This window comes from Flavobacterium paronense (assembly GCF_030409795.1).
GTDB lineage: Bacteria > Bacteroidota > Bacteroidia > Flavobacteriales > Flavobacteriaceae > Flavobacterium > Flavobacterium paronense.
The window spans coordinates 980,414-1,095,756 of sequence record NZ_JAUFQN010000019.1; the positions used below are offsets into that span (position 1 = coordinate 980,414).

The following is a 115,343-nucleotide window of genomic DNA, read 5'->3' on the forward strand; positions in this document are numbered from 1 at the left end:
CCCATACTAGCGATAGTTCGGCATCAAATTCTCTGTTTATAAATACCTTTTTTGTTGCTTTGTCAACGGTAAAATCAAATTGTAAATTACTGTTCATTTTTTCTGTTTTTTAATGGTTGATAATACATTGTCAAGTTGATTAAATCGGGTTTCCCAAATTTCTCTGAATTGGTTTAACCATTTATCAATTGCTTTCATTTTTTCAATTTCAAGAGAGTAATAAATTTCCCTGCCTTGTTGTTCCTGTTTTACCAGTTCGCATTCCGTTAGTATACGAAGATGTTTAGAAACAGCTTGTCGCGTCGAATTGAAGTTTTCGGCAATTGCGTTTGGAGTCATTGCCTGTGTCGCAATTAAGGTTATGATAGCCCGTCTTGTTGGGTCAGATATTGCCTGAAAAACATCTCTTCTCATATTGTTGAAATTTATTTACGAAACTAATCGGTTGCAAATATATATGCAACTATTCGGTTTCGCAAATTTTTTTATCATTTTTATAGATGTTAAGAAGTTCAATTCACGTTTCTCTTTTTTAATTTCCAAAACTTTATCTTTATCGTTTTAAAAAAACTATACCTATTTTTGTTTGTCAATAAGCCACAATGAAAGACCTTCTGTTAATTACGCCGCCTTTTACACAACTCAACACGCCTTATCCGGCAACGGCCTATATTAAAGGTTTTTTAAATACCAAAAGCATAACCGCTTTTCAAATGGATTTGGGTATTGAAGTGATTTTGGAATTGTTTTCAAAACAAGGTTTGACTTCACTTTTTGAGTATGCTTCCAATTCTAAGTTAGCCAATGATAATTTACAGCGAATCTATTCCTTACGTCAAGATTACATTAACACTATCGATGCCGTTATTGAATTTCTACAAAGTAAAAATCAAACATTGGCACGTCAAATCTGTGCCGGAAACTTTCTTCCTGAAGCTTCTCGTTTTGAGCAGTTAGATGATATGGAATGGGCGTTTGGCTCAATGGGAACGCAGGACAAAGCTAAGCATTTAGCCACATTGTATCTCGAAGATTTATCCGATTTTATTAAAGAAGCAGTTGATGAAAACTTTGGGTTTAGCCGATATGCTGAGCGCTTGGGCAGAAGTGCCAATTCATTTGATGAAATGTACAATCATTTACAACATGATTTGACTTATATTGATAGTATCTCATTACCGATTTTAGAAAAAAGAATTCAAGAGGTTCAGCCCAAATTAGTATTGATTTCAGTTCCGTTTCCGGGAAATTTATACAGTGCTTTTCGTTGTGCTCAATTTGTAAAAAAGCATTTCCCTAAAATAAAAATTGCCATGGGAGGTGGTTTTCCAAACACTGAACTTCGTGATTTAAAAGACAAAAGGGTTTTTGAATTCTTTAATTTCATTACGCTTGATGATGGCGAGTTGCCTGTAGAATTGTTATACACCGCAGTTTGTCATTCGCAACTTACAGAAGAAACTCTTTACAAGAGAACATTCCTTTTAGAAAACTGCGAAGTAGTTTATAAAAACTCCACGAACAAAACCGATTACAAGCAAAGCGAAGTGGGGACACCTGATTATTCCGATTTGCTTTTGGATAAATATATTTCCGTTATCGAAATAGCTAATCCGATGCACAGTTTATGGAGCGATGGCCGTTGGAACAAGTTAACGATGGCGCATGGCTGTTATTGGGGTAAGTGTACCTTTTGTGATATTTCTTTGGATTATATAAAGCTTTACGAACCCATAGCTGCTAGAACTTTGGTCGACAGAATGGAAGAAATCATTGCTCAAACTGGAGAAAATGGTTTTCATTTTGTAGATGAAGCAGCACCACCAGCCTTAATGCGTGAAGTAGCTTTAGAAATTCTTCGGAGAAAATTAACCGTTTCGTGGTGGACGAATATTCGTTTCGAGAAAAGTTTTACTGCCGATTTGTGTTTGTTGTTAAAAGCTTCCGGTTGTATCGCCGTTTCGGGCGGATTAGAAGTAGCCTCTGACAGATTATTGGAACTCATTCAAAAAGGAGTAACGGTAGAACAAGTGGCTCAAGTCACAAGGAATTTTACTGAAAGTGGAATCATGGTTCATGCCTATCTGATGTATGGTTATCCGACACAAACTGTTCAGGAAACCATTGATAGTTTAGAAATGGTGCGTCAAATGTTTGAACTGGGAATCTTGCAATCGGGGTTTTGGCATCAGTTTGCTATGACAGCGCACAGTCCGGTTGGGATGTTTCCAGAGGAATTTGGAATTATTCCCGAAATGAATGACATTACTTTTGCCAACAACGATATACAGTTTAAGGACAAAACAGGAATTGACCATGATAAGTTTAGCTTTGGATTAAAGAAATCGCTATTTAATTTTATGCACGGAATTTGTTTTGATTATGAACTTCAGGATTGGTTCGATTTTAAAATTCCAGATACCACAATACCTTTCGATTATATTGTTTCCTGTCTTGAAAGCCATGAGAACTTTGCCATAAAACCATCTGCAAAAATAATTTGGATAGGAGGAAAGCCACTAACAGAAACTTTTACGAAATCAAAAAAAGGGAATTCATGGGAAATCACACAATTAACGTTTCATGATAGAAGGGAAACAGTTGCTATTTCTTTTGAAAAAGACAAAGCAGATTGGTTCATCAAAACGTTAGAATTACTTAATGTTTCTAATGAAAAAGTTACAACTTTTGCACAACTCAAAATTAGTTTTGAAAGTCAATTTGAGGATTTTGAATTGTTTTGGTTCTCAAAACCTTTAAAAACCCTTAAAGAATTTGGATTATTGGTAATTTAATTTTTCTCATAATTTCTTGATAACTTGTTAATTGTTTTTGGATAGTAAATAATTATTTCTGTTTTTTTACCCTATTTTTAGAAGCTAAACAAAAGTTAATTTGCTGAAATAATTATGACAGTTAAAAAAACATTTCCTAAAATACTCTGGTTAATATTTTCTTCGAGTATATTTTTCATACTACTCTATTTTGCCTTATTTTATTATACCAAAAAAGCTGAAAAACAAGTTTACAACAGCACAGTAGAACAGTTTCACAATGAGGTTAACAAGCTGCTTGAAGTTAATTCTAAGCCTATACTTGTTGCTATTAACAACGATACTAACTGGGATGAATTTGTAAAATTTATAACCACAAAAGATACCAAATGGTATGATGAAACGATTGGCAATGAGTTAGAAATTTATGAGGCTGATTATTTGGGAGTCTATGATGCCAACATGAATTTTATCATCAGAACTCCAACAACAAAGATAAAAACCATTGATTTTATTCCGAAAAATGAAATGGAATTGTTAAATAAAGTTGGTATAAATAAGTTTTATCTAAAGATTCCCGAAGGTATTGTTGAAGTTACAGGTGCGGCAATTCATGCATCTAACGATCCGTCCAAAAAAAATACACCTACATCCGGATATTTCTTTGTTGTTCGATTAGTAGATATAAAATACATTAAAAACCTAGAAAAGTTGACGAGTTCATCTATAATGTTTACGGATACTGATGTTAATTTACCTACTGAAAAGCATAAAATTTCTTCGTTACATATTTTAAAAGATTCTAATAATCAATTTGTTGGTGAGTTTTTATTTAAAAGAAATTTTGAGGTCTATTTTGAAAATGCAATAAACATCCTATATGTAATTATTGGGGCATTTATAATAAACCTTTTAGTTAATTTAATCTATACCCGAAAATTGGTTTATTATCCTTTGGATTTAGTTAGAAGAGCATTAGAATCGGGAAATAAAAAAGCAATCAAGGAGTTGAAGAAAACCACAGGTGAGTTTAGCCACATCGGAAACTTATTCGAGGAAAACAGCAATCAAAAAGTTGAGTTGATAAAAGCAAAGATAAAAGCAGAAGAAGGCGATAGATTGAAATCTTCGTTTTTGGCAAATTTATCACACGAGATTAGAACTCCAATGAACGCTATTAATGGATTTACTGAATTAATTCTGAATACTGATACCAATGAAACGGAAAAATTAGAATATTTACAAGTAATAGAAAAAAGCGGAAAAAATTTGGTTGGAATTATTGATGATTTGATTGAAATGTCTAAAATTGATTCTAATCAAATAACGCCAAATCTTACCGTTATTAACCTTGAAACATGTTGTAACGAATTGTATGAAACAATTAAAGTTACTATTAAAAATAAAGCTATCAATTTTAAGCTTATAACTAGTAAAACACCAGCCGAATTCAATATTATAACCGATGATATTAAACTAAAACAAGTAATTATAAATTTGGTCAACAATGCAGTCAAATTTACCGAAAAAGGAACGGTTAGCTTTGGATATGAGATTGATAAATATACTGAAAACATCAACTTTACTATTAAAGATACAGGATTGGGTATTGATGAAGGCAACCATAAAAATATTTTTGATAGATTTAAGCGAGTTGATAGCGATATTTCTATAAAAGTTGGTGGGTTAGGTCTAGGATTAGCAATAACAAAGGCATATGTTGAATTGCTTGGAGGAACAATTAGTTTAGAATCAAAACTCGGAGTTGGAACTACTTTTTATTTTTCAATTCCTTTAAAATATAGTATAGTAGAACATATAACTGTCAAACAGATTGCCGACATTGATTCATTAAAGTCGGATGGAGAACTTATTCTTATTGCCGAAGATGATAATATTAATTTCTTGCTTTTTCAAAAAATGATGCAAAAGCAAAGTTATAAAATTATAAGAGCGGTGAATGGACAAGAAGCAGTTGATATTTGTCTAAATAATCCAAACATTGATTTGGTACTTATGGATATTAAAATGCCAATTATGAATGGTTTTGAAGCACTGGAACAAATCAGACCAATACGTCCAAATCTTCCAATTATTGCTCAAACTGCCTATTCTTCTTCTGAAGATAAAACAAAAATTGAAGAAGCAGGATTTAACGGCTACATCACAAAACCATTGAACAGAGAGAATTTATTTGAGCTAATAAATAAGTATTTAGATAAAGAAAATCAATATGAAATTTAAACTTATATTTAGTACAGTTTTATTTATCTCAACTTCGATATTTTCACAAGAGAATCAATTAAGAACAGACTCACTTGCTGTTGAGAAAGAGAAAAAGCTATCATTAAATATAGATATAGTTAGCCGTTATCTTTGGCGTGGACAATGTTGGGGTGGCGATTATATTGCGGTTCAGCCTACAATAGAATATGCTATTACTCCAAAATTAACTATTGGATTTTGGGGAACAACTAATTTCAAAAATGAGTATTCCTATGCTGATGGAACAACATATAAGGGATATCAGGAAATTGATTTGTACGCTACTTATCAACTCAATGATTTTTTGCAGTTCCAGCTTTGGGACTATTATTGGCCATCGGTAAGTAAAGTGGAAGGCGTAGATAATAATTTTTTTAACTACGGAAAAGATGGTGTAAAAACGGTTGATGCAATATTTTATTTTGATTTTTCAGAAGGATATAAATACCCATTTAATGCAACAATAAGTACACTCGTTGCCGGAAATGATTTTCGTTATGACAGAAACGGAGAAAATGCAAAGCAAAATTTTACAACCTATCTTGAATTGGGTTATACGTTTATGCTGTTTGAGAAATCATCAAAGAAAGCATTGCGCGAAATAGAATTAGATCCTTTAATAGGTGTGGTTTTAAATAACAAAGCTGGCTATTATTCCTATGCTGATTATGATAATGTTTCGTTTTGTAATATAGGAATTAAAGCTACCAAAGAAATTGATTTAGGAAAAGGAATAACGATGCCATTGTCTATAAACTATGTATACAACGCAGCCAAACAAAACACAGAAGCCTTCGGTAAAAATTTCTTGGTTGCTTCAGTAAGTTTTAGTTACTAAGATTAATTTAGTTTGCCAATTTTGATTTAATATAATGTTAAAGATTATTTAGAAAATAATAATTCAATTTAAATATATTTTTAAAATAAGTATTAGAATAATTTAATTGTATGCAAAAAAAAAATACTTTTATGAAAATTATTATTTTATGAGAATTCCCCCAATTCTATGAAAAAATTCACCAACCTTAATACCTATTACAAATTATTATATCTCATAATAGGTACAAGCGTTTTCTTCTTTTTGTTATATATTTCTCTTTATATATATACAATTCAACAAGAAAATCACGTTTATAAATCTACAATTACTCAATATAATAATGAGGTCAAGTCATTATTCGAATTAAGCTCTAGCAAAAATAAGACAACTATAGAAGATGTCACTTTTTGGGATGATTTAGTAAAATATACAACAACAAAAGATAAAGTTTGGTTTGATAATCATATCACAAAAGAGTTTGAATCATATGAAGTTGATTATATTGGTATTTATGATATCAATAAAAAGTTCATTTCCAATATTACTACATCTAAGGTGAATATTAAAGATTTTATTCCAAAAGGTGTAATGGTAAATCTTAATAAAACAAAATATTTAAAGTTTTATTTGAGAATTCCTGAGGGAATAGTTGAGATTTATGGAGCAACAATTCACCCTTCAAATGATCCCAAAAAAGTAAAATCAAAACCGTCTGGTTACTTTTTTATGGCAAGACTTTTAGATGGAAATTATTTTGAATATCTTAATAAAATTAGCAGTTCAAAAGTTAAGTTTTTAGGTAAAAATGAATTAGCAGAAGATGAAAAGGATATGATTGTTACCTCTTTAAACTTATTAGATTATAAAAATAATGTTGTCTCAAAATTATTATTTAAACGTCCATTTAATTTAAACTATAGAAATACTAAAGACATACTTACTATTATAATTATAGCTTCCATTTTTAATATCCTTATTTATTTATATTATTCTAAGAGATGGGTATATAAACCATTGCAATTAATTACCAATATATTAGAATCAGGGAATAGAAAATCGATATCTGATTTAAAATTGGCTAGTGGTGAGTTTGGACATATTGGTGAATTGTTCGAAGAAAATGACCATCACAAATTACAATTGAAAATTGCAAAAGAAAAAGCGGAAGAGAGTGACAAACTAAAATCTACTTTTTTGGCTAATTTATCTCATGAAATTAGGACACCCATGAATGCCATTGTTGGTTTTAGTGACTTATTAGATAATAGCCAGTTATCTGAAGAAGAAAAAAATAATTATTTAAAAATTATAATTAATAGCGGAAATGGTTTGGTCTCAATTATAGAAGATTTAATTGAAATGTCAAAGATTGATGCTAATCAAATAACTCCTAAAATAAAAGGATTTAATTTAGAATTGTGCTTAAATGAACTATTTGAAACAACAAAAGTCACCATACCAAAAGGAAAAAAAATAGATTTTCATATTCTTGAAAGTTCAAATCCAATTTCAAGAAATATCCTTACTGATGAAACTAAATTAAAACAGATACTTATAAACTTAATTACAAATGCTATTAAATTTACAGATAATGGTTTTGTTGCGTTTGGCTATAATTTTAATGAAAAAGAAGGAAAATTAGAATTTATTGTTAAAGATTCAGGAATGGGAATTGACCAAAAACATCTAAGCGAAATTTTTAACAGATTTCACAGAATAGAAGATGATTTTTCAATTGAACTCAGTGGTCTCGGACTTGGTTTGTCAATTACAAAAGCCTATGTTGAAATGTTAGGAGGCTCTATAACTGTAGAGTCTGTTTTTAAAAAAGGATCTATTTTTTCATTTACGATACCGTTGAATTATGACAATATCGAGAATAAAGTAAAAACTAGTAAAACTAAAAATGCCTTTATTAATAATGTTCAACAAACGATTCTTGTTGCCGAAGATGATAAGATTAATTTTTTATTATTAAAGAAAATCCTTGAATTGAAAAACTATATAGTTTTGAGAGCAGAAAACGGACAAGAAGCAGTAGAGATTTGTAAAAATAATTCGGGTATCGATTTGGTTTTTATGGATATTAAAATGCCAGTTATGAATGGTTATGAAGCATTTGAAATCATAAAAGAATTAAAACCAAATTTACCTGTAATAGCCCAAACCGCTCATTCATCTATTGAAGATAAAGAGAAAGTTTTAAGTTCTGGATTTACAAATTATATTACGAAGCCTTTGGATAAAGAAAAAATATATGAATTGCTAGATAATATTTTTCAAAATTCTAATTAAACGGGTTCTCCATAAAGGTCAAACTCGGTAGCATCGATTATCTTTACATTGACAAAATCACCAGTTTTCACATAGAACTTTGAAGCATCAATTAGCACTTCGTTATCTACATCTGGACTGTCAAATTCAGTTCTTCCAACGAAGTATTGCCCTTCTTTTCTGTCGATGATGCATTTGAATGTATGACCTATTTTTTCCTGATTTAAGTCCCAGGAAATTTGTGATTGTAAATCCATTATCTCCTCAGCACGAGCTTGTTTTACATCCTCCGGAACATCATCATCTAATAAATAAGCATGTGTGTTTTCTTCATGAGAATAAGTAAAGCAACCCAAACGTTCAAACTTCATTTCCTGAACCCAATCGCGCATGATTTCAAAATCCTCTTGCGTTTCTCCAGGATAACCTACAATTAAAGTCGTTCTGATAGTCATTCCTGGAACGGCAGCACGGAAGTCTTTTAATAATTTGGTCGTTTTTTCTTTTGTGGTTCCACGACGCATCGATTTCAAAATGTTATCTGAAATATGTTGTAACGGGATATCAATATAATTACAGATTTTTGGTTCGCGTTTCATCAAATCCAAAACATCCATTGGGAAACCAGTAGGGAAGGCGTAATGCAAACGAATCCACTCAATACCTTCAACTTTAACTAAGTTTTCTAACAACTCGGCAAGATTTCTTTTTTTGTATAAATCCAAACCGTAATAGGTCAAATCTTGTGCAATCAGTATTAATTCTTTTACACCTTTTTTGGCTAAACCTTCTGCTTCTTTTACTAATTTCTCGATAGATTGAGAGACGTGCTTGCCACGCATAATCGGAATGGCACAAAAACTGCATGGTCTGTCGCAACCTTCTGCAATTTTTAAATAGGCATAATTTTTTGGTGTCGTAGTTAAACGTTCACCCAATAATTCGTGTTTGTAATCAGCACCAAGTGCTTTTAACAAAAGTGGTAATTCGGTTGTGCCAAAATATTGGTCAACATTTGGTATCTCTTTTTCTAAGTCGGGACGATATCTTTCAGATAAGCATCCGGTAACAAAAACTTTGTCTACGATGCCATTCTCTTTTTTATCAACATATTCCAGAATAGTATTAATCGATTCTTCTTTGGCATTATTAATAAAACCACATGTGTTGATTACTACAATATTACCTTCTTGTTCGTGTACGACATCTTTACCACTTGCTTTCAATTGGCCCATCAAAACCTCACTGTCGTAAGTGTTTTTGGAACATCCAAGTGTGATAACATTGATTTTATTTTTCTTTAATGACTTAGTTCTCATAGACATATTCCCGATTGTTCAGGAGGCGTGCAAAATTAAGCTTTTTATTTCGAATTAAATTGTTAAAATAAAAAACCACCTCGAAAGAAGTGGTTTTAGTAATAAATGATTATTGGAAATTAAAAATCCATAGAGTAACTTATGGTTACGTTATTGTTATATCTGCTCACTCTAGCAGGATCTGTCATTCCTGATGATAGAAAGGAATAGTTAAAATTTCTATGATCATATGAATATGCTACATCTATTCTGCTATCACCAAAAGTATATCCTAATCCACCGGAATAGCCTGTTAAATCTCCAAAAGTCTGGTCTACTTTATAAGGACTTTGATCAAAACGATATCCACCACGGAAGCTCATTTGTTTGTATTTATATTCACCACCAAGACGCACTTGTATTGCATTGTCTAGAGCTGAACTCAAATAAGAATTAATTCCGGTGTAGTAGTTTTTTGGTCTGAAAGAAGTATTGCTATAATTTTTTGTTGAAACATCAGCACTCAGTAATCCTTTTTTTCCAAAAATATAAGCTATACTTCCAGTCCATTTGCTTGGTGTCTGAACGGTATAAGGATCATAAATCATTGTAATATTCGGATTGAATATTCCTCCACCGCAGTCCGGACAATCGGCAAATACTGCTTGTCTTTGTTCGTCTTGAAGTCGGTACCAAGTAGGGGATTCGTATGCAACCCCAAGGCGCAAACTTTTTGTCGCTTTAACAATAGCACCAAGATTAAAAGAAAACCCACTTCCAAAAGTATGCGTTTCGGTATCAAATTGAACAGACTGTAATCCGGTTGTGCTGTCAACCGTATCATAAGATTCATAAACCGAAGAATTTTTTATAATATCGGTATAATGATAATTAAGATTTATTCCTAAAAACAATATGTCTTTATAAGCAGTGGCAAAGTTTCCGGTAAATTTACCATCGTATCCCGATGTTATAGTATAGTTATCTTGAAAATAATTTCCGTTAGTAGGAACATTAGAAACATAAACTGAATTCAAATCATCATCTGAAACCGGATTAAATATATAAGCATTGTAACCAAGATAGGCTTGTTGATCTATAAAATTTAGATCTTCAAAATAAGCATTTCGCAGCGTTCCTAGTGTTATTCCTCCTTCTTGAGGTAATCCATTAGCAAATCTTAAAAAGTATTTATCTATGGAATTGTATGGATTGGTTCCGGCTGAATAAAGGCTATTATTAAAATTATTATCATTTTCATAATTAAACGCAACTGTGAATTTTTTCCAATCATTTTTAGGATTATTGTCCACGAATACAAAGGCAACTCCAGCTTGATTTAAATCTAAGGAATTGTCATTATCTTTTGTTGTGGTACCATAATAGCGCGAAATGTTTTTAGCGTTATAACTAGATCCTGTGAAAGTGGCATAATTGTTATTAAAAAAAATAGAACCTGCAGGATTTTGATTGATGGATGATAAGTCGCCTCCAACTGCTCCAAAAGAGCCACTCATTCCTCTAAATCTTGCTGAACCGGTTAAATTTTCAACGGCATAACGGAGAGCGTCTTCGGGGGTTGTTTCTTGAGCTTTTACTGTTGAAAAAGTTAATCCGGCAATGATAATAATGATGTATTTCTTCATGGCAAATTTATATTTAATTCAAAAAAATATCTATGATATTTATTAAATAACATAGATATTTAGATTTTAATTTTTTTATCTTCTTCCACCTCCAGAGGATGATCTACCTCCGCTGCTACTTCCGCCTCCATAACTTCCACCACCGTAAGATGAGGATCGAGTATTTGAACTTGGAGTATAAGAGCGAACCGGAGTTGACTCAGAACTATTACTTCTTACTGGCTGCGAGTTTGTATTACTTCTCGTTGGATTATTATTGTAGTTTCTGACTGGTTCCGTTGAATAACTTCTGGTGTTGTTATTAGTATTATTATAATTGGTATTTCTATTTCCTGAAGTAGTATAAGAACTGCTTCTACTATTCGTAAAATTTGAACTTCTGGTCCCATTTCTAACACCAGTTCTATTTCCATTCGAAGAGTAAGCATATGTAGAGCCTCTTCTGCCTCCGTTGTAATAATAGTTGTGATTGTAATTTCCGTACCAATTATTGTAATAACCACCATAATAGTTTGGACCATACCAATTATTCCAACCAAATCCCCAGCCTAAGTTCCAACTTGGACCATACCAACTATTCCATCCCCAACCAAAGTTTGGTCCGTAATAATTGTTCCATCCCCAATAATTTCCGTACCAGTAATTATTCCAATATCCATAACCCCAATTGCTGTCATAGACATTTACCGTAACACTTTGAGGATTATTTCCCCAACTGGAATTATTTGAATTATAATTTTCTGCTCTGTTGATAGTATCATTATTTACTGTGCTGTAATTGTCAACATTAGTAAATGATTGTGAATCTTTATTTAAATCACTAAAATATTCTTGATATTTATTGCTTTGAGAATTGTCTTTGTTTGATACTTCTCTTTTGTTTTGTGAATTTCCATAAACACCATCACCATCGTAGTAAGAACTATTTTGATAAGAGCCACATGAGGAAACTACAACTGCGATTAATCCAAATAGTGAATAACTGGATAATCTTTTACTGAAATAAGAATAAGTTTTCATATCAATAGCATTTTTAATTGTTGGACAATACAAAAATAGTTAGTTTTGCCGAACTATTTAGTTAAAATTAGTTAAACAATTTTTATGCCAAAGTATTCAATATGAGCAAGGACTTAACAAAAAGAGCAGAAGATTATTCAAAGTGGTATAACGAACTAGTTGTCAAGGCTGATTTGGCCGAAAACTCTGGTGTTCGAGGTTGTATGGTTATCAAACCATACGGCTATGCTATTTGGGAAAAAATGCAAGCAGAATTAGACAGAATGTTTAAAGAAACAGGACATAGTAATGCATATTTTCCTCTTTTTGTGCCTAAAAGCATGTTTGAAGCTGAAGAAAAGAATGCAGAAGGTTTTGCTAAAGAATGCGCAATTGTAACTCATTACAGATTAAAAAATGATCCTGATAAACCTGGAAAATTGATGGTTGACTCAAATGCTAAACTAGAAGAAGAGTTAATTGTTCGTCCAACAAGTGAGGCAATTATTTGGTCAACATATAAAAACTGGGTGCAATCTTATAGAGATTTACCTTTGTTAATAAATCAATGGGCTAATGTTGTACGTTGGGAAATGCGTACTCGTTTGTTTTTGCGTACGGCTGAGTTTTTATGGCAAGAAGGCCATACTGCACATGCTACAAAAGCTGAAGCTATTGAGGAATCTGAAAAAATGATGCATGTATATGCTGATTTTGCTGAAAACTTTATGGCTATTCCGGTAATCAAAGGACTGAAAACCGAAACAGAACGTTTTGCAGGTGCAGAAGAAACCTATTGCATTGAAGCTTTGATGCAAGATGGAAAAGCATTGCAAGCAGGAACGTCACATTTTCTTGGACAAAATTTTGCCAAAGCTTTTGATGTAAAATTTGCTAATCAAGAAGGAAGACAAGAGCACGTTTGGGGTACTTCCTGGGGGGTGTCAACTCGTTTGATGGGAGCATTGGTAATGACACATTCTGATGATAATGGTTTGGTTTTACCACCAAATTTAGCTCCAATTCAAGTAGTAATTGTTCCGATTTTCAAGACGGATGAAGAGTTTGAAGCTATTTCCACTGTAGCAAATGAATTAGTTGCCCAATTTAAAAGGCTAAACATTTCAGTGAAGTTTGATAATAGAACAACTCAAAAACCTGGATTTAAATTTGCGGAATGGGAACTGAAAGGCGTTCCAGTTAGAATTGCTGTTGGTCCAAAAGATTTAGAAAATGGAACTTTTGAAATTGCAAGAAGAGATACCCTGTCTAAAGAATTGAAACCTAAAGATGGAATTGTTACTTACATTTTCGATTTATTAGAACAAATTCAGATTGATTTATATAATCGTGCTTTAGATTATAGAAATACACATGTGACTGAAGTAAATACTTTTGAAGAATTTAAAAATGTTTTAGAAAACAAAACTGGATTTATATCGGCACATTGGGACGGAACTCCGGAAACGGAAGAAAAAATAAAGGATTTAACTAAAGCAACTATACGTTGTATACCATTAAATCGAGTAGAAGAGGAAGGAAAATGTATTTTTTCCGGAGCTAAATCTACTGGTAGAGTACTATTTGCGAAAGCATATTAAAAAAAAATAGTTTTTTTTCATCAACGCTATTGTGAAAATAAAAAATAGTTGTATTTTTGCATCCGCATTGAGAAAGATGGCCCGTTCGTCTATCGGTTAGGACGCCAGGTTTTCATCCTGGTAAGAGGGGTTCGATTCCCCTACGGGCTACAATTTAAATAAAATAAAAGAAAAAATGGCAAATCATAAGTCAGCTTTAAAAAGAATCAGAAGTAACGAAAAGAGAAGAGTATTAAACAGATACCAACATAAAACTACTCGTAATGCAATAAAAGCATTAAGATTAGCAACTGATAAGTCTGATGCTTCTGCAAAATTATCTGCTGTTGTTTCAATGATAGATAAATTAGCTAAGAAAAATATTATTCATGATAATAAAGCAGCTAACTTGAAATCTAAATTAACTAAACACGTTTCAAAGTTATAATTTAACATTGTATATACAAATAAAAAAGCGTCTCTACTATCGAGACGCTTTTTTATTTACACAAATTGAGTTTTTAAATTTTCTAACATTTCTTTAGTTATTGGTTTTGATAAAAAGCCAATTACAGGATATGTTTTCGATTTGTTGATGTCATAAGGATCAATAGATGACGAAAGAACAATGAATCGGGTAGAGCTAAATACATTCTGATAATCTTTACTCATATAGCATTCTAAAAATTCCCAGCCGTCCATTACGGGCATGTTTAAGTCTAAAAGAACTAATTTCGGGTATACGATTGAATCGTTGACTTTTCTTTCTTCAAATATTTTATCAAAGTATTGAATTGCTTCTTCACCATTCTTAGCTGTAATTATTTCTTTTGCAAATTCAACCCTCTCAACAACTTTTTTACAAAGCATGAGTGTAATTGGGTCATCATCTACACAGAGTATTTTATCTAACATAATTACTTAATTATACTTAAAAACTATTGTAAAAGTAGTTCCTTTACCAACAGTACTGGCAACCAAAATGGTTCCGCCCATACTTTCAACTTGTGACTTAACTAAATATAATCCTAAACCTTTACTGTCCGGATAATTGTGAAATCTTTGATATAGCCCAAAAATCTTATCCTTATTTTTATCTAAATCAATGCCTATTCCGTTGTCTTTAAATGTTATAATTAATTCGTCACCTACCACTTTTGTGGCAATAGTTACTCTTAATTGTCTATTCGGGTCTCGATATTTTATTGCATTTGTTAGTAAATTTAGAAAAATACTTTCTAAATAGGATTTGTTTATGTCTAAAATAGTCACATCTTCCAAATCAATTTTCAAAATAGGTTTGTTAACACTAATTAAGAAACTAAGTTGATTAAATACATTTTCAAACACGTCTTTAATTAATACTTTTTCTTTTTGAATGGAAGGATTGTCTTTAATGATTATTACTTTAACTAAATCATTTATTGTTTCATTTAATAAATGCGTCGATTTTGAGAACCCAGTGATTATTTCTTTTAATTCGGGATCTTCAATATTGATATCCTCAATAAGATTCAATAATCCAGTCAAATTGGATAAAGGCGCTCTCAAATTGTGAGAGGTGATGTAAGAGAATTGTTTTAAATCCTTATTATTTTGAGTCAATTCTCTAATAAGCTGTTCTCTCTCTTTCTCCTTTTCTTTTTCCTCAGTAACATCTCTTTGAATCGAAATCCAATGCGAATGTTCTCCTTCTTTATCGGTAACAGGAATCATCGAAAAGTTAACCCAAAATTCCTCACCGCTTTTCTTGTAACTTATAGTTTCAATAAAACATTCTTTGTATTTCTGAATCGATGTTTTAAGTTTATCAAATTCTAAAATATCAGATTTTTTTCCGAAAAACATTTCAGGTGATTTTCCAATAACTTCATTAGCCGGATAACCGGTCATATCCGTAAAAGCGGAATTGACGAAAATAATATTGGGAATGGCACTTTTTGAAGTATCAATATCCGTAATCATTACGGCATCTTTACTTTGCGTAATTACCGTTTCCAGTAATCTAAGTCGTTGTTCCTCTTCTTTTTGTTTGGTAACATCTTGAATTGCTCCAATCATTCTGATAGCCTTTCCACTAGCGTCTTTTACCAAAAATCCTCTATCAAAAACATATTTATAACTACCATCCGCACATTGAAAACGATACTCATCCTGCCATTTTTCGGTTTTTTGCTCTAAAAAGGAATAGAGTTTTACCGACATCTTTAAGCTGTCTTCTGGGTGAATTCTATCAAACCACCATTTAGAAGTCTTTCCTACGTCTTCTTTCTTATAACCAAAAACACCTTGAATTCCCTTATTCCAAATAAAACTGTCATCTTCCATTTTCCAATCCCAAATAGTATCACTAGTGGCTTTGGCAACAATGTCGTAGCGTTCGTTTGATTCTTTTATTTCAATATTAGTAAGTTGCAATTTTTCAAAAACCGATTTATTTCTAATTTCATTTTGATATAAAATGAATTTTAAAACTAATCCAGAAAAAAGTATGAAAACTACAGAACCGAATTTTAGTATGGTTTCGGGATTTGAATCTGGTAAAAAAACTATAAATAATTTATGGAAAACTACTGCCGCAAATATTAAAATAAGGACATAAATTAATATAATTTTATTTGAATTGTTTTTCATTACTTCAAATATATAGAATTTCAAATGAGTTTTAAAATTAAACCGAAAACTTATTAAGGATTTTATAAACCAATCTTACAGCTTTATTAAAAAGCAAACAAATTGTTTATTGGTTTTTTATCTAAAAATAAAGTGTACCTTTGCACCTTCAAAAAAACAAAGATGGAATCTATTAGAAACATTGCTATTATTGCTCACGTTGACCACGGTAAGACTACTTTGGTTGACAAAATCATGTATCACTGTCAGTTATTTCGTGAAAACGAAAACACAGGTGATTTAATTTTAGATAATAATGATTTAGAGCGCGAAAGAGGAATTACAATTACTTCTAAAAACGTTTCGGTTGTTTATAAAGGAACAAAAATCAATATTATAGATACTCCTGGTCACGCCGATTTTGGTGGAGAAGTAGAACGTGTATTAAATATGGCTGATGGAGTTTGTCTTTTAGTTGATGCTTTTGAAGGACCAATGCCTCAAACTCGTTTTGTATTGCAAAAAGCAATTGATTTAGGTTTAAAGCCATGCGTGGTTATTAATAAAGTAGATAAAGAAAACTGTACACCCGAAGAAGTGCACGAAAAGGTTTTCGACTTAATGTTTGAATTAGGCGCTGAAGAATGGCAGTTAGATTTTCCTACGGTTTATGGTTCTGCCAAAAATAACTGGATGTCTGATCATTGGGAAAACATAACTGATAATGTAGAAGCTTTATTGGATATGGTTGTTGAACATGTTCCGGCTCCAAAAGTATCTACAGGAACTCCACAAATGTTAATCACATCCTTAGATTTTTCTTCATTTACTGGTCGTATCGCAATTGGAAGACTTGAAAGAGGTGAATTAAAAGAAGGAATGCCAATTTCTTTAGTAAAAAGAGATGGTAAAATATTAAAATCAAGAATTAAGGAATTACACACTTTTGAAGGTCTTGGTCGTAAAAAAGTAGAAAGCGTAATTGCTGGAGATATTTGTGCGATTGTTGGAATTGAAGGTTTTGAAATTGGGGATACCGTAGCTGACTTCGAAAACCCAGAAGCATTGCAAACTATTGCCATAGACGAGCCAACAATGAGTATGTTGTTTACGATTAACGATTCTCCTTTCTTTGGTAAAGAAGGTAAGTTTGTGACTTCTCGTCATATTAGAGACCGTTTGACAAAAGAATTAGAGAAAAACTTAGCAATGAAGTTAGGTGAAACCGATTCTGCTGATAAATTCATGGTTTTTGGTCGTGGCGTTCTTCACTTGTCAGTTCTTATTGAAACAATGAGAAGAGAAGGTTATGAATTGCAAATCGGTCAACCACAAGTTATCATCAAAGAAATTGACGGTAAAAAATGTGAGCCAATTGAAGAATTAACAATCGACTTACCAGAGCATTTATCTGGTAGAGCAGTAGAATTTGTTTCTATCCGTAAAGGAGAAATGCTTTCTATGGAAGCTAAAGGCGAGCGTATGATTGTTAAATTCAACATTCCTTCACGTGGAATTATCGGATTGAGAAATCTATTACTTACTGCTACTGCCGGAGAAGCAATCATGGCGCACCGATACATCGGATACGAACCTTTTAAAGGTGAAATTCCGGGACGTAACAATGGGTCATTAATATCAATGGAAAATGGAAAAGCTATTCCTTATTCTATCGATAAATTACAGGATCGTGGTAAATTCTTCGTTAATCCAAATGACGAAATCTACGAAGGTCAAGTTATCGGAGAAAATTCTCGTAGCGATGATATGGCTATCAATGTTACAAAAGCCAAGAAACAATCTAACGTTCGTTCCTCAGGTAATGATGAAAAAGCTAGAATTATTCCACCAATTATTTTCTCATTAGAAGAAGCATTGGAATATATTCAAAAAGATGAATACGTAGAGGTTACTCCAAAATCTATTCGTTTGCGTAAAATTTATTTAACAGAAAACGATAGAAAACGTAATAAAATATAAATTGCATATACAATAAAAGAAACCCTTTCAGAAATGAGAGGGTTTTTTATTTAGAAGCTGTTTCCCGCTTTCCATTACAATCTTTTATAAATTGCCACAGGTTTTCAACCCGTGGTAATTTATAAAAGGATTTCCATTGCAATCCGGGCTAGGGCTATTTTTTCATCAGGAACTCCAATGGAAAATGGAATCTTTCATGCCACGCATTTTCGGAATGGTCTTTTCCCGGAAAGAATTTAGTCACCCAGTTTTTAACTGTGAATCCTTTTTCGCGCATGATAATATCAACTTGTTTTTGTAATGTCGGATAAAGCGCATCCAAGGTTTGATTACCATAATCAAAATAGATTTTGTGATTTTTTGGGTTGGGTAAATTGCTTTTCAGATAATCATATAGGACTTGTGGCACCGGATTATTGTCAATTTGATAAATACCGGATAAATGGGTAGAAAGACAAGCTGCACCACCAAACACTTTTGGATATTCACAAATAGCATACATCGAAATTAACCCGCCCATGCTCGAACCTGCAATAAAGGTATTGCTAACATCTTTTTTGGTCGAAAAAGTTTTGTCTATGAATGGCTTTAATTCGGTTACGATAAACTTTAAGTAGTTGTCTGATATCGGAATAAATTTCTGGTCAATTTTCTTTTTCAATAGTAATTCATTAGAAACAAAATCTTTTTGCTCACTTGAAAGTTTTTCAAAGGCTTTTTGTGGAAAATATTCGAGGTGTCTTTTCAAACCATTATTAGAAATACCCACAATAATAAATTTTCGAATTTTATTTTCGGCTATTAATTTTCCGGCCACTTCATCTAGTTCCCAAGCTTGTTTGTTCCAAGTAGTTTCGGCATCAAACAACATTTGACCATCATGCATATATAAAACTGGATATTTTTTTTTATCAGAGTAACCCTCTGGTAACCAAACATCAATATTTCGGGCATCTACATAATGGGATTTAAAATTGGCAAAACGTTCTACTTTTCCGGAAGTAACTTTTACCTCTTGTGCATTTGACTTTATAATCATCAGCAAAAAAAACAACAGTACTACTTTATTATTCATCATTTATCGTTTTAAAGTGAAATGACCTTTAGCGCTTCGACCATCTTTTAATTGAATATAATACCAATAGTCATCAGCCGGCATTTGCTTTCCGTTAAAAGAACTATCCCAACCCAGACTCGTTGGGCTTATTTGTTTGATTAGTTTTCCAAATCGGTCAAAGATATAAATTATTGAATTTGCATTTGGCGATACAGAATTGATTCCTTTAATATTCCAATAATCATTGAAACCATCGTTGTTGGGAGTAAAATATTTTGGTATTTGTAGTAGATTAAATTCCTGCTCCGCAATGCCGCAACCGTTTTTATCCCTTACAAAAGCGGTGTAAACTATACCACTTAAGTGTTCAAAAATAGGGCTGTCCTGATACCGAACTCCATCTAATGAATAGTCATAATTTCCGTTGCCCGAAGGAACAATTTCAACCGAACTGTTATCAATCAGGTCGCTAATTATGATGTTGCTTATGGTAGCAATTTCGGAACCTATTACGGTGAAGGTTTTTATTTTGTTACAACCATCAGCATTTTCAATAGTAACGGTATAGGTTGCCGGAACTGTAACCTGTATCGAAAGTGTTGTCTCGCCGGTATTCCAAAGATAGGATTTGTAACCACTATCTGCCGCTAACGTTACAGGTGTATTGTTGCAGAGGCAAATTGTTTCATCGGTAATAGTATCAGTAAAAACAGTAATAGTGATAGTAACAGGAATAGCAGTATAGCAATTGTTGTTGTCTATTTTGGCATAAATGGGTTGGTGTAATGGTATTGTATTCAGATAGGAATTGGATAAAGGGGTTGTACTTGTCGGACTGTCGTAAAAACTAACCTGATAACTTGTTGGTAAATTTAAAAATAAGGTTGGAATGATGTCACTCAATGTAATAGTTGTAATTCCGTCTTGTAAGGCATCTGCATCGCAATAAGAATAAGAAGTTTGCCCTGTAACAAGTTGTGGAGCAAAATTCAAATCAATTGCGGATGAAGTTGTGCAGGTAGCAGAATAAATAGTTTTAAGCGAATAGGTGCCATTTTGGGAACTGAGATAAGGCGGATTAAAATTTAATGTAGCCGTATTTTGCCCTGCTATTGGTGTGCCGTTGAAATTCCATTGATAACTTAGTGCACCGGCTGATGTACCGATTAGAGTTAAACTCTCATTATAACAAACTGCATTTTGATTGGCAAATGTACGGTCCGGTCCTAAATCAACTCCCAATTCAAAGCTACTTCCTTTCAAGAAAATGGCCGAGTCATACCTGTAATTTCCTTCATCAGCAATGACTAATTTTATATGGTATTGATGCCCTGGTATTACCGCTGATTTGGCAGTTAAGACTTTGGTCTGCCCATTAAAATTGGTTGGATATTCGGTATCATTAAACGCATCAAAATATTGTTCATTCTGTGCTGCGCAAGAACCCGGAATGTCAGGATGCACGCTAGTGACTTTAACAGGAATAGTTGTATTTGGAATTAAAGCTAAGTTTTGATAAGTCGGATTTCCAACTTCCTTTAGTAAAAAGGCAAAGCCGTCGGAATAAGTGCAGGTTGCATTTCCGTGATATTCTTCAGATGCAAAGATGTAGTCAAAACTTATCTGATTCCCCAATGGGATAAAATCGAATTCAAGATAAGTAGCATTTATGGAGTTGGTAATATTTAAGGCTTGATTCAAATCTAAATCCCCATCCCAACTCATGCCGTTTCCATCATCCGAGACAAAATTATTCGGACCTTGAGCGTCAGTAATTTTTCCGGTACTCAAAATAATTCCTTCAGCAAAAGGAAAAGATGAACCATTAGCATTAAAATATCCCCAGCTGTTTTCGCCTGTAACAAAATTACCGCCCGAAACCGTAACATTGGAAACAGATGCACAACCCGAATTTATCAGTACATTTTCTATTAACTGAAGTGGAGTATAGGTTTCATCTGTAGAAATGTATTGCGCAGAGGCTGCACTACACATCAGTACAAGCAAAAGATAATAGTGTTTAAAAGACATTGTGGTTTAATCAGAAGCCAAAGTTACTACTATCTTTTTAAAGCAAAATGTCCTTTAACATTTCGACCATCTTCAAATTTAATGTTATACCAATAATCATCTGCCGGCATGGGGCGTCCGTTAAAAGTTCCATCCCAACCTAAGCCTGTTGTTCCAATTTGTTTTAATAATTTTCCGAAACGGTCAAAGATGTATATTGTTGAACGATAATTGAATTGGGCACTGACACCTTTTACATTCCAGTAGTCGTTATAACCATCGCCATTTGGAGTAAAATAATGCGGAATTCCAAGCACAGCAACTGTTATTGGCCCAACCGAACCACAACCATTTTTGTCACGCACATATATATCGTGAAGTCCCATAGGCACATTATCAAAGAAATTGTTGTCTCGATAAGGTCCATTAACATCATCGATCGCAAATTCATAATCACCTAAACTTGTTGGGCTTACATTAACTGTTATCGTATTAATTTCTGCTAAATCTACTACATCAATAGATTGAATAGTGGCAATTTCGGAACCAGTAACTGTAATTACTCTGGTTTTAGTACAACCAAAAGCATTGGTAACATCAACACTGTAGATTCCAGGAGAATTTACTGTAAGAGTTGGAGATGTTAAACCATTAAGAACGTTATTAGTATACCAATGAAATTGATAATCAGCTGTTGGCGTACCATCAAGAATTCCGGCATCAATAATCGCTTGTGTTTCTGGTAAACAGATGATAATGTTTTCTTCTAAATCTATTTTTGGTGTTGGATGAACAACAAATGGTATAATTAATTGTGCCGTGCACGTTGTGTTGATTGGATTTTCAACAATAACTTTTATATTCTGTGTTGCCGTAGTAAATGGATTTGGTAACGGACTTGGCAACGGATTGTTATTTTGATCAAAATAATAGGTATTCACTCCGGTTTGGCTTCCAATAATGGTTGATTGAAATGTTGATGTGTCAAAATTGTGCAATCCATTTTGATTAATAGGATTAACTTCTTCATCGCATATTGATGTTAGATTTGACGCTATTGCAAATGCTTCAGGCAGATCATCAACAATAAATTGTAGCGTTTCTTCATCATAACAAGGTTGTCCACCGGTTTGTGTGCTATTGTTAGCCACTTTAATTGTAATTGTTTCCGAACTGTTTACAAAAAATGGATTTGGCAAAGGTGTTGAAAGCTGGCTTCCGTTAGCTTTGGAATATTTCACATTTACCCCAGTTTGACCATTCAAAACTGTAGATTGTATAGTTGAGGTGTCGAATCCATAAATGCCATCCTGATTATCATCGCAATGACGAATAAGATTGGCAGCATTAATTGGATTGGCAGTAGGCAAAGCTTCTACAACAACATTAAAAGTTTTGTATCCATAACAAGAATTGTCTAAGGTGCTTTCGACGCGTACCCAAATAGTTTGTAAATTCGGGAAACCAATGTTTCGATAGTTTGCAGTATTTGTTATTGCTAATGAATTTCCTGAAGCATCAGTTTCAGCAAAGAAATCGGCTTCGGTTTTATAATATTTTATACTGTAATTAGTACTTGGACTTGGCAGAAATGCAAGTAAACTATTGGTAATAGACGTAAAATTAAATGGTCCCGAAATTCCGTCTCTGTCATTGTTGACAGCATCCAAATAATCGTCACATAAATATTGATTTGGAATAACAAAGCTCGCCGGAATTTGAGTTACTGATACCAATAAATCAATTCGGGCTACTCTAAAACAGCCATTGCTATTTTCTACTCGGGCATAAACGCTTGCACTTCCAGAAGTATAAGCATTCGGATTAGCAATTAAAAAAGTATTATTTTGTATATTAGCAGCAGCAAGTGATGTATAATATGTGAATGTTTCTAGTAAATAATTGGCTGAAATAACATCATTTTTTTGAGTCAGATTAAAAGTTGAAATTCCATCTGTATCATCATCACATTGTTTTAACGAAATTAGAGTTGTAACAACTGGCAAAGGATAAGTAGTAAGTGTAGCTGCCGAAGAATATAATCCACAAGTATTTCCAGTTTTATTTAAGAAACAACGGTACTGATAACCAACCATTGTTGGCGTAACATTGGAAACAGTTAATGCATTGGTTCCGGCTCCAGCGTATGTTGCATTGTTCGAAATAATTGACCAAGTTACTCCGTTATCTGTAGATAATTGCCATTGATATGTGTTTACTACATTCGTATTGATAGTAAAAGTCACGCTCTGAAGTTCGCAAGCCGTTCTGTTTTGGGGTTGCGTATTGATGACTATTGGAGCAGCAGTTATATAATTCGGATTTGGATTTCCGTACCCTATACCGCTTGTTACAAGTCCGTTGGGGTTAATTGTTGGAGGTGTTGTCCCGCCTAATAATCCGTCTAGATTACTGTCTAAATAGCCCGCTTCGATTACGTCATTGCACAAATCATTATCACTATCCAATTCAATGGCATTGTAAATTCCGTCAGCATCTGTGTCGGCAAGAATATAAATAGGTTTTAAAATACCACTATCGGCAGCAGTTTCTAATGGATTAAATAATCCGTTGGCACCAAAATTTACACCATCAATTACACCGTTGTTATCAGCATCTGTAATAGTAAACCCAGCTTCATCTATATCGTGAATGCCATCATTGTCTGAATCCAAATCTAAATAATTTGGAACTTCATCAAGATCAACATCAGCATTAGGAACATCAGGCGGATAAATTCCAGCTCCAAAAACATCATCAATTCCGTCTTGATTTAAATCTATAGTAGATAAAGGCAGAAAACTAGGACCTTGGGCTTCATACAAATCTAGAATAGAATCATTATCACTATCTAAATCGTTTTGGTCAGCAATTCCATCACCGTCAGAATCTTTTGGGATGCACGTGGCAAATAAATTTAAAGCCACTCTGCTTGTGCTTGAATCTGAAAGATTGATATTGGTTATAGTAATTGAATTGATTAAATTTCCTACTATAAAAAAAGTGCCAGTACCAATAGGTAATGAAACACTACTATTTAATCTAAAACGAATTTCAAAAGAGGAATATTGCGTAATGCCACTTTCGAAAATTCCATCATAATTAGTATCAATCAGTAATTGATTTGTTGGGTTTAAAATGGTCAAAGTTTTATCTACAGGACATGTTATTCTGATTTCTGTTGAAGAAGTAAATAAATTATTTGCTGCTGCAATATCGGCATAGGAAACAGAAAGGCTAATTGGTGAAGTAAAGTTAGATAGCGTATAGCTAACAGAATTATTTTTTCCTTGTGCCGCTTCTGTTACAAAATTGCCACCTGCATCTCCAAAAACAGGTGTTATAGAAGGTGTTCCGGTTCCTGTAAAAGAAATTGCACCAATATAGGAATTACTGTAAGTGTTTATTGAAATTGACCCAGATGCTGTATTGAAAAAATTAAATACTTGATTTCCATAAGATTCGGCACAATTTGGAATTCCATCATTATCATTGTCAAGATCAACATTATCAATTACACTATCATTATCGTTGTCATTTGGGCAAGAGCTCACCGGAATATTGTCTGAATCTTTTGGGCTAGTACAACCGGCGATAGTCGCTGAAACATAATAATATCCTGGACCAAGACCTGGTGGAGATGCAGTTGTTTCTTTTGGTTGATAGGTATTATTAGTTGCGCCGGGAATTAAACCTCCATTAAAATACCATTGAAATACATCAAACGGACTTAGTGAATTTACACTTAAGACAGAATTTGGAATACAACCCAATTGAGTGACATCAACCTCATTAAAGGATATCTCAGGTTTAAAGGTAAAACCAGAATAATAACCGCCAAAGGTTGCGGCTTGCTCAGAACCATAAGCAGCCAAATACAATTCGCCTGATGAAAAAACTGAAACATTTCCGGTTACTCCGGTCAGCACATAAGTTTCATAATTTGCATTTCCAGTAACTGAAAATGGACCGCCTACTGTCACCCCAATGCTTGCCAAGCTTGCCAAAGTGTAATTAGCACCATCAATAATAAAATTCAGTGTAGCACTTGTTGTTGTAACTATGGTAACTCTACCAGTAAATTGACGTGTTCCAATAAAATCTATTAAAGGAATATTGTCAATAACCCTGGGCGTTTGACAACTTAAAGGAGGAACAAAAAAAAGTTCTTGATTTCTTTGATCTGTAGCACCATCATCACCAACACTTTGATAAGCAAAAATTTTGTGAGTTGAACTTACGTATAAGTTGCCATTGATAGTATAATCTGCACCTGTTAATGCTAAATATTCTCCGGCAAGTATGTTATAAATCGGACCAGAACCATTTAATGTAATTTGAGTATCTTCATCAGCTACTAAAAGTATTTTTTCTACAGTATCAATTCCGGTACTTTTTATAAAGATATAATCATTGGTTGTTAATCTTTCAGCCGGAACTATTTGATCAAAACCCAAATCAAGATTTGCTACTGCATTAGAGCCACCAAACGAACCGCAGTTCACAGCAATAGGTTTATCTGCTAAAACTAGAGTACCAATTAATCCGTCTCTATTTTCTTCAGTTGGTCCTTGAACTGCCATCACATAACTTTCACCTCTATTCAAAACAATACTGTATGGTGAACTTCCATTAGCGTTATTAACTAATTGCACTCCGGTTTTCATTCCGCTAAAAGTAACTGTGGTATTATTTTCTGTTGCCAAAACCGAAACAAAAGTATAATGAATATCAACATAGCTATTTACCAAAGTATTGGTAAAAGCACCTACTCGAAATCGTAATCCAAGAGAAGCAATACCTTTTGAGACTAGTTCACCTGCTTGATTACCACTTCCAGCAGTTACTCTTGCTGAAACATAAACTAAATCATCAGCTTCAACTATATATCCTTTATTGTTTAAAACACCACTTGCTAGCGATTGGTCAACATGAAGTTGGGTATCATTACCAAAACCTACATCATATACATAGGGTGCATCTCTAGAAACGGTTCCCAGAATTGTGTTTCCCCCAAGTTCTATAATTCTGAAATTTACAGGATTGACATTTGGGGTAGAAATATAAAGAAACTGATCTTCAGATGTTACACTAGATGAACCCGAAAGAGGTGGTATATAATGAGTTTTACTAAATTGCGAGAAACAATTTAAAGAAAAAAGTAAAACAAAAAGTAAATAGAATAACTTCTTTTTCATTCGCTAAAATTAGCAAATAATTAAGAAAACATAAACAGAAGCTAGACTATTTATGTTTTCTTTAAGTTTTGATTGATGATTGAACTATAAATCTCTTTTTTGGATGATTTTGTAGGAGGAAAAAATGAAAATTGTTGTCCATAGTAAAACAATGAGAATTGTAGTAAAATGAACGTTATAATCTTTGATGTTACTGGCACCAATTGTTGTTTTGATGTTTCTTATTATTGATAATTTTGTGAAGGGTTCAACAATCAAATTACTCATTGATTCTAAAGGAAAAAATTGAGTGATTTGTGCTGCTGTATCCGTTTTTGGAAATATTTTAAACGTTAAAATTCCATTGGCAATGCCTTCAATAATATTCCAAACAAAAAGAAATCCAATTGCAAAAGCGGAACGTTTTACCAGAACTCCTAAAAATAAACAGAAGGAGAAGAAACCAACCAACTTAACAAAGTAAGCAAGTAAATATTCCATATCGGAAAAGACAATACTTAATTCAGTGTAAGATGAAAAGCTATAACCTAAAATAAGCGACATTATAAAAACAAAAACTGTTGATGTAAGGGCAAAAAGCACAACGGTAAAGAACTTAGAAAGAACAAATTCTTGCTTGCTCATTCCGTCAATTAAGTTTTGTTTCAATGTTCCGTAACTGTATTCGTTAGCCATCATTGATACGATTACAATGGCTAAGAAGAATTTTAGAATAGCTGCAATATATGTATTAAAATGCCAAATAAAAGGAAAATTAAAAATTCCCATTTCGGCAAAATGCAATTGAAAACTACCAATAGTAATATTGATAGAAGCAATCAAAGCAATGAATGAAAGTATCACAAAATAAGTAATAGTTAATATTCTACTGGCGCGATTTTTCCAAATTTTTTGTAATTCTATGGCGAGTAATCTTTTCATATTAGTTTTTTGTTAATTCAAGAAATTGTTCTTCCAGACTCATTTTTTTAAACACCAAATGGTTCAGGTAAATTCCTTTTTCTGCTAAATAGCGATTCAAAAGGGAAGCTTCAAATTGGGTTTTAAAATAAACAATAACTTTTCCTTCTGTTTCGGAAATTTTTTCTACATCAGGGTGATATTTTAAAATTTCTATAAGTTTAGAATTACTTTCAGCCTGTAATTCATAAAAGCCACTTTGATTACTCATACCATCAACGGTACCGCTGTAAAGAATTTTACCAAAGCGTAAAACTAAAACATGACTGCATACTTTTTCAACTTCGTCTAATAAATGGGAAGCCAATAAAATAGTTGTTCCTTGTGAAGCAATTAAACGAATAATATCTCTAATTTGATGAATTCCTTGTGGGTCTAAACCATTGGTTGGTTCGTCTAATATTAAAATTTCAGGGTCGTTTAAAAGGGCAGAAGCAATAGCTAATCGTTGTTTCATTCCCAAAGAAAAGGTTTTAAACTTGCTGTCTTTTCTATCCATGAGCCCAACAATTTCCAGCTTTTCATTTACTTTGGAATAATCGATGTTTTTTATTTTACAAACCAATTCTAAGTTTTCTTTGGCTGTCATGTAGGGATAAAAATTCGGGCGTTCAATAATGGCACCGACTTTTTTTAATGCTTCGTGAGTTTGCATTGTTCCGTCAAACCAACTGTATTCGCCTGAAGTTTTGTTGACAACATTTAAAACAATTCCCAAAGTTGTTGATTTCCCAGAGCCATTTGGACCAAGAATTCCATAAACATTGCCTTTATGTATTTCGAGAGAAACGTTATTTACAGCGTGAATTTTGCCATAACGTTTGTGAAGATTTTTAATTGAAAGTATTGTAGAATTCAAGACTAGTTTTTTAAAGTTTTGAATAGGACGATAAAAAACTTATTTTGTTACGAGTCTTTTCGAAAGTAAAATTTGGAAAGGAATTGTTTTTTTAAATTCAAATAAAAAAGCGTTTCATTGATGTCTTTAAGTTGTGATGTCAATGTGATTTTTTGACCTTTGGTATCGTTGGTAACCTGCATTTTGCATGTCTTGCATTCAAACTCACTGAAATGAGTATTTACTTTTTTGGTCTCTATAAAGCTATGCCCAAGTAAGAAACAGCGATAATTTTTTTTCCCTATTCCATCAGTTATGTAATTTGTTTCCATGAAGTTAAGGTTTTGGTTTGGTCAATTAAACGTATAGACTTGTGGGCAAAACACCAAAATTAATCGACGAACTACACTATTTTCACAGATTAGAGTTAATATACTTACAAAATAGTTTGTGTAAATAGCAGTTTTTAATTATAAGGAACTATAGTTGGTTCCCCAATTTGGAAATCAGGCAATGATAAATCGTTGTTTTTAAAAGTGTTAGTTTTGAAAACATTAGTTCCTTGAAATGGAATAGAAGGATAAAAGGAGAATGATATTTGAAAACTATTAAACACCAAATAGTCATTATTTATTAAAGCACCCAAACTAAAAATAGAATACAATTTATCATTAAAAACTTTATTAGTTTCATCACCAAGAAGTCCTAAAGTCATGTTAAAAAAGGGGCTAAAATGGAAACCATGCCAATTCCCGGGCAAATAAGTTTGTGTTTGAAAGGTAGTGAAGAGTTTTTTGGTTCCATTAAGCAATGGATTATCAAAACCTGAAATTCCATTTTCCTCAGAAATGGTAACTCTGTCCTTTATTATTGACTCTCTATGATATCCAATAACTAATGTTGGTTTTATAAACTGTCTTATCCTCCAACTTCCAATAGAAAGTAAATTAGTAAAATAATTGGCTTCAATTCTTAGCGTTGTTTGTTCAGTATAACCCTTATTAAAAAAACTTCCCAATTCAATATTTGTACTCAGATAACCAAAATTGAAATAATTCCCATAGGCAAACCGCCCACTAAAATAGGCTCTTTTATTGTTGTTTTTATCTTGAAAACCACCCGTTATAGCATATACTTGACCATAAGGGACATCTTCAATAACGCCAAAATTGAATAAGTATTTGTCTTCAGAAAATTTTTGTGTATTGATACCAATGGTAGCTAAATATAATTTTTCAGGAGCAAAAAACTGAGGCGGATCATATTGTAATGTTGGTTTGTTGAAGTAATCCACTTTTTTATATCCTAAAGTCGTAACAAGATTTGTAGTTCTGAAATCTTCACTTTTTCCGCCAAAGATTTTAAATGAATGACCAATCCAATATTGTTGGGTTTGCAATTTAAAATTTTGATTTTCAAAAACATTTGTAGCATCTGGAAGTGAATCAACATAAAACCTATTTTCAAAATAGGCACCACCAGCCAATCTTGTTAATGGAGAGAAAAATTGTCTTTCAATTCGAGCGCTTCGGGTTATATTATTATTTAAATCATTCTCATAAGCAAAGGTTGTTTTTATAAAAGTATTTTTGATGTTATTTATGGTATAGCGAGCAGTATATGCACTTTTTTTGTCATCAAATCGTTTTGTAAAATCATTTTCAATTTCATGACCTAAACCAAAAAAGTTTCTTTCAATTAAATCAAAATTCCCTCTTGAACCCGAAATGGCTCCAGTTGGAATCAAGGTCCATGAATCTAAAACACGTACAGAAACATCAACAGAATCTTTGCAATTTGGAATTTCAATAGGTTTAATAATGACACTTCTGACATAGCGTTGTCTCCTAATCAAACGTTCGGATTCTTTTGCAATTAGTGAGTCTAAGGGTTCATTTTTCTTGAAAAGAAGCAAATTTCGAATTGTCCAGTTTTTTGTTTTCAAATGTAGTCGGTTTCCAAATTTTTCAAAACCTTTTTCGGGAACATCTTTGTAGTTATCTACAGCATAGCCAAAAGGATCTAAAGTTTCAATCCTAATTTCTCTGATGATTTTGCCTTCGTTTCTGTCGAATGTTTTTTTTATCAAAAACCGCTTTCGAGCATTTTTTTGGATACCAGCAGTATTACTTCTTTGGGACTTGAATAATAAACGATAGACAAACTTATTGAACTTAGTTTTCTTGGAATAGTTTTCTATGTTTTTATAGACTTTAACAGAATCGTTACCGCTATTTTTTTCCTGTGCTTGGCTAGTTTGACAAGCAAAGAATATAATAAAAAAGAAGTATAGGTTTTGGAACTTCATAGCTTGGATTCGAGTAAAGCAAATATAATAGCTTTTGGTAATTTTAATTTACATAATTTACAGTTTTATTTATATAAAAAATCCCCAATAGCCTTGACAATTGAGGATTATATGTTTATTTAATCAGATACCGTTATGATTTCTGTTCTTTATTGAAATAGACTAAATAGTAATACATTTGTTTTTCTTCATCCCAACCTTTTTCTACATATTTCTCAGCACTTTCAGGATTTATGAAATCTAATTTGATTTGAATGTTAGTGTCCAAATTGATTACATTTTTTATAGATCTTCTTGCATCAGAAACAGCATTATTTGCAATTGGAAACGAAGTCACGTCTTCAATACTGTATTTTTCGCCTTTATCAACTTTATAGTTTTTGAATTCCGGAATTAAATCTGGGTTATCCAAAACTTCATTCAGAAAATTGCTTTCTTCAAATTGGTCGTTTTTGGCAAAATAATTTACTGAACGATTCATAAACATTACTTCTTCTTTCTTGTCTTCTGCAGGAAAAACAACATCTTTGGCAAATCCTTGACAGAATTTTAAATATTTTTTAGTAATGAAATTTTCATCCTGAAATGCATCCACTGAAAGGAAATGCTCTAACCAATAACGCGTGTCATAACGGTTGCTGTCGATGCTTAAAATCTTGTATCCTTCTTCTTTTTTATAGTTAAAAATTAGGCAACCTTTATCTAATTTATTTAGATTGATTCCTTGTTGCAGAATCATTTCAAGCGATTTTCCTTTTTCTTCAAATTGCATAAAATCTGACATGATTTCACTTTTGAAAACACCAATAGCATCAACCACATTATTATCTATGTTTAAGTTGGTTAAATACGCCACATACACTTCTCCGTTCTTAATGTGTGGATGATTGGATTGCTCAAAAAGGTGATTGGTAATCTTCTTTGAAACTTCGTGAATAGCACTTGGGTTCGTGAAAATTTCCGTTGCTAAATTGAACATATCGTTATATTCCAAATCAACTTCGTGAGCAAACTGAAAATAATTTTCCTCTTTTTCGCGAAATGATTTAAAGAAATATTCCTTTAATAAAGGAACAATTTCATCATTTAAATTATAAGGTTGCTCCGAGAGAAAAACAGACTCATTTTTGTTTTTGTTTCCAACTCGGTGTATTGATAAACTCTCAATATGAGTATTAAATAGGTTGATCATTTTTTTGTCTATTATCTCTTAGTCTATTCTCTATTTTCTGTTTTTAATTCCAATTCTCTTCAAATCCGTAATCTTCAAAACTATCATCACCACCAAAAGCATCTAAATCATCTTCATCTAAATCGTCTTCAAATTCCGAATAGAAATCTTCACCTTCGGCTTCAAATTCTTTTTCAGGCGCAATAGCAGGTAATTCACCATGAGTAAACAACAAACTAGGATACGTTTCCCCAACTTCTGCTTCTTCAACTGCTGCAAGTTCTACCAAAAATGTCCACATATTGATAAAATCATATACATAAATAATCTTCGTTTGGTCTTCGCCAAGCAATTGATTTAAGGTATAATCGCTCATAGTTTTTTGTTCGCCAGGGACATCGCCTGTATCAAACATCGGAATTTCTTCTTCCTGATTCCAGGTGTCATCACAAGTGTAAAACGAAGCCACTTCTAATCCGTCAAAACCAAATGCATTGACAATGGCGTTGTGTAAATCTTCTAAAGTATCTTCTTCCTGTATAGCAATGTCTCTGAAAATATCATCTTCGGCATCAAGAATTGCTCTGAATTTATAAATCATAATCATATTTTTAATAAGCCAGCAAAGATAAATTATAATTCATCAATTACGAATTACGAATTACGAATTGTTGATAAGATTTTGCATCTTAAAAAACATCGATGAAATGCACCAGATTTCTAATTTTTGTAACTCTATCGAGTATTGAGGTAGTTTAACGATTAAGTTAGATTTAGAAATGGTGAACAACTAATTTAGCCTTAGTTAATTAGATAAACAACAAGAAAACTATGTAATGTAGCATTCTTTAAAGATAAATATCCTGTCAGATAATTAATAATTCAAACGAAAAAAACCTGTTCTAATCGAATAGGTTTTTTTTTGCAGTTCATCCTCAAAAAATAACAATTCGGTAAACTTAAATTGTATATTTTTAGTGCTTGATACAACTTTGCGGCATCAAAACTAAAAAAACATGAGATCTTTTTACACTTTAACATTTCTATTAATTGCTTATATAAGTATCGCCCAACAAACTATTTCCGGAACTGTAGTAGATGAAAAAAATAAGCCAATTGTTGGAGCCAACGTTTTTATTGACGGGACTTATGACGGAACATCAACTGACGAAAAAGGAAATTTTAATTTTCAAACAATAGTTTTAGGAAACCAGACTTTGATGATAAGTTTTCTAACTTTTGAAACGCTAAAAGTTGCTATTGACGCTACTAATTGTAAAGATAAAACCTTTAAACTCAAAGAAAGCGTTAATACACTAGATGCTGTAGTTATAACTGCAGGAAGTTTTAGTGCAGGTGACAAAAGTAGGGTTTCGGTTTTGAAACCTTTAGACATTGTTACCACCGCTGGTTCTGCAGGAAATATTATTGCAGCTCTCCAAACATTACCAGGAACACAGAATGTAGGTGAAGATGGAAGATTGTATGTTCGTGGTGGCGAAGCTGATGAAACCCAAATTTTTGTTGACGGGATTCGAGTAGCCCAACCTTATGGGGCAACGACTAATAATTTACCAACTCGTGGCCGATTTTCTCCTTTTTTGTTTAGCGGAATTTCATTTTCTACAGGAGGTTATTCAGCTGAATATGGGGAAGCCTTATCTAGTGTTTTGTTATTAAATACGCAAGATGAAGCCACCCAAAATAAAACTGACATTTCATTCATGACAGCTGGTTTAGGTTTGAGCAATACTCAAAAATGGAAAAAGAGTTCGTTAAGCGTAAACACAGCATATATTGATTTAGCTCCATACCAAGTGGCAATTCCGCAAGATGTTGATTGGAACAAGCCTTTTCAATCATTGTCTGGAGAAGTGGTATATAGATACAATTTTGCTAACGGAATATTTAAAGCTTATGCTGCGTTTGATGCTTCTCGTTTCGATTTGAATCAGGAAGATATTAATGAGCCTGAAAAAGTGAGAGTGAATTTGAGAAACAATAATTTCTATTTAAACAGTTCATACAAAGGAAATTTTAGTGGCAATTGGCAACTGTTTACAGGGTTGAGTTATGGTTATGGGCAAAATAAAATTGCTATTGATGCTAATGATATAAGGAATTCGGAACATGCTTCACATCTCAAATTAAAATTGACCAAAAAGCTTTCCGACAGAGTTAAACTGAATTTTGGTTCTGATTATTTCATCACTAAGTTTGATGAAGATTATAATACGACTTTTAAAAGTGGTTATGATTCGAATATTGCTGCCGTTTATACCGAAGCTGATATTTTCTTCTCCAAAAAGTTTGCTGCTAAAGTGGGTGTAAGAGCATCTACGAATGATTATATCAATCAAAACAGTATTTCACCAAGAGCTTCATTAGCATACAAAATTTCAAAAAATAGTCAATTTGCTTTTGCCTATGGAAATTTTGAACAAGCGCCGAGACAGGAGTATTTGAAATATTCAGACGAATTTAAAACAGAGAAGGCCTCGCATTATATTTTGAATTATCAATTTGTAAAAGATAAAAGAACATTACGAACCGAAGTCTATTATAAAGGCTATTCCGATTTGGTTAAGTATGATACTGACAGCCCTAGGTTTAATTCGGTTTATTCTAATAATGGGAAAGGCTATGCCAAGGGATTGGATGTTTTTTGGAGAGATGGTAGTAGCATCAAAAACTTAGAATATTGGATTTCGTATTCCTATATCGATACCAAAAGAGATTATCAAAACTTTTCTGCCGAAGTAACGCCAAATTTTGTGGCAACCCACAGTGCATCATTGGTAACAAAATATTGGATATCCGATTGGAAATCACAAGTGGGTTTTACACAACAGTTTAGTTCAGGAAGACCTTATAATGATCCAAATCAAACGGCATTTATGAATGGTAAAACAAAATCATATAGTAATTTAAGTTTCAATTGGGCGTATTTATTATCACAACAAAAGATTCTATATTTTTCGGTTTCAAATGTTTTGGGAACACAGAATATCTTTGGTTACAATTATTCAGATACCCTTAACGGAAGTGGAGTTTATGATAGAAAAGCCGTAATACCAACAGCAGATAGGTTTTTCTTTTTAGGTTTCTTTTGGACCATAAGTGATAATAAAAAAGACAATCAGTTGAAGAATCTTTAAAGTGGCTGAGTAGCTAAGTACCTAATTAGCTGAGTGAAAAAGCTAAGTGCCTCAGTAGCTCAGTCACTCAGAAACTTAAAATAGAACAATTCATCCATCAAAAACAACAGTTCGGTAACTATAAATTTAGTAAGAACAATAACCTCAATATTTTTGCTTCAGAAATAAAACAAAAATAATAACTTAATAAAATTAAAAACATGAAAACAATTATTACATCAATCGCATTTTTTATCTGTTCAATGTTGTCAGCACAAACACAATTTGAACAAGGCATGGGAAAAGCCATGCAGCTTTGGGGAGCAGGAAAAAACACTGAAGCTGTAGCTACTTTTGAGCGAATTGCATCAGTAGAAAAAACAAACTGGTTGCCAAATTACTACATCGCATTTATCAACACTATCGATGCATTTGGAACAAAAGACAAAGAAAAGGTGTCGGCACTTATCACCAAAGCACAAGACGCTATTGACAATGCAACGGTTATCAGTCCAAATAATCCCGAAATAATGGTGGTTCAAGCGATGTTGTATACAGCAATTTTGATTCAAGATCCAATGACCAACGGACAGAAATACTCTGGTTTAGTTATGGAGCAATACACTAAAGCGTTGGCAATAAATCCAAATAATCCAAGAGCAGTGTTCTCTAAAGCTGAATTTGAAATTGGTGGTGCCAAATATTGGAAGACCGATACCAAACCAATGTGCGAAGCAATAGCAAAATCAATTGAACTTTTTGCTAACTTTAAGCCAGAAACGCCATTTCATCCAAGTTGGGGTTTAGACAGAGCCCAGGAAGCATTGAAAAGCTGTAAATAATATAGTTAGATACCGGATTAATCGCGTCTCTAACAAAAAAAATATAATCATGGAAAATCAAGATAAAAACAATAGTCATGTTTCAAGCTACATGTTTGTTGGATGTATGTTTATCGGAATTGGAATTGGAATGGCACTTGGTAATACCGGAATTGGAACTTTAATTGGAATGGGAGTTGGGTTTTTAGCATCGGCACTTTACAAAGGAGAAATAAATAAATAAAAAGATTATGAAATTCACTATAAGAGAATTGTTAAAATCATTAGCAATAGGAGTAATTATTTTTCTGATAATTATTTTGATTAATATCATATATGGTGAAAAAACAGAATTAAATAAGCAACTTGGCGTACAGTTTTTATATACAATGTTGTATTCAATTACATTAGGTATAGCCAATCAATTAGTGTTTGTTTTTTGGGATAAAAAATTTGCATTAGAGAGGTTTTCACGAAGAAGAATAGTTGTAGGTTTTGCTTCCTCGTTTGTAGTAACGCTTTTTGTTATTTTTTTACTAAGAATTTTTACAGATGTAATTATTGAAGGTAATACTTTTGAAACTTATTGGGCCAATGAAAGACTTGCCAATTATGTTTTCGCCGTTGTAATGACTTTTATTGTATTGTTGTGCTTTTACACTTTTTACATTTATAAAGCTTATAGTGATAGTAAAGTAAAAGAACAAAAAATTATTGCCGGAACAGCATCAGCACAATTTGAAAGTCTAAAAAACCAAATAGATCCTCATTTTTTATTCAATAGCCTTAATGTATTGAGTTCCTTGATAGAAGAAAATCCAGATAATGCGCAACGTTTTACCACTTCGTTATCCAAAATATACCGTTATGTTTTGGAACAAAAAGACAAAGAATTGGTTTCGGTTTCAGAAGAATTAGTTTTCGCCAAAACCTATATGAACTTGCTAAAAATGCGTTTTGAGAATAGTATCACTTATGAAATTCCTAATGACTTTGATAATCAAGATGCCAAAGTAGTGCCGCTATCATTACAACTTTTATTAGAAAACACGATTAAGCATAATATAGTAAGTGAGCAAAAACCATTGCACATCAAGATTTATATTAAAAACAATTACCTTATTGTAGAAAACAATCTACAAAAGAAAGAAGTGCTTCAGGATAGAAGAGGCGTTGGATTACAAAACATAGTCAATCGCTACGGATTAATATCTGAGCGTAAAGTACTAATTGAAGAAAACGAATCTTATTTTAAAGTAAAAATTCCAATATTAACAAAACAGATTGCTTTTATGGAAACAAAAAATATATACAACGAAAACATGGCTTTTATGAAAGCTAAAGAACGAGTTGAAAAACTCAAAGGGTTTTATGGTAATTTGATTTCGTATTGCTGTGTTATACCAGTATTAATATTTATCAATATGCAATCTGGTGGATTTCAATGGTTTTGGTTCCCGATGTTTGGTTGGGGAATGGGTGTGACTTTTCATGCCATTGAAACATTTGGTTACGGAAAATCCTGGGAAGAAAAGAAAATACAAGAGATTCTGAATAAAGATAAACAAACAAAATGGAGTTAATTATGGAACAGTTTAATCAAGAATTTGAAAAATACAAACGCGCACAAAAGCAGGTTGAAGAAATCAAAGGTTTTTATGGACATTTGCTCTCTTATATAATTGTGATGCTCTTTTTTCTATTCATCAACTTAAAATATTCACCAAACTATTTGTGGTTCTTTTGGCCAATGCTCGGTTGGGGAATAGGGCTTTTATGTCACGGATTAAGAGTGTTTAACTATACACCATTTTTGGGAAAAGATTGGGAACAAAGGAAAATGAAAGAATTTATGGATCAAGAAAAACAAAATAAGTATGAATAGTACTAATCTAACTCCGGACGAAATAAAATACCAACAGGCATTAAAACGAGTTAAACGAATCAAAGGATTTTACACGCATTTGATGGTGTATGTTGTAGTCAATCTTGGTATTCTTATTGCAAACTATAAAAATCTAGATGCTAATGAAAACTTTTGGAGATGGCAAACTTTCAGTACCGTTTTATTTTGGGGAATTGGCTTATTTGGACACGCACTTTCAGTATTTCTACCAACAGTGTTTTTGAACAAAGATTGGGAAGAAAGAAAAATAAAGGAATTAATGGAAAAAGAAAAACAAAATAAGTGGGAGTAAAATTGTAAATTAGTATTCGATTTTTTGATATTGTTGGTAGTTTATGAAATTTAATTCGAAATAATATGGAAATATTTTTTAAAATTTTACTCATCATTCATGTCATTGCAGGAAGTGTTGGTCTTTTCACTGGAACTATAAATATTGTTCGAAAAAAAGGTGATAATTTGCATCGTTTGGTTGGAAAATATTTCCTTTACGGAATGCTAATTAACTCGGTTGCTGGTTTTTTAATGTCAGTTATTCATAAAAATGTATTTCTGTTAATCATTGCTGTTTTCTCTTTTTATATGGCAGCAACCGGACAACGAATATTGTCCTTAAAAAGAATAGATAAAGGTCAACAAGTAAAAGGTATTGATTGGATACTAACTTATACTATGATTTTCTTTGCGTTGTGTTTTATCGTTTTTGGTATTTATTTAAAAGTGAATGATAATAATTTGGGTACTGTTTTAATAGTATTTGGAACGATTAGTGCACTTATGGCGAGAAAAGATATTAAAACTTATCAAGGCAATATCACCATTAAAAACTATTGGCTTTTAATTCATATCCAACGAATGATAGGTGCTTATATTGCAGCACTAACCGCTTTTTTGGTTGTGAATAATACTTATTTACCACCGTTAGTTGCTTGGCTGTCACCTACTGTAATTTTGACTCCTTTAATTTTTTATTGGTCAAGAAAGAATGCAATAAAATGCACAAACAAAAACCCACAAACCTAAGAAATTTAAGGAATGAACATCATCATCATTGAAGACGAAAAACCTGCAGCGCGTTTGCTCCAGCGTAAAGTTGAGAAATTAGGTTTACAGGTAAATCAAATGTTGCACTCTGTGGAAGAATCCATTCATTGGTTTAATTCCAATACACATCCAGATTTAATTTTTCTCGATATTCAACTCTCAGATGGTTTGTCATTTGAAATTTTTGAAGCAATTGATATTAAAAGTGCGGTGATTTTCACAACAGCTTATGACGAATATGCTTTGCGTGCTTTTAAACTAAATAGCATCGATTTTCTATTAAAACCAATTGATGAAGATGATTTAGAAACTGCAGTCAATAAATTCAAAACTCGAAATAGTACTTTGCCAAATTTGTCCCTCGACTTTGAAATCATAAAAAAAATGTTAGTCAACTCAGTAGATAGAAACTACAAAAAGCGTTTCACCATCAAAATGGGTCAACAACTCAAAATGATAAATATTGACGAAGTTGAATGTTTTTACAGCGAAAACAAAGGAACCTATCTCCACACTTTTGACAACCGTGATTATCTTTTAGACAACACTTTAGAACAGCTCGAAACCGAACTTGATCCAAAGGATTTTTACCGCATTTCACGTAAATTTATTGTGCCAATGAGAGGAATCAAAGAAATTCAGATTTACAGCAATTCAAGATTAAGAATTATTCTTGCAACTTACAGACACGATGAAGTTATTGTAGCGCGCGAACGTGTGAATGATTTTAAGGATTGGTTGGGATAGCATTCAGTATAAACCGGCTTTTTGATAATTTCTTTAATGTGAGTTGTTAACATTTTTTGTTGAAAACCATTTTTTTTAGAACAAAATGTTAATAAAAAGTGCATTTCATCGATTATTTAAGTTATATATAGGGAAAGTACTAAAAAAAAATGCAGTCTGTATAAATTTGTTTATCCCAAAATAAAAAACAGTTACTTGACCGCCTTAATTGCAATTGTATGAAAAATTATACTCATTTTTTTCTGGCATTAGGAAGTGTTTTTTCTTATAGCTGTTTTGCTCAAAGCAATGTGAAAACGCTGTCGGACCTATCGTCCAAAAATGATCTCGCTGTTGTATCTTATCATGTCGAAGAAAGAATAAACATGAACTTCGGTGGTAGTGTTAGAACTTATGAAGTTACCAACTTAGACCTCATAACCCCAAAAGATATTGGAAAGAACAATGTTAGGATTATAACGCCTAAATACGCTAAAGTAAAAGAAAAAGTTGTTGCAGTTGAGACAATAAGTAATAAAAAAACAACGGTAACTAACAACTTAACAATTACATCTAAACCAATTAATACAGATTTAATTAATAAAGTAGAACAAAAAAATACTACTACCTCAGAAAAAAAGAAAGACTATGTTAATATTGATGTTGTTGGAACTTATGAAAGAATTATGGATAAAGGATTCAAATCGGTTAGTATGATAACAAAAGTAGCTGATAGAAACTTTTTTGAAGGAAATATGGATAAAGCTGCGAAGTTGTATGCTGAATTGTTTGAAATCACTTCTGATTTAGAAGCAGTTTATTATTATAGATACGGTCAATCACTTGTATCCATCGGTGAAACCGAAAAAGGGAATGAGTTGATAAAGATATTTAAAGCAAAAAGTTTATAATTTATAGAACATAAAAAATCCCATTTCTACAGAAATGGGATTTTTTTATCTCAAATGTATTTGATTAAAACTGCTCTCTTCCAGCAAAGTGAAACGCTCCTTCGATAGCTGCATTTTCATCGCTATCTGAACCGTGAACTGCATTTTCTCCTACAGAGTTTGCATATTTTTTACGGATAGTTCCTTCCGCGGCTTGTGCTGGGTTTGTAGCTCCAATTAACGTTCTAAAATCTTCAACAGCATTGTCTTTTTCTAAGATAGCTGCAACAATTGGTCCGCGAGTCATGAATTCTACTAATTCTCCATAAAAAGGTCTTTCTGCGTGTACTGCGTAAAATGCTTTGGCATCAGCGACTGTCAATTGCGTTAATTTCATTGCCACAATTCTGAAACCACCTTCAGTAATCATATTTAAAATTCCACCGATGTGTCCGTTTTCAACACCATCAGGTTTAATCATTGTAAATGTTCTATTCGTTGCCATTTTTTGTTTTTATTTTTAATTTCGTGCAAAAGTAAACCTTTTATACCATTATTAAAAATAGAACGACTATCAATTCTTGATAATTTTTTGGACTACAAAATCTGTCCCTGATTTAATATTCACAAAATAAACTCCTTGACTCAATGCACTTCCATCCAACTCAAATTGAGAAGCATTTGGCGAAAAACTTTGAATGGCTTTACCCATAACATCAAAAACTTGGACACTATCAATAGTGGTAGTATGTGTTATGTTCCAAATGCTGTCTGTTGGATTTGGATAGATTTTTAATTTTGAAATAGAATTTTCGTTATTTGATAACGTATTAGTAAACTCATAATTACCTGTACTTTTATCAAAAGTAATATCATAAATTCCCGCAGTTACAGGAATGTTTTGACCACTTTGAATCCCAGTGCCTGTGGGAAAACCTAGTGATCCCCAATTGGTTGTCCAATCGTTATCTTTTCTAAATTTAACTTCACCATCTGTCAGACTCAAATTGGAAATGCTGTATCCAAAACCATCAGTTGTAGTTAAATCAATATCATCAGCTAAGAATCCATTTAAAGCGGTTCCTAATATTCCAATACTAGGATAAGTAAAGCTATATTCTCCGGTGTTTCTGTTAAAAGTAACAAACCATTCGCCTCCAGGAACAAATAAAGAAGGACCATTTAGCATACCGGTTCCAGTTGGAAATGTGGTGCTTCCCCATACATTCACTGTATCATTGTTTTGACGAAAATAACAATTCCCACTACTAAAATAGAAGCCTGATAGTGTATAAATTATTCCATCAGTCGTAACCATATCAACATCGGGAGCACCATAACCTAATTGAGAATTTACTGCTGGTCCCCAAATTCCAATGCTAGGGAAACCAGATGGGATAAAAGTATACGTGCCATTTATTCTATTAAAAGTAACATCATAAGTTCCGGCAACGGTCATTATATTTGCTCCACCCTGAGTTGCTGTTCCTGAAGGAAAATTAGCTGAACCCCAGTTGATTAACCAATCGTTTCCTTGTCTGAATTTTAATCCGGTTGTTGCTGGATCGGTTGCCGTAGTAATAGTTGCATTGTTTAATGTATAAGTAATATTGTCTGTAGTGGTCATATTTGTATCCACTCCCCAACTTCCAGAGGGACTAGTGCTTCCAATCATGGATATCACTTGACTATAATTTGTTTCAGAAATAAACAGTAAGGCAATAAGTAATAGTAATTCTTTTTTCATAACGTATTGATTTTTATTTAGTAAACTTATATCAAAAGATACTACAATGAAAATCAGGGTATCACTCAAACGTTTTCGTGTTGAAAACTTACTGAAATTACATGGAGATTATCGTAAAATTAGGCTCTAATGGTTTTAGCTCCTGAAACAACTTCTCGATAAGTCTACCGTTTACATCTATATAAAATTCAGAAAAATTAGCTTTTCGTTCCTGTAAACCTTGATTGGGGAGCAATTCATTTTGTAACAAAATAATTTGTTCCAGTTTTTCAACATGTACTCTTTTTTCGGCTTTGAGTAAGCGTTTTTCTAAATTTTCTAATCCTTTAATTTGTTTGGTTTGTTGTGCTTTAACTGCACCTATAAAAGATTTGTCAGTTTGGTTGGCAATGAGCAGTAACTTTTCAAACTGTTGTTTTAAGTGCTCTTTTTGTTCTGAGAAATCTATGTTGAATTTAGAGAATTCTTTTGTTTTGTAGTTGAATAATTCTTGTTGATTCGAGAACAAATCTTTCCATGATAGGTTTAACTTATCTGCTTTTTTTATTTGTTTTTCAGTTGCTAATACTACAGAGTTGCGTACCAATAGTATAGGAAAAGTTATTTTGTATATTTCAAAAGTTGATTTCAATTGAAGCCAATAAGCAATTTCTCCACCACCACCAATGTAGCATAAATTGGGCAGCAAAACTTCTTCATATAGGGGACGAAGAATAACATTTGGACTAAACTTTTCCGGATTCTTTTCCAGTAATTCTAAAATTTCTTTTTCAGAGAACTCAAGCTTGGTATTGTTAATTTTAAACATATTATTTTCAAATATAATACGCTCTCTAACTGTATCTTCTATATAAAACAGGTTTATTTCTCTGGGATTTACCTGAATTTCGTAATCGTTTTTTAATTGATTATTTGTTTCAGAAACGATTTTGAAAGTAGTCTTATTAATTAATTCTTCTTTCACAAAAGGAATGAATAATTGCTTCAAAGTTTTGTCATCACCATCAAGAATAACTAAGCCTTTATCACCAAATAATTCGCTAGCTAAAAATCGAGTTGCATCGGCAAGATTACTATGTTTTAGATAACTGTTTTCAAAAAGTTCTTTTAAATATTTCGCGTTTTCACCAATGCCTAATTTTGAAGCAAAAACTTCTAAAACATCCTTTAATCCTTCTGTAGAAAGTCTACCAACTGGCCCATGACTTTCTTTATCCCAGTTGATTTTTACATTTTTAAAATGAAAATGATTGACTTCCTCAAAATCATGGTCCTCGGTTGCCATCCAGTAAATAGGGACAAAATCATAAGCAGGATATTCCTTTTTTAATGTAGAACAAAGATTAATTGTGGAAACTATTTTGTACAAAAAATACAATGGACCAGTAAATAAGTTCAGTTGATGACCTGTGGTTACTGTGAAAGTTTTTTTATTGTTTAAAAGTTTGATATTGTTTAAAGTAGTTTCAGAAACTTTAATACCATTGTATTGATTTTCAAGAGCAGTAACTAGAATTTTTCTATTATTTTCTTGATAGTTTTGTGCTTTTTCTTCAACCTGATCATTGAAGTTCTTCATGGTTGGAAACCTATTGTACAGCGATTTTAATTCGGGTTTTTCGTTTAAATAATCTACAGTTAATTTAGTAAAATATCCCGATTTTTGGTAGCTTACGCAGTCAGTTGGCATGATTGTTTTGGTAAAATTAATTGGTTATCAAAGTTCCAAAAAGATAGTCATCGCCTAAAGAAAAATCACTATTTCCTTTTTTTAATGTGACTTTTTTCAAACGAATAGTGTGCAGATGCTGACTACCTAGAGTGGTTGTGGTGACTTCAATTATACCGCTTGTCGCTTCAATCCCATCTATGGCATTCCACTGCTGTGTTAGTGTTGGTGAAGACGGAATGGTTGTAGCACAAAAATATGCATCGGTAATTGTACCTGAATATAATCGATAAGATAATTTATTAGTAGTACTAATCAATGCAGTCCTTGGAGTAGTTGTTACTTCACTGGCAAATAATGTAGTATAATCTTCAACATCTAAAGTAAAAACCTCTCCACCGCTAAAATCATAAATTTTGTTGTTACAGGCACTTTTATCCACTTCATGATTAAATCCAAAGGCTAATTGACTTACTGTAGTGGCATAATTTCCAAAGGGGAAAGTTGTATATGTTTGCAGAGCAGTTGGTTTTTGAAACGATATGTTTTTAAAAACAATATTATAAGTGTATCCAGTAATTCTGGTGGAATTGTCAGTTGTATTTGTTGATTTTACTGCGGTAGAAGTAATTTGAATTGTTCCTGAAGTGGCATTCCATTGTTCTACTAAATTAGGCGTTACATCTGGGGCAGATCCACAAATATTATTTGCGGTAACGGTACTAGCATACTTTCTGTAAGTCACTTTATTGGTTGAATTTATGGGAACTTCTATCGGTGTTCCAGCAAGAGTAACATCACTAGTAAAAGTAGTGGACGGAATTTCAATAAAAAGCATTTCTGCATCTTTTATTTTATAAATCACATCTTTATCACTGCATTTTTGAGCAGCTACGTCAGTAAAATCAATAACATCAACGGTTAAATTGCCATCGTCACATGCAGTAATAATTAGTAACAATGTAAGTATACATAAAATTCTTTTCATCGGAATGGTATAATTTTTAAGCAAAAATAAGTTTTTTATAGTATTAAATTTTGCCTTTTATCATTTAATTAAGAACAGTACTTTTATATTTGCAATATGAAAAAAATTTACTTAGATAACGCAGCAACAACACCAATTCGTCAAGAAGTAATTGATGAAATGATTAAAGTTATGCAGTCTGAGTATGGTAATCCTTCATCGACACATAGTATTGGTAGAAGTGCCAAAGCTATTATTGAAACGTCAAGAAAAACAATTGCTAAATATTTGCATTGCAATGCACAGGAAATAGTTTTTACTTCAACTGCTACCGAAGCTACTAATTGGATTTTAAGAAGTGCTGTAAAAGATTTTGGCGTTAAACGAATAATTACTTCTAAAGTAGAACATCATGCTACATTATATACGGTAAAGGCTTTACAGGAAGAGTTTGGAGTTGCCGTTGAATTTGTAAATGTTTCTCATGACGGAACTTTAGATTATGCCCAACTTTCGGTATTACTTTCCAATGATGTTAAAACGATAGTTTCGTTAATGCATGTCAATAATGAAACCGGAGTTGTAAATGATATTCAAAGAATTGGTATGATGTGTCACGAAAACAAAGCTTTGTTTCATTGTGATACGGTTCAGTCTATAGGGAAAACAGACTTGAATTTACAGGATTTAGCTGTCGATTTTTTAGTTGCCAGTGCACATAAATTTCATGGACCAAAAGGTATTGGATTTGCGTTTGTCCGTAAAAATTTGGTGTTGCAACCCATGTTGTTTGGTGGCGAGCAGGAAAAAGGTTGGCGCGCCGGAACCGAATCAGTACACCAAATAGCGGGAATTGCAAAAGCTATAGAATTCTCTTTAGAAAATTTAGAAGAAGAGAGAAAAGTCATCACAGCATTAAAGGATTATTGTTTCCAACAACTAAAAGCATCTTTTTCGGATGCAACGGTAAATGGGAGCAATACGTTTTATAATATTCTGAATGTTTTGTTACCTTTTTCTCCTGAAAAAACGGCCATGATTTTGTTCAACTTAGATATGAAAGGTATTGCAGTTTCTCGTGGTAGTGCCTGTCAAAGCGGAAGTGTTAAACCTTCACATGTATTGGCGGAAATGCTTGACGATGCCGAATTAAAAAAACCTAGTTTGCGTATTTCGTTCAGCCATTACAACACCAAAGAAGAAATAGACTGTATGATTTCAGCGTTAAAAGAAATTTAAATAGGAAGCGGGTTCGTTAAAAAATGGCTTAATTTTGAATAATCAAAAAAATCTTTGTTATGAAAAAAATTATTTTAGTTGCTCTCTTAGCATTTGGAATATCATCCAACCTTTCGGCACAAAAAAAAGGTGATATCGAATTTGGAGTGAATGTTGGTTTTAATAATTCCTCTGTTTCCGATTCAAATAATTCATATGATTCAAGTACAGGATTAAATGTAGGTGGTTCGCTTGATTATTATTTTTCTCCTGAATGGAGCTTAAAAGTAAAAATGATTTATGATCAAAAAGGATGGGATAACGACGTAATTCTGAATCTGGATGACGGACAATATTATGCCACAGATTATAATTTAGATTATTTGACAATTCCGGTTATGGCCAATTGGCATTTTGGTAATAAAAGAGAATGGTACTTAAATTTTGGCCCTTATTTTGGATTTCTAATGAGTGCTAAAGCCACCCAATTTGATGCTGACGTAAAAAAGTTTTTCAACACTAATGATTTTGGCTTAGCGGCAGGAATCGGGGTTAAAATTCCTGTTTCCAACAAACTTAAATTTTTCGTTGAATTAGAAGGGCAAGGCGGTTTTACAGATATTAATAAAGAAAGTGGTTATGCTTCGCTTACAAATAGCCGTTCCAGCTTGAATGTTGGGCTTAACTTTTTATTAAAATAAAAATACAAACTGATACTAAAAGGCCACAGATTCACAGATTATTTTTAATCTCTTTAAAAGACAATCTATGAATCTGTGGCCTAATTTTTATTTTACTAAAACCAAATACTGCCAAGGTTTTAACGTTAAAACATCATCACCCTGAAGAAGTATTATTTGATTGGTAAATAACTCTGTATAACTTCCTTTTTGATATTTTGAATTCAGTTTTACGGTAACAGGTTTGTCGCTATAATTTGTAATATTAATAACTTTATCGTTGTCTTTTGTTCTTGAAAACGAAATAACCTGATCCATTTTGTCACTAAAAATGCGAACCATTACGCCACCTTCTTTACCATTCCATAGGGCATGATTTTTATGTTTCAGGTCAAATAGCTTTTTAAATAATCCTTCATAAGGCATAGTACTCCAGTCGATTAAATCTTTGTCGAAAAATTTAAGAGAATGATTTAGCCCAGCTTCTTGTCCTCCATAAACCAAAGGCATTCCATTAACAGTTCCGCACAAAACCATTGAAGCTTTTAATCCTTCACCAAAATTATAATCCATATTGTGATTCCAGGAATTCATGTCGTGGTTATCAGTGAAAAGCATTCGATAACCATCACGAGGGAACGTACTGACATCATGTGCCATATATTCAACCAATCCGCCCAAATTTTTTTTATCGCGAGTTACAGCTGTCATTTTATCGAAGAACGTCCATGAATAAGTCATGTCGAAAGCTTTTTTATGTAAGTCACGTGCTTCCCATTCGGCTAGCATAAATACTGGTTTTACAGCATCCATTTCTTCTCTTGCGTTGTCCCAAAAATCAGTTGGAATGAAGCCTGCAGTATCGCAGCGATAACCATCAATATTAAAATCCTTAACCCAATACACTAATGCTTCGGTCATGTATTTTCGGATTCCGGGTTTGTCGTAATCAAAATCAATTACGTCATCCCAATCGTACCATGGCGTTGGCTGAAAATTGCCTTCTTCGGTTTTGGTATACCAATCAGGATGGTCTTTTGCCAATTGATTATCCCAAGCCGAATGATTGGCAACCCAATCCACAATAACATGCATTCCCATGCTGTGGATTTTATCAACCAAATGTTTAAAATCTTCTTTGGTTCCAAATTCAGGATTGATTCCGTAATAATCTTTCACGGAATATTCGCTGCCTAAAGTTCCTTTTCTTTTTTCAACCCCTATTGGGTTTATTGGCATTAGCCAAATGATATCAATTCCCATTGCCTTTATTCTTGGCAGATGTGATTCAAATGCTTTAAATGTTCCTTCGGGAGTGAACTGTCGAATATTAGCTTCATAAATGGTAGCGTTTTTACTCCATTTGGGATGTTTTAATTCAACGAATTCTTTGGGTTGGTATCTTGAATCATCCGTGGTTTTGTCCTCATTTTTTTTAAGACAACTTGATGTGATGATGACTATAAAAAGCAAAAGTTTTTTGGATAAGTTTTTCATTTGGATGATTTAAGAAATCTAAAATAAATAAAAAAACTTTTCGTTGCAAAAAAAAAATGAGACTGATTAAATGATTTTTTTAATAACACGTAATCGATGCGTATGTCTGTTTTGCTCTGCATTGTAAATCCCTAAATGATCTAATCTGTCAATCCTCACTTTTCCACTAGCGTGAATGATATAATTATTATCCATGATGATACCAACGTGGATTATCTTTCCTTCTTCATTGTCAAAGAAAGCTAAATCACCTGCTTCACTTTCTTCGATAAAACTCAAAGCATCGCCTTGAGTAGATTGTTGAGATGCATCTCTAAGTAGCTTAAAGCCATTCAGCTTATAAACCATTTGTGTAAATCCGGAACAGTCAATACCAAATGGTGTTTTCCCACCCCATAAATAAGGAGCATTCAAATACATAAAAGCAGTAGTTATCAAATCTGATTTTGGTTTGATACCAGTAGTTTTCATGCCTTCAAACTCAAAATTTTCTATATTAATTTCGCTATGATTTAAAAACGATAAAGAAGCACCTAATGTAATAGGTAACAAAATATTTGACGGATTGGTTACATATTCCACCAAATCTGAGTTTAATATTATAGCATCTTTGGATAAACTTTTAAAACTCTTTTCAGAAATCGTTTGATATTGTTTAGAATCTACCCAACCTTCATAATCATCAAATTGTAATTTGATTTTTGACCATTGATTAAGTTTTTCCAATATCTCAAAATGCTCCCCAAACAAGACTTGAGAAACGATTTCGCTTCTGTCGCTTGGTTCGACTCGTAACGGAATTATAGCAAGATTACAAATGGCAAACATTCAAATATAATTGATAATGGATAATTGATAATGGATAATTGATTAATGGATATTTTTTAATTGTTAATTATCCATTATTAATTGTTAATTATTTAAATTCTTTCAATAACAATTGCCGAAGCACCACCGCCGCCGTTACAAATTGCAGCTGCTCCAACTTTGGCATTATTTTGTTCTAAAACATTAATTAAGGTTACAATAATTCTGGCTCCGGAACATCCAAGTGGATGACCTAAAGAGACTGCTCCACCATTTACATTTATTTTTTCATTGTCAAGGCCTAGGATTTTAGCATTCGCCAAACCAACTACTGCAAAAGCTTCGTTGAATTCAAAAAAGTCAACATCAGCAATTGATTTACCCGCTTTGTCTAACGCTTTAGGTAATGCTTTTGCTGGTGATGTTGTAAACCATTTTGGCTCTTGCGCTGCATCAGCATAAGATTTGATATAAGCTAATGGTTTTAATCCCATTGTTTTTGCCTTGTCTTCACTCATCAAAACTAAAGCAGCTGCACCGTCATTTATAGTTGAAGCATTTGCCGCAGTAACGGTTCCGCCTGTTGTAAAAACTGCATTTAGGGAAGGGATTTTGTCTAATTTTACATTAGTAAATTCTTCGTCTTGGGAAAAAATAATTGGTTCACCACGACGTTGCGGAATCTCTACAGGGACAATTTCATTATTGAATTTCCCTTCGCTCCAAGCTTTAGCGGAACGCTCGTAGGATTGTATTGCAAAAGCATCTTGCTCTTCACGTGTTATTTTAAATTCAGAAGCACACAAGTCAGCAGAAACCCCCATAGCATTATTATCATAAGCATCGGTTAAACCATCTTTTTGCATGCCGTCAACCATAGTTGTTGGGCCAAATTTAACACCATTTCTTAAATGAACATAATGTGGAATTAAACTCATGTTTTCCATTCCGCCAGCAACTACAATTTCTGCATCGCCAGCCATAATAGCTTGAGCACCTTGCATAACCGCTTTCATTCCGGAAGCACAAACTTTGTTAACGGTAGTACAAGCAACAGTATCTGGTAATCCTGCAAAAAGAGCGGCTTGCCTTGCTGGAGCTTGTCCGTTTCCAGCCTGAACCACATTACCCATCAAAACCTCATCAACCAAGTTTGGATCTAAATGGATTTTTTCTAAAGCTCCTTTGATTGCAATTGCTCCTAATTTTGTCGCAGGTACAGTTGACAACGAACCCATAAAACTTCCAATAGGCGTTCTAACTGCTGAAACGATGACTACTTTTTTACTCATAATGCACTGTTGTTTGTTTGTAGTGCAAAACTAATCTTTTATTATAAATTATGGACTGCTTTTTAAACAAAAAACCATTGATTTATCAATGGTTTTTGATGTGATTTTGAATAGGACTGACATCAACTTTTCTTCCTGTTCCATGAGGATTGACTTCGTCCTTCCTTCAAAGCTCCGCTTTGAAAATGAATAAAGCCAGTAAAAATGCTCAAACGAGTTTGGACATTTTTACTGGCTTTATTCATTCATTGTGATCCCAGAAGGATTCGAACCTTCGACCTACTGCTTAGAAGGCAGTTGCTCTATCCAGCTGAGCTATGGAACCAAAACAGTTTTTGTACAAAAAACGGTTAAAAAGTCGGGGTGGCAGGATTCGAACCTGCGGCCTCCTGCTCCCAAAGCAGGCGCGATAACCGGGCTACGCTACACCCCGAAAATTAAAAAGCGGAGAGTAAGGGATTCGAACCCTTGGTACAGTTTCCCATACGCATGTTTAGCAAACATGTCCTTTCGGCCACTCAGGCAACTCTCCAGATTTTCAATAATGCTCAAAGAACTTAACTTTTTTGCGGTTGCAAATGTAACTTTTCATTCTATAATTTACAACTATTTCATTTCTTTTTTTATTGATTAAATCAAATATTTACTAAGTAGCTTCACTGTCAATAAACTAGGATTCTATTTTTTAACTAAAGTGTTCTTTTCTTTTACATACTTTTCAAAATATTAAACTATGCTCTTTTTGTTATTCAAGTTATTGAAATGATTTAGAAATTTTAAATTAGAAATAAATTATTGATTTTTATCATATAAGAATAGGTTTAGGTTTCTTAAATTTACATTTAAATAAATTATTTTACTTATGATTAATTCTTATAAGCTTCATGTAAATAACATTAACACATTTGATTTTTCAGGAGAAGATCTTAAAGATTTAGATGCTGTAAAAGTTGAACAGTTAAAATTTCATGTTCTAAAAAACCACAAACCCTACACAGCAGAAATTATTTCTGCTGATTTTATTTCTAAAAAGTATACCGTAAAAGTTAACAATAACATTTATGAAGTAGCCATTGACGGTGCTTTAGAACTTTTGATTAAAGGATTGGGAATAGAAAGAGGAAGAACTAAAGTAGTCAATGCCATCAAGGCTCCAATGCCCGGATTAATTCTTGAAATTAATGTTGAAGTTGGGCAAATCGTAAAAGAAAATGAACCATTATTAATTTTGGAAGCTATGAAAATGGAAAACAGTTTCCTTTCTCCTAGAGATGGTGTTATAAAATCAATTGCAGTTACTAAAGGTGTTGCTGTAGATAAAGGTCAATTATTAATAGAATTTGAATTATGATAAAACAAATCACAAAAATATTAGTTGCCAACAGAGGTGAAATTGCAATCAGAGTAATGAAAACGGCCAAGAAAATGGGAATTAAAACCGTAGCTGTCTTTTCAACTGCGGATAGAAATGCCCTTCACGTAAAATATGCTGACGAAGCAGTTTGTATTGGTGAAGCTGCCTCAAGCCAATCGTATTTACGAGGTGATAAAATTATTGAAGTCGCTAAAGAACTTGGAGTTGATGCCATTCATCCGGGCTATGGTTTTTTAAGTGAAAATGCAGCTTTCGCTGAAGAATGTGAAAAGAACAATATCATTTTTATTGGCCCAAAATCAAAAGCCATTGAAATGATGGGAAGCAAATTGGCTGCCAAAGAAGCTGTAATGAAATATGATATTCCAATGGTTCCAGGTGTTGATCATGCAATTATTGATGTTGAAGAAGCAAAAAAAACAGCACAACAAGTTGGTTTTCCAATTTTGATTAAAGCTTCTGCCGGTGGCGGTGGAAAAGGAATGCGAATTGTTGAAAAAGAAGAAGATTTTGAATCTCAAATGAATCGTGCCATTAGTGAAGCAACTTCTGCATTTGGCGATGGTTCTGTTTTTATTGAAAAATATGTAACCAAACCGCGTCATATCGAAATCCAAATTATGGCGGATAGTCATGGTAATATTTTATACGTTTTTGAAAGAGAATGTAGTATTCAACGTCGTCACCAAAAAGTAGTAGAGGAAGCACCATCTTCAATTCTAACACCCGAAATGCGAAAAAAAATGGGAGAAGCTGCTGTAAAAGTAGCTCGAGCTTGTGATTATCTTGGTGCTGGAACAGTCGAATTCTTAATGGATGACAAGCATAATTTTTATTTCCTTGAAATGAATACACGTTTGCAAGTTGAACATCCAGTTACGGAAATGATTTCCGGTCTGGATTTAGTCGAACTGCAAATTCGTGTAGCTCGTGGTGAAGCTTTAGATATCAAGCAAGAAGATTTAGTAATTCAAGGTCACGCCATGGAACTTCGTGTGTATGCCGAAGATTCGATGAATGATTTTTTGCCCAATGTTGGTTTTTTAAATAAATACCAATTGCCTGAAGGTGAAGGAATTCGTGTTGATAACGGAATTGAACAAGGAATGGACGTTCCGATTTATTACGACCCAATGCTATCAAAATTAGTAACTTACGGAAAAACACGTGAAGAATCTATCGAATTGATGATAAAAGCAATTGACAATTATCATGTGGAAGGTGTTGCTACAACTTTACCTTTTGGGAAATTTGTGATGCAGCACGAAGCCTTTCGTTCCGGAGATTTTGATACAGGTTTTGTAAAGGCATATTACAATCCCGATAAAATGAAAGCACAATTAGATATAGAAGCTGAAATTGCTGCTAGGATTGCTTTACAACAATATCTCAAAGATAAAAAAATATTGAGATTACCAATTGAGTAAAAGAAAAAGATAATAGAATTAAGATAATAGAATATAGAAATGGAAGTTTTAGAAAGCTCTTTTTCTTTTCTCTATTTTCTAATCTTTAAAAGAAAAAAAAATGGAAGATAAAATCAAAATATTAAACGATAAAATAGCTTTAGCCAAATTAGGCGGTGGTGAAAAAAGAATTGCAACGCATCATGCCAAGAAGAAATTAACGGCTCGTGAACGAGTAGAATACCTTTTAGATGAAGGCTCTTTTGAAGAAATCGGAATGTTGGTAACACACAGAACAACCGACTTCGGAATGGAAAAAGAAATATACTACGGAGATGGTGTAATAACGGGTTACGGAACAATTAACGGACGTGTAGTCTATGTTTTCGCTCAAGATTTTACTGTTTTTGGAGGATCATTATCAGAAACACATGCTGAGAAAATTTGTAAAGTTATGGATATGGCATTGCGCAGCGGTGCACCAATGATTGGCCTGAATGATTCCGGTGGAGCACGTATACAAGAAGGTGTACGTTCGCTTGGTGGCTATGCTGATATTTTTTATAGAAATGTACAATCTAGCGGTATTATTCCACAAATTTCGGCCATAATGGGACCTTGTGCGGGAGGAGCTGTTTATTCGCCTGCGATGACTGATTTTACGATGATGGTTGAAGGCAACAGTTATATGTTTGTTACAGGTCCAAATGTTGTAAAAACAGTAACTAACGAAGAAGTTACTTCAGAAGAATTAGGAGGTGCAAGTACACATTCAACAAAATCAGGTGTCGCACATATCACTTCCCCTAATGGTGTTGAATGTCTGGAAGATATTAAAAGATTATTAAGTTATATGCCCCAAAATAACCGGGAAGTAACACCAAAATTGCCTTATGTAACTAATGACGAAGTGCGTGAAAAATTAGATACGATTGTTCCGGATAATGCCAATAAACCTTATGACATGCATGATGTAATTTCCAACATCATCGACGAAGATTCTTTTTTTGAAATTCATAAAGATTATGCTGAAAATATTATTGTTGGTTTTGCTAGATTAGGAGGAAGAAGTATTGGAATTGTGGCTAATAATCCAAAGTTTTTAGCAGGATGCTTAGATGTTAAATCTTCAATCAAAGGTGCACGATTTGTGCGTTTTTGTGATTGTTTCAATATTCCATTGTTGGTTTTAGAAGATGTACCTGGTTTTTTACCCGGAACTGACCAAGAGTGGAATGGGATTATTGTTCATGGAGCAAAATTATTATACGCCTTTAGTGAAGCAACTGTTCCAAGAGTTACAGTCATTACAAGAAAAGCTTATGGTGGTGCCTATGACGTGATGAACTCAAAACACATTGGTGCGGATATGAATTTCGCATGGCCAAGTGCCGAAATAGCTGTTATGGGAGCTAAAGGAGCGTCGGAAATTATTTTCAAAAAAGAAATTTCAGAAGCACTAGATCCAGCAGCAAAATTATTGGAAAAAGAAGCAGAATATGCTGAGCTATTTGCTAATCCCTACACCGCTGCGCAACGTGGTTTTATAGATGAAGTTATTTTGCCAAAAAACACTCGTAGAAAATTATTAAAAGCATTTAGTATGCTTGAAAATAAAGTAGTTGATTTGCCTAAACGAAAACACGGAAATATTCCGTTGTAATTTAAAATAGAAAACCGCCTTATTGGCGGTTTTTTTATTTTTTAAAAGTAGAAATCTATTTGGCCTGTGGCATATTCGAATTATAGCAATCACGTAATAGCTTCCATTTGCCTTCTTCTTTTTTATAGAGTTCTATTGATTTTCCTTCATCAACTACTTTTCCGTCCTTACCGGTCATGGTCCATGAGTTTTCGGCAGTTAGATTGGTTTCGTTACCCCAAAGCTCAACAAGCTTAATAGCAATCTGTGGTGTATCGCCTTTAAACCATTGTGTAAATTCTTTTTGAATTGCTGGTCTGCCTTCAACAGCTTTGCTGCTTTGTGGCATAAACTTAGCATCTGTGGCATAGCAATTAGCCAGTGTAACTGAATCTTTTGCATTAAAAGCCTTTTCAAATTCTCTGTATCCTGCCTCAACTGCAGTTTTTTCTGCAGCTAAATCAAATGTAGGTTTTGCTGTTTCGGCAGGAGTTTCTTCTGCTTTTTTACAACTCATGCTTACTAAAATTAAAGAAGCACAAACGATTTTTAATAATTGGATTTTCTTCATAAGTAATAAATTTAATGGTTAGTTATTGATTAGTTTTTTGACTATTAAATTTATAAAATATTGATTGCTAATTATCTATGGGAATTAATATTTATTAACAAAAAAATCCGCCTCAGTGAGAGACGGATTTGTATTGTTAATAAATCCTGTTACTCAATAATTACTTTTCCTTTATATACATCTTTACCATCATTAACTTTCAAGAAGTAAATACCTTTTGATGTAGCATTAAAGTTAATTTCTGAAGATGTTTGTCTTGATGAGAAGACTTTATGACCAATGATATCATATATCTCAATTTGAAATTCAGCACCAATATTTGGGAAGTTCAAAGTGAATGTTCCATTGTTTGGATTTGGATAAATGGTAATTTTTTTATCATTGATTACATCATAAATACCTAAGTTATCAGAGCGAACAAAATTTGAAACTCCATTGACACAAGTGACTTGATCTGCGTCTAATCCGAGATGACCAATTAAATTATTATTGCTGTAGTATCCTGTTATAGTTAATTCACTCCAATGAATTCCTTCTCCAGTTGTCATGTGCCCTATGTATACACCTAAATCTGTATAAACTCTTCCGGTAACTGGTCCTGTTAATCCTATTGCTGAAATTATGTTGCCATTACTGTCTATACTAAGGGTTACGTTTCTTCCGCCACAATCATCAGTAGTAAGCGTTCCCACAATTTTATCTTTTAGCGCACCTGGGTTTGCTATTTTATGCAATCTCCAATTTTGACCAACTAGTTGTGTTGTGCCTTCAGTATTTGATGTAAGTTGTCCGTTCATAGGATATACATTACCTCCACCATATATATATCCTGAAATTATACCACTTGGACTAACAGAATAATTACCAGTCCAAGGACCTCCAAAACCGCTCAAATCTGTAATACTTCCATTTCCATCAAAAACTAAATAAAGAAAATTATCATTAAAAGGGTCTATTGGGGTTACATCAGCATACACAAACCAAGGTCCGTTTAAAGTTGCGTTATTATAGCTACCTGTTGTAATACTGTAATTTACAATTTTATTATCATCAGAGGTGAGCCAACCATTGTTTTCATCCCAAAATGAAATACTAAACGGATTCAAAGCAGGAGTATTTTGAGTTATCCAACTGGCACCTCCATCAGTAGTTTTAAGTACAATGGCATTGCCTGGACTACCATTTAGTTTACTTCCAATCCATCCGGTTGAGGAGTTCATAAAATATAAAGTTTTACTATCATAACTTGAAGTGATACCAGTATTAGTTACTGCAGTCCAATTGGTTCCACCGTTAGTTGTTTTAAATATTTTACCTTTACTGCCTACAACCCATCCATTGTTTAAGTCTGAAAATTGCATAGCATTTAATTCACCTGCGCTATTATCAGTAAACTGTGGTGTCCAACTGCTACCACCATCAACTGTTTTGTAGATAGAGTAGGGAGGCAACTGACTTGGGCCAGCAGAATATGCCCAACCAATATTGGTATTAACATAATAAAATATTCCGGCACCATTGGTTGTTTCCCATGTTGTTCCACCATTAGTAGTTTTAAGAAAAGTAGGTGTTCCGGTAATCATGTTATAATATAAAGCCCAACCATTATTGGCATCTACAAATTGTATTTGAATAGCTAAATCACCAGTTGTATTTGAAAGTACGGTTCTATTCCAATTAGCACCGCCATTAGTTGTTTTATAAACGACAGCACCAAGAGGGTTGTCGTAAGTTCCAAAAGATTTTAAAACCCATCCGGTTGATGGATTAATAAAACTAATATTTAGTCCAGGGTCAGACATAGAACCAATAACATCACCAGGAAAAGGTTTTACCATTTCAGTCCATGTTGCACCTCCATTTATAGTATGAAGTAGAAAACCATTAGAAATGGAAATCCATCCCTCTGAGGCGCTTACAAATTGCAACTTACCAAGACTAGATGTTGCTGCAACTGGATTTGTTTGTAAATTCCAGCTTCCCTGACCATATGCGGTAAAATTGTATAATCCCAAAATTACCAGTCCGATAAATAAAATAATATTTTTCATTTTGATAAAGATTAAAATTCCTACTCGTATGGTTTTTCAGTTCCACCCCGTTTTTTAATTTGGTGTCTGGACTCCAATTTCCCATATGAAAGTTAAGAATATATTCAAATCAAATCCAATGATATATATCATACTTTAAGGCTTTTAGGTATAAAAAAATCCGTTTTGCTTTCACAAAACGGATTACTTAAAATACCTTTTAAGGTATATTTACAAATGAATCACTTCTCCGTATGCATCAGCAACTGCTTCCATAACGGCTTCGCTCATAGTTGGGTGCGGATGGATTGATTTTAGGATTTCATGTCCCGTAGTTTCGAGTTTACGGGCAACAACAGCTTCTGCAATCATATCAGTAACACCGGCACCAATCATGTGGCAACCCAACCATTCGCCATATTTGGCATCAAAAATAACTTTTACAAAACCATCCGGAGTTCCGGCAGCTTTTGCTTTTCCTGAAGCTGAGAATGGGAATTTTCCAATTTTTAATTCGTATCCTTTTTCTTTAGCTTGTTTTTCGGTTAAACCAACAGAAGCAATTTCCGGAGTAGCATAAGTACAGCCTGGAACATTTCCGTAATCAATTGGTTCTACGTGTAAACCTGCAATTTTCTCCACACAATTAATTCCTTCTGCCGAAGCAACGTGAGCCAAAGCTTGACCTGGAGTTACATCACCAATAGCATAATATCCTGGAACATTTGTTTGATTATAAGCGTTTACCAAAATTTTATCTTTATCGGTTGCAATGCCAACTTCTTCTAAACCTATGTTTTCAATATTAGTTTTAATTCCAACAGCCGAAAGTAAAATATCAGCTTCCAAAATTTCTTCACCTTTGGCTGTTTTTACAAAAGCTTTTACACCTTTGCCCGAAGTATCAATTCTTTCTACAGAAGAATTGGTCATTATTGTAATCCCTGCTTTTTTTAATGAACGCTCGAATTGCTTTGAAATATCTTCATCTTCCACCGGAACCACATTTGGCATGAATTCAACAATGGTAACTTCTGTTCCCATGGCGTTGTAGAAATGAGCAAACTCGACACCGATTGCTCCTGAACCTACAACAATCATTTTCTTTGGTTGTGTTGGCAATGTCATCGCTTGACGGTAACCAATTACTTTTACACCATCTTGCGGCAAGTTTGGCAATTCACGAGAACGTGCACCAGTTGCTATGATAATGTGATCAGCTGAGTATTCAGTAACTTTTTTGTCTTTATCGGTAACGTCAACTTTCTTTCCAGGTTTTAGTTTTCCGAAACCATCAATAACATCGATTTTATTTTTTTTCATTAAGAACTGAACACCTTTGCTCATTCCGTCAGCAACATCTCTTGAACGTTTTACAACCGCTGAGAAATCTTTGTCAAATTCTTTGATAGTTAATCCATAATCAGAAGCATGTTTTAGGTAATCAAAAACTTGTGCCGATTTAAGAAGCGCTTTGGTTGGAATACAACCCCAATTTAGGCAAATCCCACCAAGGCTTTCCTTTTCGATTACGGCTACTTTAAAGCCCAATTGTGAAGCGCGAATAGCAGTAACATAACCGCCAGGACCACTTCCTAAAACAATAATATCGTATTTCATTTTGTGCTTATTTATTTGTTATTTGTACAAAATGCAGTCGCAAAAAGCTCGTGTCATTGTGTATAATTTTCTAAATTAATTGAGACTGCGAATTTATGGATTTATTTTAAAAACTCAGCTAATTCTTTTTCATTCTTGAGCAGTTTATTCATTTCAATAACGCCTTTTTTATTGAGATGCATCACGTTATAAAAATAGTCGGTTTTTGTTCTTATCGATTCATAATTCGCATCAATAAAAGGAATGCCCAATTTAGCACAAAATGTCTTTGGCTTTTCAAATGTGGCACTATCATAAGTAATTTGGTAAGCAGGTGTTTGTATGCAAAATAATTGGATGTTGTTTTTTTGACATAAATTTTGAAGTATTTTCAAGCAATGTTCTAGCTGTGGAATGTCTTTTTGTTTAAAAAAATATCTTTTGGCTTGAGCCGTAATAGGATATTTAATAGTATCCCACTTTTCATCATTTAATTCAAATCCCGCTTTAAAAGAATTGGCATTTTTCAATGTTAAGCAATCGGCAAACAACTGATATTTGAACAAAGCATAAAGCGGAACATATTTTTCATAGTTGTCAAATTTAAAATAATTCAAAAAAGGGTTGTCTTTTTCATTCGGAAAAAAGGCATAACGCGCATATTGATTTTTAGTGACAAAATTGGTATTATTAGTGAGACTGCCAGCACTTACAAATGGATCAATGTTTAGAATGGCAAATTTTGGAGCTTTGTTTCTGGATAAATAATTTTGTAAACGAAGTAGTGTAGCGGTCAAATCGGAATGGCCGTTCATACCAATATTTATAGTTTTAATATGATAGTTGCTTTCAAAAAAACGAGGGTCAAAATGTGCCCAGCATCTTGAACTTCCCAAGCAAACCAAATCGGCGTTGGTATTTGCTGTAGATTCTAAAGTGTCGTAACCTGTTACAGTTTTGCCATCAATTCTATAGGATATGGCAATCTGAACCACTGAAATGATTCCTATTATCAAGAGCACAAATAAAAATATATTTTTAAGAAACGGTTTCATTTTAAAATTGAAAGTATATAAAATCTTGATTGGAAACGATACTCGAAAAATAATAAATAACCAGTACCAGTCCGCTATAAAGAGTCCATCGAATTGGTTTTAGAAGTCCAATGCCAAAATTCTCTAAGGCGTGTTCTTTTTTTCTGGCATTCCATTCCAGTACAAATAAGAACAAAATATAAAGTAACAGTGATACAAAATAAATCACAGATACACCCTTAAACACTGGCAATTGCATTAATGATTTTGAAAAAATGCTTTTATAAAAATGGACTGCTTCTGTAATGCTATTGGATTTAAAAATGACAAAAGTAAACATCACTAAAACGAATGTTTTCATCATGTTGAATACTTCTAAAAAACTGGGAAAAGAAGTTGCACCCAATTTTTTCTTCTTATTCAGAGTATCTTTCAATATCAACGGAATATAATATAGACCATGAAGAAATCCGAATAAGATATACGTCCAATTGGCGCCATGCCAAATTCCGATAAGCGTAAAATTGATAACAATAGCCAGAATCAAACCTAAATTATTGTAATCTCTAAAATAAATACACAAAGGCGTAAATACATATTCTGTCAACCATGATGTCAATGAAATATGCCATCTCCTCCAGAAGTCAGCAATGTTTTGGGCAAAGAAAGGAAAGTCAAAGTTTTTGGTAATCTTAATCCCCAACAAATTGGCAAAACCAATCGCCATATCCGAATATCCAGAGAAATCAGCATAGATTTGAATGGTGTATAAAAAGGTTCCGATTAAAAGCGAACTTGCAGGTAAGTTGTGATAATTAGCAAATACTTCCGAAGTAATGACAGCACAATTATTGGCAATGACCACTTTCTTGAATAGTCCCCATAATATCTGACGCAAACCGTCAACAGCAATGTTATAGTCAAATGTTCTACTTTTTTCCAATTGTGGAATCAGCTTGTTGGCTTTATCAATAGGTCCGGAAAGTAAGGAAGGAAAAAAGGCTACATAATTGAAGAAAATTATCCAATCAGTAGTAGCTTTTTGTTTTCCTTTATCAATATCTAATAAGTAACTGATGGTTCTAAAAGTAAAGAAACTTATGCCTAATGGAACCAGGATTTTCAATGTGGGTAATCCAATGGAAAGAGCTTCGTTAAATGAGATGATGAAAAAATTATAATATTTAAAAAACAACAAGCCGCCAATCCCTTGAAGCAGGCCAATATAAAGAAAAACCTTTCTCCATTTTGGATTTGAGGTAGTTTCAATTTTAATTCCTAAAAAATAATTGAGTGCCGAAACACCAATCAAAAACGAAAGTAAACGCCAATCAGACCAAGCATAAAAAAAATAACTACCTATTAGTATTAATACGTTTTGTGTTTTTAGATTTTTGTTGGTAACAAACCAATACAAACAAAAGAACAGTGAAAAAAATAAAACAAAAGGTATGGAGTTGAAAATCATAATTCCCTTATTTTAAAATGCTTCCCGCGTTAATTACGAAATCCTTACCATTGATTTGTGTCACATCATTTACTAGAAATTGAACCGCTTCTGCAACTTCATTTGTGGTCAATAATCTTTTTAAAGGATTGCTTTCTATCATTTGTTCTTTTACTCTATCGTCTGTTGCACTGGTCATTGCAGTTTCCATAAAAGAAGGCGAAATGGAGTTGGACGTAATATTAAATTTGGTATTTTCATTGGCCCAAACTTGAGTCAGTTTTTCCAAATAGGCCTTGTTGGAAGTATATACAGCCGAACCAATTGGTGGCATACCTTGCAATGCAGATGTCAATATGGTAATTATTTTTCCGCTTTTTTTCTTTCTGAAATGGGTTATAGCAGCTTGAGAAATTTCCACAACTGGGATAACATTAGCTTTAAAATCCGTCAAAAAATCATTCGAATCTATTTTATGAAAATGGGATTTTAAATAGTCACCGTTGTAGGCATTGTGTATAACAACGTCTAAGTCAAGTTCATTTATGATTTCTGACAATGATTTTAAAGTGCTTTCTTCTTCAAAGTTGCATTGAATTCCCTTGACATTTTTGAATTGCTTTTCTAATTTTTTTGCAGCAGCCACTGACTTGTTGAATGTAAAATAAACCACGTTATTTTCATTCTTGGCCAGAGTTTTAGTAATGGCTTCTCCAAGCCCGGACGCACCACCAGTTATCAGTATATTCATTCCAATAAGCCTATTTGAATTTTACCTTTAGCCACTATTTTACCGTCTGCATTCTTAAAATCATATTTAAATTCTACCGCTTTCACTGATTCGTATATGCCAGTTACTTTGGCATTGAATTCTAATTTGTCGTTTAGATAAACGGCATTTTTAAACTGGATTTCCTGGGAATGAATGATGACATTTTTGATAGGCAAACATTCACCAATAAAATACGATAGAAATCCGTTTAAAATATTGCCGTGCATTACTTCGGATTTAAAACCATTTTCGGTTGCAAATTGACGATTAGTGTGTAGTGGATTTTTGTCTTTGAAAAGTACAACGAACCCATTATAAATTTCCTCAGAAACTATAAAATTGGCTACAAAAGTATCATCAACTTTAAACATCATATTCCTTTTTCCTGAATGCAATTCAACATTTCACCCACATTATTCCAGCTTTGAATTTCCTTAGAAGTAAAACGAATTTTAAAATGTTTTTCAATGGCAACTACTAGTTGGATATGATTTAAGGAATCCCAATCCTCTATATCTTTGGCTTGTGTAGACTCGTTTAAAACGATGTCTTCGTTGTCAAGAACATCAATAAATATATCGGTTACTTCTTTTATAATGTCGGCTTTGCTCATGCTATTATTTTTTCGAAATATATGTTTTTTTATTGGAATAATTTTTCAAATCCAGTTCCCAGAAATGAGCTGCTTTTTGAAACCCTAAGTTTTCATAATGATTGGCCACCATTTCATTTTTGGGTGTCGGGATATATTCTCCTTTTAGTGTTGTAAAATTATGTTCCAAACCAAAATTTACTAACGTATTCAAAACAAAATTCTCCATAGTGCGTTTCAAAACCCGGCAACTCATAAACCAAGTGTCAACGAATAGGGTGTGTTCCATTTCCTGTTTTAAAATAATTACACAAATCAATCCGTTATCGCCGTATTTGTCTTCAAGAGTAAAGGTAAAAGTAAAATGCTGGTCAGATAAGCAAACTTTTTCAATATCAGCATCTGTATAGCGAATGGTTCTCAAATTGAATTGATTAGAACGCTGAGAAAGTTGGGCAACTCTGGGGTTATTAAATTTATTAAAAGGTTCAACTAATGAAACCATATTAAGGCTTTTTAGGAAATCTTCTTCATTGGTAAATTTTTGTTGGATGTTGGCTCTTTTGGCTTCAATTTGATACATTTTAGTTCGCTCGGTATCTTCACCAGAAAACGAAACGGTTTCAAAAAGATTTAAAGTATAAAGATATTCCAGATAATCTGCCGGATCTTCGGGCAATTCAGGAACTGTAATGCCTGGAATATTTTCGCGAACGATGTTGCGTTCAAACGGATTGTCATCTAAAAAAACCATCGAATCAAAACCAATATTTAAGATGTTTTGAATTTGGCGGATATTGTCTGCCTTGTTTTCCCAATTGGCTATAAAGACAGAAATGTCATCTAATCGCAATACCATATCAGGATGTTTTTCAAAAGGTTCTTTCGCTACTGATTCGGTATTTTTACTGCAAACGGCTATTATGATTCCACGGCTTTTTAATTTTTTTATCCAATATTGAAATTCTGAAAATGCTTTTCCAATGCCTAAACTTCCAATCTGAATATTCTCGATACCATCATCTCCAATAATGCCGCCCCAGATAGTGTTATCCAAATCTAAAATCACGCATTTTTTGAAATTACCGTTTAACGATTCGATTATATTCAATGTTCTTGAAGCTATTAATGGTAGGGCATCGAGACTCAATACCATTTCAGTATTAATATAAATAGAACTTTGAAAAAAGTTGGATTTCCCTATTTGGTTTTGAATAGTCGAAAGGTCACACAAATAAAAATTAGCGTTTTCGGTAGCAAACTGCATCAATTCAAAATTCAGTTTTCGCAATTGAAATAAAAAAGAAGATTCAGTTTTTAAAGCATAACTTCCAAAAACAGCATCGTCAATTTCAGTGTAATTGTAATAGATGATTTTGGCGTCTAACTGGATGCTCAGGTTTTCCAACATAAATCCAATCGAATCTATTTCATCGTTCGCTAATGATGAGCAGGTTTCTGGTTTTAACTTGTTGTATTTGGATAATAATTTATGCGAAGATTGAAAAACAATAACAATCTCCGGCTTAAAATCATAAAGCTCCGAATTAGGATCACTAACTTGTTGTTCAATTTGATTGAAATCGGACTCCCAAATTTGTAAATCAAATCCTTTGTCAAATCCTAATCCTTTTAAGGCTTGAGTCAAAAACTGAGTAGCTGTGTCGCCCAGAACGGCAACCTTTATTTTTTTTAAAGATGAAAAATCATTCTTCAGGTTCTTTTTTATTTGCTGAAATGTCTTCATAATTTATTCAACTTCAGTGGCAAACTGTGAATCATATAATTTTTTATAATAACCCTCTGTTTTGTTAACTAACTCTTGATGCGTTCCTTCTTCTACAATCTGGCCTTTGTCCATTACAATAATTTTATCCGCTTTGATAATGGTTGCCAATCGATGCGCAATTACTATTGAAGTCCTGCCTTTGGTAATGGTTTCGGTAGCTTTTTGGATTAATTCTTCGCTGTAAGTATCAATAGAAGAAGTCGCTTCATCCAAAATCAAAATACTCGGATTACTCATGTAAGCCCGAAGAAAAGCAATTAGTTGACGCTGACCCGAAGACAGCATAACGCCACGTTCTTTTACATCATAGTCATAGCCGTTTGGCAGACTTTTTATGAACTTGTGAATCCCGATTTTTTTGGCAGCCACAATTACATCTTCTCTAGTTATAGCTGGATTATTCAGCGTGATATTATTGTGAATGGTATCGGCAAAAAGAAAAACATCCTGAAGGACAATGGCAATTTGAGCACGTAAACTTTCCAACTGGAAATCATTAATATTTTCGTCATCAATGTAAATAGCACCCGAATTAATTTCGTAAAACCGATTTAAGAGATTGATAATGGTTGATTTTCCTGCACCTGTGGCACCAACAATAGCTATCGTTTCACCAGCATTGACTTTTAGATTGATTCCTTTCAGAACTTCTTCATTATCGATATAACCAAAGCGAACGTTTTCAAATTGAATATTTCCATGAAAATGACTAGCCGTTTTTGTTCCATCATGCTGAACATCACTGTCAGAATCTAAAATATCAAAAACACGGTTTGCCGAAATCATTCCCATTTGCATTTCGTTGAATTTATCAGCGATTTGGCGCAACGGATTGAAGAGCATTCCGATAAACATAGTATAAGAAATCATTTGACCAACTGTTGTAAATGGGTTTCCGTTTACAATTTGCATTCCGCCATATAAAATAATGGCTCCTAAGGTTATTGAAGAAATAATATCAGCAATGGGGAAGAAGATAGAGTTATAGAAAATAGTTTTAATCCAAGCATTGTTGTGTTTATTATTAATTTCTTTAAACTTCTCATATTCTATTTCTTCTCGATTGAAAAGTTGCACAATCTTCATTCCGGTAACACGTTCCTGAATAAACGTATTCATGTTGGCTACTTGAGTTCTTACTTCTTCAAAAGCAACTTGCATTTTGCGTTGAAAAATTCTTGTGATATAAACCAATATTGGAATGGCAATTACTACAATCATTGAAAGATGCCAGTTCATGTAAAACATTACAATGATGCAAATGAACATCTTCATCAAATCACTAAAAATCATGAATAACCCTTGACTAAAGATTCGAGCGATTTGTTCAATATCAGAAACCGACCGAGTCACTAATTGCCCAACAGGTGCATTATCAAAATATTTCATTCTGAAACTCAACAAGTGTTTGAATAATTTTGTCCGAATATCTTTTATGATATCTTGACCCAACCAGTTTGCCCAATATACAAAATAGAACTGTGAAATAGTTTCCAGTAAAAGCGAAATTCCCATTATTATCCCATAAATCAAAAGCCCTGATTTACTAGCTGTTTTGATGTATTTATCGACAGTTATTTCAAGTAAAAAAGGTCTTAATGCTGCAAATACAGATAGTGAAACAGCAAAGAAAATTACGCCAAAATACCTGAATTTATAAGGCTTGGTATATTTTAAAATACGTTTAAATAAATTGGTATCAAATGCTTTTGCTTGCATAGTCATTGTGAGGAACGAAGCAATCCGTTCCTAAATTAATGTAAAGTTATTTTATATAGTTGTATTCAATTTTGGTTAAATATAATCCGTGTGCCGGAACTGAAAATCCAGCCTGATTTCGGTCTTTACTTAGTATTATTTTTTCAAAATCTGTTAAACTTATTTTTCCTGTTCCTATATTTATCATTGTTCCAACAATGGCTCGAACCATATTTCTCAAAAATCTATCGGCAGCAATGGTAAAAATCAGTTTGTTTCCCTCTTGTTTAGCTCCGCTTTGTTCGATTCTGCCTCGAGTCCAATGTGCTTCAAAAATAGCACAATTAAAAGTTTTGACATCCGTATTTACCTTTGAAAAACATTCAAAGTCATTATGCTTAAAAAGTATTTGACAAGCTTCATTCATTTTATCTATATTCAATGGCAATTGCAACTGATAACTTCCGTCATTTTCAAATGGATCTTTCATCGTGTGAATATGATATTCATAAGTACGTTTCGTAGCATCAAAACGCGCATGTGCATCATCAGCAACAGTTAAGATATTAAATACAACAATGTCTTTGGGTAAAAAGGAATTGAGTTTATGTACTAATTGTGGCACATCAATTTCGTTATCGAAATCAAAATGAGCATACATTTGTTTGGCATGAACACCAGTGTCAGTTCTTCCGGCGCCAACAATATCAATATCGGTTTTTAGTAATAATGACAAAGCTTTATTGAGAGTTTCTTGCACAGAATTAGCGCCAGGTTGATATTGCCAACCGTGGTATTTTGTTCCTTTATATGCTAATTCAATAAAATATCTCAATGTAAAAGCTGAAGAGTTTTTAAAGCCTCAAAGTTACAAAGTTTTTGTGTTGATGAAAGGTTAAAGTTTTTAATATAAATTTGCATTCACAATTCTATTCCATGAAAAAAATCCTTCTTCTTTCCGACACGCACAGTCATATTGATGATACTATTTTAAAGTATGTTCATCAAGCTGACGAAGTTTGGCATGCCGGTGATGTTGGAGATTTGAAAGTAACAGATACTATAAAATCATTGAAACCATTGAGAGCAGTTTATGGCAATATTGATGATGACAAAGCCAGGATGGAGTTTCCACTAAACAATCGGTTTCTTTGTGAAGATGTCGATGTTTGGATTACGCACATTGGTGGTTATCCCGGAAAATACAATCAAAATATTCGAACTGAAATTCAAAGCAATCCGCCTAAGCTTTTTATTTGTGGACATTCGCACATATTAAAAGTGCAATTTGATAAGAATTTAAATCTTTTGCACATGAATCCTGGAGCTTGCGGACTTTATGGTTTTCATCAAGTGAGAACGATGTTGCGTTTTGAAATAGATGGCGGTAAAATCCAGAATCTGGAAATTATAGAAATAGGGAAGAAATAAAAAACCCGTCTTTTTAACGAGACGGGCTTTTCGCAGCACTAAAAACTAAGTTTATAGGTTTATCGCAATCGATCCACAGATTTTACGAGATCTTCGTCCTTTTTTATGGCTTTGTTGGCCAAAACCAAAATTACGATAGAAAAAATAGGTAAGAACATCCCAACACCCTTCTCAGAAATAGCTGTTTCTCCAGATGCAGTTAGTGTTCGATACACAAATAATCCTAATAAAATTAAATTCAATATCATATTCAATCTGCCCATGACAAATTGTTGTTGTCTTTTTTTGTGTGATAAAATGCTTAATAACGATAGTGTTGTACTTAATCCAAACAGTGAAACATAAACCATATCTATCATGAAATAAAAAGGTTTTCCAGCTGCATCTTTCCATAACGGAAACACAAATGGTAAAACGCCGGTTATGATAAGGCAAGCAATCAAATAATAAGTTTGAACTCTAAACATCTCTTTTTTGAATAATCTGATGCAAAAATAAAGTTTCTTTTTAAAAAAATACTATTGCATGATAAAATATTATTTGTATTATTGCATAACAAATCCGTAAGAACTTCATCAATCGGATTATTCTAAGCATTAAAATCTACCTTCATTTTTACATTCCATCATAACGATTACGATATAAATACTATTTATGTTTAACATTTCAGCCCTCAAAGAAATGAAGCTTGCTGAGCTTCAAGAAATTGCCAAATTAGCCAAAACAATTAAAGTCGCTGGTGCCAAAAAAGATACGCTTATTGCCCAAATTTTAGAACATCAGGATAAAAATGCTGAAGCTACTAAACCAGCGGTTACTAAAGAAAAACCAGTAGATACTAAAGCTAAGCGAGTTCGTATTGCACCCGAAACAAATAAGTCTGCTGAACCAATTCAGAACGATTTATTTGCTGAAGACTCGAGCCTTAGCCAACAGCCAGAGCAAACAATAGCTGAAAAAATCGAAGACAAACCAGCTTTTCAAAGTAAGAACCCAAAATTCAAGAAACCAGTCTTTGAAAAAAAGAATAATAATGCTACACAAATAACTTCAGAAGAACAACCAACCGAAAGCGGTTTAGAAGTTATAGAAAAACCAGCGGTAGACCAGTCAGAAACCAATCCTAATCAAAATAATGATGGCAATCAGGCTCAAAAACCAAAGCATCATAACCCGAATCAAAATGGGAACAATGGAAATGGGAACGCCAATGCAAATAACAACAATCCAAATTTTAAAGGTAAAAAACAAAATAATTTCAGGGATTCAGATTTTGAATTTGATGGAATAATTGAAAGTGAAGGCGTTCTCGAAATGATGCCTGATGGCTATGGTTTCCTTCGTTCTTCCGATTACAATTATTTGGCTTCACCAGATGATATTTATCTTTCAACATCACAAATCAGATTGTTTGGATTAAAAACAGGAGATACCGTAAAAGGTGTAGTTCGACCTCCAAAAGAAGGCGAGAAGTTCTTCCCTTTAGTAAAGGTTTTAAAAATTAACGGACATGATCCGCAAGTGGTTCGAGATAGAGTCTCATTCGAACATTTAACCCCAATATTTCCGCAGGAAAAATTTAATATAGCCGAAAAACAAGCAAGTGTTTCTACCCGTATTATAGATTTATTTTCTCCAATAGGAAAAGGACAACGTGGAATGATAGTAGCACAACCAAAAACGGGTAAAACAATGTTGTTGAAAGACATTGCCAACGCCATTGCTGCCAATCATCCTGAAGTTTATTTAATCGTTTTACTGATTGATGAACGTCCTGAAGAAGTTACCGATATGCAACGTAGCGTACGTGGCGAAGTTATTGCTTCCACTTTTGACCGTGAACCACAAGAACACGTAAAAATTGCAAATATCGTTCTCGAGAAATCAAAACGTTTGGTAGAATGCGGTCATGATGTTGTGATTTTATTAGATTCTATTACACGTTTAGCCAGAGCATATAATACAGTGCAACCGGCATCCGGAAAAGTACTTTCGGGTGGAGTTGATGCCAATGCGTTGCAGAAACCAAAACGTTTCTTTGGAGCGGCACGTAATGTAGAAAATGGTGGTTCATTAAGTATCATCGCCACGGCATTAACCGAAACAGGTTCTAAAATGGACGAAGTTATCTTTGAAGAATTTAAAGGAACCGGTAACATGGAATTACAATTGGATAGAAAAATCGCCAACCGCAGAATTTTCCCTGCTATCGATTTGACCTCTTCAAGTACACGACGAGATGATTTATTATTAGATCCAAATACACTTAAACGCATGTGGATACTGCGTAAATTCCTTGCCGATATGAATCCAGTGGAAGCAATGGACACTATTAATGATAAGATTAAGAAAACCCGAAACAACGAGGAATTCCTCATCTCGATGAATGACTAATATAAAATCCCAGCTTAACGGTTGGGATTTTTTTTGTAAAAAAATGTCATCTTGTCATGCAATTTTCCCAATAAACATTCAAAAACTGACAATTTATTTTCATATGCTGCTTGGCATAGTAGTTGACTTTGGAGAAAGCAAGTTTAAAAAAACAAACTAAACACAGACTAAAAAATATAAAAATTAAAAAAAATGGGAAAAATAATTGGAATTGATTTGGGTACAACCAACTCGTGCGTTTCAGTAATGGAAGGACAAGAAGCTGTAGTTATACCAAATTCAGAAGGAAAAAGAACAACACCATCTATCATCGCTTTTGTAGAAGGTGGAGAAATTAAAGTTGGTGATCCTGCAAAAAGACAAGCAGTAACTAATCCAACAAAAACAGTTGGTTCTATCAAACGTTTTATGGGGCACACTTTTGCTGAAACTATTGACGAAGCTAAAAAAGTGCCTTACAGCGTTGTAAAAGGAGACAACAATACACCACGTGTGGATATTGATGGTCGTTTATACACACCACAAGAATTGTCAGCTATGACACTTCAAAAAATGAAAAAAACAGCAGAAGATTATTTAGGTCAAACTGTAACAGAGGCTGTTATTACGGTTCCAGCTTACTTTAATGATGCGCAACGTCAGGCTACAAAAGAAGCTGGTGAAATTGCAGGTCTTAAAGTAATGAGAATTATTAATGAGCCAACTGCTGCGGCATTAGCTTACGGATTAGACAAAAAAGGAAAAGACCAAAAAATTGCAGTTTACGATTTAGGTGGTGGTACTTTTGATATTTCTATCCTTGAATTAGGTGATGGAGTTTTCGAAGTATTATCTACAAATGGTGATACACACTTAGGTGGAGATGACTTTGACCAAACCATCATTGATTGGTTGGCAGACGAATTCAAATCGGAAGAAGGAATTGATTTGCGTTTAGATCCAATGTCATTACAAAGAATTAAAGAAGCTGCTGAAAAAGCGAAAATCGAATTGTCATCTTCTGCTGAAACAGAAATCAATTTGCCTTACGTTACAGCTACGGCTTCTGGACCAAAACACTTAGTGAAAAAATTGACAAGAGCTAAATTTGAGCAATTATCAGATTCTTTAGTAAAACGTTCAATGGAACCGGTTGCTAAAGCATTAAAAGATGCAGGATTATCTACTTCAGATATTGACGAAGTTATCTTAGTTGGAGGTTCTACAAGAATGCCAAGAATTGCTGACGAAGTTGAAAAATTCTTTGGTAAAAAAGCATCAAAAGGAGTAAACCCTGATGAAGTTGTAGCCATTGGAGCTGCGATTCAAGGTGGTGTTTTATCTGGAGATGTTAAAGATGTATTGTTATTAGACGTTACACCTTTATCTCTAGGTATCGAAACTATGGGTAATGTGATGACTAAATTAATCGAGTCAAACACAACGATCCCAACTAAAAAATCGCAAGTATTCTCTACTGCTGCCGATAATCAACCAAGTGTTGAAATCCATGTATTGCAAGGAGAAAGAACGATGGCTGCAGATAACAAAACAATTGGTCGTTTCCACTTAGATGGAATTCCACCAGCACCAAGAGGTGTTCCTCAAATCGAAGTTACTTTTGATATTGATGCTAATGGTATCATCAAAGTTTCGGCTACTGATAAAGGAACAGGAAAATCACATGACATCCGTATCGAAGCTTCATCTGGCTTGACCGCTGAAGAAATCGAAAGAATGAAAAAAGATGCTGAAATGAATGCTGATGCAGACAGAATTGCAAAAGAAAGAGCAGAGAAATTGAACGAAGCTGACAGTATGATTTTCCAAACAGAAAGTCAATTGAAAGAGTTGGCAGATAAAATTTCTGACGACCATAAAGTAGCAATTGAATTAGCTTTAACAGAATTGAGAATGGCACATCAAAACCAAGATTTGGAAGCTATTCAAAAAGGTCTTGACAATGTAAATGCCGCGTGGAAAACAGCTACCGAAGCAATGTATGCTCAAGGCGAAGCAGGTCAGGCTCAAGAAGCACAACCACAAGCAGATACTTCAGGAGATAATACACAAGATGTAGAATTCGAAGAAGTGAAGTAATTTAATCAGGTATTAAGTTCAGAAGAAACCGAGTAAGCAATTACTCGGTTTTTTTTTAACATATATCAAATAAATTATTTTGTACATTGGCTATCTATTTTTAACCTATTATTTTTGCTATGAAAAAAATCATTTTGTTTGTTTGTTTTGCTTTGTTGAGTTTTAACGGTTTTAGCCAAAAAAAGAAAACAACAACAACTTCAGCCTTACCCAAAATTGATAACTTGCAAGTTGAAATTAAAAACGAAAATTTTCAGGTTACGATTAGTGAAAAAGGGAAAACCAATGATGCCATGATTGTAAAAGCAGTTGATGCTGCATTTGCCCCTAAAGATTGTAAATTGAGTTCCTTTACGGCAAGTGGAGTTAAATTGTATTTACTTACATGGACAGAACTTAGCACTATTAAATCACCAAAAAAAACTGAAGATAAAACCACAATCTATTCTGTAATCTATGAAATTACATCCAAGAAACAAGTCTATTCCAATTATCAATTAACGAATCATATTACTGAGATAGTATCTTTGGGCGGCACAGGCGCTTCCGAAACACAGGAAAAAATGAGAAGAGAAGGTTTTGAGTTTGTATTAAATCCAGACGGCTCAATAACCCAGAAGAATAAAACCCAACAAACCACCTATGTTTACGACAAAGACAAAATGGAGTTTAAGAAGAAATAAAAAAATCCTCTCATTTTTGAGAGGATTTTTTGTTAAATCTGTTTACTCTTTACTCTGAAACTTTTATCTCAAATGTTTTATCCCAGTTTTTACCAGTAACGAAGATGGTTTTTGTCTTTTTGTTGTAGGCTATTCCGTTTAAAACATCAGCTTTCGGATTCTTTATTTGAGCTTTTAAAGCGGTTAAATCCAATACACCTTCAACAGCACCTGTTTGTGGATTTATTACAGCAATTGCATCTTTTGTCCAGATGTTACCATAGATTTTTCCGTTAATCCATTCCAATTCATTGACCGCTTTAATTTTACTGTCGTTAGTATATACGTTGATAAAATCAATCATTTTTTGTGTTTCCGGATTCATGGTCCAAATCTTTTCTGTACCGTCTGATTGATAAATGTTCTTTCCGTCATTCGTCATTCCCCAACCTTCAATATTCTTATCGAAATTAAATTCTTTAAGTTTCTTCATTGTTGAAGCATCATAAATAAATCCGACCTTACTTTGCCAAGTCAATTCATAAAGTTTATTATTCAAAACCGTAATCCCTTCACCAAAATGTTTTTGATCTATTACCACTTTTTTATAGGTCTTTCCCGTTTTATAGTTAATCTTAGCAACATACGAAATATTACCGCCTGAACCTGAACCGGTACTTTCCATTAAAGTATCGTTGTAAAATTCAAATCCTTCTGTAAAAGCATTGATATCGTGTGGATATGTATTGACAATGGTATATTTCAATAATTTTGGTACAACTCCCGAAGCTACTTCAACTCTGGTTTTAGTCGAAACTGTATCGCCTTCATAATAAACTAAAGCTTTCACATTTTGATACCCTAACTTTTTACCGCTCAAGTCCAAGGTAAATTTACCATTGCCTTTCACAGATGAAATTCTTTTGTCATTTACAAAGTAGGCAACACTATCAATGGTTTTGTTTTTGGTATTCAATAAGGTTAAATCAACTTTATCGGTTGCTTGATACATTGGTTTTAAGGCAGTATCATCAAAGCTAAAATAGTTTTCTTTATCGTGTTGACTATCGCCGCAACTAGCAATGTTTATAGCTAATAAAATGGTAATTAATGGATTATAAAGTTTCATTTTGTATTATTAATTTTTCACTCACAAATATATTTATATTGCTCTTAAATTCTTGCAAAAAAATAAAAAGATTGTATATTTGCAACGGCAAGTCCTACACGACCAGCTCCTGCAAAATCCTCCAGGATGGGAACATAGCAAAGGTATGTGGTTGAGCGGTGCGATGTAGGTCGCTTGCCATTTTTTTCAAAAATGTATCCCGAAAGTTATCGGGATTTTTTATTTTTACATCATATGGTTTTATCATGGCAAATAGTACGATTTCAACTCAAGGAAACCTTTGCCATTGCCTATGGAAAGTACACACACAGAGAAGCTTTAATCGTATCACTTGGAAAAGCTGGAAGTAAAGGTTATGGCGAATGCACTTCCATCGATTATTATCATATTAGTCTTGCGGATTTCGAAGTTATTTTATCCAAAATTAAATCTCAAGTTGAAAGCCAACACATATTTCATCCAGCCGATTTTTATGCTTTCCTTTTACAATTAAATCTACCAAGCTTTCTCCGATCTGCTTTAGATTGCGCTTATTGGGATTTGTTTGGAAAACTCGAAAAGAAAAGCTTTGTAGAGTTAAACAGTTTAAATTGTGAAAACCTTCCGGATTCTTCGATTACTATAAGTATTGATACCGTAGAAAATCAAATCAAAAAAATAACGCAATCAACTTGGTCAACATTCAAAGTGAAATGCAATCATTTTAATGAAAAAGATATTAACAAATTAGTGCAATTAGATAAAAGTATTGCTCTTGATTCAAACGGAAGTTTTACAAAGGAAAATTGTCATTGGTTAGAAAATTACGAAGCCGTTTCAAAGTTTACTTATTTAGAACAACCAATGAAACCGGATTCAGAGAATTATAACGTTTTGCACATCAATAAATTTGCTAATTGGATGGCTGATGAAGATTGTCAGGATAGTTCAGTTTTAAAAGATTTACAACAACATTATAGAAGTGTCAATATCAAATTGGTAAAATGTGGTGGATTAACGCCAGCTCTTGAAATGATAGCTGTTGCCAAAGAATTAAATTACAAAATCATGATTGGCTGCATGACCGAATCAACCATCGGAATTTCCGCAGGAGCAGTTTTAGCTCCGTTTTGTAATTATGCCGATTTAGATGGTGCGAATTTAATTGCCAATGATATCGCTAATGGTAGTGAAATTATAAATGGTAAAATTCATTTAAGCCAAAATCATGGTTTGGGAATCAAATTAATCTAGAAGAATTGGTTTAGTTTTTTACCTTTATAGAAAGTATAAAATTTAATATCTAATATTTGAAATCTAATATTAAATGAGCAAAGTAGTATTAATAACAGGCGGTTCCTCAGGAATTGGAAAAGCCATTGGCGAGTTTTTATTTCACAAAGGTTTTACTGTTTACGGCACCAGTCGCAATCCGGAGAAGATTGTTAATTCTGTGTTTCCTTTGATTACTTTAGATGTTCGAAGCGTAGAAAGTATTCAACAAGCGGTTGCCAAAATAATTTCACTTTCCGGAAGAATTGATGTGGTTATCAATAACGCCGGAGTTGGAATTACCGGACCAATAGAAGAAACGCCAACCAATGAAATGCGGAATAATTTTGAAACCAATTTCTTTGGTCCAATTGAAGTTATTAAAGCGGTTTTACCACAAATGCGTGAACAAAATTTGGGTTTAATTATCAATATTACTTCTATTGCTGGTTATATGGGTTTACCGTATCGGGGCATTTATTCGGCTTCAAAAGGAGCACTCGAATTGGTTTCGGAAGCGATAAGCATTGAAGTAAAACCTTTCGGGATAAACATTGTCAACATCGCTCCAGGAGAATTTGCTACCGATATTGCTTCTCATCGTTATCACGCACCAATCATTGAAGGTTCGGTTTATAAAACGCCTTATGAAAATACTCTTGGGATGATGAATTCACACATGCATAGCGGCGAAGATCCGAATGATTTTGCTAAAGAAGTGTATTACATCATTGAAGATAAAAACCCAAAGTTGCATTATAAAATTGGTGCCTTTATGCAAAAGTTCTCTATCGTTTTAAAGCGGATTTTACCCGACAGAATCTATGAAAGTATGTTGATGAATCATTATAAATTGTAACTTTGCTCATTAAATTTTTGAAACACAACAATTATACATACAAACTATGAAATTTTTTATTGACACAGCCAATTTAAAAGACATCAGAGAAGCACAAGCACTTGGCGTTCTTGATGGCGTTACAACCAATCCTTCGTTGATGGCAAAAGAAGGTATCACAGGAAAAAACAACATCCTAAAACACTACGTTGACATTTGCAATATTGTGGATGGCGATGTAAGTGCTGAAGTTAATGCAGTTGACTATGAAGGAATGATTAAAGAAGGTGAAGAGTTGGCTGATTTACATGAACAAATTGTGGTTAAATTACCAATGACTAAGGAAGGCGTGAAAGCTTGTAAATATTTCTCAGACAAAGGAATCAAAACCAATGTTACATTAGTTTTCTCGGCAGGTCAGGCATTATTGGCTGCTAAAGCAGGAGCAACCTACGTATCTCCGTTCTTAGGAAGACTTGATGATTGTTCTACTGATGGTTTGGCTTTGATACAGGAAATCAGAGATATCTATGACAACTACGCTTTTGAAACTCAAATTTTGGCAGCTTCTATTCGTCACACGATGCACGTTGTAAACTGTGCCAAAATTGGTGCTGATGTTATGACCGGACCATTATCATCTATTCTGGGCTTATTAAAACATCCTTTGACAGATATTGGTTTAGCACAGTTCTTAGCAGATTATGCTAAAGGAAATCAATAGTAAAGCATTTCTAAAATAAAAAAGGTTCCGAAAAAATCGGAACCTTTTATATTTCTAACAATCTAATAATCTAATAATCTAACAATCTATTTCAAGTTCTCCTCAAACTGCGAATCAAATATATTAGCAAAGGCATTTTTGATTAATCCCTTGTTGTCAAGAATTATGGTGCGGTGTATTTTGTTGATGGCCCATTTGTTTTTTATTGTTTCAAAATCGGAGCAATGCAATTCTGTAACACCTTTGAATTTATATTTATCTAAAGTTTTTTTCCAATCTTCTTCGCTGTCATTAATATTTACTGCCACAAAATTATATTGCGGAAATTTAGATTTAAGCGCAATTACTTTTAAATGAACAGCTTCTAAATGCGACTTGGCTTTTTCTGTCCAAAAGAAAAATACGGTATTTGGTTTAGTCAAATTTGCTAAGGAAACGCTATATCCATTAGTATCTATTAGCGGAACTTCAGGTAAAGTACTACCAACTTTAAGCATCTGAATAGCGTTGCAAAGCGTTGTTATTTCATTTTTTTTACTCTTGTCGGTAGAAAACTTTTTATACGTATTCAAAAACGTATTGTTATTAGTCATGTTCTGATCTTCGAGTAGATAAGTAAAAGCAATATTGTTTAGAATGTTATCTTTTACCATTTTATTTTTAATCAAAGTATCAGCGATGGTCATTTTATTAATATTGGTTTTTAACGCCAAATCCTTTTCGCTAAAGTGGTTGTGGTAATTTATGGTGCCCATATTATTCAACATATGGGATAAATACATTACATAAGGAGCATAATTTGAAAGCGCCACATTATTGAAATCGATAGTCTTTCTGTAATCATAATAATTTGCCGGCAGTTTTTCAATCAGATCTTCACCAGTTCTTATTTTATGAACCAAAGGATATAATTCCTTTTTAGAATAATAATCAAAATCCAATGAAGCTTTGGCAAAAAGATCAAAGTCATCACTCCATTTAATCTCTGCTTTTTTGGTCGTATAAAAGAGGGTTTCTTTTGCAAATGTAGCATCAATTTGTTTAGAGAAATCTTCAAAACTGTCATCAAAATACTCAAACATTTTGGACTTGTCTTTTTCGTTTTTCAAAAATAGTTCCATTAGGAAATTATTTTTCTCTTCGCCACGTCCACAAAAAACAATTGATTCGTCAAAGTCTTTCGAATTCACACGAACCATGATGCTATCATTCTTATCAAAATAAACATATTGATATTCGGGTTCGTGTTTAAAAGTATAAAGTCCGGGAGCTAATGAGTCGAATTGTGTAAAAAAGCGATTATTTTCATCAAGTTTCAAAGTGTCAATGACTTCATTGTCTTTGCAGAAAAGCACATAAGGATTATTTGGATTCACCACTTCGCCACCAAAATAAGCTACGTATTCACACCCTTTAAACTCGCTTTTACACGAACTCATTAGAGTAATTAAAGGGAATAGGAAACTTAAAATTTTTATGTGACTAAACTTGTGCATTCATTTGAGACTAGTAAACAAAAATATTTCTATATAATGGATTAAACTGTTAATCATTAGTTAAATAAAGTAATGCAAAAAAGGGAACCCGATGCACTGAACACTGAACACTTTTAACTACTTTTGCACCAAATTTAATAAAAGTACAATACATGTTAACTGTAAATAATTTATCAGTCCAGTTTGGTAAACGAATATTATTTGACGAAGTAAACACTACGTTCACACAAGGAAATTGCTATGGCGTTATTGGTGCTAATGGTGCCGGAAAGTCTACTTTTCTTAAGATTCTTGCTGGCGATATTGATCCAACATCGGGAAGGGTTTTCTTAGAACCTGGGAAACGTATGTCGGTCTTGAACCAAAATCACAATATGTTTGATGAACATACGGTTTTAGAAACGGTGATGATGGGAAACAAAGTACTATTTGCTATAAAATCAGAAATGGATGCTTTATACGCTGATTATGATGATTCAAATGCGGATAGAATAGGCGAGTTGCAAGTGCAGTTTGAAGAAATGAACGGTTGGAATGCAGAGTCTGATGCGGGTGCGATGTTATCTAACCTGGGTATTCCTGCTGACATGCATTATACCTTGATGGGCGAAGTAGAAGGAAAACTTAAAGTACGTGTGCTTTTGGCGCAAGCTCTCTTCGGTAATCCAGATGTGTTGGTAATGGATGAGCCTACGAATGACCTGGATTTTGAAACCATCTCGTGGTTAGAAAACTTCCTGGCGAATTATGAAAATACGGTTATTGTGGTTTCTCACGACCGTCACTTTTTGGATGCGGTTTGTACGCATATCTCGGATATTGACTTCTCAAAGATTAATCATTACTCAGGGAATTATACGTTTTGGTACGAATCAAGTCAGTTAGCGGCTCGTCAAAAAGCGCAACAGAACAAGAAAGCAGAAGAGAAGAAAGCCGAGCTGGAAGAATTCATCCGTCGTTTTAGTGCCAACGTAGCCAAATCAAAACAAGCTACTTCGCGTAAGAAGATGATTGAGAAATTGAACTTAGATGAAATCAGACCATCAAGCCGAAGATATCCTGCCATTATATTTGATGTGGAAAGAGAAGCGGGTGACCAGATACTTCATGTGCAAGGCTTAGCGGCTTCTGCTGATGGTGAAGTATTGTTTAAGAATGTCGATTTGAATATGGCGAAAGGCGATAAGGTTGTTATTTTCTCAAAAGACTCTCGTGCTACAACCGCTTTCTATGAAATCCTTAACGGAAATTTAAAAGCAGATGCGGGAACTTTTGACTGGGGAATTACCACCAATCAATCCTATTTGCCCAATGATAATAGCCAGTTCTTTACTGACGGAAACTTAAATCTGGTAGATTGGTTACGCCAGTTTGTGAAAACAGAAGAAGAACGCGATGAGGTTTATGTTCGTGGTTTCTTAGGTAAAATGATTTTCTCAGGAGAAGAAGCACTAAAAAAATGTACGGTTTTATCAGGAGGAGAAAAAGTGCGTTGTATGTTATCCAGAATGATGATGATACGTGCCAATGTACTAATGTTAGACGAACCAACAAACCACTTAGATTTGGAATCTATTACAGCATTCAATAATTCACTTAAAAACTTCAAAGGTTCGGTCTTGTTTACTACGCATGACCACGAGTTTGCACAAACCGTAGCCAACAGAGTCTTAGAAATTACTCCGAATGGTGTTATAGATAGATACATGACTTTTGATGAATATCTTGATGATGAGAAGATTCAGGAAATGAGAAAGAAAATGTATTAATAAAAAACTCCCAAGTGAAAACTTGGGAGTTTTTTTATTCAATTGCATTTATTTTTTGTAATCATACGGATAATACGTTTGCCATTTCCATGGTGTAAAAGTATCGGCAATAAGCGTTGCTAATAATTCTTTAAAAATCTTTTCACCATTAGCACTGTTGGTCATTATGATTATCGAAATGCCTTTGTCAATAAAGTTGATGTTGTAATTGCGCCAGGCATCATCATGTCCTTCTTTAAAGACGGCTCTACCATATTTGCATTTTAAATAACCCCAACCCAAACCGTACGATAAATGAATATTTTCGTTTTCATTTGTGGTTTCTAGTGTTAAAGGCGGAAACTGGTATTTGGAATGGATTTCAATTTGTGGTGACCACATTTCTTTATACAATTCTTTGCTCAATCCTTTTTGCTCCATTACATAGGAAATGAACTTACTATAATCGGTAATTGTGGTCATTAAGGATGCCGGTGCAACGGGAACGGTTCTTTTTTTTCTTGGGTTTAGTTCATCATTTTCTAAATGTCCGATAGCAAAATTAGCATCAAAGCTTGACTGCCAAATATAACTGGAGCGATTCATGCCTATAGGTTTAAATACTCTTTCGACAGCTAATTCTTCAATAGTCTTACCTGTAATTTCCTCTATTGTTAATTGTAATAGTTTCATTCCCTCACCAGAGTAAGCATATCTTTCACCTGGATTAAAATACATTTTCATAGTCCCGGTAGTATCTATCACGCCGGTTGTTGGGTGAAACCATCTCACATTCGGGAGTCCGGTAGTATGGCTTAAACACATACGTGCTGTTATCTTTTTCCATCTTTCTTCAGTAGCTAAATCTTTGAAATAATCATAATTGCGAATAGGTTTAGACAAATACTCAGACAGAGGCTTATCTAACTCAATAACTTTTTCTTCTACTAATTTTAATGTTAAAAAGGCAAAAACAGCTTTGCTAAATGAAGCACCATAAATTACAGTTTCGGTATCTAAATATTCTTTTTGTGGTTTGTTTTTAAAGCCATACGCTCTGGTATAAATGGGTTTGTTGTTATTCAGTATAGACAAACACAATCCTTGAACATTAGCAGTATCCATGAGTCGTTTAACAGTTTTGTCAATTTCGATGATACTCATTTTACTACCATCGAGTTTTGTTATTTGTTGGCTTTGCCCCAATAAAGTATTCATCGAAAGCAGTAAGCCAAAAAGTAATGTTCGTAATGATTTCATGATACTCGTTTTTAGATTATTTTCAGCGAAAGCGGATAAAAGGATTGCTTTCCTTTCATCACATTAATTCCAGATACTATTGGGCAAAAGAGCAAGCTTATGAAAACTATTATTGGAACTATGAAAATGACAAAAGCCATAGATTCGATAGTGAAAAATACAATTAGGATAACAAATAGATAGAGCAACCAACTCAACTGGAAATTTAAAATGGATTTGAGGTGTACATTCCATGCCGTGTTTTTATCTTTTTTATAAAAAGACACTACACAGGGAACAATTATATTTCCGAGAGGCAAAATGCAACCTGCTACAGCTGAAAAATGTAAAAAACTCAATTGCTTGTTTACTTCTTCTACATTCTCTGTTTTGACATCTAAAACACAAAGTTCTTCAATAGTGATTTGTAAAGCATTGGCCAGACAACTCATGGTGTGAGGTTGTGGAGAAACTTCATTTTTTTCTAACCTTTGAATGGTACGAATAGTTAATCCCGCTTCTTCAGCTAGCTTTTCTTGGCTATATCCTTTAAGCTTCCGTAAGGCAATTAGTTTTTCGGCTGAGAAGTTATGTTCCATCGTTTTTTTTTTACAAATCTACTACGACATTTGATTTCTTGGTCAGATTTTTTTACGACATATTTACGACATTGCAGGAATATCGGTTACTATAAGGGTATAATTAATTAAAAATTGTCCAAGTGAACCCATGGGAGTTTTCTTCTTTCATATCAACCCACAACCCAACAACTCATAACTGATAACTGATAACTGATAACTGATAACTGATAACTGATAACTCCTTTAATTCCCCTACCTTGCCACAACTTGTCAATTCAGGTGTGGAAGTATGGAAGCAGATTTTGAAGACTTGATTGCAGGATTTTTGGCTAATGCCATTGGCATCTCTGAACACTTTTTAAGTGATGGTTTGTGTGAACACCTAGCGTCTAATTTATTGTTGCTGCATGAGGATGATGAACTTAAGCCAGCAGGTATTGGCAACGACAGTTTATTGCAGCATAGTCAGTTGATACGCAAAGACAAAATCTACTGGCTCGACAAAGACCACAACGACCCTTATGAAAACCAGTTCTTCGAAAAGATGGATGCTTTTGTGGCCTACTTAAATGCCACTTGCTACGCCAACATACAGAGTTATGAATTCCATTATTCGCTTTATGAGGCGGGCGACTTTTATGTAAAGCACCTCGACCAGTTTAAAGACAACGCCAGCCGTCAATACTCGATGATTAGTTATTTAAACCCCGATTGGGTTATAAAGGATGGGGGAGAACTACTGGTTTATCAAACCGATGCCAACCAAATGATAACACCAACCCAAGGCAAAACCGTTTTCTTTAAAAGCAGTGCGCTAGAGCATGAGGTTTTGGTCACGCAGGGGCGGCGAATGAGTATAGCGGGGTGGCTTAAGAAAGGATAAAATTCCCCTCCTTCGGAGGGGTGCCCGTAAGGCGGGGTGGTCTTTGAATTTATCTACTTGCCTTGTAGTTAACCCTTGTGCAATTGTAGTTAAGCCTTATGTTCTTGTAGTTAAGCCTCATGTACTTGTAGTTAAGTCTTGTGTATTTGTTGTTAAGCTTTCTGTACTTGTAGTTAGGCCTTGTGCACTTGTAGTTAAGCGTCATGTAGTTGTAGTTAAACCTTGCGTACTTGTAGTTAAGCCTGATGTATTTGTAGTTAAATAAAGAGTTATTATATTTCGACAAATAAAAAACCTGATAGTGATGGGCTATCAGGTTTTTATCGCAAAATTTTAAATATTTTTTTAAACTTCATTATACTTTTAATCCTTTTATCAATTGGTATTCTGGCGAACCAAAACCATATTGAGCCTTAACACTATCTTTTATGCTAACAGCCATTTGAGATAAAGCATAATAACTATCTATTCGGGTGGCATTGGTTTGTACAAAATTAGAGAAGGAATTCATAACTAAATTGTTTGCACCAACTGCAATAGTGTAAAGATCATTTAATGCTGCTATTTTAACTTCTCCTTGGGTAGGTTGATAATTAGTGCCAAAGTTGGTCAAATTCACAATCATGTCGGCAAAGAACTGAGCTTTCGAATTATAAGATTGATAAGATTGACTAACGATAGCCTGATCAGATTTTACATTAACCTTTTTGCGATTATTAGCCCCTCTAATTTTAGAGATGATACCCGCAACATCCCTTGCTTCTTTACTAATTCTTCCATAAATTACCTTTACCGTTCCATTAACGGGCGAAAGGACCTTGTCTATAGAATACTGCCCTTTGTCAAAAACTTGAATTCTGTTTTCCACCGCCAAAGAGTAAGCCTGCTTATTTCCAGCTACAGTGTTATTGAATCCCTTTGTAGTGTTAATTAAATCAGTGAAACTGCTAATGCTGTACTCTGGTTTAATAGGTTGGTAATCCCTAAAGGTTAACAATGCGGCTACCATGCTCTCTGCGTTACCGATTCTTGCTCCGTAACTTCTTTCTGAAATTGATTTCATAACTATTAGATTTAAAATTATTTGTGAACTATTTCACTTTAAATCGCGAGCCAAGAAATATGCCAGTAATAGTAAGATAATGCTTAAGATTTCATTAAGATTTTGGAAAGCCTTATTTGGCGGGCGCTTTTTATGGTTTACTAGATGAAAGGATTCTTGAGTTTGCGGAGGAATATATTTTAATTAGCATACAGTTTGTTAATAAATTTATGTTGATAACATTTAAAAATGACTTGTAAAATTAACAAATAAAAGATTTAAATTCGTAACCATTGTGTAATGTTAATTAACATGGTTATGAAAGAATATTTGACTCTTGCAGAGGCAGCAGATTATGTGGGAAAAAGCAAAGAAACTTTGAGAAGATGGGATAATGATGGAAAATTACCTGCCGTAAGGGAGCCTTTAAGTAATTATAGGGTATACAGAAAATTAGATTTAGATAACCTTTTTGGTGATTTGTTAGATGATAAGATTGTAGAATCTGTATCAAATTATGTCAGACCAGATAGGGATTATAAAGTTATTGAGTTATTTGCAGGAGCAGGCGGTTTGGCTGTTGGTCTTGAAAAAGCAGGTTTAAAATGTGAAGTTCTGAACGACTTTGACAAATGGGCTTGTCAAACGTTACGGGAAAATAGACCCAACTGGAAAATACTCGAAGGAGATATCAGATCATTTAGTTTTGAACAGTATAAAGGTCAAATAGATATCGTAACTGGTGGATTTCCTTGTCAGGCGTTTAGCTACGCAGGTAAAAAACTCGGTTTAGCTGATGCAAGGGGAACACTTTTTTATGAATTTGCTAGGGTGGTCAAAGAAGTTAATCCTCCAATTTGTATTGGTGAAAATGTTCGGGGATTGTTAAGTCACGAAAATGGAAAAACATTAGAAGGTATGATTTCTATTTTAGATGAAATTGGTTATAAAGTTGTGCCTATTCAAGTTTTAAAGGCTATACACTACAAAGTCCCGCAAAAAAGAGAGCGATTGATATTGGTTGGTATCCGTAAAGACATTGCTGTAGGCTATGAATATCCAAAAGCTTATAAACGAATTTATAATTTGAGCGATGCACTTAAAAAAGGAGACTTGTTCAATTGTGATGTCCCTCAATCTGAAGGAGCAAAATATCCAAAGAGTAAAATAGAAGTTCTTGATATGGTTCCGCCAAAAGGATATTGGAGAGACTTGCCTTTAGAAATACAAAAATCTTTTATGGGAGGAAGTTTTCATTTGGGTGGTGGTAAAACCGGAATAGCCAGAAGAATAGGATGGGATGAGCCTTGTCTTACATTAACTTGCAGCCCTGCACAGAAACAAACCGAGCGTTGTCATCCAGAAGAAACAAGGCCTTTTACGGTAAGGGAATATGCCCGGATACAAACATTTCCGGATGATTGGACATTCACTGGGTCAGTAGCGCAACAATATAAACAAATCGGTAATGCCGTTCCTGTTAATTTAGGAAAGGAAGTCGGGTATTCTGTTATAAAGTTTTTGAATCAGTATTATCAGGAAAGGTAAAGGCATGTTTATTTATATTTGGCTTCAATTTCTTTGGCTAAAGCTTTAATGGTTTGTTCTACAACATGACTAGCATCAACTTCTAAGGCCACTTCACCAATGGCATCAATTAGCTCAAAATAGAAATCTTTTTCTCCTGTTAATCGGTGCCAAAAGTCCTGCCCAATATGGATAGGAAATTGCTCTCCAATTCTTTTATAATGTGAACTTAACTCTGCTTCTTCACCATATACAATACCAACAATCATGTCATTAATTCCGATATTTAAGTTGTTTGTTTTAGCAAGATTTCTAACACCTTTAAAATGGTCAACAATTGTTTTAACGTCATCATGGTTTATTGTATTAGGGCCAGCCTTTAACTGACAGTATTTTTTCCTGCCATCAATTTCGTCAATAAACTCTATATCGATTCCGAGTGTTGTAGAACCTAATCCTTGAAATAGGGTACTGATTAAGTTCTGAATTTTCATTCCAAAAGAGGTGTTAATAGAAGAACCCAATATCCTTGGCAAAACCAAAGCTCGGGCAATACTTTCAGCATCGTCATTTCCTGTCAAAAAGTTAGCCAGATATTTAAATAAGAATGGATTAACGTTATATTCAGAAAGTTTACTTGCTCTGGAACACGCTCCGTCAATATGATTTTGAACGATTTCAGTTCTGAAAAAGTTCTTGGCATTTTCTATAATCTGGTCTCTTTGAGTTTTGTTCATTGTTTTTAAATAAAATTTAATTATAAATACAGAACTCCAGCTCTATTAATATGACTTCCCAGTTTCACCTGTATATCGGCTAACAATTGTTGTCTTAATTTAAAATTGCTTTGTCTTTTCTTTGACGTTGAGTTTTGAATTGAGTATAAATACTTAAAATCAAAAACTAGTAAATAATCTATTCCATCAAAATTAATTATGGCATCTGAAATGTAATTGAAAGCATTACCTTTCTCGATAGGATAATCCTTTTTAATCAATAAACCTGGTAAAATTCTGCAACAAGGCATTTTTTGTTGAGCATAATCACAAATGGGAGAAACATTTAATTCAATTTTCACAGAGCTCTCAACTATTTCACTTCGTAAACCTCTGTTTTCATCTCTTAAGAGGGAATTAACAATATTATTGTAATTAGATTTTAATGCAACTTGTCTTATTTTTACTTTATCAATATCCTTAACTGCTTTTTGTTGAGCTTTAGCAATAACGTCTTCTCTTTGTTCAGAAGGAATCTTTTGATTTTGTTTTACCTTATCTAATGTAAATTGTATTAAGTCAAATTGTTCTTGAATTTCATTATCGACAAGAAAAAATGTACCCGGCAAATCCCCATTAAAGGAATCCTCAGCTATTAATAATTTTTTGTTAACTATTGTTTTGAAACTATCATCACCTTCAGTTGAAATCACTTCTTTGAATTCTTTATCTTTTCCAAATAAAGATTTTGAAATGTTATTTTCTAAAGTATCTATAAATGAGTGATTTAATGTGTAAAATGAGTTTTTAATTTTATCAATTTCATTTAATGCTAACGTCTCCTTTCCACCATAAGCATATGCTAATTTGTAAAGAAGATATTTTGCAACATCATCCCATTTTTTATCTTTATCAATAAAATTTATAAAGTTATTTATCAATTCACCTGAGGAATTATTGACAATATTTTCCCAAAATGAAAAAACTTTTAGTACTTTAAAGTCTTCAGCATTTTGATGAATGTTATCAATAATAAAAGCTATTGGATCTTCTTCTGTTTTTGCTTTTACTTTATCTAAACTAATGGTTAATATTGGTTTGTAGTTGCTTAATCTGTCTTCAAAAGCAATTTTTATTGCATGACCATATTTGTCTTCTTTTGTACTCCAATAAACAAGTATATAATTGCTGTTAGGCTCTAAAACTTTTGTTAGTCTTGCGCTAATTGCTGATATAATATTTTCTTCTTTAGCATTGTTGTCATTGACAAGTAGTAAATCTAAAAAGACTAGTCTAACATTTTCAATTTGTGTGTCAGGTAAATCAGATCCATCTTCTTCATAGAAATAAAAATATGGTATTTTTTGTTTACTTAACGCAGTTAATAATGCTTTTACTTCTTCGTATTTATCATCAAAAACAACAACTTTTCCATTAGTAGGTAGAATCATATCATCTTCTTTTTGTTTAACCTTAAAACTACAACAGCTCCGTTTTCAAATTCATCTTCTAAATCATATTCTCCAATTTCTGGAAATAAAATTTGTCCATTTTGTACTTTCATGACCTCACTAACAATATGTAGTCCTAAACCCATACCGGAAGTTTTATCGCTAACAAAAGGTTTTGTGAGTTGGTGTATTGGTAGTCCAAATCCAGAACCATTATCTGCAACTAAAATATCTACATAATTTTCATTATTATAGAGGTCAATTAGAATCTTTTTTTCAAATTTTATATTACTTACATCAATTTTCTTTCTTTTTCTTTCTAACCAATAAATAGAATTATCAATGATATTTACTATAGCACCGAGCATAAGTCTCTTGCTGCATTCAATTTTTTTACTAGGCTTATTTTGATAGTCTTTTATTAATTGAACATTATGGGCTTTTAATCTGTATTCAATGTTAAATATCGCACCATTTATTAACTTTACGGAGTCCTCTTCTTGATTTTTTGCTTGTCTGAATAAATCACTATAATTCTCTATTAATTCATCAAGGTGTTTTACCAAGTTTAATATATTTTCAGGAACAGACTCTTCTTTAACTAAATAATTTAATTCTGAGATAACTTTTTGGACTTCGTGAATTCCAACGCCCATAGTCAAACCTATTCCAGCACTTGTTAATAGTACCTCGTTAATATGATTGTAATCCTTCTCAATTTTAACAAGATGTTTTGTTATTTCTATTTTTAGAGATTCGGGCTCAACTTTTGAATCAACTAAATCTCTTAACTTTCCTAAACTATTAATTACTGGTTCTTGTTTTTCTGTAGGATTAAATTTTCTCCTAATTGTATCTTTATCGTCTTTACGTAAAGTTTCAATTATGTTAAGCGTGTAAAGAATAGAAGTACAAAAATCATTAAAAGCCTCATTTTCTATAAAGCCTTCTCTATTGGTTTTTTCAATTAATGCTGAGCTTTTCTCTTCGTTTAGATCTATCACGCTAAGAATAATATTATTACTAACCCTTTTTGCAGGTATGTTTACTCTTCTCATATCTAAATTCAACCAGTCATTGCCCTTTTCTCCATATTCATTGATTCTTATATTATTTCTATAAACCCTTATTCCTCCTTGTTCATCAAGATAATCTTTTAGCAATGTAATGCCTTGATGTTGACTCAAATCCAGAGTTAATTTATCTCTATCAAAAATATATCCTTCAAAACTAATTGGGCCGATAGTTTTTGGGTTATCATTATCACCATAGTTTTTAGAAAGATTTAAAATTGACTCTTTCTTTTTTCCGTTAATTTTCTCTTCAAAAACTAATGTCGATCTATCATTTATATAATCATCCTTTTCAGTAATCTTTCTGGATTTAACACCTGTCAAACTTGCCCAAGGTGTAAATTCATATAAAAATTCTTTAATCTCAGAGCCTTCTATTTTGCATTTAAAATGCCATAACGCAAACTTTTCAACATCATCCCACTTAGGCATTTTTTCAAGTAGCTTTGGGTCATCTGTATCTAATTCTACTCTGAATTTACCAGTTTTATGAAAAGGGGAATTAAGTGTAAAAACAGATTTGTATAATTCTCTAACCATTCTTTTATCCCATTCACTTCTTAATCCTGAAATAATTATTTTTGTACCAGTTCTATTTCCTTTAAAATATTCGGGATTAGTTCTTTCAAATACATCAAATTTTGCATCTTTTAAGTATTTGTTTTTTGCAAATTCATTCCAGTCAATTTTTACAACGACTTCGTTTTTATCTTTTCTTTTTGATATTAATTCTATTTTAGTTCCAAGTTTATGTACACCAAATCTACCAATTCCTTTTTCTCCAATAGGAAGCCTTAAGTATTTTGGAGTTCTGACTCTTTTTCGAAATAAATTTTCTTTATAATCACTTCCAGGTTCTAACCAAACATTTTCAATGATTTCAATATCCATTCCTTCTCCTTCATCAATAATTTCAATGTATCCTTTGTCTTTATTGCCAATATTTACAAGTTTAACTTTTGCCCACCTTGAATCAGCATCATAAGAGTTTTTTATTAACTCTAACAATGCAATGTTTTCATTTTTGATTAGTTTATCTCCAAGTTGGAGCAATAATCTTGCTCTTGGTTGAAAAAAGTTTTTTTGTGATTTTAAATCCATTATAATAAATCTTTCATTTTTTTAGCAATTGCATTCGCCATTAAAGGCGGAACCGCATTACCAATTTGTTTAAAAGCAGCAGATCTTGACCCTTCAAAATAAAAATCATCTGGGAATGACTGTAGTCTTGCTGCTTCGCGAACTGATATAGAGCGGCATTGTTTAATATCAGGATGTATGTAGTGGTGACCATCTTTCGCAATATGAGCTACGACCGTATGTGCCACTCCTGTTCCGTCAATCACTTTATATCGGTCAATAAAGGAAGTTTGATTCTTGTGTGATTTTAGTTCTTCTGGTAAATCAGGATATCTTAACCGTTCTTTACCTTTATTCCATTTTTGAATGGCTGTTTTGTAAATAGCTAAATCTCTTGTATTATGAGGTCTTGAAATGTGTTGTGTTACGAAATCGACACCGTTACGCAATTCAAAGCGTTGTAAGTATTCGTTTTTGATTTCGGTATAAGGTGTTTTTTTAAATCCTTCGCCTGGTTTTAAAACAGGTAAATCAGTAAAAGCATCATTAACTGTATATTGTTTTATTATTTTTTGAAATTCTGGGAAACCAAAATCCTTTTCTTTTTTCCAGCCTACTATGATAATACGTTTACGGGCTTGAACTACACCATAGTCAGCTGCATTAAGGGTATCATGGTATACTTCATACCCAATTCTTCTGAAATAGGCCTTGAGGTTTTTAAAATGTAGTCCTTTGTTAGCACTTAACATACCAGGAACATTTTCAAATACAAATGCTCTTGGCTCAAATTCTTTTAAAAATCTGCCATATTGAATGTATAATTTATTTCTGGGATCGTTTTCAATATCCTCCTGATGTCTTCCTAGTAAAGAATAAGCCTGACAGGGCGGGCCTCCAATAATTAAGTCGATTTTCTTTTTGGATTTTCTTATGGTTTTGAAAATATTAGAAATCGTATCGTCATTAATCTCAATATTTATTACTGAGTCGATAATCTCTTTCGGAATCTCTTTAAAAAAAGATTCCTGTGTTATTTCACCTTTAATATATTGGTAATATAAATCGAGATTATTAATGGATTTTAGATAATGATAGGTTGCTCTTGTTCTGATAGTCTGACATGCCTCTAGGTTCATTTCAATATGAGCAATTGGCTCAAAACCTGCATTAATAAAGCCCTCCGACATACCGGATGCACCCGCAAAGAGGTCGATGTACGTTAATTTTTCGGCCATACGGAAATAGTAATTGATAACAAAAGTATCGATAAAATTCTCATAAAATACAAAAAAATCATGAAAAGTGTTGTAACATGAAAAATTTATCAAAATATAATAAAGCTATAAAAACACATGTTTTGTAATTATTGCTTTGCAGTTCATCTTTCGTCAGAATGACATGATTGTTTGGAGATTTATATCATCCCTAACGGGATTTTGGTAATTGATGGATTATTTTTTCTACCCAGATTTAATCCCTACGGGATTTTGTTTTGTTGATTATCCATCTAACCATATTAAACCCTAGCGGGGTTAGATGTAAAAAAACACCCACTTCTCAGCGGGTGTTTTTTACCAAACTATAAACTCTTTTATTTAATAAACGGGCTCTCGTAATTAAGGACTGTTTTAAAATGGTTAACCACAAAGGCGTGTTCCTCGGGTGGTGACATTTTTTTGGCTGACTTAGTTTCAATTTTCAGGTTATCGTATTTGTGTTCTTCACGAATAAGGTTGAACAACTCGACTTTTGCACCCGTTGGTCCAAAAAGAAGGATTTCGTCATAGTCTTTGATAATGGCTATAATGGCTTTGTAAAAAGCTTTTAGTTTTTGGTTTTCTTTGTGCTGTAACAAACTTTCACTGTGTTGCAAACCCTCTTGGTTGTCTAATCCTCTTAGGTCTGACTTTAGTGTTGTTGCTTTTAGTTCTTCGGTGTTGTATGCTATCACACGTGCTGTGGTATGGTCTAACCAAATACCGACTCTTCTTGTTGCTTTCATATTGTTTAATTTTAAAGATTGTTAAATTAGTCTTCGGGGCAAACAGATGGCCAATTTTAGTACTTTAAAGTTACGATTTTTTGATGTGAAAAGCGAGGATTATGGGTTTTATTTGGGGCTAAACCTGACAGGTTTTTAAAACCTGTCAGGTTTAAGGCATTATTAATCTTTGGCACCTTTAATAAAGAGGTGTCTAAACCTGTCAGGTTTAAATTCCTAAGAAAGTTTCTATGGAAGAATCACTTCTTTTTAGTTGGTGAGCATATTTAAAATTGTCAATATCACCGAAGATTTTAATTACTTCTTTTCTTTGAAGGTTTGTTGGTTTATCTGAAATAGAACTAATGTAGGAACTCCATGGATATTCCAAAGGATGTTCGCAAATAGTATGATTTACAGGATTATTATGAATATAGACTATGGTATTTTGAAAATAATTATCATAATTAATTTCCTTTCTTTTAAAAGGTCTTTCAAATAAAGCTCCATGCCTGTTATAACTTTTGTTGAATGCTTTTGTGTAGGCATTGAATAAATTTGAAAAAGATTGAGAAGGAGGGATTTTCTTTTCGGTTGTGATTTCCTCATTGTCTTTTATTCTAACCAAAAAGTGAAAGTGATTTTTCATTAAACACCAAGCAAAAGTTTCTGCTATAGGGTCAATATGGGTATCATATAACCTTAAAAAGTGTTCGTAATTTGAACTTTCTTTGAATAGTATATCACTATTTATTCCTCGATTATAGATGTGGTAGTATTTTCCGATTTCAAGAGGTTGAATTATTTTCATCGTTGTATCTTCTAGACCTGACAGGTTTTTAAAACCTGTCAGGTCTACAAAAATAGAAATGAAATTTTAAAGGGTGTTACACTTTAAGTGTACATTTTACCCGTGATAGTTTGGTTTAATTTTCCACTATCTGCTTCCACGCTTCCAATTTCCTTTGAAAAGAAAACCCTGCATTGGCTGGGCTGGTTGAGGGTAAGGTTACCAAAGTATAACTGTTGTCCACGGTAACATATTTTTTAAAGAACTTAGCAGCCTGTTGTCCATTAAAAAAGATGTGGGTAATATATGGGTGGGTTTTTAAGAAGTCATCAAAATCATTGGGCACTTCCTTTAAGATGGCACTATCCAGACTACCCTGGCGTTCGCAAGCCTGCAAGACATCCCATAGGGCGATACGATTAGTGAGGATGAGGTTTTTCTTTGTTTGATAATCGGTGCTGTAGGACTCGTTGCAAAGGGTAAACAACAGTTGCCAAAAATGATTCCGACGGTTTCCGTAATATTCGTTCAATGCTAAGGACTGTGCTCCGGGCATCGTGCCTAGAATTAGGATTTTGGCAGTAGTATCAGCGATAGATGGGAAGGATTGGATTGTCATGGGCTTGCAATTTACAAACTTAACTTTTATTAATCCCTTTAGGGATTCAATTTAGGTAGAAAGAATTGGTAGTATTAGGAGAAATCCCTTTAGGGATGATATAATCTGTGTCGGCTTATAAAAACATATCGTTGTGTAATTAATAATATATCATCCCTAGTGGGACTTTTTTGTTTGTTTGATTATTTTCTACCCTAATTAAATCCCTAACGGGATTATTTATAATTGGTCTCCAAAAATAGTAATGGAATTTTAAATGGTGTTACACTAAAAGTGTACATTTTAAATAAAAAACACCCACTGTGAAGTGAGTGCTTGATGTTATGGATTCCCGCCTGCGCGGGACACGAGAGCTTGCTCGACTGAACGTAGTTAAAGACAGTAAAAGTTAATCTTGTAGTAACACCTCCAAAATACTAATTGCAGCATCGCTAATTCTGGTTCCGGGGCCAAATACGGCTACGGCTCCGGCGTCAAAAAGGAACTGGTAATCTTGTGCGGGTATTACACCACCAACAATAACCATGATGTCTTCGCGACCGTATTTCTTAAGCTCTTCTATTACTTGCGGAACTAGGGTTTTATGACCGGCAGCTAGAGAGGAAACGCCGAGGATGTGCACGTCGTTTTCTACAGCTTGTTTGGCAGCTTCCTGTGGGGTTTGGAATAAAGGTCCGATGTCGACATCAAAGCCTACATCGGCATATCCTGTGGCTACTACTTTGGCACCACGGTCGTGACCGTCCTGTCCCATTTTGGCAATCATGATACGCGGACGACGACCTTCTTTCTTGGCGAAAGCGTCGGCTAATTGTTTGGCTTTTTCAAAGCTTTTATCGTTCTTGATTTCTTTACTGTACACGCCGCTGAATGATCTGATTTGTGCTTTATAGCGACCGAAAACTACTTCTAAGGCATCACTGATTTCTCCTAGTGTGGCTCGGTTTCGGGCTGCTTCTACGGCTAAAGATAATAAATTATTGTCATTACCGCTATTGTCATTCCCGCGTAGGCGGGAATCTCCTGTATTATCCGTAAATGCGTTCTTAGCTGCTTCGGTTAAATTTGCCAGGCATTCTTTTACCTTTTCGGTATTGCGGGTGGCTTTGATTTGTTCTAATTGCTCGATTTGCTGTTTGCGCACCATTTGGTTATCGACATCCAGGATTTGCAATGGGTCTTCTTTATCCAAACGGTATTTGTTGACTCCGACAATAATATCCTGTGTGCTGTCGATACGTGCTTGTTTGCGAGCGGCGGCTTCTTCGATGCGGAGTTTTGGAATTCCGGCTTCTATGGCTTTGGTCATTCCGCCAAGAGATTCCACTTCTTCAATTAGTGCCCAGGCTTTTTCGGTAATTTCTGCGGTAAGCTTTTCTACATAGTAACTACCGGCCCAAGGGTCGACTGTTTTGCAGATTTTGGTTTCTTCCTGTAGGTATATTTGTGTGTTACGTGCAATACGTGCTGAGAAGTCCGTTGGCAATGCAATCGCTTCATCTAAGGCATTGGTATGCAAGGATTGGGTTCCGCCAAAGGCTGCTGCAGCGGCTTCAATTGCGGTACGTGCTACATTATTGAAAGGGTCTTGCTCTGTTAAACTCCAGCCCGAAGTTTGACAATGTGTTCTTAATGCTAATGATTTTTCGTCTTTAGGACTGAATTGTTTTAGGAGTTTGGCCCAAAGCATTCTACCAGCACGCATCTTAGCGATTTCCATAAAATGATTCATTCCGATAGCCCAAAAGAACGATAGGCGTGGAGCGAACTCATCGATTTTCATTCCCGTTGCTAAACCGGTACGTATGTATTCTAAACCATCTGCTAAAGTGTACGCTAACTCAATGTCGGCTGTAGCACCAGCTTCCTGCATGTGGTAACCTGAGATGGATATCGAGTTGAACTTTGGCATGTACTTGCTGGTATATTCAAAGATATCGGCTATGATTTTCATCGATGGCGTTGGCGGATAGATGTAGGTATTACGCACCATAAACTCCTTTAGGATATCGTTTTGTATGGTTCCCGAAAGTAATTCGGTTGCCACACCTTGTTCTTCAGCAGCTACTATATAGAAAGCCATGATGGGCAAAACGGCACCGTTCATGGTCATAGAAACCGACATTTCATCTAACGGGATTTGGTCGAATAAGACTTTCATATCTTCGACAGAATCAATAGCAACGCCCGCTTTTCCGACATCGCCCACTACACGTTCATGATCCGAATCGTAGCCACGGTGCGTTGCTAAATCGAATGCTACAGATAATCCTTTTTGCCCTGCGGCAAGATTTCTTCTATAAAAAGCATTACTTTCTTCGGCAGTTGAGAACCCGGCATACTGACGGATGGTCCATGGTCGACGTACATACATCGTTGCATAAGGACCACGAAGGTTAGGGGCAAAGCCTGCTCCGAAACCAATGTGTTCAAGGTTTTCGATGTCGGCTTCCGTGTAGGAAGGTTTGAGTTCGATGCCTTCGGCGGTACTATAGTTGTTGGTGGGCAAACTTTTACTTTCAGCCTTTTGGCTATTACTTAGCTTTATGTGTTGGATATTTTTTCTCATAGTTTAAAAAACTATTTAGGATATTTTTTTGAATTTTTTGATGTATGAAAACAAGATAGAATCTTTATGGTTTTATTATCTACATCAACTACATAAAATAATAAAAACGGGAATATTTTTAGAGGAACTGCTCTGTAATTTTTATGTTTTATTTGATAATTTGGATTTAATTTAAGCGTATTATATGTTGCTTTTAGTTCGGTGAAGAATTTTAAAGCAAGTGTTATGTTTATTTCTGCATAATAGTCAGTTGCGTTTTCAATTTCATCTTGTGCTTTTTTAGAAACAATAATTTTAAAACCCATATTTTTCTTTAATTCTATTTAAAGATTCAGATGACTTTATGTATTCAGATTCCGGTTCATTTGCTCTGTCATCTAAAAGTTTTATTTGATTGTCTGAAAGTTGAAAATCATTTTCGTTTTTGGCTATGATTATTACTTCTACTTCCTCTGCCGTAAAATTGTCAGGTAAAGTTATGTTTATCTGATGATTTTTAACTTTTACAAATTGTCTGATAGCTTCCATCATTTTCTTTTTGTGAATTTACGAAAATTATTCTTTTTCTAATCGTTCCTGTTCTAACTTTTCAGCCAAACGCTTTTCAATAATCGGTGTGATTAAGGTTTTACGTGGATTTTGTTTTAGGAATGGAAACAATTCCAAATCGTGTTTCATTTTATCATTCTTGTTGGGGTATTTGTTGGTTCCCAATAAAACTTCTTTTCCTGAATCAAACAATTCCTGTTCCTTGGCGGCGCTTTCGCTGATTTTCTTTTGGATGTTGCCATCGATGAGTTGGGTAATGAAGCCCCCTTTTTCTTCGATTTCCTTGAATAATAGCAAAGCCTTTTCGGCTAGTTGTTCGGTTACCGATTCGATGTAATAGGCTCCATCAGCTGGATTACTGACTTTGTCAAAATAACTTTCGTGTTTTAAAACCAATAATTGGTTTCGTGCAATTCGGTCACCAAATTCGTTGTCTTTATGGTATAAAGCGTCATAAGGCAGATTGGCAACTGCATCGGCACCGCCTAGAATAGCACTCATGCACTCGGTAGTAGTGCGCAACATATTGACATTGTAATCGTATAAAGTCTTGTTCCGTTTGGTTGGTGTGGCAATGATATGGCAATCAAAAGTGTGCTTGTATTCGGCTGCCAAGGTGTTGAACAATAAACGCAAGGCTCTTAGTTTTGCTATTTCGAAAAAATAGTTTGTTCCAACAGCAACTTCAATTGTTATAGGTTGGCTTATGCTTTTGATTCGGTTGAAATATTCATTGACGTGTGCTAAAGTATAGGCGAGTTGCTGTACCATATTGGCACCGGCGTTTTGGTAGAGGGAGGCATTGATATTAACCATCCCGCCTTTCAGGCAAACCTCAAGTGGGTAATCCTTTGAGATAATGTTTAGTTTTTCAAAGTCTTTGTCACCGTTTTCGAACCAGTTTCCGTCTTTGGCTAGTTGCCCAATAGGGTCAAGTTGGATGATACACTTCGCGTTATTTTTGGCTGCAAATTCATTAATTTTAGTTACGAAATCGATTGATAGAAAAGGCAAATAAAAAAAATAGGGAGTATCTCCTAAAGGAAGATTTTGCATTAAGTCGGTTACGATAACATTCTCATTTTCAATTGTAAAACGTATGCTTTCGGCACCACGGGTTAAAGATTCCAGGGCTCTTTTATTAGATAAAGCAACATCATGAACATAGATGTTTTGAAGGATTTCAAAAGGTTTGGTGTTTTCCTTTAGGGTGTATTTTATTTCCGTTTCATCTTCGTGATAAAAGGGCCTAACCTTTATCCCTTCCAGACTTTCCCATACTAATGTGTCGTTGTAATCGGCTCCTTTTAGTTCGTATTGAATTTGTTGTTTCCATTGTTTTGAGGAAACAGGTTCGAAAGCATCAAATAACTTAGCCATAATGTTACCTTATAAAGATTTAGAATTTGTTTTTTCGTCCTTGATAGAATCGCCTTCAAATTCGATGATGTAAATATCTTCGCTATCGCGTTTCATATAGTATTTTTCGCGGGCGTATTTTTCTTGCAGATCAGGATTTTTAAGTTCTTTGATGTTTTCTTCATCTTTTTTGATTTCGTCCTGATAGTATTTTTTATTGTCTTCGAGTTCGTTGAGTTGTTTGTTTAGGATTCGGTGTTCCATATAGGAAGTATTGTCTAAAAACAACATCCAAACGGTAAAAAAAACCAATACAATAACGTATCTGTTTCCGAGAATTTTCAGAATAGGATAGGCATTCGTTAGGTTTTTAAAGTAACTCATTTTAGGTAATTCTTTGATTGATAACGGCTCTTACAACATCAATTGCCACGGTATTGTATTTGTCATTAGGAATTATAATATCAGCAAATCCTTTTGTAGGCTCAATAAACTGCTGGTGCATTGGTTTCAAGGTCGTTTGGTAGCGGTTTAACACTTCTTCCATATCCCGTCCACGTTCGGCAATGTCTCTTTTTAACCGGCGTATTAAACGTTCGTCAGAATCGGCGTGAACAAATATTTTAACATCAAACATTTCTCTTAGTTCTGGGTTGGCCAAAATTAGGATGCCTTCTACAATCATTACTTTTCTGGGATGCGTGATGATGGAATTGTCTGTTCGGTTGTGTGTTACGAATGAATACAAAGGCTGTTCAATGATTTCACCTTTTTTTAAGGCAGCAAGATGTTGGACTAACAATTCGAAATCGATGGCGCGAGGATGATCAAAATTGATAAGTGCTCTTTCTTCAAAACTCAGGTTATTATTTTCTCTGTAATAAGAGTCTTGCGAGATTACACCCACTTCGGTCTCGGGTAATTCATTAATAATCTGTTGTACAACAGTTGTTTTTCCACTTCCGGTACCGCCAGCAATTCCAATAATTAACATAAATAGTTGTGTAGATTAGTTTCAACAAAAATAGAAATTATATCGGAAGTTTTTAGAGAAAAGATAATAGAAAATAGAGAAAAGGAAAAAGAGGTAAGAATCAAGAATCAAGAATAAAAAAATCCCTTCTGTAAAACAGAAAGGATTCATTTGTCGGGGTGGCAGGATTCGAACCTGCGGCCTCCTGCTCCCAAAGCAGGCGCGATAACCGGGCTACGCTACACCCCGAAAGCGAATGCAAATATAATACTAAAAATCAGTTCACAAAATGTTTTTCAACAATAATCTAATCTTATTCACAAATTGCGTTTAGCGATTGTTTAGCGAATTTATTTTCGACTTAAAAGTTTACCTTTGCGACCAAATTAAACTACAGATTATGTCAGCGATTGAAAAAATAAAATGCTTAATTATAGGTTCGGGGCCTGCGGGTTATACTGCAGCGATTTATGCGGCCAGAGCTAATATGAATCCCGTGTTATATCAGGGAACACAACCTGGTGGTCAGTTAACTACGACGAATGAAGTGGAAAATTGGCCTGGAAATCCCGAAGGTATTACGGGTCCGGAAATGATGATTAATATTATGGAACAAGCCAAACGTTTTGGAACTGATGTTCGAGATGGTTGGGCTACGAAAGTAGATTTTTCAGGTAGTATTCATAAAGTTTGGATAAACGATACTAAAGAAATTCATGCTGAAACCGTGATTATTTCTACAGGTGCTTCCGCTAAATATTTAGGATTGCCTTCGGAGCAACATTATTTGCAAATGGGTGGTGGCGTTTCGGCCTGTGCGGTTTGTGATGGTTTCTTTTATAGAAATCAGGAAGTAGTGATTGTTGGTGCCGGAGATTCGGCTTGTGAAGAAGCACATTACTTATCTAAGCTTTGTAAAAAAGTTACTATGTTGGTGCGAAGTGAAAAATTCAGGGCTTCTAAAATCATGGAAGCGCGTGTTCGCAAAACCGAGAATATTACCATATTGATGAATCATGATACGGTTGAAGTATTGGGAGATGGGCAAGTGGTGACTGCAGTAAAAGCAAAAAATAAAACAACCGGTGAAGTTTTTGATATTCCGGCGACTGGTTTCTTTGTGGCTATTGGACACCAACCAAACACTGCTATTTTTGCAGACTATTTGAATTTGGATGAAACGGGCTATATCATTAATGAACCAGGAACCTCTAAAACTAATGTAGAGGGAGTTTTTGTGGGTGGTGATGCGGCAGATCATGTATACCGTCAGGCGATAACTGCAGCAGGTACGGGTTGTATGGCAGCTTTGGATGCGGAACGTTATTTGGCTTCTTTAGAGTAGTCTACAATGCCCTTTTGCGGATGTCCACTTATTCAGATTGCTGGTTAACAAGGACTACTCCGCCCTTTACCGAATGTCTACTGGACATTCTCCTCTTAATATCAAACCCCTCAAGAGGGGAATAAGCATAACAAAAAATCCCGTCTAGTTTTTTGAACCAGACGGGATTTTTTATTTTGATGGTTTTTTTCTAAGCTCGGCACTATCAGTTAAGTGTTTAACATCAATTTTTACAGGTTCGCCATATAACTCTATTTCACTATTTCCCGAGGCATTTATAGTTGCTATATTACTAATGTTGATGCTGGTTTTTGCATAACCACTTGTTTCTACCAATGCATTTTTCGCGGTTAATTTTTTACCAGTGAAATCCGTGTTGTTATCTAAACGGAGTTTTAAATCTAAAATATCACCTTCAACATCGGCGGATGATTTTTGATACATATCGAATTTCATTTCTCCACTAGAAATTAATGCTTTTACATAAGCACTTTTGCTTACGTCAACGGCTGTTTTTTCAGATTTTAAATTGAGTTCCACTTTTGATTTATCGTTAGCCATCAAAGTGAAGTTCTTGGTTTTAGCATTCAAAAACAATTTAGAATAGTCATAGCTTTTAAAGGTAACATTATCTAAAGCAACATCCGATAAAGCAGTGACATTGGTTTCATCTTTGGCAATGAGCATATTAAATTTATCGGTGTAGGTTACACGAACACTTAGTTTTTTGTAACTCGAAATGTCTCTAGAAGTTGAAATGCGGAGGTTTTTACCAGTCAATTTATATTCGACAAATTCTATCAGATTGTCATCGGCTTCTATTTCGATTCCGGATTCATTTCCTTTAATCAAAAATATTTCTAAGTTGTCTTCCACTTCAAGCGACTCAAAGTCGTTAACTTGTTTTTGTTCCAATTTAACAATTTTGGAACCTTTTACTTTTTCTTTCTTTTGTGCAAATGTCAGAACAGTAAGAAGAAGGAAGATTAGTGTAATTATTTTTCTCATGGATTTACAATCATTGTTTTTACCTCATACAATTCGTCTCGTTTTCTGAACGAGTCTCAAGTGTCAAAAATAGAAAAAAAAACATCCCAATTTTCATTGCGATGTTTTATTAACTTATTCTTTGGAAACACTTCCGCCGGAACTTTCTTCTTTGCTAACTGTTTTGGGAGAACTGTCATAATCGATAGAGCTTCCGCTTGATGCTTTTGCATTTAAACTTACTAAAGGATGTACATCGGTCGAGCTTCCGCTTGTTGATTCGGACACCACTTCATTTACTAGTAATTCTTTAGCATCAATAGTGCTTCCGCTTGAAGAATGCGTGTTTAATCGAAGTGCTTTTCCGATTACATTCAATGTGCTTCCGCTGGTACTTTCACATTTTATAGCATCATATTCTAAGTTTAAATTTGTTTCGCTACCACTACTGGTTTTTACATCAATGTCAGTTCCGCTGAACGTATTTTTTGTTTTAACAGAGGAACCGCTAGTGGTTTCAATCGCGGTTAATGAAGGCAATTTAACGTAAACGTTTTTTGCAGTAGCTTCATCAATATTTTCATCAGAAGAGATAAAAAGCGTACCGTTTTCAACTTTGGTAGTGATGTGTTCCTGCAGATTCTGATCGGCTTCTACTTCTACAAAATAGGTATCCGCTTGTTCTAATGTTACATTCATACCTCTACTTATTTCTACTTTTGTAAAGTTACCTTCAACGTTGCGTTTTTCGGTTTTTACATTTCCATTACCATCAATGCCATCACCGAAATGAATATCTCTTACATGACAGGAGCTAAACAATGTTGCTGCAATAGTTGCTGCAATTATTTTGGTGCAAAATACTACGAACTTTACCATGATTAGTTAGATTTAATTATTACTCCGTTTTCGCCAACAGTAAGTTTCCCAGATTTTGATTTTCCAGCTTTTGTTTCTGTGACTATTTTACCATTTACTTTTACAGTTACCACATCGGTGCTGTCATTTTCATTTGTGATATTCACTTCCTCTCCATCAACATCTCCATATTCATTTTCATCCACCGGACAGTTTAAGCATTTTACCTGAGATTCGTCCACTTTGTATATGTAATCTTTTGAACTATAGTGCAGATTGAAAAAGTCGTTATTTGTTCTATCATAGTCCTTAAAAATCTCGTCTGTTTTGAACAAGGTTCCTTTTGGTAAATAAAGGAACAATTCTACTTTTTGATCTCTGAATTTATTGGCAACAGCTGTAAGTAAATAATTATCTAAAATTAATTGATTTCCTTCAATTTTATAACTGTATTTAATTTTTTCTGCACGATTTCTTGCTTGAACGGCTGATTTTCCAACTGCTAGTCTTTCAACTTGAATGTATGGTAATGCTTCTTCCGTTTTCATAATTTCAATAGTCACATTGTTAGAATATATTATTTCGTTGTTATTCTCATCTTGAGTTAATCTGAAATCGGTATGATGAAAACTATCTTTTGAATAAAAATCATTGTTTTTAAATTTAACAAACAAGGTGTCAGTTGGTAACATATTGATAGCTTCTTTTTTAACAGTTTTACCATCGTATGCGATTTGAGTAGCTTCGTTTATTCCCAATGAAATTAGTACACCAACAGCAATTACCCATATACCCAACAAGCTGTATTTAGCAATGTTTCCAATCGATTTTAAGTTGGTTACTAATAGTTTTAAACCAAGTAGCAAGAAAAAGAACATTGGTATTCCAAATGCTAAAAGGAATAGTATACCCTGAGCCCAAATAGGTGTTTCTAAGCCAATTGGTGTGCTAATATGATTTAGAATATAATTATCCGGCATAGATGATGAGAACATCAATACAATTGAAGCAATAAAGATTCCGAGTAAAGAAAGAGATGAAAAAACTACAATGATGGCTCCTAATATTTTCGCAAATACTTTGAAAATATTCATAAAAATTTCTCCAACACCATCAGCTACTTTAGTAGCATTGGCTTTGACTTCGTTTCCCATTTTGTCATAATCAGCATTTTTAAACTTGTTAGAAACGCTGTCAAATTCTTCTCTTACTTTTTTTTCGATATTAGAAATGGTAACAGGTTCACCAGTCATTTCTAGTTTTTCAGAGGTGGTTACTGCTTTTGGCATTGCTATCCAAAGAATGATATAGGCAATAAATCCGGTTCCGAATCCGAAGAATAATATCAGGAATAAGATTTTTAACCAAACGGCATCAATTCCGAAATAGTGTCCAAGACCTGTACAAACACCGGCAATTGTTCCCCTGTCTTTATCACGATACAGTTTTCTGGATTTTGTATATGGATAAAATGGTTCAGCAGCGGCTTTATCGTCTGAATCGTCGTCAAGTCGGTAATCTTCTGGTTGTCCCATAACTGTAATTACTTCATCAACATCTTTATTATTGATTACGTGTTTGTCGCTTTTTTGTCTTTCAGTAAGCAACTCAGCAACCCGCATTTCAATGTCTTTCATGATTTCATCTTTTCCAGAAGAATTAGAAAGAGAACGTTTAATAGCCTCGAAGTATCGGGTTAATTTTTGGTATGCATCTTCATCTATGTGAAAAATTAAACCACCTATATTAATATTTACTGTTTTGTTCATGACTTTTTTGATTTGTTAGTTGTGATGATGTTTACGGCATCAGACAATTCGGTCCAAGTACCATTTAATTCAGTTAAAAATGTTTTTCCTATTTCTGTCAAACCGTAATATTTTCTTGGTGGTCCAGAAGTTGATTCTTCCCAACGGTAGTTGAGTAAACCGTCATTTTTTAGTCTTGTCAATAGCGGATAAACGGTTCCCTCTACCACAAGCAATTTAGCGCTTTTTAAAGTGTCTAATATTTCAGAAGTGTATGCTTCTTTGTCTCTTAAGACGCACAAGATACAAAATTCTAAAACACCTTTACGCATCTGAGCTTTTGTGTTTTCAATATTCATAATACATGATTTAATTTTTTCTGATTACTAATTCGTTTTTTGATTTTTGATTGAAACTAATGATTGATTTTTGATTTTTTCCGCTACGTTCCAAACAATTCGGCTGCGCCTCGGGTGATGATTGATTTTGATTGATGATTTTTATTTAAAAAACGGAATACTTAAAGGATATTTATATTCTTCTCCGTTTGACGCTTTAACTGCAGCATGAATGATTAGTACAAATTCTGCAACTTTCATAAATATAAATAGGAGCACGGCAACAATTCCGATTATTATGGCTCCAGTTAGGTTATGAATTTTTAAATGATTAATAATAAAATCGTGATCATGAAAACAAGCATCCAAAGGAATATTTTGAAAAACGGTATATATAAGTATTGGTATTGCTATTAAACATAACACAACACTGTATAAAAAAATGCTCAATTGAAAGTTCAACACTTGTTTTCCGTTATAATCAATAAATTCTGATTCTCCTTTTTTTGAACTCCAGATGACAATTGGAAAAATATAATTCCCAAAAGGAATAAGATATTGAGTCAAAGTGCTAAGGTGTAAAACTGTAGCGATGTTTTTGTCATTGGTTGTTGTCATGATTTTGTTTTTTAGTTGATGATTGAAACTTTTTTTATTTAATACTATAGATAGACCATTAATTTCTTATACAAAGATACAATCAAAAAAAGATACTATGCAATACAAAGTACTAATATTTAACAAAAAATTAACATTTAATTAAAAGGGATAATCAATCAATTTTATTGTATTTTTACAGTAAAATCAAGTGCTTATGGAATTCTCACCTTCAAAATTGAATACCTTTTTATTTTTTAAATTACCATCTGCTTTTTGGAGTGGAGTGCGAGTAAACTCTATTTCAAAAGAGAAATGTGTTGTAACAGTCAAACACAGATGGTTTAATCAAAATCCTTTTAAGTCAATGTATTTTGCTGTACAAGCTATGGCTGCGGAACTAACAACTGGTGCATTGGTAATGATGCAAATCAAAAATAGCGGTAAAAAAATCTCGATGTTAGTTGCCAACAACAATGGTAACTTTACTAAAAAAGCAACTGGGCGAATAACATTCACTTGTAATGATGGGCATTTAATTGAAGAAGCAATACAAAAAGCGATTACTTCTGGTGAAGGGCAAACAATTTGGATGAAATCTATCGGACAAAATGAAAAAGGAGAGCAAGTTTCAGAAATGAACTTTGAGTGGAGTATTAAATTAAAGTAGTAAACAAAAGTTAAACACATAACAATTAGGTTTTATTTATCAGATGTTGATTGTAACTTTGATAAAAATATTTAAAGATGAAGATTTTAATTACAGGGGCAACTGGTTTGATAGGAAATGAGTTGGTAAAACAGTTGTTAGCTAAAAATCATTCAGTGCATTATCTGACCACTTCAAAGTCAAAAGTGGTTAACAAACCAAACTATAAAGGTTTTTATTGGAATCCTCAGCAAACCAAAATAGATGAAAGTTGTATTTATGAAGTTGATGTTATTGTTCATTTAGCCGGAGCTAATATTGCAAAACGTTGGACAAATGCATACAAACAAGAAATTATAGAAAGCAGAACTTTATCGAGTGAATTGCTTTATAATTTAGTTCGGAAACACCCAAACCAAGTAAAACAATTTATTTCAGCTTCCGGAACTGCAATTTATCCTGAAAGTTTTGCTACCGTTTATGATGAAACTACGACAGAGACAGAAGATAGCTTTCTTTCTAATGTGGTCAAAAAATGGGAGGAAAGTGCTAATCGGTTTCAGGTTTTAGGTCTAAAAGTTTGTAAAATAAGAACAGGGATTGTCCTTTCTAATGTTGGTGGTGCTTTGCCGGAAATGGTGAAACCTATAAAAATGGGTTTTGGTGCTGCAATGGGAAATGGCAAACAAATCCAATCGTGGATACATATCAATGATTTGGTCGCGATGTATTGTTTTGCTATAGAAAATCAACTGGAAGGTGTATACAATGCTGTAGCTCCAAATCCGATAAGCAATCAAGAGTTAACCACTGTTATTGCAAAGACACTAAAAAAGCCACTTTTTCTTCCTAATATTCCACACTTTGTAATGAAGCTTATACTTGGTGAAATGAGTTACCTGCTTTTTTCCAGTAAAAATCTATCTGCTCAAAAAATTATAAATAACGGTTTTCAATTTAAGTTTCCCAAGATAAAGGAAGCTCTTGCTAATTTATATTCATAAAAAAAGTGCTGTTGTTTAACAGCACTTTTTTTTACTATAAAGATTGTTGAATTAATAATTTTTTACAGCGATATGCTAACCTAAATTGAATGTTTTTTATTATTGAAGAACAAATTTAACTTAAACGAAATCGTAATAGTCTTAAAATTTTATTAAAATTTTATTAAAATTTAGTATTTATTTTTTCTTTCAAAACGTTGAATAAAACAAAATTAAATGACAATTTGACATTTTCAAAGAATTGGCAGTACTTTTGCCAAACGAAAATCATCAAATGAATATAAAAAATATTTTTAAAAATAAAAACTCGATGAATACTGAGAATACAGAAAAAGAAACAGTTATTGATGAAAATGCATCAGAAAATAGTGTAAATGAAATTGAATCTGCAACTCAATTAACCGTTGAAGAAAAGCTCCAGGAAGATTTAGCTAATGAAAAAGATAAATTTCTACGTCTTTTTGCTGAATTTGAAAATTTCAAAAGAAGAACTGCCAAAGAAAGAATAGACTTGTTTAGAACTGCCAATCAAGACGTCTTACAAGCCTTGTTGCCAGTATTAGATGATTTTGACAGAGCAATGGTTGAAATTTCTAAATCAGACGATGCTGTTTTATTGAAAGGTGTAGAATTGATTCATGAAAAATTGAAAAGTACATTAGTTTCAAAAGGATTAGAGATAGTAGAAGTAAGAGTTGGAGATGCTTTTAATGCTGATTTTGCAGAAGCGATTACCCAAATTCCTGCACCAACATCCGATTTGAAAGGTAAAATCGTAGATGTGATTGAAAAAGGATATAAACTGGGTGACAAAATAATCCGTTTTCCAAAAGTGGTAATAGGACAATAAGTTAAGTCTAAATTTTAGAAAAATAACATGAGCAAAAAAGATTTTTACGAAATATTAGGCGTGTCAAAAAACGCTTCTCCTGAAGAAATAAAAAAAGCATACCGTAAGAAAGCGATTGAATTTCATCCTGATAAAAATCCGGGAAACAAAGAAGCTGAAGAAAACTTCAAAACAGCTGCCGAAGCCTATGAGGTGTTAAGCGACGCTGATAAAAAAGCAAAATACGATCAATATGGTCATGCAGCTTTTGATGGTGGTGGTGGTTATGGTGGCGGACATCATATGAACATGGATGATATTTTCAGTCAATTTGGAGATATTTTTGGTGGTGCTTTTGGCGGCGGTGGTTTTGGTGGTTTTGGAGGAAATTCGGGCGGTCAACGCAGAGTCAAAGGAAGCAATCTTCGTATCAAAGTAAAATTGACTTTAGAAGAAATTGCCAATGGCGTTGAGAAAAAAGTTAAAGTAAAACGAAAAGTTCAGGCTACTGGTGTAAAATATAAAACCTGTTCTACCTGTAATGGGCAAGGACAAGTACTTCGTGTTACAAATACCATTTTAGGCAGAATGCAGTCAGCTACGACCTGTCATGTTTGTGGAGGTTCAGGACAAACTATTGAAAGTAAACCCAATAATGCAGATGCACACGGAATGATATTAGAGGATGAAACGGTTTCAATTAAAATTCCAGCCGGAGTTGTTGACGGAATGCAATTAAAGGTTTCAGGTAAAGGAAATGATGCACCTGGAAATGGAATCCCAGGAGATTTAATTGTTGCTATTGAAGAGCTCGAACATGAATTTTTAAAGCGTGAAGGCGAAAATCTTCACCACGATTTATACATTAGCTTTGCCGAAGCTGCCCTTGGTGTATCCAAAGACATTGAAGCTGTTAATGGCAAAGTAAGAATTAAACTAGAAAATGGTATTCAATCCGGAAAAATTCTAAGACTAAAAGGCAAAGGAATTCCAAGCTTGAATAGTTATGGTAATGGAGATTTATTAGTCCACATTAACGTATGGACTCCAAAAAATTTAAGTAAAGAGCAACGGGAATTTTTTGAAAAATCTTTAAACGATGAAAACTTTATTCCGCATCCGGAAAAAGGGGATAAATCTTTTTTTGAAAAAGTAAAGGATATGTTTTCATAGTTAAAAAAATATTTTTACATTTGGATGTTACTTGGAAACAGGTAACTTCTTTTTCATAGCAATTTTTCCCATCCTTTTGTAAAAATTAGGGTGGGTTTTTTGTAACAAATCCTACCACAGTATTACTTATTGAGTACTTTTACAAAAAACAAATATTAAAGTATGAGCAATATACTTGAAGTAAACAAAGTAGTTAAGCAATATGGAGATTACACTGCGCTTAACGAAGTTTCTTTAACCGTTCCAAAAGGCAGCATTTACGGACTTCTCGGTCCAAATGGCGCCGGGAAAACTTCCCTAATTAGAATTATCAATCAAATTACATTGCCCGATAGTGGTGAAATACTTTTAGATGGTGAAATACTAAAACCTGAACACGTTGCCTTAATTGGTTATATGCCCGAAGAAAGAGGTTTGTATAAAACTATGAAAGTTGGCGAGCAGTGTTTGTATTTAGCGCAACTTAAAGGATTGTCGAAGCAAGAAGCAAAACAACAATTGGATTATTGGTTTGATCGTTTGGAAATCCAAGGTTGGTGGAATAAAAAAATTCAGGAACTTTCTAAAGGAATGGCACAAAAAATCCAGTTTGTAGTTACTGTTTTGCATAAGCCAAAATTACTTATTCTTGATGAGCCATTTTCAGGTTTTGATCCTGTAAATGCCAATTTGATTAAAGATGAAATTATTGAGTTGAATAGGCAGGGAACTTCAGTAATTTTTTCAACACACCGAATGGAAAGCGTAGAAGAAATGTGCGAATACATTGCCTTAATTCATAAATCGAATAAACTTATTGAAGGTAAACTTACTGATGTCAAAAAGCAATTCAGAACTAATAGTTATGAAGTGGGGATTTTAAGTGATAACATCGAAGGATTGATGTATGATTTATCACAAAAGTTTACCTTGTCTCAAACGGATTTCAAATCTTTAAACGACGAATTAAAATTAGAAATTAACCTCGGAACTGCCACGCCAAATGAGTTATTAAATACTTTAGTTCAAAGAGGTCAAGTAACTCATTTTGTTGAAAAAATCCCAAGTATGAATGATATTTTTATCCAAACTGTAACCAAATAGATTTTTTGATTGTTGGATTTTTAGATAATTTGAATGTCTTAAAATCCAACAATCTAAAAGTCCAATAATCTAAAAAAATGAGCAAATTAGTACTTATCATAAAAAGAGAATTTATTGCTAAAGTGCGCAATAAATCCTTCATTGTAATGACTTTTTTAAGTCCGTTATTGTTTGTTGGAATTGGTGTTTTTGTGGGCTATTTAAGCACGATGAAAGCTGAACAGAAAACCATTGTTATTCATGATGAAACAGGTCAGTTTGTAAATGAGTTTAAAAGTGATGAAGAATATAAATATTTGGATTTATCTCAAGTTGATTTGAAAATTCTTAAAGACAGCATTGTAAATGAAAGCTACGAAGGATTATTATTGATACCAAAAGTAGAAGACAACAGCAAACTTCAAAAAGCCATTCAATTTGTTTCTAATGACAGTCCAAGTGTTTCTTTTATTGACAATATACAAGATGTTATTGCCAAAAAAATTACTGCTGAAAACTTTCAAAAAGCAGGTTTAGATACTTTAAAAATAAATAATGCTAAAGCAGCTGTTTCTATCAATTTAGAAAAAGCATCTGGCGAAGAAGTACTTAAAGGATTAAATGAAATCAAAATTATCATTGGCGGTGCTTTTGGATACCTTATCATGATGTTTATTGTGCTATATGGAAATATGGTCATGCGAAGTGTCATCGAGGAAAAAACTTCCCGAATTATAGAAGTTATCATTTCATCCGTAAAGCCATTCCAATTGATGATGGGCAAAATCATCGGAACCTCATTAGCTGGAATTTTGCAATTTCTGATTTGGGCAATATTAGGAATGTCTGCCATGTTTATTGTATCCAGTATGTTCGGGGTTCATGTGGGAGATTCATCCGGAGCTCAAGCTCAAGCACTCCAGACTGCACAACATGCGGCTGGAAGTAATATTGGAATGTATATCAAAGAATTGTGGAATTTGCCAATCGCCACCATCTTAATTTCTTTTATTATTTATTTTATTGGAGGTTACTTTTTATACAGCTCGTTTTATGCCTCAATTGGTGCAGCCGTTGACAACGAAACTGATTCACAACAATTCTTATTGCCAATTATAATGCCTTTGATATTGGGTGTTTATATAGGATTCTTTACCGTAATGAATGACCCTAACGGAACGATTGCTACGGTATTTTCAATGATTCCCCTAACATCTCCAATTGTAATGATGATGCGAATTCCGTTTGGAGTTCCAACATGGCAAATTATTGTTTCGATGTTGATTTTGTTTGGAACTTTTCTCGGAGTAGTATGGTTTGCTGCCAAAATTTACCGTGTCGGGATTTTGATGTATGGAAAAAAACCAACTTGGAGAGAGCTTATTAAGTGGTTGAAATACTAAATTTAAAGAATCTAACAATCCGACATATTTACGGCTACAGCCAAACCGCCTTCAGAGGTTTCTTTGTATTTAGAATTCATGTCTTTAGCGGTTTTCCACATGGTTTCTATTACTTTGTCTAATGGAACTTTAGCATTTTTTGCATCTGTTTCCATTGCTAATTCGGCTGCGTTGATAGCTTTGATTGCTCCCATAGTATTGCGTTCTATACACGGAATTTGGACTAAACCACCAATAGGATCACAGGTCATTCCGAGGTGATGTTCCATAGCGATTTCGGCAGCCATTAAAACTTGGTCTGGAGTTCCACCCATAACTTCGCACAAAGCAGCAGCTGCCATTGCAGAAGAAACGCCGATTTCTGCCTGGCATCCACCCATTGCAGCAGAAATGGTTGAACCTTTTTTGAAGATGCTTCCAATTTCTCCAGCTACCATCAGGAATTGCTTGATTTCTTTCTCGCCAGCCTTATGATTTTCTATGACCAAATAATACATCAATACGGATGGAATTACTCCGGCACTTCCATTTGTTGGTGCCGTTACAACTCTTCCTAAAGCTGCATTGACTTCATTCACTGCCAATGCAAAACAAGAAACCCATTTTAATATTTGACGAAATTTAACTTCTGTTTTTCGAATAGTTTCTAACCATTCCTTTGGATTGTTATAATTAGCCAAACCAATTAATCCTTGATGCATATCAAAAGCCCGTCGTCGTACATTTAATCCGCCTGGTAAAATACCTTCGGAATGACATCCAATGTACATGCATTCTAACATCGTATGCCAAATACGCATTAATTCGTGATGAATTTCTGCTTCGGGACGCATTGATTTTTCATTCTCGTAAACGATTTCAGAAATTGATTTATTTTGACTAATGGTATATTCTAGTAACTCATCCGCATTTTGAATTTGGAAAGGAAAGGCGCATTTTATTTCTAATTTCTTTTTAGCATTTATGCGTTCTTCTTTGACTACAAAACCACCGCCGATAGAGTAGAAGGTCGAAGCAAATTCAGTCCCATCTTCTAAATAAGCAGTAAATAATAATCCATTGGCATGAAAAGGAAGAAAGTTTTTATTGAAAACGATGTCTTGCAGAAAGTAAAACGGAATGCGAATTTTGTCAGCTAAATTGATTTCGTTTGTATCTTCAATATTTTTGATAATACCAGCAATATTCTGAACGGGAATATATTCAGGATCTTGTCCACTAAGTCCAAGCATAATTGCCAAATCTGTTGCATGTCCTTTTCCAGTTAACGAAAGTGAACCGTATAAATCGACTTTGATGCGTGTTACTTTATCGAGTATGTTTTCTGTTTGTAATTCAGACAAAAAGCGTTCGGCTGCACGCCAAGGTCCAAGCGTGTGTGAACTTGATGGTCCAACACCAATTTTGAGCATATCAAATACGGAGATGCATTCTTCCATAAAACTATATCGATTTAGTTGGGCAAATATAGCCAATTACAGATTACGAATTTATCGGAAATAAAAATCCCTTGAAAAGACAAGGGATTTTAATAATTAAACTTTAATTCTTATCATGAATGGCACCACAACAGTGTTGATACATAAAGCTATCGCTTTCTTCGTGCCAAGGAAAAGCCGCATTGTATTTTGAATTCTCCCAATAGAAGTTGTTTCGTTTTTTAGGTTCGTTGCCCACTTCGTTCATCGTTTCGGTGTCATACATTCTTCCGTTGGCAATAGTATAAATAATGGTGTTTGAGTTTTGGATGTTGTCCAATGGGTTTTTGTCTAAGACTAAGACATCGGCCAATTTACCTACTTCAAGAGAACCGATGTCTTTCCCGGCACCAATATAATTTGCAGAGTTAATAGTTGCCGTTTTCAAGGTTTCTATATTACTCATGCCACCTTGTGCTATACTCCATAATTCCCATTGCGCTCCCATTCCTTGTAGTTGTCCGTGGGCACCCATATTTACTTTCACACCACTATCAGCCAGGGTTTTTGCTGTTTTTGAAGTAAATATATGGTCGTTTTGGTAATCTTCTTCGGGAGCCATGATACGGTAACGTGAACGTGAATCAATGATACCTCTAGGTGTAAACTGTAGCAATTTTTTGTTTTCCCAAACATTTGTTTTTTGATACCAATAGTATTCGGCATTCAAACCACCATAGTTAACTATGAGCGTTGGCGTGTAGCCTACACTGCTTTTTCCCCATAATTCTAAAACATCTTTATAAACAGGTGTAATTGGAATGTTGTGTTCAATTCCGGTATGTCCGTCGATAATCATACTCATATTGGTAAAAAAAGTACAACCTCCTTCTGGAACTACATTGATGCCTTCTTCACGTGCCGCCTGTAAAATCTGCTGCCGCTGTTCTCGTCGCGGTTGGTTATAACTTTTAACCGACAGCGCGCCAAAAGCTTTGGTACGTTTTACCGAAGAGCGGGCATCATCTAATTTGTTGATTACAGCTTTAAAATCGCCATCAGCTCCGTATAAAATATAGCCAGTTGAGAAAACTCTTGGCCCAACCAATGCACCGCTTTTTACCATTTCTGAAAGTGTAAAAATAGATTCTGTATTAGATGAAGGATCATGAGAAGTGGTCACGCCAAAAGCCAAATTTGCATAAAACTGCCAGTTTTGCTGAGTAGTCAATCCGTATCGGAATGCTCCTAAATGGGCGTGTGCATCAACCATACCGGGCATTAAAGTTTTGTTTGTCATATCATATACACGGGCATCTGCAGGTACCGCAACTTCACCTGTTTTGCCAATAGCTTCAATACGGTTTTGGTTAATGATGAGCGTTCCTTTTTCAATAACTTTATCACCTTCCATAGTGATTATGAGTGCGTTAGTTAGTGCAATACGTCCTTTTGGTTTGTCTACTTTAGCTGTTAAGCCAATTTTGATTCCGGCATCTTTTGGTTGTTCCACCTTTTCAGGGGAACCATCCAAAAAGGTAAAACGGTCTTTTAAAGTGCTACTATAATAGGTTTCGCCAAGTGTATAGAATACATTTTTACTGTCGGGCGACCAATGTAAACTAATACCAGCATCTTTTGTCAATTGTGATACTGGAACTGCTGTAGATTTATCATCTAAATCAACCGTTTGCCCGTTGATGTTTAATGGTGCTACGTACCCTTTGTGCAATAGGGTAAAAGCAATCCATTCGTTATCTGGGCTTGGCACTAAACGATTGGCATATTTTGATTTGATGTGACTGCGTTCGTCTTTTCCATTGAGGTCAACACTTTTTAGTTCTTTGGTTAATTCGCCAAAAAGCACACCACCTGTTTGGAAGAAAATGCGTTTGCCGTCTTTAGTAAATACGGGATACTCGCCACTTGCAGAAACAAATTTTACATTACCACCGGATGCATTCATTGTATAAATACCGGGTTTTTTGCAAAAAGCATAGCCCTGATCAATGTTACCATCTTCTTTAAGATAGGTTATCATTTTGCCATCCGGCGAAAGGTTAGGTGTTCTGAAAATTCCTTTTTCGGTAGTGAGTTTTACAGAGTTTTTTCCATCGATGCCAACTTTTCTGATGGAACCAAGGTTAGCATCATTCCATGTTACATAAATAATTTCTTTTCCGTTTGCCGAGAAAGTTGGTTCCGCTTCAAAGTCGGTTCCCGAAGTTAAACGTTTTGGAGTGCCATTTGGTAAAGCTTTTGTCCATAAATAACCTAAAGCTCTAAAAACTAGTGTTTTCCCATCTGGAGAAGTCACCGCATCCCGTATCATTTTTACAGTAAAGTCATCATCTGAAATTCGGGTATCAAAATGCACTCGATCAGCAACATCAATCGCCACATCAATTGTAAACGGAATAGGAGTAACCGCTAAGGTTTTAATGTCAATCTTTTGAATATGACCACCAGCCCAAAATACTATAGCATCATTACTGGGCATCCAACTAAAGTTAGGATATACTCCAAACAATGTCCATGCGGTTTGTTGGTCTTTATCCAATTTATCGTAAACTGGCCATTCTTCACCTGTTTCTAAATCCTGTATATATAAAACCGTTGTTGCCCGCACTCGTTTTACAAAGGCCAATAGTTTTCCGTCACGCGAAATTTGCGGACGTGCTGCGCCACCAGGACCACCTGTTATACGGTCTTTTTTTCCAGTTTCAAAATCATAGCGGTTGATCACAAAGATTTCATTATTTGGGTCTTTATTGTATTGAAAAAAACCACCAGGATAAACATCTTCGCTGTAGTACATGTATTTTCCATCCGGAGAAATTACAGGTTCGTTTACATCTTGTTGGTCGTTTTTGCGTTTGGTAAGTTGTACACCCGAACCTCCTGAAATATGGTATTGCCACATTTCTCCTGCACCTAAAGAACGTTCTGATGTAAAGTGTTTTTTTGCTACCAAATAATTTCCATCGGGCATCCAACAAGCATTGTTTACTAAACGAAAATCTTCTTTGGTAACTTGTTTGGCATCCGTACCATCGGTTTTCATAACCCAAATGTTGTCGCCTCCACCGGCATCACTGGTAAACGAAATGTGTTTGCCTTCCGGACTAAAACGTGGTTGTATCTCAAACGGAATTCCCGAACGAAGGACTTTGGCTTTACCACCTGTAATTGGAATGCTATAAATATCACCGAGCATATCAAAAACAATAGTCTTTCCGTCAGGACTTACATCAAGATTCATCCAAGTACCTTCGGTAGTAGTAAAGTTTTGTTTTTTGTAGTTAAAGCTGTCACCCGGTTTGGCAACATCCCATTTTAGTTCTTTCGGTTCTTTGTTTTCCTCTTGTGCAGTCAGATTAAAGGAAATAAAAGAGAGCGCGAGTAAAAAAGGTATTCTTTTAATCATTGAAAAGTTGGTTTTATTAATTTCCTGATAAATATAATAAAAAAAAGACCAACTGATTGAACAGCTGGTCTTCTCAAACAATTAACTTAATTTAACTAAAAACAATAACTATTTTCGGCCACTAATTTTGTAGTGATTGTTTCTCTCAATCCGACAATATTAGGCATGTTG

General features: G+C 33.9%; 99 protein-coding genes, 5 tRNA genes and 1 other RNA gene (2 of these 105 running past the window's edge). 40 read left to right on the forward strand and 65 right to left on the reverse strand.

Translation table 11 applies throughout. From position 1 onward, the window contains the following. Nucleotides 1–97, reverse strand: the 5' portion of a protein-coding gene (locus tag QWY90_RS05615; protein ID WP_290284880.1) for an SRPBCC family protein. 407 nt of this gene lie to the left of the window's left edge; only the first 97 of its 504 coding nucleotides appear in the window; it begins with the start codon at nt 95–97; its stop codon lies beyond the left edge, outside the window. Then, nucleotides 94–414, reverse strand: coding sequence for an ArsR/SmtB family transcription factor (locus QWY90_RS05620; protein ID WP_290284881.1), 321 nt, complete (start codon nt 412–414; stop codon nt 94–96). The genes QWY90_RS05615 and QWY90_RS05620 overlap by 4 nt, the downstream gene beginning before the upstream one ends. Before the next feature lie 188 nt (nt 415–602). On the opposite strand from QWY90_RS05620, the gene QWY90_RS05625 reads away from it, so the two are divergent. From QWY90_RS05625 to QWY90_RS05640, 4 genes are all read left to right on the forward strand, one after another. Further along, complete coding sequence (locus tag QWY90_RS05625; RefSeq protein ID WP_290284882.1) at nt 603–2,795, forward strand: B12-binding domain-containing radical SAM protein; 2,193 nt, start codon at nt 603–605, stop codon at nt 2,793–2,795. Nucleotides 2,796–2,909: 114 nt separating this feature from the next. Beyond that, complete coding sequence (locus tag QWY90_RS05630) at nt 2,910–5,018, forward strand: ATP-binding protein (protein ID WP_290284883.1); 2,109 nt, start codon at nt 2,910–2,912, stop codon at nt 5,016–5,018. After that, on the forward strand, nt 5,008–5,877 hold the full coding sequence (locus tag QWY90_RS05635; protein WP_290284884.1) for a TorF family putative porin: 870 nt from the start codon (nt 5,008–5,010) through the stop codon (nt 5,875–5,877). Before QWY90_RS05630 ends, QWY90_RS05635 begins: the two co-directional genes overlap by 11 nt. A 168-nt stretch (nt 5,878–6,045) precedes the next feature. Next, on the forward strand, nt 6,046–8,154 hold the full coding sequence (locus tag QWY90_RS05640; protein WP_290284885.1) for a response regulator: 2,109 nt from the start codon (nt 6,046–6,048) through the stop codon (nt 8,152–8,154). On the opposite strand, the gene rimO is transcribed toward QWY90_RS05640, so the two are convergent. The 3 genes from rimO to QWY90_RS05655 all read right to left on the reverse strand — a co-directional run bounded on the left by rimO (nt 8,151) and on the right by QWY90_RS05655 (nt 12,097). Then, nucleotides 8,151–9,452: a 30S ribosomal protein S12 methylthiotransferase RimO gene (gene rimO, locus QWY90_RS05645; protein ID WP_290284886.1), complete on the reverse strand. Its 1,302-nt coding sequence runs from the start codon at nt 9,450–9,452 to the stop codon at nt 8,151–8,153. The two genes, QWY90_RS05640 and rimO, sit on opposite strands and share 4 nt — an antisense overlap. Nucleotides 9,453–9,571: 119 nt before the next feature. After that, nucleotides 9,572–11,077, reverse strand: coding sequence for an OmpP1/FadL family transporter (locus tag QWY90_RS05650; RefSeq protein ID WP_290284887.1), 1,506 nt, complete (start codon nt 11,075–11,077; stop codon nt 9,572–9,574). A gap of 75 nt (nt 11,078–11,152) precedes the next feature. Further along, entirely contained in the window at nt 11,153–12,097 is a 945-nt protein-coding gene (locus tag QWY90_RS05655) for a hypothetical protein (RefSeq protein WP_290284889.1), read from the reverse strand. Between the two features lie 101 nt (nt 12,098–12,198). Here QWY90_RS05655 and proS point away from each other — a divergent pair, with 101 nt between their 5' ends. The 3 genes from proS to rpsT all read left to right on the forward strand — a co-directional run bounded on the left by proS (nt 12,199) and on the right by rpsT (nt 14,104). Continuing rightward, a complete protein-coding gene (proS, locus tag QWY90_RS05660; RefSeq protein ID WP_290284890.1) occupies nt 12,199–13,677 on the forward strand; it encodes a proline--tRNA ligase in 1,479 nt (492 codons plus the stop codon). A gap of 78 nt (nt 13,678–13,755) precedes the next feature. Then, nucleotides 13,756–13,827: transfer RNA gene (locus QWY90_RS05665), tRNA-Glu, on the forward strand. Between the two features lie 25 nt (nt 13,828–13,852). Next, the gene (rpsT, locus tag QWY90_RS05670; RefSeq protein ID WP_290284891.1) at nt 13,853–14,104 is read left to right on the forward strand and encodes a 30S ribosomal protein S20; all 252 of its coding nucleotides are present in this window, start codon (nt 13,853–13,855) and stop codon (nt 14,102–14,104) included. Between the two features lie 56 nt (nt 14,105–14,160). Here rpsT and QWY90_RS05675 read toward each other — a convergent pair whose 3' ends face one another. Continuing rightward, on the reverse strand, nt 14,161–14,571 hold the full coding sequence (locus QWY90_RS05675; RefSeq protein WP_290284892.1) for a response regulator: 411 nt from the start codon (nt 14,569–14,571) through the stop codon (nt 14,161–14,163). 6 nt (nt 14,572–14,577) lie between these two features. Further along, entirely contained in the window at nt 14,578–16,290 is a 1,713-nt protein-coding gene (locus tag QWY90_RS05680; protein WP_290284893.1) for a PAS domain-containing sensor histidine kinase, read from the reverse strand. Nucleotides 16,291–16,452: 162 nt separating this feature from the next. Here QWY90_RS05680 and typA point away from each other — a divergent pair, with 162 nt between their 5' ends. Further along, nucleotides 16,453–18,249 carry a translational GTPase TypA gene (typA, locus tag QWY90_RS05685; protein WP_290284894.1) on the forward strand — a complete coding sequence of 599 codons (1,797 nt, stop codon included), beginning with the start codon at nt 16,453–16,455 and terminating at the stop codon, nt 18,247–18,249. Between the two features lie 154 nt (nt 18,250–18,403). Here typA and QWY90_RS05690 read toward each other — a convergent pair whose 3' ends face one another. The 9 genes from QWY90_RS05690 to QWY90_RS05730 all read right to left on the reverse strand — a co-directional run bounded on the left by QWY90_RS05690 (nt 18,404) and on the right by QWY90_RS05730 (nt 32,392). Then, nucleotides 18,404–19,324 carry an alpha/beta hydrolase gene (locus QWY90_RS05690; RefSeq protein ID WP_290284895.1) on the reverse strand — a complete coding sequence of 307 codons (921 nt, stop codon included), beginning with the start codon at nt 19,322–19,324 and terminating at the stop codon, nt 18,404–18,406. A gap of 3 nt (nt 19,325–19,327) precedes the next feature. Further along, complete coding sequence (locus QWY90_RS05695; protein ID WP_290284896.1) at nt 19,328–21,337, reverse strand: T9SS type B sorting domain-containing protein; 2,010 nt, start codon at nt 21,335–21,337, stop codon at nt 19,328–19,330. 29 nt (nt 21,338–21,366) lie between these two features. Continuing rightward, on the reverse strand, nt 21,367–26,514 hold the full coding sequence (locus tag QWY90_RS05700) for an FIDD domain-containing protein (RefSeq protein WP_290284897.1): 5,148 nt from the start codon (nt 26,512–26,514) through the stop codon (nt 21,367–21,369). An 84-nt stretch (nt 26,515–26,598) separates the two neighbouring features. Then, entirely contained in the window at nt 26,599–27,435 is an 837-nt protein-coding gene (locus QWY90_RS05705; RefSeq protein WP_290284898.1) for an ABC transporter permease, read from the reverse strand. 1 nt (nt 27,436) lies between these two features. Further along, a complete protein-coding gene (locus tag QWY90_RS05710; RefSeq protein WP_290284899.1) occupies nt 27,437–28,333 on the reverse strand; it encodes an ABC transporter ATP-binding protein in 897 nt (298 codons plus the stop codon). 47 nt (nt 28,334–28,380) lie between these two features. Then, on the reverse strand, nt 28,381–28,644 hold the full coding sequence (locus tag QWY90_RS05715) for a DUF1660 family phage protein (RefSeq protein WP_290284900.1): 264 nt from the start codon (nt 28,642–28,644) through the stop codon (nt 28,381–28,383). Nucleotides 28,645–28,778: 134 nt separating this feature from the next. Next, nucleotides 28,779–30,620, reverse strand: coding sequence for a BamA/TamA family outer membrane protein (locus QWY90_RS05720; RefSeq protein WP_290284901.1), 1,842 nt, complete (start codon nt 30,618–30,620; stop codon nt 28,779–28,781). 133 nt (nt 30,621–30,753) lie between these two features. After that, complete coding sequence (locus QWY90_RS05725) at nt 30,754–31,812, reverse strand: nucleoid-associated protein (RefSeq protein ID WP_290284902.1); 1,059 nt, start codon at nt 31,810–31,812, stop codon at nt 30,754–30,756. 43 nt (nt 31,813–31,855) lie between these two features. Further along, complete coding sequence (locus tag QWY90_RS05730; RefSeq protein WP_290284903.1) at nt 31,856–32,392, reverse strand: IS1096 element passenger TnpR family protein; 537 nt, start codon at nt 32,390–32,392, stop codon at nt 31,856–31,858. Between the two features lie 415 nt (nt 32,393–32,807). Here QWY90_RS05730 and QWY90_RS05735 point away from each other — a divergent pair, with 415 nt between their 5' ends. The 9 genes from QWY90_RS05735 to QWY90_RS05775 all read left to right on the forward strand — a co-directional run bounded on the left by QWY90_RS05735 (nt 32,808) and on the right by QWY90_RS05775 (nt 40,336). Continuing rightward, nucleotides 32,808–34,949 carry a TonB-dependent receptor gene (locus QWY90_RS05735; protein ID WP_290284904.1) on the forward strand — a complete coding sequence of 714 codons (2,142 nt, stop codon included), beginning with the start codon at nt 32,808–32,810 and terminating at the stop codon, nt 34,947–34,949. A 200-nt stretch (nt 34,950–35,149) separates the two neighbouring features. Further along, nucleotides 35,150–35,770 (forward strand): tetratricopeptide repeat protein, encoded by a 621-nt coding sequence (locus tag QWY90_RS05740; RefSeq protein ID WP_290284905.1) that lies wholly within the window; start codon nt 35,150–35,152, stop codon nt 35,768–35,770. Nucleotides 35,771–35,819: 49 nt separating this feature from the next. Continuing rightward, the gene (locus QWY90_RS05745; protein ID WP_290284906.1) at nt 35,820–35,993 is read left to right on the forward strand and encodes a hypothetical protein; all 174 of its coding nucleotides are present in this window, start codon (nt 35,820–35,822) and stop codon (nt 35,991–35,993) included. Nucleotides 35,994–36,000: 7 nt separating this feature from the next. Next, nucleotides 36,001–37,332 carry a 2TM domain-containing protein gene (locus QWY90_RS05750; RefSeq protein ID WP_290284907.1) on the forward strand — a complete coding sequence of 444 codons (1,332 nt, stop codon included), beginning with the start codon at nt 36,001–36,003 and terminating at the stop codon, nt 37,330–37,332. 2 nt (nt 37,333–37,334) lie between these two features. After that, entirely contained in the window at nt 37,335–37,634 is a 300-nt protein-coding gene (locus tag QWY90_RS05755; protein WP_290284908.1) for a 2TM domain-containing protein, read from the forward strand. Beyond that, nucleotides 37,627–37,947: a 2TM domain-containing protein gene (locus QWY90_RS05760; protein WP_290284909.1), complete on the forward strand. Its 321-nt coding sequence runs from the start codon at nt 37,627–37,629 to the stop codon at nt 37,945–37,947. Before QWY90_RS05755 ends, QWY90_RS05760 begins: the two co-directional genes overlap by 8 nt. 65 nt (nt 37,948–38,012) lie before the next feature. Then, nucleotides 38,013–38,678 carry a DUF2306 domain-containing protein gene (locus QWY90_RS05765; RefSeq protein WP_290284910.1) on the forward strand — a complete coding sequence of 222 codons (666 nt, stop codon included), beginning with the start codon at nt 38,013–38,015 and terminating at the stop codon, nt 38,676–38,678. Between the two features lie 12 nt (nt 38,679–38,690). Then, on the forward strand, nt 38,691–39,446 hold the full coding sequence (locus QWY90_RS05770) for a LytR/AlgR family response regulator transcription factor (protein ID WP_290284911.1): 756 nt from the start codon (nt 38,691–38,693) through the stop codon (nt 39,444–39,446). A 218-nt stretch (nt 39,447–39,664) separates the two neighbouring features. Beyond that, nucleotides 39,665–40,336, forward strand: coding sequence for a hypothetical protein (locus QWY90_RS05775; protein WP_290284912.1), 672 nt, complete (start codon nt 39,665–39,667; stop codon nt 40,334–40,336). Nucleotides 40,337–40,400: 64 nt separating this feature from the next. Here the strand turns inward: QWY90_RS05775 and QWY90_RS05780 are convergent, their stop codons facing one another. The 4 genes from QWY90_RS05780 to QWY90_RS05795 form a co-directional block, all read right to left on the reverse strand. Next, nucleotides 40,401–40,820 (reverse strand): nucleoside-diphosphate kinase, encoded by a 420-nt coding sequence (locus QWY90_RS05780; RefSeq protein WP_290284913.1) that lies wholly within the window; start codon nt 40,818–40,820, stop codon nt 40,401–40,403. A gap of 69 nt (nt 40,821–40,889) precedes the next feature. Then, nucleotides 40,890–42,062 carry a T9SS type A sorting domain-containing protein gene (locus QWY90_RS05785; RefSeq protein ID WP_290284914.1) on the reverse strand — a complete coding sequence of 391 codons (1,173 nt, stop codon included), beginning with the start codon at nt 42,060–42,062 and terminating at the stop codon, nt 40,890–40,892. 97 nt (nt 42,063–42,159) lie between these two features. After that, nucleotides 42,160–43,752: a bacillithiol biosynthesis cysteine-adding enzyme BshC gene (gene bshC / locus QWY90_RS05790; protein WP_290284915.1), complete on the reverse strand. Its 1,593-nt coding sequence runs from the start codon at nt 43,750–43,752 to the stop codon at nt 42,160–42,162. Between the two features lie 16 nt (nt 43,753–43,768). After that, complete coding sequence (locus QWY90_RS05795) at nt 43,769–44,719, reverse strand: hypothetical protein (RefSeq protein WP_290284916.1); 951 nt, start codon at nt 44,717–44,719, stop codon at nt 43,769–43,771. A 96-nt stretch (nt 44,720–44,815) separates the two neighbouring features. Between QWY90_RS05795 and QWY90_RS05800 the strand changes: the two genes are divergently transcribed. After that, a complete protein-coding gene (locus tag QWY90_RS05800; protein ID WP_290284917.1) occupies nt 44,816–45,937 on the forward strand; it encodes a cysteine desulfurase family protein in 1,122 nt (373 codons plus the stop codon). A 59-nt stretch (nt 45,938–45,996) separates the two neighbouring features. Further along, nucleotides 45,997–46,617, forward strand: coding sequence for a porin family protein (locus tag QWY90_RS05805; protein ID WP_290284919.1), 621 nt, complete (start codon nt 45,997–45,999; stop codon nt 46,615–46,617). 87 nt (nt 46,618–46,704) lie between these two features. On the opposite strand, the gene QWY90_RS05810 is transcribed toward QWY90_RS05805, so the two are convergent. From QWY90_RS05810 to QWY90_RS05835, 6 genes are all read right to left on the reverse strand, one after another. Continuing rightward, the gene (locus QWY90_RS05810) at nt 46,705–48,093 is read right to left on the reverse strand and encodes an alpha-amylase family glycosyl hydrolase (RefSeq protein WP_290284920.1); all 1,389 of its coding nucleotides are present in this window, start codon (nt 48,091–48,093) and stop codon (nt 46,705–46,707) included. Nucleotides 48,094–48,159: 66 nt separating this feature from the next. Further along, nucleotides 48,160–48,921, reverse strand: a complete 762-nt coding sequence (locus QWY90_RS05815; RefSeq protein ID WP_290284921.1) for a C40 family peptidase — start codon at nt 48,919–48,921, stop codon at nt 48,160–48,162. 92 nt (nt 48,922–49,013) lie between these two features. Next, nucleotides 49,014–50,192, reverse strand: coding sequence for an acetyl-CoA C-acyltransferase (locus QWY90_RS05820; RefSeq protein ID WP_290284922.1), 1,179 nt, complete (start codon nt 50,190–50,192; stop codon nt 49,014–49,016). A 251-nt stretch (nt 50,193–50,443) separates the two neighbouring features. Further along, a tRNA-Arg gene (locus tag QWY90_RS05825) sits at nt 50,444–50,517 on the reverse strand. A gap of 33 nt (nt 50,518–50,550) precedes the next feature. Then, nucleotides 50,551–50,625 (reverse strand) — tRNA-Pro (locus tag QWY90_RS05830). 12 nt (nt 50,626–50,637) lie between these two features. Next, nucleotides 50,638–50,724 (reverse strand) — tRNA-Ser (locus QWY90_RS05835). A 330-nt stretch (nt 50,725–51,054) separates the two neighbouring features. On the opposite strand from QWY90_RS05835, the gene QWY90_RS05840 reads away from it, so the two are divergent. The 3 genes from QWY90_RS05840 (at nt 51,055) to QWY90_RS05850 (ending at nt 54,636) form a co-directional block, all read left to right on the forward strand. Beyond that, a complete protein-coding gene (locus QWY90_RS05840) occupies nt 51,055–51,543 on the forward strand; it encodes an acyl-CoA carboxylase biotin carboxyl carrier protein subunit (protein ID WP_290284924.1) in 489 nt (162 codons plus the stop codon). Between the two features lie 8 nt (nt 51,544–51,551). Next, nucleotides 51,552–52,994, forward strand: coding sequence for an acetyl-CoA carboxylase biotin carboxylase subunit (locus QWY90_RS05845; protein WP_290286937.1), 1,443 nt, complete (start codon nt 51,552–51,554; stop codon nt 52,992–52,994). A gap of 100 nt (nt 52,995–53,094) precedes the next feature. Next, nucleotides 53,095–54,636, forward strand: a complete 1,542-nt coding sequence (locus tag QWY90_RS05850; RefSeq protein WP_290284925.1) for an acyl-CoA carboxylase subunit beta — start codon at nt 53,095–53,097, stop codon at nt 54,634–54,636. Nucleotides 54,637–54,691: 55 nt separating this feature from the next. Here the strand turns inward: QWY90_RS05850 and QWY90_RS05855 are convergent, their stop codons facing one another. The 11 genes from QWY90_RS05855 to truA form a co-directional block, all read right to left on the reverse strand. Continuing rightward, the gene (locus QWY90_RS05855) at nt 54,692–55,186 is read right to left on the reverse strand and encodes a YybH family protein (RefSeq protein ID WP_290283870.1); all 495 of its coding nucleotides are present in this window, start codon (nt 55,184–55,186) and stop codon (nt 54,692–54,694) included. A gap of 149 nt (nt 55,187–55,335) precedes the next feature. Further along, nucleotides 55,336–57,237, reverse strand: coding sequence for a T9SS type A sorting domain-containing protein (locus tag QWY90_RS05860; protein ID WP_290283868.1), 1,902 nt, complete (start codon nt 57,235–57,237; stop codon nt 55,336–55,338). Nucleotides 57,238–57,447: 210 nt separating this feature from the next. After that, a complete protein-coding gene (gene lpdA, locus QWY90_RS05865; RefSeq protein ID WP_290283867.1) occupies nt 57,448–58,836 on the reverse strand; it encodes a dihydrolipoyl dehydrogenase in 1,389 nt (462 codons plus the stop codon). 101 nt (nt 58,837–58,937) lie between these two features. Then, on the reverse strand, nt 58,938–59,837 hold the full coding sequence (locus tag QWY90_RS05870; RefSeq protein ID WP_290284927.1) for a hypothetical protein: 900 nt from the start codon (nt 59,835–59,837) through the stop codon (nt 58,938–58,940). Nucleotides 59,838–59,871: 34 nt separating this feature from the next. Continuing rightward, entirely contained in the window at nt 59,872–61,317 is a 1,446-nt protein-coding gene (locus QWY90_RS05875; RefSeq protein WP_290283865.1) for an MBOAT family O-acyltransferase, read from the reverse strand. A 7-nt stretch (nt 61,318–61,324) separates the two neighbouring features. Continuing rightward, nucleotides 61,325–62,047 carry an SDR family NAD(P)-dependent oxidoreductase gene (locus QWY90_RS05880; RefSeq protein ID WP_290283864.1) on the reverse strand — a complete coding sequence of 241 codons (723 nt, stop codon included), beginning with the start codon at nt 62,045–62,047 and terminating at the stop codon, nt 61,325–61,327. Then, on the reverse strand, nt 62,044–62,442 hold the full coding sequence (locus QWY90_RS05885; protein ID WP_290283863.1) for a MaoC/PaaZ C-terminal domain-containing protein: 399 nt from the start codon (nt 62,440–62,442) through the stop codon (nt 62,044–62,046). The genes QWY90_RS05880 and QWY90_RS05885 overlap by 4 nt, the downstream gene beginning before the upstream one ends. Next, complete coding sequence (locus QWY90_RS05890) at nt 62,439–62,681, reverse strand: acyl carrier protein (protein ID WP_290283862.1); 243 nt, start codon at nt 62,679–62,681, stop codon at nt 62,439–62,441. Before QWY90_RS05890 ends, QWY90_RS05885 begins: the two co-directional genes overlap by 4 nt. Before the next feature lie 4 nt (nt 62,682–62,685). Further along, the gene (locus QWY90_RS05895; protein WP_290284929.1) at nt 62,686–64,407 is read right to left on the reverse strand and encodes an HAD-IIIC family phosphatase; all 1,722 of its coding nucleotides are present in this window, start codon (nt 64,405–64,407) and stop codon (nt 62,686–62,688) included. Between the two features lie 3 nt (nt 64,408–64,410). Beyond that, nucleotides 64,411–66,168, reverse strand: a complete 1,758-nt coding sequence (locus tag QWY90_RS05900) for an ABC transporter ATP-binding protein (RefSeq protein WP_290284931.1) — start codon at nt 66,166–66,168, stop codon at nt 64,411–64,413. A gap of 46 nt (nt 66,169–66,214) precedes the next feature. Then, a complete protein-coding gene (gene truA / locus QWY90_RS05905) occupies nt 66,215–66,982 on the reverse strand; it encodes a tRNA pseudouridine(38-40) synthase TruA (RefSeq protein ID WP_290284932.1) in 768 nt (255 codons plus the stop codon). Nucleotides 66,983–67,083: 101 nt separating this feature from the next. On the opposite strand from truA, the gene QWY90_RS05910 reads away from it, so the two are divergent. After that, a complete protein-coding gene (locus QWY90_RS05910) occupies nt 67,084–67,578 on the forward strand; it encodes a metallophosphoesterase family protein (protein ID WP_290284933.1) in 495 nt (164 codons plus the stop codon). Nucleotides 67,579–67,637: 59 nt separating this feature from the next. On the opposite strand, the gene QWY90_RS05915 is transcribed toward QWY90_RS05910, so the two are convergent. Continuing rightward, nucleotides 67,638–68,045, reverse strand: a complete 408-nt coding sequence (locus tag QWY90_RS05915) for a DUF4293 family protein (RefSeq protein WP_290284934.1) — start codon at nt 68,043–68,045, stop codon at nt 67,638–67,640. Nucleotides 68,046–68,232: 187 nt separating this feature from the next. Here QWY90_RS05915 and rho point away from each other — a divergent pair, with 187 nt between their 5' ends. The 3 genes from rho to QWY90_RS05930 all read left to right on the forward strand — a co-directional run bounded on the left by rho (nt 68,233) and on the right by QWY90_RS05930 (nt 72,734). Then, a complete protein-coding gene (rho, locus tag QWY90_RS05920) occupies nt 68,233–69,972 on the forward strand; it encodes a transcription termination factor Rho (protein WP_290284935.1) in 1,740 nt (579 codons plus the stop codon). A 192-nt stretch (nt 69,973–70,164) separates the two neighbouring features. After that, nucleotides 70,165–72,051 (forward strand): molecular chaperone DnaK, encoded by a 1,887-nt coding sequence (gene dnaK, locus QWY90_RS05925; RefSeq protein WP_290284936.1) that lies wholly within the window; start codon nt 70,165–70,167, stop codon nt 72,049–72,051. 119 nt (nt 72,052–72,170) lie between these two features. Continuing rightward, complete coding sequence (locus QWY90_RS05930; protein ID WP_290284937.1) at nt 72,171–72,734, forward strand: hypothetical protein; 564 nt, start codon at nt 72,171–72,173, stop codon at nt 72,732–72,734. A 49-nt stretch (nt 72,735–72,783) separates the two neighbouring features. On the opposite strand, the gene QWY90_RS05935 is transcribed toward QWY90_RS05930, so the two are convergent. Beyond that, nucleotides 72,784–73,842: a glutaminyl-peptide cyclotransferase gene (locus QWY90_RS05935; protein WP_290284938.1), complete on the reverse strand. Its 1,059-nt coding sequence runs from the start codon at nt 73,840–73,842 to the stop codon at nt 72,784–72,786. Nucleotides 73,843–73,927: 85 nt separating this feature from the next. On the opposite strand from QWY90_RS05935, the gene ffs reads away from it, so the two are divergent. The 4 genes from ffs (at nt 73,928) to fsa (ending at nt 76,655) form a co-directional block, all read left to right on the forward strand. Further along, nucleotides 73,928–74,025: signal recognition particle sRNA small type (gene ffs / locus QWY90_RS05940), an RNA gene on the forward strand. 51 nt (nt 74,026–74,076) lie between these two features. Further along, nucleotides 74,077–75,075 carry an enolase C-terminal domain-like protein gene (locus QWY90_RS05945; protein WP_290284939.1) on the forward strand — a complete coding sequence of 333 codons (999 nt, stop codon included), beginning with the start codon at nt 74,077–74,079 and terminating at the stop codon, nt 75,073–75,075. Between the two features lie 73 nt (nt 75,076–75,148). Then, nucleotides 75,149–75,952, forward strand: coding sequence for an SDR family oxidoreductase (locus QWY90_RS05950; RefSeq protein WP_290284940.1), 804 nt, complete (start codon nt 75,149–75,151; stop codon nt 75,950–75,952). A gap of 46 nt (nt 75,953–75,998) precedes the next feature. Beyond that, nucleotides 75,999–76,655, forward strand: a complete 657-nt coding sequence (gene fsa, locus QWY90_RS05955) for a fructose-6-phosphate aldolase (protein ID WP_290284941.1) — start codon at nt 75,999–76,001, stop codon at nt 76,653–76,655. A gap of 86 nt (nt 76,656–76,741) precedes the next feature. Here the strand turns inward: fsa and QWY90_RS05960 are convergent, their stop codons facing one another. Beyond that, nucleotides 76,742–78,094 (reverse strand): TlpA family protein disulfide reductase, encoded by a 1,353-nt coding sequence (locus QWY90_RS05960; RefSeq protein WP_290284942.1) that lies wholly within the window; start codon nt 78,092–78,094, stop codon nt 76,742–76,744. A gap of 209 nt (nt 78,095–78,303) precedes the next feature. Between QWY90_RS05960 and QWY90_RS05965 the strand changes: the two genes are divergently transcribed. After that, the gene (locus QWY90_RS05965) at nt 78,304–79,920 is read left to right on the forward strand and encodes an ABC-F family ATP-binding cassette domain-containing protein (protein ID WP_290284943.1); all 1,617 of its coding nucleotides are present in this window, start codon (nt 78,304–78,306) and stop codon (nt 79,918–79,920) included. Nucleotides 79,921–79,968: 48 nt separating this feature from the next. Here the strand turns inward: QWY90_RS05965 and QWY90_RS05970 are convergent, their stop codons facing one another. Continuing rightward, nucleotides 79,969–81,159, reverse strand: a complete 1,191-nt coding sequence (locus tag QWY90_RS05970) for a serine hydrolase domain-containing protein (RefSeq protein WP_290284944.1) — start codon at nt 81,157–81,159, stop codon at nt 79,969–79,971. Between the two features lie 11 nt (nt 81,160–81,170). Beyond that, the gene (locus QWY90_RS05975; RefSeq protein ID WP_290284945.1) at nt 81,171–81,737 is read right to left on the reverse strand and encodes a helix-turn-helix domain-containing protein; all 567 of its coding nucleotides are present in this window, start codon (nt 81,735–81,737) and stop codon (nt 81,171–81,173) included. A 271-nt stretch (nt 81,738–82,008) separates the two neighbouring features. On the opposite strand from QWY90_RS05975, the gene QWY90_RS05980 reads away from it, so the two are divergent. After that, nucleotides 82,009–82,602 (forward strand): 2OG-Fe(II) oxygenase, encoded by a 594-nt coding sequence (locus QWY90_RS05980; protein WP_290284946.1) that lies wholly within the window; start codon nt 82,009–82,011, stop codon nt 82,600–82,602. 355 nt (nt 82,603–82,957) lie between these two features. On the opposite strand, the gene QWY90_RS05985 is transcribed toward QWY90_RS05980, so the two are convergent. Beyond that, entirely contained in the window at nt 82,958–83,611 is a 654-nt protein-coding gene (locus QWY90_RS05985; protein WP_290284947.1) for a hypothetical protein, read from the reverse strand. 345 nt (nt 83,612–83,956) lie between these two features. On the opposite strand from QWY90_RS05985, the gene dcm reads away from it, so the two are divergent. Next, nucleotides 83,957–85,192, forward strand: a complete 1,236-nt coding sequence (gene dcm / locus QWY90_RS05990; RefSeq protein WP_290286938.1) for a DNA (cytosine-5-)-methyltransferase — start codon at nt 83,957–83,959, stop codon at nt 85,190–85,192. Nucleotides 85,193–85,200: 8 nt separating this feature from the next. Here the strand turns inward: dcm and QWY90_RS05995 are convergent, their stop codons facing one another. From QWY90_RS05995 to QWY90_RS06060, 14 genes are all read right to left on the reverse strand, one after another. Then, entirely contained in the window at nt 85,201–85,908 is a 708-nt protein-coding gene (locus tag QWY90_RS05995; RefSeq protein WP_290284949.1) for a PmeII family type II restriction endonuclease, read from the reverse strand. 20 nt (nt 85,909–85,928) lie between these two features. Next, nucleotides 85,929–87,338 (reverse strand): hypothetical protein, encoded by a 1,410-nt coding sequence (locus QWY90_RS06000; RefSeq protein ID WP_290284950.1) that lies wholly within the window; start codon nt 87,336–87,338, stop codon nt 85,929–85,931. Beyond that, the gene (locus tag QWY90_RS06005; RefSeq protein WP_290284952.1) at nt 87,335–89,512 is read right to left on the reverse strand and encodes an ATP-binding protein; all 2,178 of its coding nucleotides are present in this window, start codon (nt 89,510–89,512) and stop codon (nt 87,335–87,337) included. The genes QWY90_RS06000 and QWY90_RS06005 overlap by 4 nt, the downstream gene beginning before the upstream one ends. Further along, on the reverse strand, nt 89,512–90,822 hold the full coding sequence (locus QWY90_RS06010) for a DNA cytosine methyltransferase (RefSeq protein ID WP_290284954.1): 1,311 nt from the start codon (nt 90,820–90,822) through the stop codon (nt 89,512–89,514). The genes QWY90_RS06005 and QWY90_RS06010 overlap by 1 nt, the downstream gene beginning before the upstream one ends. Before the next feature lie 263 nt (nt 90,823–91,085). Next, on the reverse strand, nt 91,086–91,496 hold the full coding sequence (locus tag QWY90_RS06015) for a hypothetical protein (RefSeq protein ID WP_290284955.1): 411 nt from the start codon (nt 91,494–91,496) through the stop codon (nt 91,086–91,088). A gap of 208 nt (nt 91,497–91,704) precedes the next feature. Further along, nucleotides 91,705–92,286 carry a transposase gene (locus QWY90_RS06020; protein WP_290284956.1) on the reverse strand — a complete coding sequence of 194 codons (582 nt, stop codon included), beginning with the start codon at nt 92,284–92,286 and terminating at the stop codon, nt 91,705–91,707. A 115-nt stretch (nt 92,287–92,401) separates the two neighbouring features. Beyond that, nucleotides 92,402–92,884, reverse strand: coding sequence for a DNA-deoxyinosine glycosylase (locus QWY90_RS06025; protein WP_290284957.1), 483 nt, complete (start codon nt 92,882–92,884; stop codon nt 92,402–92,404). Nucleotides 92,885–93,272: 388 nt separating this feature from the next. Continuing rightward, a complete protein-coding gene (scpA, locus tag QWY90_RS06030) occupies nt 93,273–95,453 on the reverse strand; it encodes a methylmalonyl-CoA mutase (RefSeq protein ID WP_290284958.1) in 2,181 nt (726 codons plus the stop codon). Nucleotides 95,454–95,464: 11 nt separating this feature from the next. Further along, nucleotides 95,465–95,758 carry a type II toxin-antitoxin system RelE/ParE family toxin gene (locus QWY90_RS06035; RefSeq protein ID WP_290284959.1) on the reverse strand — a complete coding sequence of 98 codons (294 nt, stop codon included), beginning with the start codon at nt 95,756–95,758 and terminating at the stop codon, nt 95,465–95,467. Further along, nucleotides 95,748–95,984 (reverse strand): hypothetical protein, encoded by a 237-nt coding sequence (locus tag QWY90_RS06040; RefSeq protein ID WP_290284960.1) that lies wholly within the window; start codon nt 95,982–95,984, stop codon nt 95,748–95,750. The genes QWY90_RS06035 and QWY90_RS06040 overlap by 11 nt, the downstream gene beginning before the upstream one ends. Before the next feature lie 24 nt (nt 95,985–96,008). Further along, a complete protein-coding gene (locus tag QWY90_RS06045; RefSeq protein WP_290286940.1) occupies nt 96,009–97,385 on the reverse strand; it encodes a methylmalonyl-CoA mutase subunit beta in 1,377 nt (458 codons plus the stop codon). 6 nt (nt 97,386–97,391) lie between these two features. Next, on the reverse strand, nt 97,392–97,745 hold the full coding sequence (locus QWY90_RS06050; protein WP_290284961.1) for an FtsB family cell division protein: 354 nt from the start codon (nt 97,743–97,745) through the stop codon (nt 97,392–97,394). 1 nt (nt 97,746) lies between these two features. Beyond that, the gene (udk, locus tag QWY90_RS06055; protein WP_290284962.1) at nt 97,747–98,355 is read right to left on the reverse strand and encodes a uridine kinase; all 609 of its coding nucleotides are present in this window, start codon (nt 98,353–98,355) and stop codon (nt 97,747–97,749) included. A gap of 153 nt (nt 98,356–98,508) precedes the next feature. Then, a tRNA-Pro gene (locus QWY90_RS06060) sits at nt 98,509–98,583 on the reverse strand. A 148-nt stretch (nt 98,584–98,731) separates the two neighbouring features. Here QWY90_RS06060 and trxB point away from each other — a divergent pair. Next, on the forward strand, nt 98,732–99,679 hold the full coding sequence (gene trxB / locus QWY90_RS06065; RefSeq protein WP_290286942.1) for a thioredoxin-disulfide reductase: 948 nt from the start codon (nt 98,732–98,734) through the stop codon (nt 99,677–99,679). A 171-nt stretch (nt 99,680–99,850) separates the two neighbouring features. On the opposite strand, the gene QWY90_RS06070 is transcribed toward trxB, so the two are convergent. From QWY90_RS06070 to QWY90_RS06090, 5 genes are all read right to left on the reverse strand, one after another. After that, nucleotides 99,851–100,687, reverse strand: a complete 837-nt coding sequence (locus QWY90_RS06070; protein WP_290284963.1) for a GIN domain-containing protein — start codon at nt 100,685–100,687, stop codon at nt 99,851–99,853. Between the two features lie 114 nt (nt 100,688–100,801). After that, nucleotides 100,802–101,545, reverse strand: a complete 744-nt coding sequence (locus tag QWY90_RS06075; RefSeq protein ID WP_290284964.1) for a head GIN domain-containing protein — start codon at nt 101,543–101,545, stop codon at nt 100,802–100,804. 2 nt (nt 101,546–101,547) lie between these two features. Next, on the reverse strand, nt 101,548–103,293 hold the full coding sequence (locus tag QWY90_RS06080) for a PspC domain-containing protein (RefSeq protein ID WP_290284965.1): 1,746 nt from the start codon (nt 103,291–103,293) through the stop codon (nt 101,548–101,550). After that, on the reverse strand, nt 103,290–103,631 hold the full coding sequence (locus tag QWY90_RS06085; protein ID WP_290284966.1) for a PadR family transcriptional regulator: 342 nt from the start codon (nt 103,629–103,631) through the stop codon (nt 103,290–103,292). The genes QWY90_RS06080 and QWY90_RS06085 overlap by 4 nt, the downstream gene beginning before the upstream one ends. A 141-nt stretch (nt 103,632–103,772) precedes the next feature. After that, entirely contained in the window at nt 103,773–104,228 is a 456-nt protein-coding gene (locus QWY90_RS06090; RefSeq protein ID WP_290284967.1) for a DUF4870 domain-containing protein, read from the reverse strand. 196 nt (nt 104,229–104,424) lie between these two features. Here QWY90_RS06090 and QWY90_RS06095 point away from each other — a divergent pair, with 196 nt between their 5' ends. From QWY90_RS06095 to QWY90_RS06120, 6 genes are all read left to right on the forward strand, one after another. Further along, on the forward strand, nt 104,425–104,877 hold the full coding sequence (locus QWY90_RS06095) for a DUF4442 domain-containing protein (protein WP_290284968.1): 453 nt from the start codon (nt 104,425–104,427) through the stop codon (nt 104,875–104,877). 77 nt (nt 104,878–104,954) lie between these two features. Further along, nucleotides 104,955–105,860, forward strand: a complete 906-nt coding sequence (locus QWY90_RS06100) for a TIGR01777 family oxidoreductase (RefSeq protein ID WP_290284969.1) — start codon at nt 104,955–104,957, stop codon at nt 105,858–105,860. Between the two features lie 310 nt (nt 105,861–106,170). Beyond that, a complete protein-coding gene (locus QWY90_RS06105) occupies nt 106,171–106,710 on the forward strand; it encodes a nucleotide exchange factor GrpE (RefSeq protein WP_379691365.1) in 540 nt (179 codons plus the stop codon). Between the two features lie 27 nt (nt 106,711–106,737). Further along, nucleotides 106,738–107,862 carry a molecular chaperone DnaJ gene (gene dnaJ, locus QWY90_RS06110; RefSeq protein ID WP_290284971.1) on the forward strand — a complete coding sequence of 375 codons (1,125 nt, stop codon included), beginning with the start codon at nt 106,738–106,740 and terminating at the stop codon, nt 107,860–107,862. A 162-nt stretch (nt 107,863–108,024) separates the two neighbouring features. Continuing rightward, on the forward strand, nt 108,025–108,945 hold the full coding sequence (locus QWY90_RS06115; RefSeq protein WP_290284972.1) for an ABC transporter ATP-binding protein: 921 nt from the start codon (nt 108,025–108,027) through the stop codon (nt 108,943–108,945). 77 nt (nt 108,946–109,022) lie between these two features. After that, nucleotides 109,023–110,327 (forward strand): ABC transporter permease, encoded by a 1,305-nt coding sequence (locus QWY90_RS06120; protein ID WP_290284973.1) that lies wholly within the window; start codon nt 109,023–109,025, stop codon nt 110,325–110,327. An 11-nt stretch (nt 110,328–110,338) separates the two neighbouring features. Here the strand turns inward: QWY90_RS06120 and QWY90_RS06125 are convergent, their stop codons facing one another. From QWY90_RS06125 to QWY90_RS06135, 3 genes are all read right to left on the reverse strand, one after another. Then, nucleotides 110,339–111,766, reverse strand: a complete 1,428-nt coding sequence (locus tag QWY90_RS06125; RefSeq protein WP_290284974.1) for an L-serine ammonia-lyase — start codon at nt 111,764–111,766, stop codon at nt 110,339–110,341. Nucleotides 111,767–111,869: 103 nt separating this feature from the next. After that, nucleotides 111,870–115,172: an amidohydrolase family protein gene (locus QWY90_RS06130; RefSeq protein WP_290284975.1), complete on the reverse strand. Its 3,303-nt coding sequence runs from the start codon at nt 115,170–115,172 to the stop codon at nt 111,870–111,872. Between the two features lie 95 nt (nt 115,173–115,267). Further along, on the reverse strand, nt 115,268–115,343 hold the end of the coding sequence (locus QWY90_RS06135; RefSeq protein ID WP_290284976.1) for an acyl-CoA dehydrogenase FadE. The gene runs 1,715 nt beyond the window's last position; 76 of the gene's 1,791 nt are visible here — the last part of the coding sequence; its start codon lies beyond the right edge, outside the window — the gene reads right to left on this strand; its stop codon occupies nt 115,268–115,270.

Excerpts from the sequence above, each read along its gene's own strand:
- QWY90_RS05620 (WP_290284881.1), bottom strand. The coding sequence starts at position 414 with ATGAGAAGAGATGTTTTTCAGGCAATATCTGACCCAACAAGACGGGCT.
- QWY90_RS05625 (WP_290284882.1), top strand. The coding sequence starts at position 603 with ATGAAAGACCTTCTGTTAATTACGCCGCCTTTTACACAACTCAACACG.
- QWY90_RS05630 (WP_290284883.1), top strand. The coding sequence starts at position 2,910 with ATGACAGTTAAAAAAACATTTCCTAAAATACTCTGGTTAATATTTTCT.
- QWY90_RS05635 (WP_290284884.1), top strand. The coding sequence starts at position 5,008 with ATGAAATTTAAACTTATATTTAGTACAGTTTTATTTATCTCAACTTCG.
- QWY90_RS05640 (WP_290284885.1), top strand. The coding sequence starts at position 6,046 with ATGAAAAAATTCACCAACCTTAATACCTATTACAAATTATTATATCTC.
- rimO (WP_290284886.1), bottom strand. The coding sequence starts at position 9,452 with ATGAGAACTAAGTCATTAAAGAAAAATAAAATCAATGTTATCACACTT.
- QWY90_RS05650 (WP_290284887.1), bottom strand. The coding sequence starts at position 11,077 with ATGAAGAAATACATCATTATTATCATTGCCGGATTAACTTTTTCAACA.
- QWY90_RS05655 (WP_290284889.1), bottom strand. The coding sequence starts at position 12,097 with ATGAAAACTTATTCTTATTTCAGTAAAAGATTATCCAGTTATTCACTA.
- proS (WP_290284890.1), top strand. The coding sequence starts at position 12,199 with ATGAGCAAGGACTTAACAAAAAGAGCAGAAGATTATTCAAAGTGGTAT.
- rpsT (WP_290284891.1), top strand. The coding sequence starts at position 13,853 with ATGGCAAATCATAAGTCAGCTTTAAAAAGAATCAGAAGTAACGAAAAG.
- QWY90_RS05675 (WP_290284892.1), bottom strand. The coding sequence starts at position 14,571 with ATGTTAGATAAAATACTCTGTGTAGATGATGACCCAATTACACTCATG.
- QWY90_RS05680 (WP_290284893.1), bottom strand. The coding sequence starts at position 16,290 with ATGAAAAACAATTCAAATAAAATTATATTAATTTATGTCCTTATTTTA.
- typA (WP_290284894.1), top strand. The coding sequence starts at position 16,453 with ATGGAATCTATTAGAAACATTGCTATTATTGCTCACGTTGACCACGGT.
- QWY90_RS05690 (WP_290284895.1), bottom strand. The coding sequence starts at position 19,324 with ATGAATAATAAAGTAGTACTGTTGTTTTTTTTGCTGATGATTATAAAG.
- QWY90_RS05695 (WP_290284896.1), bottom strand. The coding sequence starts at position 21,337 with ATGTCTTTTAAACACTATTATCTTTTGCTTGTACTGATGTGTAGTGCA.
- QWY90_RS05700 (WP_290284897.1), bottom strand. The coding sequence starts at position 26,514 with ATGAAAAAGAAGTTATTCTATTTACTTTTTGTTTTACTTTTTTCTTTA.
- QWY90_RS05705 (WP_290284898.1), bottom strand. The coding sequence starts at position 27,435 with ATGAAAAGATTACTCGCCATAGAATTACAAAAAATTTGGAAAAATCGC.
- QWY90_RS05715 (WP_290284900.1), bottom strand. The coding sequence starts at position 28,644 with ATGGAAACAAATTACATAACTGATGGAATAGGGAAAAAAAATTATCGC.
- QWY90_RS05720 (WP_290284901.1), bottom strand. The coding sequence starts at position 30,620 with ATGAAGTTCCAAAACCTATACTTCTTTTTTATTATATTCTTTGCTTGT.
- QWY90_RS05725 (WP_290284902.1), bottom strand. The coding sequence starts at position 31,812 with ATGATCAACCTATTTAATACTCATATTGAGAGTTTATCAATACACCGA.
- QWY90_RS05730 (WP_290284903.1), bottom strand. The coding sequence starts at position 32,392 with ATGATTTATAAATTCAGAGCAATTCTTGATGCCGAAGATGATATTTTC.
- QWY90_RS05735 (WP_290284904.1), top strand. The coding sequence starts at position 32,808 with ATGAGATCTTTTTACACTTTAACATTTCTATTAATTGCTTATATAAGT.
- QWY90_RS05740 (WP_290284905.1), top strand. The coding sequence starts at position 35,150 with ATGAAAACAATTATTACATCAATCGCATTTTTTATCTGTTCAATGTTG.
- QWY90_RS05745 (WP_290284906.1), top strand. The coding sequence starts at position 35,820 with ATGGAAAATCAAGATAAAAACAATAGTCATGTTTCAAGCTACATGTTT.
- QWY90_RS05750 (WP_290284907.1), top strand. The coding sequence starts at position 36,001 with ATGAAATTCACTATAAGAGAATTGTTAAAATCATTAGCAATAGGAGTA.
- QWY90_RS05755 (WP_290284908.1), top strand. The coding sequence starts at position 37,335 with ATGGAACAGTTTAATCAAGAATTTGAAAAATACAAACGCGCACAAAAG.
- QWY90_RS05760 (WP_290284909.1), top strand. The coding sequence starts at position 37,627 with ATGAATAGTACTAATCTAACTCCGGACGAAATAAAATACCAACAGGCA.
- QWY90_RS05765 (WP_290284910.1), top strand. The coding sequence starts at position 38,013 with ATGGAAATATTTTTTAAAATTTTACTCATCATTCATGTCATTGCAGGA.
- QWY90_RS05770 (WP_290284911.1), top strand. The coding sequence starts at position 38,691 with ATGAACATCATCATCATTGAAGACGAAAAACCTGCAGCGCGTTTGCTC.
- QWY90_RS05775 (WP_290284912.1), top strand. The coding sequence starts at position 39,665 with ATGAAAAATTATACTCATTTTTTTCTGGCATTAGGAAGTGTTTTTTCT.
- QWY90_RS05780 (WP_290284913.1), bottom strand. The coding sequence starts at position 40,820 with ATGGCAACGAATAGAACATTTACAATGATTAAACCTGATGGTGTTGAA.
- QWY90_RS05785 (WP_290284914.1), bottom strand. The coding sequence starts at position 42,062 with ATGAAAAAAGAATTACTATTACTTATTGCCTTACTGTTTATTTCTGAA.
- bshC (WP_290284915.1), bottom strand. The coding sequence starts at position 43,752 with ATGCCAACTGACTGCGTAAGCTACCAAAAATCGGGATATTTTACTAAA.
- QWY90_RS05795 (WP_290284916.1), bottom strand. The coding sequence starts at position 44,719 with ATGAAAAGAATTTTATGTATACTTACATTGTTACTAATTATTACTGCA.
- QWY90_RS05800 (WP_290284917.1), top strand. The coding sequence starts at position 44,816 with ATGAAAAAAATTTACTTAGATAACGCAGCAACAACACCAATTCGTCAA.
- QWY90_RS05805 (WP_290284919.1), top strand. The coding sequence starts at position 45,997 with ATGAAAAAAATTATTTTAGTTGCTCTCTTAGCATTTGGAATATCATCC.
- QWY90_RS05810 (WP_290284920.1), bottom strand. The coding sequence starts at position 48,093 with ATGAAAAACTTATCCAAAAAACTTTTGCTTTTTATAGTCATCATCACA.
- QWY90_RS05815 (WP_290284921.1), bottom strand. The coding sequence starts at position 48,921 with ATGTTTGCCATTTGTAATCTTGCTATAATTCCGTTACGAGTCGAACCA.
- QWY90_RS05820 (WP_290284922.1), bottom strand. The coding sequence starts at position 50,192 with ATGAGTAAAAAAGTAGTCATCGTTTCAGCAGTTAGAACGCCTATTGGA.
- QWY90_RS05840 (WP_290284924.1), top strand. The coding sequence starts at position 51,055 with ATGATTAATTCTTATAAGCTTCATGTAAATAACATTAACACATTTGAT.
- QWY90_RS05850 (WP_290284925.1), top strand. The coding sequence starts at position 53,095 with ATGGAAGATAAAATCAAAATATTAAACGATAAAATAGCTTTAGCCAAA.
- QWY90_RS05855 (WP_290283870.1), bottom strand. The coding sequence starts at position 55,186 with ATGAAGAAAATCCAATTATTAAAAATCGTTTGTGCTTCTTTAATTTTA.
- QWY90_RS05860 (WP_290283868.1), bottom strand. The coding sequence starts at position 57,237 with ATGAAAAATATTATTTTATTTATCGGACTGGTAATTTTGGGATTATAC.
- lpdA (WP_290283867.1), bottom strand. The coding sequence starts at position 58,836 with ATGAAATACGATATTATTGTTTTAGGAAGTGGTCCTGGCGGTTATGTT.
- QWY90_RS05875 (WP_290283865.1), bottom strand. The coding sequence starts at position 61,317 with ATGATTTTCAACTCCATACCTTTTGTTTTATTTTTTTCACTGTTCTTT.
- QWY90_RS05880 (WP_290283864.1), bottom strand. The coding sequence starts at position 62,047 with ATGAATATACTGATAACTGGTGGTGCGTCCGGGCTTGGAGAAGCCATT.
- QWY90_RS05885 (WP_290283863.1), bottom strand. The coding sequence starts at position 62,442 with ATGATGTTTAAAGTTGATGATACTTTTGTAGCCAATTTTATAGTTTCT.
- QWY90_RS05890 (WP_290283862.1), bottom strand. The coding sequence starts at position 62,681 with ATGAGCAAAGCCGACATTATAAAAGAAGTAACCGATATATTTATTGAT.
- QWY90_RS05895 (WP_290284929.1), bottom strand. The coding sequence starts at position 64,407 with ATGAAGACATTTCAGCAAATAAAAAAGAACCTGAAGAATGATTTTTCA.
- QWY90_RS05900 (WP_290284931.1), bottom strand. The coding sequence starts at position 66,168 with ATGCAAGCAAAAGCATTTGATACCAATTTATTTAAACGTATTTTAAAA.
- QWY90_RS05910 (WP_290284933.1), top strand. The coding sequence starts at position 67,084 with ATGAAAAAAATCCTTCTTCTTTCCGACACGCACAGTCATATTGATGAT.
- QWY90_RS05915 (WP_290284934.1), bottom strand. The coding sequence starts at position 68,045 with ATGTTTAGAGTTCAAACTTATTATTTGATTGCTTGCCTTATCATAACC.
- rho (WP_290284935.1), top strand. The coding sequence starts at position 68,233 with ATGTTTAACATTTCAGCCCTCAAAGAAATGAAGCTTGCTGAGCTTCAA.
- dnaK (WP_290284936.1), top strand. The coding sequence starts at position 70,165 with ATGGGAAAAATAATTGGAATTGATTTGGGTACAACCAACTCGTGCGTT.
- QWY90_RS05930 (WP_290284937.1), top strand. The coding sequence starts at position 72,171 with ATGAAAAAAATCATTTTGTTTGTTTGTTTTGCTTTGTTGAGTTTTAAC.
- QWY90_RS05935 (WP_290284938.1), bottom strand. The coding sequence starts at position 73,842 with ATGAAACTTTATAATCCATTAATTACCATTTTATTAGCTATAAACATT.
- QWY90_RS05945 (WP_290284939.1), top strand. The coding sequence starts at position 74,077 with ATGGTTTTATCATGGCAAATAGTACGATTTCAACTCAAGGAAACCTTT.
- QWY90_RS05950 (WP_290284940.1), top strand. The coding sequence starts at position 75,149 with ATGAGCAAAGTAGTATTAATAACAGGCGGTTCCTCAGGAATTGGAAAA.
- fsa (WP_290284941.1), top strand. The coding sequence starts at position 75,999 with ATGAAATTTTTTATTGACACAGCCAATTTAAAAGACATCAGAGAAGCA.
- QWY90_RS05960 (WP_290284942.1), bottom strand. The coding sequence starts at position 78,094 with ATGAGTTCGTGTAAAAGCGAGTTTAAAGGGTGTGAATACGTAGCTTAT.
- QWY90_RS05965 (WP_290284943.1), top strand. The coding sequence starts at position 78,304 with ATGTTAACTGTAAATAATTTATCAGTCCAGTTTGGTAAACGAATATTA.
- QWY90_RS05970 (WP_290284944.1), bottom strand. The coding sequence starts at position 81,159 with ATGAAATCATTACGAACATTACTTTTTGGCTTACTGCTTTCGATGAAT.
- QWY90_RS05975 (WP_290284945.1), bottom strand. The coding sequence starts at position 81,737 with ATGGAACATAACTTCTCAGCCGAAAAACTAATTGCCTTACGGAAGCTT.
- QWY90_RS05980 (WP_290284946.1), top strand. The coding sequence starts at position 82,009 with ATGGAAGCAGATTTTGAAGACTTGATTGCAGGATTTTTGGCTAATGCC.
- QWY90_RS05985 (WP_290284947.1), bottom strand. The coding sequence starts at position 83,611 with ATGGTAGCCGCATTGTTAACCTTTAGGGATTACCAACCTATTAAACCA.
- dcm (WP_290286938.1), top strand. The coding sequence starts at position 83,957 with ATGGTTATGAAAGAATATTTGACTCTTGCAGAGGCAGCAGATTATGTG.
- QWY90_RS05995 (WP_290284949.1), bottom strand. The coding sequence starts at position 85,908 with ATGAACAAAACTCAAAGAGACCAGATTATAGAAAATGCCAAGAACTTT.
- QWY90_RS06000 (WP_290284950.1), bottom strand. The coding sequence starts at position 87,338 with ATGATTCTACCTACTAATGGAAAAGTTGTTGTTTTTGATGATAAATAC.
- QWY90_RS06005 (WP_290284952.1), bottom strand. The coding sequence starts at position 89,512 with ATGGATTTAAAATCACAAAAAAACTTTTTTCAACCAAGAGCAAGATTA.
- QWY90_RS06015 (WP_290284955.1), bottom strand. The coding sequence starts at position 91,496 with ATGAAAGCAACAAGAAGAGTCGGTATTTGGTTAGACCATACCACAGCA.
- QWY90_RS06020 (WP_290284956.1), bottom strand. The coding sequence starts at position 92,286 with ATGAAAATAATTCAACCTCTTGAAATCGGAAAATACTACCACATCTAT.
- QWY90_RS06025 (WP_290284957.1), bottom strand. The coding sequence starts at position 92,884 with ATGACAATCCAATCCTTCCCATCTATCGCTGATACTACTGCCAAAATC.
- scpA (WP_290284958.1), bottom strand. The coding sequence starts at position 95,453 with ATGAGAAAAAATATCCAACACATAAAGCTAAGTAATAGCCAAAAGGCT.
- QWY90_RS06035 (WP_290284959.1), bottom strand. The coding sequence starts at position 95,758 with ATGGGTTTTAAAATTATTGTTTCTAAAAAAGCACAAGATGAAATTGAA.
- QWY90_RS06040 (WP_290284960.1), bottom strand. The coding sequence starts at position 95,984 with ATGATGGAAGCTATCAGACAATTTGTAAAAGTTAAAAATCATCAGATA.
- QWY90_RS06050 (WP_290284961.1), bottom strand. The coding sequence starts at position 97,745 with ATGAGTTACTTTAAAAACCTAACGAATGCCTATCCTATTCTGAAAATT.
- udk (WP_290284962.1), bottom strand. The coding sequence starts at position 98,355 with ATGTTAATTATTGGAATTGCTGGCGGTACCGGAAGTGGAAAAACAACT.
- QWY90_RS06070 (WP_290284963.1), bottom strand. The coding sequence starts at position 100,687 with ATGAGAAAAATAATTACACTAATCTTCCTTCTTCTTACTGTTCTGACA.
- QWY90_RS06075 (WP_290284964.1), bottom strand. The coding sequence starts at position 101,545 with ATGGTAAAGTTCGTAGTATTTTGCACCAAAATAATTGCAGCAACTATT.
- QWY90_RS06080 (WP_290284965.1), bottom strand. The coding sequence starts at position 103,293 with ATGAACAAAACAGTAAATATTAATATAGGTGGTTTAATTTTTCACATA.
- QWY90_RS06085 (WP_290284966.1), bottom strand. The coding sequence starts at position 103,631 with ATGAATATTGAAAACACAAAAGCTCAGATGCGTAAAGGTGTTTTAGAA.
- QWY90_RS06090 (WP_290284967.1), bottom strand. The coding sequence starts at position 104,228 with ATGACAACAACCAATGACAAAAACATCGCTACAGTTTTACACCTTAGC.
- QWY90_RS06095 (WP_290284968.1), top strand. The coding sequence starts at position 104,425 with ATGGAATTCTCACCTTCAAAATTGAATACCTTTTTATTTTTTAAATTA.
- QWY90_RS06100 (WP_290284969.1), top strand. The coding sequence starts at position 104,955 with ATGAAGATTTTAATTACAGGGGCAACTGGTTTGATAGGAAATGAGTTG.
- QWY90_RS06105 (WP_379691365.1), top strand. The coding sequence starts at position 106,171 with ATGAATACTGAGAATACAGAAAAAGAAACAGTTATTGATGAAAATGCA.
- dnaJ (WP_290284971.1), top strand. The coding sequence starts at position 106,738 with ATGAGCAAAAAAGATTTTTACGAAATATTAGGCGTGTCAAAAAACGCT.
- QWY90_RS06115 (WP_290284972.1), top strand. The coding sequence starts at position 108,025 with ATGAGCAATATACTTGAAGTAAACAAAGTAGTTAAGCAATATGGAGAT.
- QWY90_RS06120 (WP_290284973.1), top strand. The coding sequence starts at position 109,023 with ATGAGCAAATTAGTACTTATCATAAAAAGAGAATTTATTGCTAAAGTG.
- QWY90_RS06125 (WP_290284974.1), bottom strand. The coding sequence starts at position 111,766 with ATGGAAGAATGCATCTCCGTATTTGATATGCTCAAAATTGGTGTTGGA.
- QWY90_RS06130 (WP_290284975.1), bottom strand. The coding sequence starts at position 115,172 with ATGATTAAAAGAATACCTTTTTTACTCGCGCTCTCTTTTATTTCCTTT.